This window comes from Sediminicola luteus (assembly GCF_040566555.1).
Taxonomy (GTDB): Bacteria; Bacteroidota; Bacteroidia; order Flavobacteriales; family Flavobacteriaceae; genus Sediminicola.
In genome coordinates, this window is the sequence record NZ_JBEWYP010000002.1 from 57,672 (window position 1) to 173,014 (window position 115,343).

Consider the following 115,343-nt stretch of genomic DNA (forward strand, 5'->3'; position numbering starts at 1 on the left):
AAAGAAAGATAAAAAATATAGGGCCTTTATTGCAGTTTTTGCCGATGGTGTACGACTAATAGACAATATAGGCTTAAATTAATTAACTTTGCCGCATAATTATCATTGCCCCATGCAAGTAGAAGTAGTAAAATCAAAAATTCACCGAGTAAAAGTTACTGGTGCGGACCTTAATTATATAGGTAGCATTACTATTGATGAAGATCTAATGGATGCCGCCAATATTATAAGAGGCGAAAAAATTCAAATCGTTAACAACAACAACGGTGAGCGATTGGAAACCTATGCTATTCCAGGCCCAAGAGGAAGTGGTGAGCTTACCTTAAATGGTGCTGCCGCAAGAAAGGTTGCCGTTGGCGATGTACTTATCCTTATTGCCTATGGCAGATTGGATATAGAAGATGCCAAAAAATTCAATCCTGCTCTGGTATTTCCCAATGAGGAAACTAATTTGTTGACCTAATTTTGAAAAAATCCTTAACGAACAAATTAAAGACATTGCTCCCAATAGCCCTGGGCGTTTTTTTAGTCTGGTATTCCTTTTACAGCACAACCCCCGAAGACAGACAGCAAATCTTGTTTTATGTCAAGGAGGCAGATCTATTTTGGGTAGGTATTTCAGTCTTTATTGGCATTTTGAGCCATATTTCCAGGGCCATCAGATGGAATTATCTACTGCAACCCTTAGGATACAAGCCCAAAGTGAGCAATAATGTCCTTATCATTTTGATTGCATACTTTACAAATTTGGGCATTCCAAGATCAGGGGAAATACTGCGTGCTACCGCCTTAACCACCTATGAAAAGGTTCCTTTCGAAAAAGGCTTTGGCACAATTGTTACCGAAAGAGTGGTAGATCTGTTCATGCTTTTCACCGTTGTAGTCACTGCCCTTTTTTTACAAACAGATGTTATTTTAAATGTCTTTCAACAACGTGGGTTTAATCCTACGAGCCTTATTGTTCTTCTGGGAATTGGGATTCTTGGGATAGCCATGTTCCTGTTATTTATAAAGAAGTCAAAATTTCAGTTTGCACAAAAAATAAAAAGATTTGTCAAGGGTCTGGTGGAAGGTGTCTTAAGTATCTTTAAAATGAAGTACAAATGGGCATTTATCTTTCATACCATATTCATCTGGGTCGCCTATATAGCCATGTTTTGGGTGATCAAGTTTACAGTGCCCGAAACTATTGAGCTAACCTTGAGCCAACTTTTGGTTGCTTTTACGGCAGGTGCATTTGCCATGTCTGCCACCAATGGCGGAATTGGAATATACCCCATTGCAGTAAGCTCTTCCTTGGCAGTATTTGGGATCAGTGAAGTTTCAGGTGATGCCTTTGGATGGATCATGTGGATATCACAAACCATGATGGTCGTCATATTTGGGGCAATATCTTTTCTTGTCTTACCGTTATTGAACAGAAACCAATAGTCTCCTATTGCTTAAATTCAATTTTATGAAACGGTTAACCGCAGTTATTGCATTGTTCTTATGTTTTGGCGCCAACGCCCAAGTTACCAAAGAAGTTTTTGAGTCATACAAACTTCAAGAGAAAAGAGATGTAAGATACTATATCCCAGAAAACTATACCGCAGAAAAGAAATACCCCCTAATTGTTGTTTTGGACGCAGAATACCTCTTTGACAATGTTGTGGCCAATGCCAAATTCTACAGTAAATTCAGTGGAATGCCAGAATCCATTATTGTTGGAGTTGAACAAGGAAAAAACGGACTCCGTTATAATGATTGTGGCTTTGATGAAGCAACTGGACTCCCTACAGACAAAGGGAAATCCTTTTTTGAATTTTTAGGTATGGAATTGATCCCATATATGGATTCCAATTATAGCACAACCCCTTTTAAGATGTTTGTCGGCTATGATATCACAGCTAATTTTGGAAACTTCTATCTCTTTAAGGACGACTCCCTGTTTAATGCCTATATCAGTATATCACCAACATTGGCACCGGAAATGGAAAATCGACTGCCATCAAGATTGGGGGCCATAAACAAAAAGATATTTTATAGCTTGATTGTTGAAGGCGAAAACAGTTCAGATAAAAACAGAATAATGGCGATGAACCAATCCATCAAGGACCTCAACAAGGAATCCCTACATTATTTCTTCGATGTTTATGAAAATGCAGATCATACTTCAGTAGTAACTTATGGGATAGGCAAAGCATTGGACAATATATTCAATATGTTCAAGCCCATTAACAAAAAGGAATACAAGGATAAAATATTGACATCGGAAGAGCCAGTGTTTAAGTATCTTGAAGACAAGTATGCCCTGATTGCCGATCTGTTCGGATTTAAAAAATCCGTTGAGCTCAATGACGTTATGGCCATTTATGCGGCCTGTAGAAAAAAAGAGGATTTGGATTCCCTGAAAAGCCTTGCGGAACTTTGTAAAAAGGAGTTCCCTGGAACTATGCTTGGTTTTTATTTTGAAGGGGAATATTACGAACAAAAAGGAGAGCCAAAAAAAGCACTCCGTACCTTTGAAAAGGCATTTGGCATGGAAGAAATCGATTTTCTGACAAAGGATATGGCATTGGAAAAAATGGATGCCCTAAAAGCAGATTTCGGATACTAGACTTTAATGGGTGATGGCAAAAAAAGAATTTATTAGCCAATTATTACTTAATCGCCCTTTAAAACAATCCTTCTGTTTTCAAAGTTCTTAGTACCTTTAGCCGGAATCTAATACCGGGGAATGGCCAAAATAAAAACAGCTTTTTTTTGTCAAAATTGCGGAACTCAATATGCCAAATGGGTAGGGCAATGTTCAGGATGCAAAGAATGGAATACCATTGTTGAAGAGGTAGTTCAAAAAGAGGAGAAATCGAGCTGGAAAAGCCCTACAAATACGGCCAAGAAGGTTTCAAAACCCCTTCGGGTCAATGAAATTAACACGGAGAAAGAACTACGACTAGACACCTATGACCTGGAGTTCAATCGTGTTCTTGGGGGCGGAATTGTCCCGGGCTCCCTTATCCTCTTAGGAGGGGAACCTGGTATCGGAAAAAGTACGCTTCTTCTTCAGATTGCTTTAAAATTGCCTTATAAGACCCTTTATGTTTCAGGGGAGGAAAGCCAGAAACAAATAAAGATGCGAGCCGATCGCATACATCCCAATAGCGAAACCTGTTATATCCTAACAGAGACTAAGACCCAGAATATATTTCAGCAAATTGAAGCCACAGAACCTGACATTGTGGTTATAGATTCCATACAGACGCTTCATTCAGATTATATTGAATCTGCCGCTGGTAGTATTTCACAAATTAGGGAATGCACCGCTGAACTCATAAAATTTGCCAAAGAGACCAATACCCCTGTAATATTAATAGGCCACATTACCAAGGATGGCACTATAGCCGGGCCCAAGATATTGGAGCATATGGTAGATACCGTACTCCAATTTGAAGGGGACCGCAATTACGTATACCGCATTTTAAGAGCCCTAAAAAACAGATTTGGATCTACCGCAGAACTCGGAATTTACGAAATGCAGGGAAGCGGTTTACGGGAAGTGAACAACCCATCGGAAATATTGATTTCCAAAAATGATGAAGGCCTAAGCGGCACGGCAATAGCTTCCACAGTTGAAGGCATGAGGCCATTGATGATAGAAATACAAGCCTTGGTCAGTACTGCGGTATATGGGACCCCACAACGCTCCACAACAGGCTACAATGCCAAGCGTTTGAATATGTTGTTGGCGGTTTTGGAAAAACGTGCAGGATTTAAATTGGGAGCTAAAGATGTATTCCTAAATATCACCGGGGGAATCTCGGTGGACGATCCAGCCATTGATCTTGCTGTGGTGGCAGCCATACTATCCAGTAATGAGGATGTTCCCATTGACAAGGGGGTGTGTTTCGCAGCGGAAATAGGCTTGGCAGGGGAAATTAGACCAGTACAACGGGTGGAACAGCGCATATTAGAGGCTGAGAAATTGGGGTTTGCCACTATTTATGTCTCCAAAAACAATAAGATCACCTTAAAAAACACAAAGATTAATATTGAACTTGTCGCCAAAATTGAGGATATAGCCACTAGCCTATTCGATTAATTATTATCCCTATTTACCCGCATATAGACCAAAATAATAATGATCACCAGGAGGATGAGCACAATTTGGCCTGTGCCTATGGCCAAAAACTGTATTTTCTGTGCTGAAACCATTTACGGTGCGGGATTAGGAATTTGATTGTGAATGGCTTCTATTCCCTGCAGTATCTCCTCGGAAAGTTGCACATCTATACTGGAAATATTTTCTTTCAACTGTCTCATGGAAGTGGCCCCAATGATATTACTTTTCACAAACGGTCTTGTATTCACAAAAGCCAATGCCATTTGAGTAAGGGACAGATTGTGGTCCTGTGCCAATTTATGGTACATTTCGGTTGCCTTTACAGCCGTTTCCCCACTGTACCTGTTATAATTTGGAAAAAGGGTAATCCTTGCATTATCGGGCTTTCTCCCTCCCAAATATTTACCGCTGAGAACCCCAAAACCTAAGGGAGAGTAGGGTATCAAACCAATATCCTCGCGCATGGAAATCTCTGACATTCCGGTTTCATAGGTCCGATTTAGTAAACTATAAGGGTTTTGAACGGTAATCATCCTAGGCAGGCTGACATGCACCTTGCTCTCTTCCAAAAAACGCATCGTTCCCCATGGCGTTTCATTGGAAAGTCCAACATTTCTAATTTTCCCCTCACGCATCAAATCCCGTAAGGTCTCCAATACTTGATGGATATTGTCCTGCCAATGATCCGTTATATCATGGGTATAGCCCCTTTGTCCAAAAAAATTGGTCTTGCGTTCCGGCCAGTGCAGTTGATATAGATCGATATAATCCGTTTGCAATCTCTTTAAGCTCCCTTCAACCGCTTCTATGATGGACGACCTATCAAATCCTGTGGTTCTGATAAATTTTGTGAATTCGGCCTTCCCGGCTATTTTGGAAGCCAAAATAACCTTATCCCTGTTTCCGGTCTTTTTGAACCAGTTCCCTATAATTTTTTCGGTATCTGCATAACGTTCCTTGGCAGCCGGTATGGGGTAAAGTTCAGCGGTATCAAAAAAGTTCACTCCCTTTTCCAAGGCATAATCCATTTGTTCATGGCCTTCTGCTTCGGTATTCTGCTTTCCCCAGGTCATGGTGCCAAGACAAATTTTACTGACCTCTATCTCGGTATGGGGAAGTAAATTATATTCCATAAAAACTTTTTCTCATTTATTAAAAATACAACTGTGGCTTGACTTAACTAGTGGGTTCCAATTCCAATAAAATCGGACAATGGTCGCTGTGTTTTGCCTCAGACAAAATCACAGATCGCTTTAACCGATGCAGCAATGGCTCACTGACCATGCCGTAATCCAATCGCCAACCCTTATTATTGGCCCTGGCATTGGCCCTGTACGTCCACCAAGTATAATTGTCTGGCTCCTTGTTGAAATGTCTGAAACTATCAATAAAACCATTCCCCATAAAATCTCCAATCCACTCCCTTTCCACGGGCAAAAACCCTGAGACATTTTTATTTCTAACGGGGTCATGAATATCTATGGCCTCGTGGCAGATATTATAGTCCCCACAAATAACAAGATGTGGGCGTTCTCTCTTTAAATCACTGATGTACTCCTGAAAATCGGCCATATACTGCAACTTGTGGTCCAATCTAGCTATATTGGTGCCAGAAGGCAAATACAAGCTCATAACCGAAACTCCATTAAAATCGGCCCTAACGTTTCTTCCTTCAAAATCCATATAATCTATTCCGGTGCCAAAAACCACGTTGTCAGGTTTTTGCTTAGACAATATGGCAACTCCACTATAGCCTTTTTTTTGGGCACTGTACCAATAATGGTAAGGATATCCGGCAGCTTCGAATACTTCTAGGTCCAACTGATCCTCGTTTGCCTTTATCTCTTGCAGACAAACCACATCTGGATCAACGGCTTGTAACCAATCCAGAAAACCTTTTTTTAGGGCTGCCCTAATGCCATTCACATTGTATGAAACTATTTTCAAATCACTTCTTTTTTAGCAAGGTTAGAATTTCAAATAACTCCAACTTGCTCAAATTAATAAAGGCTAAAAATAGACAATGTTTGCTAGAAGGGAAAGGTAGTATTTCTATTTATACGCGTTTAACATTTAATTTGGATTTGGCCTTGGAATTCTAATTTCTCTAGAACAACCACCCTTACTGTTTTTAAGGATGAACAATAAAATATTAATGGTCGCCTTTTTTTTGATCTATTGCCCTCCGCAAAACAAATCCTTCTTATCTTTCCTTCAAAAATCAACCAAATGCACATAAAAACCCTACTAACCACCGCATTGATTATGTCCGTAGTTTTTTTGGGCCAGTCACAAGATATCTCAAATGATTCCCAACCAAGGGACGAGTTCAAGATAAATGCGTTCAATCTAATTGCATTTACCTATATGGATTTATCCTATGAACGCTTGCTGCACGAAGAGGCCTCCTTGGGAGTAAGTGTACTTATTAATATTGGAAATGATAATGAGCTTTTGGATTATTTCCGGGATTTTTCCATAACACCTTACTACAGACAATACTTTTCCAAACAATATGCCGAAGGCTTTTTTGTAGAGGGATTTGGAATGCTGAATTCAGGGGAGGATTATTATTATTCGTTTGATGACCAAGGGAATGAAACCAATACTGGGGAAACCTATACAGATTTTGCATTGGGTGTTTCTGTGGGTGGAAAATTTGTTACAAAAAGAGGTTTCATTGCCGAAATATATACTGGGCTGGGGCGAAATTTACTGGGTGATGACACTGCACCGGAAATAGTTAGTCGCGGAGGTATTTCATTAGGATATAGATTTTAGATGAATTATAAGTTACTTGTACCATTGGTTTTACTTACCCAAATTATTTTGGGTCAAGAAATAAAGAAAGACAGTATTACCCAGCTTGAAGAGGTTGTAATATCTGAAAAAAGGGTGTCGAATCCAATCATAGGTATTACTGCCACCGATATCATTGGCGCTACCACCTTCGAAAATTACAGTCCGCTGGATATTGCTTCTTCAATGAACCAGATCTCGGGAGTCTTTTTATTGTCTGGAGCTCTGAACACCAATAGGATTACGATTAGGGGCGTAGGCGCCCGGACGCCCTATGGCACTGATAAACTGCGACTCTACTACAACGAAATTCCGATCACCAATGGAACCGGGTTCTCCACAATTGAAGCGTTTGACTTGGAAAATTTAGGATCGATCGAAGTCATAAAGGGCCCTAAAGGAAGTGCTTATGGCTCCAATCTGGGCGGGGCAATTTTATTACAATCCAAAACCCAAAAATCAGATGGCTCCGTTTTGTCCAACAATTTTACCGTTGGCTCTTATGAGCTTCTAAAAAACAATTTAGATTTTTCCCACCGTAGTGGCAACATGGACCTAAGCCTAAAATATGGCCATATGGAAACCAATGGATATAGGGAAAATAGCCGTTTTGAGAGGGATGCGGTTCTTTTGAACACCTCCTATTCGATAAATGCACAAAATAAAATTGAACTCTTGGTTAACTATATCGACTATACAGCCCAAATCCCTAGTTCAATTAGCAAAGATGCATTTGATGAAGACCCTAAACAAGCCGCTTTCACCTGGAAGCAGGCCAAAGGCTTTGAAGCGAACAAATACAACTTGTTAGGATTGACCTACAGCCATGCCTTTTCAAAAAAGCTAAAAAACGCTACCAGTATTTTTTATAGCTACTTGGATCATTATGAGCCCAGGCCTTTTAATATTTTGGACGAGTTCACCAATGGATTTGGGCTTAGAACAAACTTTACTGGCAGTTTTACGATTCCAACAGGAGAGACCAACTATTCTTTTGGATCAGAATTGTACAAGGACGAGTACCATTGGGGAACCTTTGAAAATTTATATCGGGACAATAATGGAAATGGCAGCCTTAAAGGTGACCAAATAAGCAATAACAGGGAATTCAGGAGGCAATTGAATATTTTTGGGGCCATAACCCTGCCATTGTCAAGTAAGCTCCTTGTACAGGCTGGTTTTAACGTCAATAACACCTTTTACAACTTCCAAGACATCTTTAATTCTGCAGAAGACAACAAGAGTGCAGAAAGGGATTTTAAACCAGTATTCTTGCCCAACCTTGATGTAAGCTACGCCTTTTCCGATACTCATTTACTATATGCCAATATCAGTAAAGGATTTTCCAACCCAAGTCTTGAGGAAACGTTAACCCCTGGAGGAATCATCAATCCGGATATTGCCCAAGAGACCGGTAATAATTATGAGCTGGGCACCAATTTATTTTTGGCAGGCAAAAAGCTCCAACTAAAAGTCGCAATTTATCAAATGGACATAAAAAATCTGTTGGTAGCCCAACGGGTCGGAGAGGATCAATTTATTGGCAAAAATGCTGGAAAGACCAAACACCGAGGTTTGGAAGTGGATGCCAATTATAGGTTCAAAATAACCCCAGATCTGGCTTTACATCCATTTTTAAGTTACACCTTCAACAACCACAAGTTTGTAGATTTTGTAGATGGGGATGAGGACTACTCCGGAAATCCTTTGACGGGGGTCCCAAAAAACAAAGTAAATACAGGAATACAACTGAAACATTCTAGTGGTTTTTACTGGAACACGACCCTACAGCATATAGATGAAATTCCTCTTGACGACGCCACTACCTTATACAGTGAGGCCTTTACCATTCTAAATACTCGCTTGGGCTATAAAAAAGAGATAGCTAGGGATTTTATGATCGGTGTGGATTTGGGAATAAACAATATTTCTAATGTGCAATATGCCCAATCCGTGTTGATCAATGCTGTTGGCTTTGGCGGGGCAGCGCCCAGATACTACTACCCCGGAAATGCCAGAAATTATTATGTTAGTTTTCAGCTCAGTTATAAGCTGTAAACGATATTACATTTTTTTAAGCCAATTTTTCATATCCACCTCTTGCGAAATGATAGTATTTAGGTCAGAAATGGCAACCCTCTGCTGTTCCATGGTATCCCTATGGCGTATGGTTACGGTTTTGTCTTCCAAAGTCTGGTGATCTACCGTGATGCAAAATGGGGTTCCTGCGGCGTCCTGCCTTCTGTAACGACGTCCAACCGCATCCTTTTCGTCATAAATTACCTTAAAGTCCCACTTCAACTCATCAATGATCTCATGGGCTATTTCTGGAAGACCATCCTTTTTAACTAATGGCAATACGGCAGCTTTGGTAGGTGCCAATACAGCTGGTATTTTTAAAACCGTTCTTGTAGTTCCATTTTCCAATTCCTCCTCCTGCAACGAATTGGAGAAAACTGCTAAGAACATTCGGTCCACACCAATAGACGTCTCTACCACATAAGGCACGTAACTTTCGTTTAGTTCAGGATCAAAATACTGAAGTTTTTTACCTGAAAATTTCTCATGACTACTTAAATCAAAATCGGTTCTGGAATGAATTCCTTCCAATTCCTTAAATCCGAATGGGAATTTAAATTCTATATCGGCAGCCGCATCTGCATAATGCGCCAACTTATCGTGATCATGGAAACGATAATTATCCTGTCCCAAGCCTAAGGAATTATGCCATTTAATCCGCGTTTCTTTCCACTGCTCGTACCACTCTTTTTGTGTTCCAGGCCTTACAAAAAATTGAAGTTCCATTTGTTCAAACTCGCGCTGACGAAAAATAAACTGTCTTGCAACGATCTCATTCCTAAAGGCCTTTCCTATTTGGGCGATACCAAAAGGAATTTTCATGCGTCCACTTTTTTGAACGTTCAAAAAGTTGACAAATATCCCTTGGGCCGTTTCTGGACGCAGGTACAAGTCCATTGCACTTTCTGCTGAGGCTCCTAATTTAGTGCCGAACATAAGGTTAAATTGCTTTACCTCCGTCCAATTTTTCGAACCGGACAAGGGACAGCCAATTTCCAATTCCTCTATTAGGTTTTTCACATCTGCCAAATCCTCGTTTTCCAAAGATTTGCCCATGCGTTTTAAAATAGAACTCGCTTTTTCCTGATATTCCACTACTCGTGGGTTTGTGGCCAAAAATTGTTCCTTATCAAAAGCATCACCAAACCTTTTGGATGCTTTCTCAACTTCTTTGTCAATTTTAGCCTCAATTTTAGCAACATGGTCTTCTATAAGAACATCTGCCCTATATCTTTTCTTGGAATCCTTGTTGTCTATAAGGGGGTCGTTAAAGGCATCTACGTGGCCTGAAGCCTTCCATGTAGTTGGGTGCATTAATATTGCGGAATCTATCCCCACAATATTCTCGTTCATCTGCACCATGGCCTTCCACCAGTATTCTTTTATATTGTTTTTTAGCTCTACCCCGTTTTGGGCATAGTCATAAACGGCACTGAGTCCATCGTAAATTTCACTTGATTGAAAAACATACCCATACTCCTTGGCATGGGATATAACTTTCTTAAAATCGTCTTCTTGCTTTGCCATGGCGCAAAAATAGAATTTTAGCCTTAAAAGAAGTAATTTATTTTAGTTGAAATTCAGAGGTGGACAGTAATTTTTCATCCTCAAAAACATTAAGGGTATAAGTGCCATCCTGTAAAGAGCCTTCTGGAATGGTAATAAAGTCACAGACACTAAATTCTTCTCCCATAAAAATAAGCTCCACCCTTTTACTATAGGTATTACCATTTACGGAAATGGTATTGGCATTATCCTCTATAATCTGCATATTTGGACCTAAGAACTGAAAGTACAATACGCGTTCTTCCTTGGTGGTATTAGGGTTGCCAACGATAGTAACACAACCTCTTAACTTTGCAATAGTGGATGCCTTGGTTGTTTTAACAGGCTTACTTCCGGCGCGCATCCTAAAACCGCTACCCTCGGCATTGGTCAGTTTTAAATAGTTTTTGATTCTCAACTGTTGGTTAAGCTCCTTGTTCTTCTTTCTCAACAAGGCCTCTTGCTCAGCCAACGTACTGCTCTTTCCTCTTAGTTCCTCTATTTTCTTTCTGGTATCATCGTACTTGTCGGCAAGTAACATATTGTTGTACTGCAAGAAATTGTTCTTCAACTTTAAACTGTCGTGTTTAGCTTCCAGTTTACGCAATTCCTTTTTGTATTCTTTTAATTTGGCCACAGAGAAATTTAGACGCCCTACGGAATCCAACAATTGCTGTACCTTATATCTTGAATCCTGCAGTTCTATTTCGTTCACTTCGTTTAAAGCAGAGAGGCGGTCCACCTCCGTTCGCATCAACGTAAGGTCTTTTACCAACAATCCTTTTTCCTGCTCTAAAAAATCGATCTGACCTCTAGATTGGGCATAACTAAAGTAAAACGCTATCAGCACCCCGATAATTACGGCGACCAATGCGGCTAGGATTATTTTATAGTTAAATTTATTATCTTGAACATCCATCGATTAAAGTAGGTTTCATTAAGATTTGTACTATTCCAAGCTTTCAAATATAGTGAATGATATCATCAACATCCTAGTCCCACAGGTCTGTTTTGGATGTATGACACCTTTGGGTAAAGGTGAACGATTATTATGCACCTTTTGTCGGAATCAGCTACCACTCACCGAGTACAATTTCATCGATGAAAACCCGATTGACCGCATTTTTTACGGAATTGTACCCATTGAAAAGGCAAATTCCCTCCTATTTTTCACTCCAAATGGCATCGTACAAAACGTAATACACCATCTGAAATACAAAAACCAACAAGAGATAGGCGACTTTCTTGGTGACTGGTTCGGTCATAACATTAACGAGGAAAATCCTACTTTTCGTATAGATTACGTTATTCCCGTTCCCTTGCACAAAAAGAAATTAAAAAAAAGGGGGTATAACCAGGTTACTACTTTTGGACTTAGGTTGGCAGAACACTTGGATGCCGCCTATGTAGATCATATCCTAATAAAAACGGCAAACACCAAAACACAGACCAAAAAAAACCGTTTTTTCAGATGGCAAAATAACCAAAACCTTTACAAAGTATTGGATACGGCTTTTTTACAGGATAAAAACGTATTGTTGATTGATGATGTGATTACAACAGGAGCTACCTTGGAAGCCTGTTCCATCGCACTAAAAGAAGCCGAAGGGGTTAAAATTTATATCGCAACCATAGCGGTGGTGCCATAATTTTTAAATGCTACAAATTAGTTGTTTCTTTGCGTGTATTCTATGGTCCAAGCTATGAGTAAACGGATTTTTTGTTCCCTTTTTATTATGATAATGGTACTTGCCCTAGCGCAGTGTGCCAAAAGGGGAACACCATCAGGAGGTGAAAAAGACACAACCCCTCCAAAATTGCTCAGGGCAGAACCTGAGAATATGACCATAAACTTTAAAGAGAAGAAAATTCGTCTTTATTTTGATGAGTATATAAAATTAAAGGATGTCCAAAAACAACTCATTGTTTCCCCTCCCTTAAAATACAACCCCTTGATTACCCCTCAAGGATCTGCAAGCAAATTCATAGAGATAACCATTAAGGACACCTTAAAGGAAAACACCACCTATACCCTAAATTTCGGGCAGAGTATAACGGACAATAACGAGGGGAACCCCAACAGTTTCCTGACCTATGTTTTTTCCACAGGAAATTATATAGACTCCCTTTCCCTTTCTGGGGTGGTGCAGGATGCCTTTAAGAAAAAAGTAGACCAATTTGTAAGTGTGATGCTCTATGAACTGGACAGTACTTATACCGATTCCACAATTTACAAAAGACCGCCAAATTATATAACCAACACCTTGGATAGTGCCACTACCTTCAAATTGAATTATTTAAAAGAAGGAAAATACGCCTTATTTGCTGTGAAGGACGAAGGAAAAAATAACCTTTTCGACCAAAAAGTGGACAAAATAGGATTTGTAACGGATACCATTACATTACCCACCGATTCTATTTATACCCTAAACCTATTTAAAGAGATTCCCGATTATCAGGCCGCTGTTCCAAGTTATGCGGCCAAAAACAAAATAATTTTTGGCTACCAAGGCGAAGCCGAGCATATAGTGATTGAGCCCCTGACAAAACTACCAGATACCATAAAAACGAAGGTGTTAAAAGAAGCAGGGAAGGATACCTTAAATTACTGGTTTACGCCTTTTGAAACCGATTCCATTGTCTTTCAGGTGACCAATGAAAAGTGGAAGGCGAAGGATACCTTTACGGTAAAAAGTCGCAAACTTGCTATAGATTCCTTGGTCTTAACTCCTAACCAAAATAGAAATTTGGCCTTTGAAGAACCCTTTTATATTGGTGCCAATATACCGATAGTTCAAATTGATTCTTCGAAAATCGCCTTGATGAACAAGGATTCCATTCCGGTTAATTTCACTTCAAAATTAGATAGCGTCCAAAACAGGATAACTGTTGATTTTGCTCTGGAACCCAATGAAAGATATACCATGGACCTGTTGCCCGGTGCAATCAGGGATTTTTTTGGAACTGAAAATGACACAATAGCCTATACATTTTCAACCGCTAGTTATGCCGATTATGGAAATCTTGGATTGAATCTCGTTGGAAACCCAACTTATCCATTGATTATTCAATTAACCGATGAAGCAGGTAAAACAAAAAGAGAAATCTACGCTACAGAATCACGAGCCTTTCAATTCAATCACCTGAAGCCTTCCAAATATATGATTCGTATAATCTATGACTCAAACAATAATGGTCAATGGGATACAGGGAGTTTCCTACAGAAAATTCGTCCCGAAAAAGTTATCTATTATCCAACAGTTATCGAAGTTAGGGCCAATTGGGAACTAGTGGAATCCTTTAATCTTCTAGACTAAACCTATCCCTATCCTGTAAAAATTTCAGTTTCCCCCTAGTTTCGTCAAGATGTGCCTTATTCAAGGTGGCGTAAAGAATGGTGTCCTCTTCTGAAAAAACCAAAGTTTTACCAAGGGAATCATATACCGCAGAATGGCCAGAATATTCATAGCCACCATCATCATTGCCAATTCTATTTACCCCAATACAATACGCCATATTTTCAATGGCTCGAGCCGCTAAAAGCGTATCCCATGCGTAAACACGTGTCTTGGGCCAATTGGCAACAAAGAGCAAGACATCATAATCTACCGTATTCCTGGCCCAAACGGGAAAGCGAAGGTCATAACAGATCAAGGGACATATCCTAAATCCCTTATATTCCAGGACCAACCTTTTCTTTCCTCCCTTATAGACTTCTGATTCTCCTGCCAGGGTAAAGGTATGTCGCTTATCATATTGATGATATTTGCCATTGGGCTCTACAAAATAGAGTCGGTTAAAATAGTCTCCATTCTCATAAAAAGGAATACTTCCTGTTAGTGCTTTCTGTTCCTGCCTGGAGATTTGTAACATCCATTCCAAGGTCTTTTGACCTTCTGAATCATCCATGTGATTGGGAGTCATTGTAAATCCAGAATGGAACATCTCGGGTAAGATAATTAGATCTACATCCGTGGAAACACCATTTATCTTTTCATAAAAGGCATCCCTATTGGCTTGGGGGTCCTCCCAAAACAACGCGGTCTGTATTAACGCTACCTTTAATTCTTTGGCCATATCCATTAAATTCTACATCAAAATTAATATTAATATTTTGGGCGTTTCAATAATAATTGGAGCATTTATGCCTAAGAAGGTGAAATCCTTTATCTGCCCGGTGCAAGCAAATCCATTAAAAGTGCATTGTTCTGCATTTTTGCATGATCATATGCTGTTTGCCCCCTTGCATCTTTAACTGAAATATCCGCACCTTCTGTCATTAGCATTTTGGCAATCTCTGTCCTGTTGAAGGTTGCGGCATAGATTAAAGCAGTTGCGCCCATGGTGTTGGTAGTATTCACATTGGCCCCTTTATCAATAAGATTTTTGGCTATTGCTGTAAACCCCTTAAAACAAACACCCATCAAGGCCGTGTTTCCCGAACTGTCCTTTTCATTTATATCTGCACCGCGTTCTAACAACAAATTTGCAACAGCACTGTGTTCATAATAGGTTGCCAAAATTAATGGAGTAGAACCTCGTTGGTCCTTGACGTTTATCAAAGAGCCATCTTTGGATATCAATTCCTCAATTAAATTGAGGTCACCGTTTCGAATGGCGGAATAAAACTTTTCTATTGTTTCTGTCATTGTTATATAATTAAAAGCCCACATGCCCATTGAAGGGAATAAGGTAGAACAAATCGTTCTAATAGTATTGTCGCTCAAAATTTGCAAGTCAAAAATTACTCTATTACGTTCATCTTAAAATAGACAAACCATATTAATAAATTATCAATTCATAGAATTATCCTATCGTTTTAAGAAATAGATTTTATTCTCTTAAAGTTGCCGATTTTATCCAAAATTCGAAATTTTAGTGCTATTTTTAACTAAGTAATTAGTTTTTAATAGTTTAACACTTCTAAGGTTTGAAAACGGAAATTATAAAATCACTGATCGAATTTTCCCCCAATGCGACAGCTATACTGGATAACGATTTGCGATTTATCCGCTGTTCGAAAGTTTTGCGAAACGAATATGGCCTGGAAGAAAATGACATAATTGGCAAAAACTTCTTAGAGGTCTTTCCGTTTGTTCCAAAGAATATATTGGACACATTTGAGCTTAGCCTTCAAGGCGACATTAGCACCAATTTGGGCCATGAATATTTGAACAGCAAAGACCAACTCAAAAAACTTCTTTGGAAATCCAATCCATGGAAGGACCACCAGGGAAATAATGGGGGCCTAATTATTAATGTGGAGGAAATAGCGTTGGCATCTCCTAGGAAAGTAAAACTAGAAAACAACCTTGATACTACTCCTATTGGAGGTTGGGAAATACAAATTGATTCCAATGATATTTATTGGACTGCGATTACAAAAGCCATAATGGAGGTGCCTCTGGATTTTGAGCCTACTTTAGAAAGTACATTATTATTTTATAAAGAAGGTCTTAATAGAGACAGAATAACCTCAGTTATTATGAACACCCTGACCGAGGGAATATCTTGGAGCGAAGATTTCCTGATCACTACTGCAAAAGGAAAGGAAAAATGGGTTAGAAAAAAAGGAAGTGGTGAAATAATCAATGGAAAATGTATCCGGATTTTTGGAACAATACAAGACATAACTCAAAGGAAGAAGGAAGAATTACGCTACCAGGAGACCATTCAGCGCCTTGAGATTGCCATGGATGCCGCTGAAATAGGTATTTGGGATTACGATATAGAAACCGATACTGCTGTTTGGGACAGCAATATGTATCAGCTTTTTGGGATAAAGGAGGAAGATTTCGCTTCAACCTATGAAGCTTATGAGAATATTATCCATCCAGATGATAGGGGCCATGTGGACCAACGTTTGGCAAAAGCCATTTCTGGAGAAAGATCGTATGACACGGAGTTTAGAATACTTTGGCCCAATGGTAGCATTAGATATATAAGGGCCATTGGCAAAGTTTTAAAAAATGAAGATGGTAAGCCCGTACGTGTTGTTGGCACAAATTGGGACTATACCGAGCTTAGGCACACCGAATTAAAGCTAACAAGTAGTGAAGAGTCATTTCAAGGTGCCTTTGAAAATTCCGCTATGGGCATAGCTATTGTTGCCGTGGACGGGAAATGGATAGATGTGAACAATAGCATTTGTAAGGGATTCGGCTATTCTAAAGAAGAATTTTTACAAATGACCTTTCAGGACATCACACATCCCCAAGACCTCGAGAAGGATTTACACCTGTTGAACGAAGTAGTGCAAAAGAAAAGGGACGGCTACCAAATGGAAAAGCGCTATTTCCATAAAAACGGAAGTATCATTTATGCGGTGCTCACCGTATCGGCAATAAAAAACATAAACGGTGAACTTTCCCATTTCATTTCCCAGATAATGGACATCACTTCTAGAATTGAAGCGGAGAATGAAACAAAACTTCTTTTTGACATCACCAAAAATCAAAATGACAGTTTGCTAAATTTTGCCCATATTGTATCTCACAACCTTAGATCCCACGCTTCAAATATTTCAATGTTGATCGACTTTTTAAAACAAGAAGAAAATGAACAGGAGAAAAACGAAATAGTCAAATTGCTTGAAAATTCCGCAGGCAGCTTAAATGAAACTATTTTACATTTAAGTGACGTGGTGAAGACCAAGACACAAGGCACTAATGGCCTAAAGGATATCAACATCCTTGATAGGATTAAAAATGTCAAAAAAACCCTTTCTGCCCTAATCTTGGAAAATCAAGTTGACTGTTCTATAGATGTTCCGAGCAATATTATGGTCAGGGCCATCCCTGCCTACTTGGACAGCGTTCTGTTGAACTTGTTCACAAACGCCATTAGATATAGCTCTCCGGACAGATTGCCAAAAATCACCATTTCCGCTGATATGAAAGGCAGTAATTATACCCTCATTTTTCAAGATAACGGTATTGGCATTGATTTAAAAAAACACGGGAAGAAAATTTTTGGGATGTATAAAACATTCCACAAGCACAAAGATGCAAAAGGAATAGGTCTGTTTATCACCAAAAACCAGGTAGAGGCCATGAATGGAAAAATAAGTGTGGAGAGTCAAGTTGGTAAAGGAACTACTTTTAAGGTTACCTTAATGATTGCCCAGAAAAAGAAAAAATTGATAAAAGCATAATATAATGGGGAAATTGAATAGCAGTTGTATCATAGATGACGACGACATATTTATTTATGGCACCAAAAAAATCATGAAAAAAATTGATTTTTGTGATGAAATCCTTGTGTTCAACAACGGTCAGGAAGCTATGGATGGTCTAAAACAATTGACAGCAGAGAACAAAAAGCTTCCCAATGTAATATTCCTTGATATTAACATGCCCATAATGGACGGATGGGAGTTTTTGGAGGATTTCATAAAAATTCCTAATAACAATAGGGAGCATGTGACCATATATATCATTAGCTCTTCCATAGATCCAATGGATATACAAAAAGTACAAATGTATGGGCTCGTAAACAATTACATTCTAAAACCCATTCGGATTGTAGACTTGGAAAAAGTATTGAACGATATGTAAACCAAATGCAAGAAGTAATGGCTAACGAAGATTTTCCCACGGAATAATCTTGGAATTGAACCAAACTCCATCTTAAAATTATTTAGATGGAGTTTTTTTATAGCTCTACTCATGCCATCCTGGACTAAAATCCTCAGGGGCATTTTGCGGTAGATTAATGGTCCCGTTCCCCCCGGTATCATTGTAAATTAACCATTCCTCAAAAGTAAATATGGGATTTCCTCTAGAGACCCCAATTACCCTTTCTGCCCTACCGTCCTCAAATTCATGGTTGGTCCCCGAGCCATCCTCTCCAGGCACCCCAAAAACATCTATTATTTTTCCAAATGGATCTACCAAAACCAAATTATCATCCCCATTGGAGTCGGCTGGACTATTGGTAGAAATCCCAACGTCCGGAGCAAATCCGTACACCAGCTCAAATTCTTCCTTATTGGGAGAAATCACCAAGGTCTTGTTGGCTCTAATTTGGTGACCTGACAGATCCAAAGATGAACTCGCCTCGGGATTGGCATTGGTATATCGCATCAGGGTCCAGCCATTAAGATCCAAAGGTTGGGCAGCCGAATTAAACAGCTCCACAAACCTAGCCCCAGTATTATTATTGGGATCTGCGAGTTCTGATATAAAAACGTTCTCGGAAGTAAATTCCGTGGGTATTATTTTACATCGCTCATTAGAAAAGTTCACATCTTCCAAATTATTAATGACCAATTGAAATGCACTTTTTGATTTCAACAAAATTCCCTTAATCTTGCCGTTACCTTCCGGCAACAATTCTGATTGAAAATCTGAGTACCCACTATTTAAAAGTCCAATGTTTTCGCCATCACAATCTTTAACGACTCTCACCGTTTCTTTCTGATATTCAGCATAGGTTTTGCCCAATTCTCCTTCTTCAAATTCCAACCCATCAAATTCAACCAAGGTGTTCAAGGGGATTTCTACCAGGCTATCCAGCCCTGTCTTAACAGCTTGAAGTTCAAAGGGGGAATCACAAGCATTGATTATATGCTTCTTAACAGCTGCAACGGGCAATCTTCCTACGGATAAGTTCCCAAAGGAGCTGAAAACGGCTCCAAGCTTATAGCTTTCTTTGCCCAGGCCCAAATAAAGTCCTTTTAATTTGACGTATACCTTGCTGCCAACAGGATATAGAAGATGGTAGTCCCTTGCATCCAATTCTATTTGCAACCCATGTTCGGGACTTTGGGTCTTGTCTTGTAAATGCAAGGTTCCAAAGAAATTTCCTGCATGATCCGAGGAGTTGATATACCCTTCCAAAACCAAATCATCTTGTATTTGAAATACGCGATCAACATACATTCCCTTAAGATCTGCAAAACTGATATTGGAAACCAATCCTTCCCCACACTCAATTTTGGGAACATCAAAAGATCTATCTGCAACACAACTCGCTGCCAATAGTGCTATAAGCACAGTTAGAATTGAAAGAAGCTTTATGTATAATTTCATGCTATCCATGTAACAGATTTAAAAACTAAAAGCCAGATTTAGAAAATAAGTACGACCATATCCATACCAATATTTTGGAGCAAATGAAGGGTTGCCACTGGCATTGTCCCTAGCTAACTGTCCGTAATTACCATTTCTACTCTGTTCATAACCCCCGGTCCTAAAAACCGTATCGAATACATTGTTGATACTCCCAAAAACACTGATATATTTTGAATTGACCAACCACGACTTACCGCCCACTAAATTCAATAAATAGAAATTATCCAAGGGATCTTGCCGCAATAATTTCATTACATTTTCTTCGGTAGCCTCTGGAAATGGGCTCCCTGTTTCTGGGTCCAAATAAAAACTTTGAGTCCTGGTAATAGTAGAAATGTTGCTATAGTTGTTGGCCAGATAATTTGCGGACATTCCAACCCACCAATACTTTGGATCCCTATATTCAATACCGAAGGCATATGCTTTTTGGGGTCCTTGTGCCAGTTTATAGTCCTTTATCTTCGCAATTCCAAGATCTATAAATCCCCGTTCATCCAGTACATCCTCCTCTGCACCGGCCGTATCAAAATTAATGCTCACAAATGGGTCGCTTGCATACAGATATTTTCCAATAGCGGCTACAGCGGAGAGCTTTACAGACGAGGATATTTGGTATTCCAGACCAAGCTCTACCCCCATGTGCAATTTGTCCAAATCGGTTACCACTTCTTGAACAAAATCGGAACCAACGCCAGCATCCACAAAGAAAAAATTAATGTCGGTCGTGTTTTGAAAACGGGAATAGAATCCTGTTAGGCGTCCCATTACTTTGGGGAGGCGGATAAAATAATTGAAGTCCACCGAGGAATTGGTCTCGTGCTGTAGATTTGGAACGATCTGGTTGCTTTCTCGTGGATTAACAAAAGAATTTTGAAGGGTAGGTGCTTTTTTTAAATAGACACCGTTTACACTCATCCAATGCCTTCCATTGAACTTATAGGTAAGTCCCCCTTTAACCCCCATAGGGGTGAAAAATACTTTTTCACTTTGACCGATAGATCCAAGAAATCGCTCATTAAGAAATAATCCTTCCCTTTGGTATTCTGTTTTTCCGTACTGCAAGGATAAAAAACTATCCCATGATTTATAATTGTATCTCAATTGGACAAAAGCATTCCAATCCGAAGCCTCCATCGTATAACTATAATTAAATGTATCCCCTTTAACCTTTAAAAGATCCCCGTTTACATCATTTCGGGTATCTGAGAAAGCATCTTTGTCCTCGTGATATTCTGCCCCCAACAGATCGTTGATCATTGCATAATTGTTGGAATCGAGCATTTTGTAGGTAGTTCCTACATCCAATTTAAAATGTTCGCTTATTTTAAGGTTTGCAACTGTATTAAAAGTAATCTGGTTATCCCTTGTCATGTCATCATATAAGAGATAGGAGGCCATGCCAACCGGAATAGTATTCATATTGGACTGGTACAAGGTATTCCATTGTAATTGTGGAGTCTCCAAAAATGCTTCCTTGGCAATCCTAGCACTTTCGAAATTGGCTCCAATAGGGCTATTGATATAATAGCTGGGCAAATACCTATAGTAGGTAGGATCTGGATTTGGAGCATTGGAGTAACCAAGCCTACTTCTCGCAGTTGTCCCAAACTGATAGGCCGCTCCAGAACTAATCCGGATATTTTTTGCCTTTAACATATGATTGAACATGAATATGGGCTCAGCGATTCTTCGCTCCCTTGAATTCCTAATTTGACCGTCTTGCAGACCCCAATAAGGATTGTATTTTCTACCCGCCAATTGGAACACCTCTTCGGTCACAGCCGATGACCGACCCCTTCTATTACTTGACAATATAGAAGTAAGAAGAAGGCTGTTTTTTGAATTTATTTGATATTCTAGGGCGCCAAAAACTGAATAAGCATCGTACAATGTGCCTTGTATATATCCTTGCTTTGCACTTCTGCGTGATGCAGAAATACTGTAGAACAATTGGTTCCCATTATTCCCTGAATTATAGGTTGCCATAATTCTATCGGTATAGGTCCTATTGGAAGCAGAAGAAGAGAGTCTTGTTCCTGGACGCATTAAAGAAGGTCTTGTATCTATGTTGGTAAGGCCCAAAAGCCTACCAAAGCTGCGGTCGGATGGATCCAAACCGTTGGAAAATTCTTGGTTACGTACCACATCATTCAAACCTCCCCAGTTGTTCCATTGTGGTCTTCCATCAAATATTTTGTTCATCGGTAGACCATTGATGAGTACCAATCCATTTTCGGCATCGTATCCTCTCACTCTAAAAAATGCCTGGCCAAAATCAAAGGCGGCCCTATTTAAAAAAACATCCTTGGTGGCCTGTAAAATACCCATATTCCCAAAACTGCTTTCATCGTCGGCCAAATCTGCCTCTGTAAGCGCTATTAGATTATCGGTTTTTTCTAAAGTGATATCCCTTTCCAGAAAAATATCACCAAGATCTAAAGACATTTCTTCTAGTTCTATAGGATATTTTTTTGTCGTATAATCAGTCATAAAAATCACCAAAACAAAATTCTTTGAACTGGTAAACACCTGAAAATTGCCTAGTTCATCGGAAATTACGAAGTCCTCCCTCCCTTCCAAAAGAATCTTTGCACCACCAATTGGTTTTTTGGTATTACCCTCTAGAACACGACCTTTAACATCAAAATTTTCCTGTGAAAAAGCATTGAGGGAGATGACAAAAAAGAACAATAAAGACCAAAAAAAATGCATGTAATACTATTGATGAAAATCTAATTCGCAATTTAAATAGAAAATATACGACAATTATTCAACTTTATTCCTAATTTTTTGATTATTTTGAGCTTATAATCGATTTTTGTATGCTTTTCAAATATATATCCTTACTTTTTTTATGTGCCCCTTGCTTTTTGTACCCGCAAGCCGAGGCCCATTATAGTATAAGAACTATTGCCTTTTACAATGTTGAAAATCTTTTCGATACCGTTAATGATCCCAATACCTTTGACGACGATCGCACCCCAAGCGGAAAAGATCAATGGACGACCGACAGATACAAAAAGAAAATTGAAAATATTTCCAGAGTCCTATCAGAAATAGGTACAGCTATTTCCACCACTTCACCAGATATTATTGGTCTCTGTGAAATAGAAAATAGACAGGTACTCGAAGATCTTATTGCCCACCATAACTTGAATGACAAGGGTTACGGAATCATACACTATGAATCACCAGATGAACGTGGCATTGATGTAGCATTACTCTATAAGCAAAGTGCTTTTATACCTGCCCATACAAGTAGCAGGCGATTATTGCTCATCAATGACGAGGGGGAACGGGATTACACGAGGGATCAGTTGGTGGTTCAGGGTTTTATGGATACGGAAAAAATTTATCTGATAGTCAACCATTGGCCTTCCCGCAGTGGTGGGGAGGCTAGAAGCGAACCGAATAGAATAGCCGCCGCCAAACTCAATAGAAGAATCATAGATTCAATCCTAAAAACAGATCATGCCGCAAAGATCTTAAGCATGGGAGATTTTAATGATGACCCAACTGACACAAGCTTAAAAATAACTTTGAGAGCAGGTGGCCCAAGGTCTTCTTCCAATACAATGCAAGCGATGCACAATCCCATGGAAAAATTACATAAAAAAGGACTCGGTTCACTGGCATATCGAGACCGATGGAATCTATTTGATCAGATTTTATTCACTCAAAACTTATTGGATAGCGATGCAAATACCTACCAATATTGGAAAACGGGTATTTTTAAACCTTCCTATATCAGCACCCAATCCGGACCCTATAAGGGATATCCATTTCGGACATATTCAGGAGGAAATTACACTGCTGGGTACAGCGACCACTTTCCGGTATTTGTTTATCTAATTAAAAAAGCAAAATAGCCTGGCTGTGAAGGGAACGACTACCCATGAATTTTAGAGTTGGTTTAAAACCACTGTCCCCATGGAATCCTACTTAGGATCAGTAGTAATCCCAATCCGTAAAAGATGGAGATAGTCTTGAATTTCTTCTTGGCCTCCATCACCTTTTTATGTTTGGACCAACCTATTGTAATAAGCACCACGGCAATGATATTTATAAATGGGTGCTCTACCGCCAACAAACGAGCTGCGGAGTTTAAGCCCCCCATCCCTAATTCCCGTATGGCCTGTAAGCCGTTTGCGGACACAAAGTAAAGGATCAACCCTATAAGAACCTGCATGTGTGTAAAAATCAGCGCAAAGAGGCTAATTCGGAAGTCCTTTTCCAAGTTGAATATTCTATTGCTAAAAAGTCCTGAAATGGCATTGACCACCGCCAGGATCAATATGATCAAAACGATATAGCCTAAGTAAGAATGTAAACTTTGTATAATTTCGTACATGAGATAAATTTTAAAAGCCCTAAAGTACTAATTTTTGGGCATTAAAAAACCCCGCTGTTGAGCGGGGTCATATAATCTTTCTTTGTCAATTTAAAAATTGAATCTCACACTTGCGTTCCAAGTCCTACCAAACCCAAAGAATACTCTATTGCTAGTATTTATCCCATCAAATGTAGGATCACCTTGTTCAGCAAAAATATTAGTATCTGATTCTGCAATGTAGGTCTCATCCAATACGTTATTCATATTTAATCTTAGCGTCATTTTCTTGCCAGCAAAGGGCATATTAAAAGACAACCCAGCATCTAAAAGCCCGAATGATGGCAATTTTAAAGCACCATCTTCAGTAACATCCGTTGCATCAAACGCCGCATATAAATTATCCGCAAATCGATAGCCAGCATCTACGCTAAGGCTTTCGCAAATTTTCAGGTCAGCTCCAATAAAGGCCGTAAATTGTGCCGCATCACCAACTTTAACCCCATCCAATGGAAGAATTTCCTGTTGTTCTTGTCCGTCTATAACAATTGGATTTTGATTGGCATCAAAGAATGTGGCATTAACATCATCTTTATATTCCCAATTACCAATAGAAACCATTCCAGTTAACGCAAAGATTTCAGAGGCCTGCCATCTTGCATCTACTTCAGCACCCATATGCACCTGGGTAATTCCCAATAAATTGGCATTTCCTCTTACTTCCTCTGGAGTATTAGCGTTGAATGTAGCCGAAACGGATTCAAAGCGATCCTTCCAACTTGTTCTATAAAGATTGACATTAGCTCTAAATCTTGAACTTCTATATCCGTATCCAATTTCCGAACCAATTATTTTTTCATTGGTTAAATTAGGGTTTAAATTATTTCCAAAATTAATATATACAGCATCAAACAATGGTTGTTTAGAATAATAACCCGCATTTGCAAAAATATTATTTTTAGCGTCTATATTCCAGTTAATACCACCCTTGATATTTCCTCCTAAAATATTCTCAAAGTCGGTTTTTGCAGGAGGAGTTTCATTAAAGAATTCTTCCCTTGCAAATCCTTGATTGGAAAGTGAACCTTGAATAAATCCTGTAACATCTGGATTAAAATTATATTCTACTTGTCCAAAAACACCCAGCCAATTAACATATCCCGTATTGTAATAATCTATTTTTTCTTCGTCATCTATATTACCAAAAACCCACCAAGGTTGATTGGCATTATACTTTTTAAAATAGAGCGGATCAGGATCATTATTCGCGTTATCTGTTTGCAAATAAGCATCACCACCTAATCTATCATTAACCCTTCTATAATGGAATCCCTTATATTTTCTTAAATCAACCCCAAAATCAATTACAAGGTCTTCATTAATTTGATTATTAAAGTTTGCTAATATCCCATACCAGTTATGGGAATTTACGGAAGCCCTTCTAGAAATTCCGTTGGCGGCCGATCTATCTCCGTTACCTTGATTCACATATATGCCATTAGTCGTTTCCCTTTGAACGATGGATCCATTAAATAAGACTGGCTGTCCAGAGTTATAGGCTCTTATTCTTTCTACATCTACTAGACCGTCTTCTGTTTTCCATCTTCCATCAAATTGTCTTGCCCCTGCAGAACGTCCTATTTCACCAGTACCTCCCCCTCTACCAAAAGAAGCGTATGTAGATGTTTCCAACGTTGTTTTATTGCTTATTTTCCATTCCCAGTTTAAGCTTACAACTGGTTTATGGTAAAAATTCCTTCTGAAGTTATATTCTTTACCATCTAAAAAGCCATAATCACTATTATACCTTCTGTCCGGATCAACGCCATTATCACTATATTTTATATAATCAGATATTGATGGCGCAAAAGACCTTTGATGATGCCACTGAGGGGCACCGGTAACAGTAAACTCAAGACTATGGTCAACATTGGTATAACCCATTGAAAGAAAATAGTTAGCTCCTTCAAATTCTGTACCATCGGCATACATGCTCCCTGCAGTACGACTTAACAATAAGGAAGTTGAAAATCCGCTTTCGAGAAGTCCCGTGGAATAAGAAGCTATGGTTTTTAAATAATTATCATTTCCAACCGTTGCACCAAATGATCCGCCTTCTTCGTTTTTAGAACTTTTTGTTACAACATTAATCGTCCCCCCTACTGATGAAACAGCCAACTTTGAAGAACCCAAACCACGTTGTACCTGTATAGCGGAAGTAACGTCGGAAAGTCCCGCCCAGTTACTCCAATACACTTGCCCGTTTTCCATATCATTAACCGGAACTCCATTGATCATTACAGCAGAGTTATTAGTATCAAAACCTCTAATGTTAATTCTAGCATCCCCAAATCCACCACCTGTTTTGGTTGCGTAAATAGAGGGCGTTGTATTAAGTATTTCAGGTAATTCTTGAGAACCTAACTTCTCTTGAATATCAGCAGCCTTTATCGTGGAAACGGCTACAGGTGTTTTTCGGTCCCTAGCTATATCCTGGACGCCAGAGACAATAACTCCTTCCAATTCTTCTGCATTTGGCTCTAAACCAATAGCGCCAACACTACCTGTTTTTGCAAAGGCAATCTTTTTGGAAACGAAGCCAATATAGGAAACTATCAATGTTCCATTATTACTGGTAACCTCAATAGAGAATTTACCATCGAAATCCGTGGCTACACCATTAGATGTGCCTTGAACCATTACCGTTGCTCCAGGCAACGGGTCTCCTAAATCACCGTCAATGACAGTTCCAGTAATTGTTCCTTGTGCAAATGCGAATGCCGTAAATAAAAATGCGGCAAGTACGAAGTACATTTTTTTCATTCTTTCAAATGTTGTTTAGTTTGTAAATAATGCTGCAAAAGTGAGTAATTTTTCACATGAGAGCATTTTCTTAATGTTAAATTAGAAGCCGCAAATTTAACATAATATTTACAAAACAACATTTCTGCAACAACAACTTATCTTAAGTTATTAAGAATTTAGAGTTAATAAACTCAACTCTTAAAATAATGAAGAAGCTGCATTGTAGATGCATCATGATTGGCAATTTCTGAATTTTCGATATCCTTTAGGATTGTCGTAGCAAGTTGTTTGCCCAATTCTACACCCCATTGATCATAACTGTATATATTCCACACCACCCCCTGAACAAATATTTTGTGTTCATAAAGTGCGATCAATGCTCCCAAACTTTTTGGGGTCAGCTTATCGATCAAAATAGTAGTGGTAGGTTTGTTTCCCTCAAAAACTTTAAATGGCAGCAAGGCTTCCAATTCTGACTTTGACATGCTCTTGCCTTCCAATTCCCCACGCACCTCTTCTTTGGTCTTACCATTCATCAACGCCTCTGTTTGGGCGAAGAAATTGGCCATCAATTTATTGTGGTGGTCGGTATCCCCATGCAAAGAGTCCTTAAACCCAATAAAATCTGCTGGGATCAATTTAGTCCCCTGGTGGATCAATTGGAAAAAAGCGTGCTGTGAATTGGTTCCTGGCTCTCCCCAAATAATGGTTCCTGTTTCATAGGAAACCCGTTCTCCATTTCTGTCCACACTTTTGCCATTGCTCTCCATGATACCCTGCTGTAGATAGGCGGAAAATCGACTCAGATATTGAGAGTAGGGAATAATGGCTTCGGTCTCGGCACCATAAAAATTGTTATACCACACGCTCAATAAGGCCAAAACTATCGGAATATTCTCTTCAAAATCCGCTGTTCTAAAATGCTCATCCATTTCGTTGGCACCCATCAACAGCGAATCAAAATTTTCATACCCCACGGCCAATGCAATGGATAACCCAACCGCACTCCAAAGTGAAAATCTACCGCCTACCCAATCCCACATTGGGAACACATTTTCATCTAGAATACCGAATTCCTCAATTTTAGCCGTATTGGTGGATACAGCAGCAAAATGTTTAGCAACATCCTTTTGGGAAGCGTGTTTTAAGAACCATTTTTTAATGGTTGTGGCATTGCTTAATGTCTCCTGTGTGGTAAAAGTTTTGGATACCACAACAAACAAAGTAGTCTCAGGATCCAGTCCTTTTAATGTTTCATAGACATGATCCCCATCTACATTACTGACAAAATGCATCTTTAAATGGTTCCCGTAGAATTTTAAAGCTTCGGTAACCATGGCAGGACCCAAATCTGATCCTCCGATACCAATGTTCACCACATCGGTAAAGGCTTTACCCGTGTATCCCTTTTTATGACCGGAAATAATGGCTTCTGTAAATGTTTTGATCTTTGCTTTGACCGTATAGACCTCTGGCATCACATTTTCACCGTCTACTTTGATGTCATCCCCCTTTTTAGCCCTTAGTGCCGTATGGAGTACTGCCCTGCCTTCTGTTTCATTAATGATATCCCCGTCAAAATATTTTTTGATAGCATCTTTCAGGCCTACTTCTTTCGCTAAGTCCAACAATAGACCCTTAGTTTCAGAAGTAATATTATTTTTAGAATAGTCCACAAAAAAACCTTGACTCTGCAAGGTGAATTTTTTTGCCCTGTCCTTGTCGGACGCAAATAAATCTTTTAATTGTGTGTTTTCGATTTCCTTATGATGATCTCCCAACGCATTCCATGCTTTCGCACTTGTGGGATTTGTTTTTTTTAATGACATTTTTATTGGTTCTCGGTTAATAAATCTTCTTCAGGCAATTCCATAAATTCTATACAGTCCAATTGCTCTTTTAAAGGGGAAATAAAAGCATAATAATCGGGTTTCAAAGCATCGGACAATGGCTCGGCAGTTGGCAGCTCCTCCCTCAAAGGATCTACCTGATGACCGTTCTTCCAAAAACGATAACAAACATGGGGTCCTCCTGTATTGCCCGTCATACCGATCCACCCTATAACATCTCCCTGCTTAACATATTGGCCTTTACGCACATTCTGATTCTTCATGTGAAGGTATTGTGTGCTATAGGTGCCATTATGCTTGATCTTCACATATTTTCCATTACCACCTCTACGTGTAGATTCTTCCACTGTGCCGTTTGCGGTAGCTAAAATTGGCGTGCCTATCGGAGCAGCATAGTCAGTGCCTTTATGAGGCCTCACTTTATATCCGTAGTATGCAATTCTTCTGTTCAAGTTATATCTGGAGGAAATTCTACTGAATTCAACAGGGGCCTTTAAAAAAGCCCTTCTCAAATTTTTGGCCTGCTCGTCAAAATAATCCTTTACCTTATTGACTGTATCTGTTTCGTATCCGAAAGAGTAAATGGTTTTTCCATTGTGTTCAAAATAAGCAGCCTCAATTGGCTCAGCTCCTGCGTAGATGGAATCATTAATATACTTTTCCTTATAAATGACCTTGAATTTATCCCCCTTCTGAAGTCTAAAAAAGTCAATGGTCCAAGCGTAAATCTGGGAAAGGTTATTGGTAATATTGTAATCAATGCCTTGTTCCAAAATAGCTTCGGACAAAGAGGACGTAATTACACCGGAGGCCTCCCTCTGCACATACTTTATTTTGTTGCGTTTGTTATAGGCGGTTACCGAATCCCTTAAATCAATAACCGTATAGTTAATAAGATCGTTCTGGTAGATAAACACTTGGGCTTTTTCCAAGGTGTCCTTTGATTTTAATATAAGGTAAGGTTTTCCAACCACAATCTTTCGGACATCAAAGGTGTCCCTAAATTCTTCGGAGATTTTATAGATCTTGGGGTATTCTACCTTGTTGCGCAACATCAACTCCCCGAAACTATCCCCATTTCTGACAGTATCCTGAAGCACAGTAAAATCATCCAGATTAAAACCAAATTGTTTTATCACAATAGGCTTTGTAATGGTCGCAACCTCTGCCATGTCCTTATCCGAAGACCCCGAGTCCTTGCAAGAGGCCAACAATAAGAATGAAAGAATTAAGCCCAAATATAATTTCATGTTCTCCTACTTTTTATGCGGGTTAAAGATATGGTCCACCCACTGCTTTCCCCAATTATTTAACTCTTCCTTAGAATATATCTCAGGAAAGAATATCACTTTTTGAAAACTGGGAGGCAAGTATTCCTTCCAATTAGTCCCGCCAGTAGCATCTACAGCTCCATTTTCCCTATCCAAATACCTATATGCAGATCCCATATGCATCAATGGCCAATTCACATTTGCATTGATATCCAATGCCTTTAACGCTTCTATCAACGTCTTATTGCTCTTGGTTTCCTCGTTTAAATTTTGATATTTTTCATAGATGGTATGCCCTTTAACACTGTTGGTTATTCTAATAAACCTTGGCGTGTATCTATATTCGAATTGCTTAAGGGTCAATGTTTTCTCTCCGGTAACCACATCAGTGGCTCCTTTTTTCCAATATATATGCTCGTAAAGCTCATCAATTCCATCTTCTGCAGAGAAATCATTTCTTTCCGATTGATGTACCAAATTCTCCAGGGGAGTGGCATAAAGCTCAATCATCCTATACTGGGCAGATTGAAATCCACTTGCCGGCAATAAGGCCATGCGATACTGAAGAAACTGCTCCCGTTCCATTCCTTTAATCATAATCCCAAAGGAGGAAATAAGGGCCTTGTAATAGTTATTGATCCTATTGACCTTCTCCAGAAAGAAATTTAACTCCTGTGATTTATCATCCACTATCTGCTTTTGTTCGTGGAGAATGAGTTTAAAATACAATTCCGTAATCTGGTGGTACATGATGAAAATTTCTTCATCAGGAAAATGGGTGCGGGGTACTTGTAGACTAAGAAGGGTATCCAGATGGATGTAATCCCAGTAAGTAAGGTAGCGTTGATAGAGCAAGCCGTCTAAGTAAGAGCTCAAATCCTGGCCGGAATCCTTGTACTTTTCTTCAAGTTTTAATATCTGGGATTCTATTTTCTCCTTATTCTCCATTAAGTATTATTCCATTATAATTTTGAACTGGTTCTTAAGACCGTTATAGCCATCCAAATCGGCCTTGATAGATCCCACGGCCAGATCAGCTTTGATCCTGATCGGAATTTTGTTCAGGTCATTGGACACCCAAAGCGCCAAACTTTCCTGCTCTTTAAAAACCCGACCCGATTGTACATAAGGTCTAAACTTTAAGCACTCCACTTTGCCGTATTTGGTTTTCAAAACTTCATTACCAAGGTATTTTAGTTTAAACTTAAAAACCCCGTCATCATCATACAACATATTCAGATCTATGGATTTCCCCACCTCTAAATCTTCTGCCTTGTAGTTGTTCCTTAGAAAATAAAAGGCAGATATTAAATCTTGAATGTCCTCTTTGACGGCAAAATTAAACTTTTTATTGTTTTTTTTATCGTTTAACTCTGCGGATTGACTCCTATGATCAAAATTGATCTCAATATCCTTGGTATACCCACCTTCATCAATCTTTCTGACAAACTTGTATGGTTTCCCATCTTCCATTCCAAAATAGCTTTCATAGGTGTCGTCTACTTTAAAGAAGATACTGGCTAAACCGGTGGTCTTCCCGTTTCCTACAACATGATATACAGGAACCCCTTTCATGGTATCCGATTTGACCTGTAAGGTGGCATAACTGGCGTTAAAGATGCCATAATGAATGCGAAACCTCAGCCATTCACCAGCCCTGAAAGCTGAATTATTTTCTTGGGCGCTCAAAGAAAAGGTCATAAGCGCTATAAGTGCAAAACAAATGTTTCTCATTTTCTAATGTTCAGGTAAAAATAGTAAAAACAAGTCTATACTATTTTTGATTTCTTGTTATATAAACAAATTTTGTTCCAAACTATTGCGCACAAAAAAAGCCCAGTTCTAAAACTGGGCTTTTCCTAAATAACCAACCAAACTTTAAATTATGAAAAACCAATACTTAAAGTTGTAAGGGAACCACCCCTTACTTGAGGACAAAGTTAATTTATAACTCTCGTATCTAAATCCACTTTAACGGACTTTAACTTTACCTTTAACAGTTGTTTATATATTTTAAAAGAATTTTAGGAAATCATTAAGAAAAACAAATCTTCTTAAAGTGTTCCCCTTGATTCTTGCTCTCTTTCTATAGCTTCAAACAAAGCCTTGAAATTACCTTTTCCAAAGGATTTTGCTCCCTTTCGCTGAATGATCTCAATAAACATTGTAGGGCGATCCAAAATAGGCTTGGTAAATATTTGAAGCAAATACCCTTCATCATCCCTATCGATTAAGATACCCAGCTCTGATAGAGGCTCTAAATCTTCATCTATTTCACCCACACGGTCCAATACGTCCTCGTAATAAGATGAGGGAACGGTCAAAAACTCGACCCCTCTATTTTTCAAGGCGGTAACCGTCTCAATGATATTATCGGTAGCCATGGCCATATGTTGAACACCGGCGCCATTGTAGAACTCTATATATTCCTCAATCTGTGATTTTTTCTTCCCTTCTGCAGGTTCGTTGATAGGAAATTTAATCCTTCCGTTGCCATTGCTCATCACCTTACTCATAAGGGCCGTATATTCAGTAGAGATATCCTTGTCATCAAAAGACACCAATTGCGCAAATCCCATTACCTTTTCGTAGAACTGACACCATTTGTTCATCTCGTTCCAGCCCACGTTTCCTACCATGTGGTCAATATATTTCAGCCCTACATCTGATGGCTTGTAAACTGGATCCCATGCTCTAAATCCTGGCATGAACACCCCTTTGTAATCTCCTCTTTCCACGAATAGGTGAACAGTCTCCCCATAGGTGTGTATCCCAGAAACCACGACCTTTCCTTTGTCATCTTCCATGGTTTTGGGCTCCATATAACTCTCAGCCCCCCTCTTAGTGGTTTCTTGGTAACTTTTAGTAGCATCATCTACCCAAAGGGCGATGGATTTCACACCGTCACCATGCGCATCTATGTGCCTGTTAATATCTCCTCCAGATTTTAAAGGAGAGGTTAAAACCAATCTTATCTTATCTTGCTGCAGAACATAAGAGACCCTGTCCTTAAGTCCTGTTTCCAGTCCGGCATAAGCCAAAGGCTGAAAACCCCAGGCAGACATATAATAGTGTGCCGCTTGCTTTGCGTTACCCACATAAAGTTCCACATAATCGGTGCCCAAAAGCGGTAAAAAATCTTCCGCAGCCGGATTTTCTATTGGTAATTGAAATGAAGTCTTATCTAATTGTGCCATAATAGGTATTGAATATTTTGATTAAAAAAAGTAATGATTAAACGTTGTAAAAGCGAATATATCAGCAGTTACCACATGGCCCTAAGATGGGCAGTTATATCAATTCTATATTGAAGCATCACTGTTTCTTTTATGAATTACAAATATCGTAAAATTCAATGACTTTTTTTGATAATTTCACTTAAAACCAGTATCCGATACTAAAAACCAAATTCCCCCTTCTTACTTCAGGGGACCAAGAATACATCACTTGGACGGGACCGATAAAAGATTCCCAACCATACCCTAAGGCATACCCTGAGTATTCTGGTTTTTTGAACCATTGCCCTGTCCTAAAAATATCATCGTCCACCCTAGCGAAATTTGCAGCTAGCAAAAGGTGGTTCTTTGGAAGGAATTCATAATCGACCCGACCGTGCGCCTTCACGAAACTATTTCCCACCAAGCTCAAAAAATCATACCCAAAAAATGGAATAAAGTTATTGATCAAGTTGGTGCCATAGCCCCCAAGGACAAAATCAAAAGAAGTCACTTCTGACTTCCCCAATTTAAAGCCACCTTCCGTTTCCAGGTTAACAGATAATTTATCGGATATGGGAAAGGCTCCCCCCATTCTGGCTTTGGCTATTGAGAATTCCTTGAAATTATTATTGAAATCCGATGAATATAAATACAAATGAAAATCCCCATCAAAAAACAGACCTCTGGTCGGGAAATATTTATCATCATAGGTGTCCAAGGTAAGCTGACCAAAGGTGCTTAAATAATCACTTTTATCAAATATTATCCTGTTTGAGGACGATTCGTCCATCAAGGTCTCTCCTATGGTTGTGGTACTATATTTTAAGAACTTGTGTTCCACTCCTATACTGATCGCAAATTCCTCTGCCCAAACAGTCTGCAGATATGCCTGATTTGTTAAATCTGATACATCCAGATTTATGGTGTTCACGTTACTGATATCCGAAGAATCAAAATTCGAGGCAATTACACTGGTGCCAACCTCATGATCAAAATCACTATATCTGGAATTTACCCCAAAACTCCAGTAAAAACCTTTATCCACATAATATTGAAAATTGTATCGGAGCTTATCCCCCAAAATGAAATCGAAGGAAAATACATCATCATCCATCAACAAATTCTTTTTGGTAAGATTTATCAGTGCCGCACTTTTGTAGAGGTCATTGTAATGCAGGCCCATCCGCAAGAAGGTTTTGTTAGGGTTTTCCCTTAAATTCATTATCAAATCCACGGCATCGGGACCATCTGGGGTCAATTCATATCGTATGGATCGAAAGTTTCCAGTTGCGGCCAAATTGTTGACCCCTTGCTGTAATTTTTCAAACGACATTTCATTTTCCAGATTAAGTCGCAATTTCCCTTTTATGTATCCCCTAGTGTAGTTATCGTTCCCTTTTAAAACAAGCCCGTTAATAGTCAAGGAGTCTTTGGTTACCACTCTTTTTTTGGTAGTCTCCGGTCTGTTTTGCCGGATGGCAAGTTCCTTTAGTTCGGCATATTTGGCACTCGTTGCCACCTCCCCGCTTCGGACAATGCTCTTCCCCAGGGCAAAATCGATTACCGAGTATTTCTCAATATTTGGCTGTATATAGATATCCGTTTCTTGGGATTTTTTAACCATATCTTTCACCGTCCTATAATTATTGATCTGCAATAGCACCTCTGTTGCAGACAATAATGCTTCTCTATTAGATAGTCCGTGCTGTACGTCTACCCCGATCAGAAAATTAGCCCCCATCTCCCTCACCTCCTTGATGGGATAATTGTTTACCACACCTCCATCTATCAATATGGCGCCTTCTATTTCCGAAGGTTCAAAAAGGGAAGGAAAGGTACCACTCGCCAAAATTGCTTCAGGCAGATAACCCTGTTTTAACAACACCTCTTCCCCAGTCTCCACGTTTGTGGCTACGCACAGAAATGGGATGGGCAACTTATCAAAATCCCTAATGTCCTTAACGTGGTACAATAGCCTAACCAATTCATTATATATTTTTTGACCCCCAGAAAGGGCTTGGGGAAATGAAATTTTAAAATTATTGAACGGAAGTGTCAGGGCATATCGTTCAGAATCTTCCTTCTCATAGAACGTCTTGGCACTTCGGGGTAGATTATCCTGAATTAATTTTGGAAAATTTGTGCTCTGAAAAATAGAGTCGAGTTCGGTCGCAGAATATCCCGAAGCATACAGTGCCCCTATAATTGCACCCATACTTGTACCCCCGATATAATCAATTTTTACCCCAGATTCCTCAATAACCTTCAATGCCCCTATGTGGGCGAGACCTTTAGCGCCTCCACCGCTAAGCACAAGTCCCACCTTAAGCTCTTTCTCTTGGGAAAAAATGGTTCCAAAGCAAAAAAGAATGAGGTAAATGAGAATTTTATTTTTCATAGGATCAAGTTAAGTCTTTAATGAAACGTATCATAAATTTTCTTTGCCTTGGCCGCTCCAACCGTTTTGGCCAGGTCTTCCACCGAAGCTTCTTTAATGCGCTTCACCGACTTAAATGTTTTTAGTAAATCTTGGGCGGTTTTTTCTCCAATTCCTTCTATACCTTCCAACTCTGAATTAATAGCCCCCTTACTTCTCTTGTTCCTATGGAAAGTTATACCAAAGCGGTGGGCCTCGTTACGCAGTTGTTGGATGATCTTTAAAGATTCAGACTTTTTATCAAGATATAATGGGATTGAGTCTCCGGGAAAATAAATCTCCTCTAATCGTTTTGCTATCCCAATGATAGCAATTTTGCCCCTTAACCCCAAAAGATCCAAGCTCTTTAAGGCAGATGACAATTGTCCTTTTCCCCCATCTATTACAATGAGCTGTGGTAAGGGCTCTGCTTCATTTAGAAGTCTCTTGTATCTTCTAAATACCACTTCCTCCATGGAGGCAAAATCATCTGGCCCTTCTACCGTTTTAATATTATAATGACGATAATCCTTTTTTGAAGGCTTTCCGTCCTTAAAAACAACACAGGCTGCTACGGGATTTGTGCCCTGTATGTTTGAGTTATCAAAACATTCTATATGCCTTGGCTCTTCAGATAGCCTCAAATCCTTTTGCATCTGGGCCATAATCCTATTGGCATGTCTGTTGGGATCTATTATCTTCTCTTGCTTAAATCTTTCTTGTCTAAAGTATTTTGCATTTCGCTCGGATAGCTCTAAAATTTTCTTCTTATCCCCCATTTTTGGAATCGTAATTTTTAGGCCCGGTTCTGTGGTTACTTCAAAGGGAACGTATAACTCCCTGGAAAAAGAATTGAAACGTTGCCTGATTTCCACGATGGCCAAAGCCAAAAGATCCTGATCTTCCTCGTCCAATTTCTTCTTTATTTCCAGCGTATGGGATCGCACAATGGACCCATGGGAAATCTGCAAAAAGTTCACATAGGCATACAGGTCATCTGAAACTATGGAAAAAACATCCACGTTGTTGATATTTGGATTGACAATGGTGGACTTCACCTCGTAATTCTCCAAAACATCTATTTTCTCTTTTATCTGCTGCGCCTCCTCGAACCTCATTTCCTCGGCATAAGTCTTCATCTGATTTTTAAAATACTGCAGAGATGATTTAAAATTCCCTTTTATGATCTCCCTGATATCCTGAATTTCCTGGTGGTACTCTTCCTGGGTCTGGTACCCTTCACAAGGCCCCTTACAATTTCCCAAGTGATATTCCAGGCAAACCTTATATTTCCCCGCCTCTATTTTCTCTTGGGACAGATCATAATTACAGGTGCGCAGTGGATATACACTCTTTATCAACTCCAACAAAGTCTTTACCGTCTTCATACTGGTGTAAGGCCCAAAATACTCTGAACCATCCTTGATGTGTCTGCGAGTGGGAAATATTCTAGGGAACCTTTCATTCTTTATACATATCCAAGGATAGGTCTTATCATCCTTCAGCAATACGTTATAACGGGGTTGATATTTTTTAATAAGGTTGTTCTCCAACAAAAGGGCGTCGGACTCTGTAGCTACCACAATATGTTTTATATCCCTGATTTTCTTGACCAATACCCGTGTTTTACCTATCTCATGGGTTTTGGAAAAGTAGGAGGACACCCTTTTCTTTAAATCCTTTGCCTTTCCAACATATAGAATCTTATCATTGCTATCGTAGAATTGGTAGACTCCTGGACTCGAAGGCAGGGTTGTGAGTAGAACATTAATTGGTATCTCCGACATAGGTTTTCACCTTATTTTTCATATTGTTCCCTACAAAGATAAACTACTCCCAAAGAATATAAATACCATAGGTTTTTATCTTATTGACCCAAACCGCTAAAACTCCAATTGGATATCAAAAAAAATCTTAGATGTGCGAAATAGTATCATTTTAGAGATGATTTGAAGCCTACTACCTATTTATTTCGCATTTTTGAGGGCAGGATTTTATCAATAATCTTACTTATTAACAATTTAGACGTATATTTCGTAGAACAAAAACTCTTTTTGCAAAAAAAATTAAAAAACTTATCGTTACTTTTAACAATCTTGTTTAATAGGACATGGGAACCAATTTAATGCAACATATTGATGCACAGCGTGTTATCGTCCTAATGTTAGAAATTAAAACAAAAAGTAGTTAAACCAGCGTTAACAAAATTATAAAAAAAGTGCATTTCATCGGAAAAAAGTGCATTTCGTAGAGGAAATTAGAAAATTTTAGTTATTTTTAGCGTGAACAAAATGTACTATACATGGAAAACTACATTATCACTCTTGGAACTTATCTAATACTAATGCTTTTCTTTAAAATTTATTTTGCAGTTGCCAGTAAGGAGTAGTTCCATATTATTTTAACTATTTTGCGCAATCTTAAATCAATCACCAAAAATGTTGAAAAAAGATTTGCGGGTTAAAATCCTCTCCCTTAGAAATTCTCTAACCACGGAATATCTTTCTGATCAAAGTTTACAATTAGCCAATACCCTTCTTACATTACCTATCTGGAATTTTTCCTATTATCACTTATTTCTTTCTATCTCCGAAAAGAAGGAGATAGACACCAGTTATATACTATCCATCTTACAGGGAAAAGATAAAAATATTGTCCTTCCAAAAATGGCGGATGATCAAACCCTGAAACATTTTCTGCTCACGGACAGCACCGTCATAAAGCACAATAACTGGGGAGTTCCAGAACCTTTGGATGGCATTGAGGTACCAACCACTAAAATTGATGTGGTCTTTATACCATTATTGGCTTTTGACACAAAAGGCAATAGAGTTGGTTATGGCAAAGGCTTTTACGATATCTTCTTAAAGGAATGCAATCCTGATGTCATCAAAATTGGACTTTCCCTTTTTGAGGCAGAGGAAAGTATAGATGATATAGCTCCCGATGACGTCCCCTTGGATTATTGTATTACCCCCAATAAGGTTTACTCATTCTGAGAATCTTCCCTTTTACCGAAAGCTTTTTTATTGAAGACAATTAATATGCCGACCCCAGTGCTTATAGTCGTATCAGCGATATTAAAAACTGGTTCAAAAAAACGGAAGTTATTGCCTCCCACTACAGGCACCCAATCGGGCCAGGTGGTGTCTACCAATGGAAAATAAAGCATGTCCACAACCTTGCCGTGAAAGATAGTACCATAGGGATCCTGGGCAAACAAGGTGGCTACCTGATTAAAGCTGTCATCAAAGATAACCCCGTAAAAAACGGAATCAATAATATTGCCAAGTGCACCTGCAAATATTAGTGAAACAGCCACAATCAATGTTTTTGAGGCTTTCTTTTGTATAGTATCATATAACCAATACCCGATCCCTAAAATGGCAAAAAGTCTAAATACGGTAAGAATCAATTTTCCCAATTCATCTGAAATTGGAAAAATATCACTCAATTTGGTACCCCAAGCAGCCCCTTCATTTTCAATGAACAATATTTTGAACCAATTAAAAACTGTTACTGATTCACCCAAAACAAAATGGGTCTTGATGTAAATTTTACTCAGTTGGTCTACCAATAAAATCACTGCTACTAGCAGTATAGACTTCTTTAAATTCATTCTGTGGTTTCTAGGTTTTGTCAAAAATAGACATATTATTTGGTTTTCTTGAGATGGATATCTCCTGTAACGGTATGTAATCTAAAATTATCATTTCCGGTTGAAATCGGTTCTTCGATAATCTGCCCATAGGTACTTGTTGCGTCGATTGAAGCCTTTTTGCTGAAAACCAAAATATCCCCACTTTGGGTTCTTACCGTACAATTTTCTCCAACGTTGTTCAGCTCACATCTCCCATCACTCAGAATAACATCCAAACTGTGATAGCGCCCACTGGCAACAACATTGCAACTAGCGCCAAACACCTTGGTGTTACTGTAGTTCGGCAATTTAATATTTAAGGCGATGGAAACCACCTTATGTGCACTAAGCTTATCATTTGGAACTGTGAAATTAGGCTGAAATCCGGCACTGATGAATATAGTAGCTCCCTCTTGTTTTACATTGACTATTAGGTTGGGGTTATATTCCCCGTCCATGGCTGCGTCAACAATAAGGTCTTTGGTATTTGAGGTTTGCAAAATCACTTCAAAACAATTTTCCGCATCTATTTGGATGAAGGAAGTTTTTGGATCGACAATAGATTTTTTCACCGTTTTTTGAGCCTTCAAGAAACAGCATGAAAATAACAGGAACACTATAAGGGTATTCTTCATAGGTGGTATAAAAAAACGCCCTAATAAAAAGGCGTTTTTAATTTAACTCTGCATATTTTTTGCCTCTATGCTCAAGGTGGCATGGGGCACAAGTTTTAAGCGCTCCTTATTAATGAGCTTTCCTGTTACCCTGCAAATACCATAGGTCTTGTTTTCAATACGCTGTAAAGCATTTCTTAGATCCCTAATGAATTTCTCCTGACGGATCGCCAATTGTGTGTTTGCCTCTTTGCTCATTGTTTCGGATCCTTCCTCAAATGCCTTGAATGTAGGTGAGGTATCATCTGTACCGTTATTACCATCATTCATATATGAACTCTTAAGCAATTCCAAATGGCTTTTTGCTTTACTCATTTTTTCCTCAATCAATACTCTAAACTCCTCTAGGTCCTTATCTGAGTATCTTACTTTTAAATCTTCTGCCATAGTTTTAATGTTTTTGGATAAACAATTTTGTATTCACTTGATCAAAGGAGATGTCGGTTCCACTTTCCAATTTCTCTTCAAAAATAAGCTCTGCGGTCAAGGTTTCGGTTTTAATATAATCTATATTACTTGCCACGGCCAATTCCACACATCCGTCCTTCAATAATTTAACATCAATTTTATCGGTTACCTCATACCCTGAATCTTTTCTCAAATTCTGGATACGATTAACCAGTTCCCTAGCTATTCCTTCCTTCCGAAGCGTTTCGTTAATGGTTACATCCAAGGCTACTGTTAACGATCCTGAGCTGGCCACAAGCCAACCTTCTATGTCTTGGGAAGAAATCTCTACATCTTGTAACTGTAAAATAAGGATTTTATTTTCAATTTGTAATGATATTTCGCCCTCTTGCTCAATTTTTTGGATATCCTCCTGTCCCAATTGGGCCACAGCGCTTGCAATTGCCTTCATATCCTTGCCAAATTTTGGCCCCAAAGTTTTAAAATTGGGCTTAATCTGTTTTACCAAAACTCCGGATGCATCGTCCAATAATTCAATTTCCTTAACATTCACTTCAGATTTGATAAGATCGGCAACAGCTTCGATCTCCTCGCGCTGACGATCATCCAATACTGGAATCATTATTTTCTGTAAAGGCTGACGCACTTTTATTTTTTCCTTTTGACGTATGGAAAGCACCAAAGACGATATGGTCTGTGCCTTTGCCATCTTACTTTCCAATTCAGGATTTACCATCGCTGCATCAAATGTAGGAAAATTCGCTAAATGAACACTCTCAAATAGTTCTTTCTCGGTGCCTGACGTTAAATCTTTATAAAGTCGGTCCATGAAAAATGGGGCCACTGGCGCCGATAATTTAGCTATGGTCACCAAACAGGTATACAACGTTTGGTATGCTGAAATTTTATCCTGCTGATAATCCCCCTTCCAAAAACGCCTTCTGCTCAATCGCACATACCAGTTGCTCAGGTTTTCTTGAACATATTCTGAAATGGCCCTGGTGGCACGTGTAGGCTCATATTCCGCATAGGCCTCATCCACTTTTTTGATGAGTGAATGTAGTTCGGATAAAATCCATTGGTCTATTTCCGGACGTTCTTTAAGAGGAATATCTGCCTCCTCGTATTTAAATTTGTCTATGTTGGTGTAAAGTGCAAAGAAGGAATAGGTATTGTACAAGGTCCCGAAAAATTTGCGTTTGACCTCAGCAATTCCATCTATGTCAAATTTAAGGTTGTCCCATGGATTGGCATTGGAAATCATATACCAACGGGTGGCATCTGCCCCATGTTCCTCCATTGTTGTAAAGGGATCTACGGCATTCCCTAAACGCTTGGACATCTTTTTACCCTCTTTATCCAGCACCAAGCCGTTGGATACTACATTTTTATAGGCAACCGAATCAAATACCATAGTAGCTATCGCATGAAGCGTATAAAACCAACCACGGGTCTGATCAACACCTTCCGCAATAAAATCTGCCGGAAACGTTTTTCCTTCGTCTATTAAGTCTTTATTTTCAAATGGGTAGTGCCACTGCGCATATGGCATGGAACCACTGTCAAACCAAACATCGATAAGGTCGCTCTCGCGTCTCATTGGCTTGCCTGAAGTGGAAACCAGGGTTATCTGATCCACGATGTTTTTATGTAGATCTATCTTATCATAGTTCTCTTCCGACATATCACCCGAAACAAATTCGGCAAAAATATCTTTCTCCAAAACCCCAGCCGCAACGGCCTTGGCCATTTCCGACTTCAATTCTGCCACAGAACCTATAATAATTTCTTCTTTTCCATCTTCCGTTCTCCAAATGGGCAATGGTATGCCCCAGTAACGGGAACGGGAAAGGTTCCAATCGTTGGCATTTGCCAACCAATTGCCAAACCTACCTTCTCCGGTAGCTTTAGGCTTCCAGTTGATGGTCTGGTTGAGATCGAACATCCTATCTTTGATGTCGGTCACTTTTATGAACCAAGAATCCAACGGGTAATATAATATAGGCTTATCGGTACGCCAACAGTTAGGGTAACTATGCACATACTTTTCTACCTTAAAGGCTTTGTTCTCTTCTTTTAATTTAATCGCCAGTTCAACATCCACAGATTTCTCTGGGATCTCTCCTTCATTGTAGTATTCGTTCTTTACGTATTTACCGGCAAACTCCCCCATTTCCGAGCGGAATTTCCCTTGTAGATCCACAAGTGGAACAGGGTTGCCATTATCATCCAATACGAGCATTGGAGGAACTTCTGGTACCGCCTGTTTAGCCACCAAGGCATCATCTGCTCCAAATGTAGGTGCAGTATGCACTATTCCAGTACCATCCTCAGTGGTCACAAAATCTCCGGTGATTACCCTGTAGGCGTTCTCTGGATTTTGATAAGGCTGGGCATAAGGCAATAATTGCTCATATCTGATTCCTTCCAAATCCTTTCCTAGATAGGAACCTTGAACCAAAAATGGAATTTTTTTATCTTCTTGTTTGTAATTGGCCCAAGCCTCCAAAGTCTCCACTTCTTCAAACTTACCTGTAAATTGTTTGGCCACCAATGATTTTGCCAACACTACATTCGTAGGTTCAAAAGTGTACTGGTTGTACGTTTTTACAACGACGTACTCTATCTTGGGTCCAACCGTCAAAGCCGTATTGGAAGGCAATGTCCATGGAGTTGTTGTCCAAGCCAAGAAAAACAATTCTCCCTCAATTCCTTTCATGGAATCAGGCAGTGTTTCCTCCAGCACCTTAAATTGAGCGGTAACAGTAGTATCTGTAACATCCTGGTAGGTACCGGGTTGGTTCAACTCGTGGGAACTTAGACCTGTTCCTGCCTTTGGGGAATACGGTTGAATGGTATAACCTTTATAGATAAGGCCCTTATCGTAGATTTGCTTTAGCAACCACCATACCGTCTCCATGTACTTGGATTTGTACGTGATATATGGGTCTTCCATATCTACCCAATACCCTACTTTTTCGGTCATACTGTTCCAAACGTCAGTATAACGCATCACTGCTTTTTTACAGGCAGAGTTGTAATCCTCAACAGAAATTTTTGTGCCAATATCCTCTTTTGTGATTCCCAATTCTTTCTCAACCCCAAGTTCAATGGGAAGACCATGGGTATCCCATCCCGCTTTCCGCTTCACTTGGAAACCTTTCATGGTCTTGTACCTAGGAAATATATCCTTGATCGTACGGGCCATAACATGGTGGATTCCGGGCATTCCATTTGCAGAAGGGGGACCTTCATAAAAGACATAATTATCCTTACCCTCCCTACTTGTTACACTTTTTTCAAAAATCTGATGCTCTTTCCAATAGTGTAATATCTCCTCGGCAACTTTTGGTAAATCTAACCCTTTGTATTCTGCAAACTTCATAATAACAGCTTCTATTGCATTATTTTAAGTTTGCAAAACTAGTGAATTTTCACTAGAAAACTTTCGGTTGAAAAACAAAAAAGCCCCTTGAACAAGGGGCTTTTAATTAAGATGAAATTTTTACTTTACTATTTACTTCCAGTAATGGTCACATTTGCACTTATCTGCACAGAAGAGGTAACACTAATGGCTCCTAAATTTAAACCTGTAGTAGATTCGGCATTTAACATTGAATTGAAAAACAATTCATTGTTATCCTCTGTATAAGAAGCAAATACCAACTCGTATTCTCCTTCTTTCAAAAAGCTCAAGTTATAAGATCCACTTAGACCGCTTACTACTGAACTGGTAACTGCATTTGCAAAAGTCACATTGCTTGAACCACTTCCTTTTGTTTCTGCGTCAGCATTAAATTTCCCTTTTTCATAAGCGTAAACAATGATCTTATCTGAAGTATTGTTCGTGTCATTTGCCGTACCAGTTATCTTACCTGATAATTCCTCATTCACAACCCTGATACCAGCAGAAAGCTCGCTCATGGTCACAAAATTGAAATCACTGGACAGTGTGTTCTTATCTTCCTTAACTGTTTTTCTAAGGTCGAAATCGATCACCACTTGGTTAGCAGATTTAGCCAACACCTCAAACTTATCCTGAATAGCTATTTTGTTGGAAGAAGCTACAAGGGCATCTTTGGTCCCATCAGCCATTTCAACATAGCAACCAGGAGTATTCCCGTTCACATCCTTTTCAAAATCCAATTCAAATTCAATATTTGAGTAAGAACCTGCTTTTAAGTCCATATTACCCAAAGTTTCTGTCTTACCATTAACCAAGGCGGCCAAGTTGACCGTAGTGGCGGCAAAACCTTCCAATGCCTTGCCATCTACCTTAACGTTGGTGATGGTTACTACTACTGCCTCCACATTAGCATTATCAATGGGAGCATCCGTTACTTTAAAAGTTGTGTCATATGTTTCCGCGTCCATTCCTGGATCGTCATTGTCATCATTACATGAAACAAAGGCGAAAACAGACATTAAAATAATTCCTGCATTTTTTAAATAATTCTTCATAAGATTTGAAATTTGTTCGTTTGGGTATATAACAAGCCAACCCTACTTTACCCTAATGCAGAAATGTTAAAGTATTACTAAGAAACTGAAAACAGAAATCAACCATTTGATTTACTGAAGATTACACTTTTATTATTTTTTGCCATTCGATTTCATTTATTGTTTATTTTTATAAAAACCTATAATTCTATTAATATGAAAAGGCTTATTTTAAGTACAACAATTTTGCTCATGCTGAGCTTTACGTTTGTTTCCTGTAGGGAAACCGCGGATAAAACCAAAGATGCAATAGATCGGACCGAGGAAGCCCTAGAAAAGGCAGGTGACAAAATTGAGGATGCAAGTGAGAATGCCATGGATAAAATGGAAGAAGTGGGAGAGGATATGGAAAAGGCAGGAGAAAATGCCATGGATTCCTTGAAAAAAGCTGGCAAGGAAGTTAAAAGGACAACCGAAGAAGCGGTCAAAGAAACCAAAAAAGCTATCAAGGACTAACTATTGTCTCGTTTATGTAATAGATAAACCTGGATAATCCGGGTTTTTTTAATTAAAAATGGTATCCCAGGCCCAATATCAAATTGGTGCCGGCCGCTGTGATACCCGAGGAATACGGACGGTATCTCTGATTGGTAATATTCTCCAAACTGGCCGTGAGTTTTAGACTACTACTTAATTCATATTGGGAACGGACATTTAGCGTATACCATGATGGAGAATACGGGTTTCCATTGGCATCCAACTCATATATATAACCCTTGCCTATTTCCGAAGCCGCCAAATTATCATTGGAAATCTCGCCATTATAGGCAAGGAACAGATCGGCCTTAAATCTTTGATTCTTCCAAATGACATGAACATCCCCAAAAGTAGGTGCTACATGTCTTCCTGGAGAATCCGTACCATCTTCCTCCTCTTCAATGCCCTCTGTTATCGTAAGGTTGGATTGCATTGAAAGATTTTCCGTAAAAAAAGCCTCCATTCCAAATTCAAAGCCATAAACATAGGCCTTGGCAGCATTCTGTATTGCCTGCACCCTACTGGTCTCGCCATTGTATTCTATTTCATCCTGACCATTGAACTGATAATCGCGCCTTACCAAGGCATCAACAAGATATGTGTAGAACGCGGCCCCTTTAAGAACGAGTTTGTCCTTAAAATTTTTCTGGATCCCCACCTCCATATTATAGGCATATTCTGGCTGTAAATCTGGATTTGGAACGACCACAGCACCAGGTTCGGAATCAAAAATCTTTCCTATATCATCAATATTGGGCGCTCTAAATCCCGTAGACCCATTCCAGGTGACCTGCAGGTCTGGCTTGGGCAACCAACTAAGCCCAAGGCTTCCAGTTAAGGCCCCTGTACTCAGATTGGCCCCTTGAAAAGGAAAGCCATAATATGTGGTATCAAAGTCTGCATTAATCCAGACATGGCTATAGCGCAAGCCTGTAAGGATGGTCATATTGGGTTTCAACTTATATTCTAAATTGAAATAGCCTGCCAATGTCTGCCAGGTAGACCCGTCTGGATACCTAGAGGCGGAACCCATTACCTCGTTGGTTTGGATATCCTTTTGACTACCATCGGAATGAATTTTATTGAAAACATATTCTCCCCCATAATACAGGCGAAAATCGCCCATACGCTTATTTTCAAAATCGATATTGGAAGAGAGAGCATCTACTTTTTCGGCCGTAGAATACAAATTAGGATTCTGAAAACCCCTATCATTTCTGCTCTCCTCAAAATGTTGGTATGCGTTGGTAATCTTTAATCCGTCGTAAAATTTCCCTTTGCCCTTTTGTTCTGCCTGAAGATTGGCCATAAACCATTTTTGGGGGCCATAGTACCATTCTGCAGACCTTAGACCATCACCTGCCTTGTTAGGCCTTATCAATCTGTCATACCTAGAATAATCTGAGGTCTCCGAATAAAATAAACCCATGTCCAGGTCCCAAAAGTTATTGGGCTTATAGGTTACTTTTTGCATAACATTGATCTGGTCATAACCCGAAGGCACCTGTTTCCTGGGATTGGGATTTACTACTAATTGGTCCCCGCTTACCGAGGGTACCACATAATTATTTCTCAAATATGATTCAGGGCCATACTTACCCATTTTTAAATCCCCAAAATCCGAATAGGACACACTCGTGAGCAACCCCCATTTTCTTTTCCCGTAATTCAGATCGGCATGCAACGTATTTTCATTATTGGCGGTAGAGTACCTATAATCCATATTTCCTTTAATACGAAGGCTATCCCCAACGGCCAATTGCGGGGTCTGGGTATAAAAATTCATGACACCGCCAATGGCATCGCTACCATAAATCACGGAGCCAGGCCCGAAAATCACTTCCGTGTTTTTTATGGTAAACGGGTCTATTGAAATAATGTTTTGGATATTGCCCCCGCGAAAAATGGCATTGTTCATACGGATACCATCTACTGTAATTAAAAGTCGGTTCGTGGCAAATCCCCTTATCATTGGACTACCTCCGCCCAGTTGGCTTTTTTGTACAAAGACCTTTCCGCTATTTTGCAAAAGGTCTGCTGAAGTTTGAGGGGAGGTAAATGCAATAGACTTTGCATCTATCGAGGTTATCTTTTGAGGAATATCTTTTCGCTGCTGTTCCCATTTGGAAATGGACATGACCACTTCATCCAATTGTTCAGCATTCATTGTCAAGTACACCGTCTTATTTTCCCGTCTCGACAATAAGGCCTTAGAAGTTTTTTTTAATTGATATCCGATGTGTTTAAAAATGATACGCTCGTTGGCGGTAAATATCCCTAAATCGGCCTTACCAAAGAGATCGGAAATTACAGTTTTGCTTTTGTCATTATTATATATGGCCACATTGGGAATGGGCTCTTTGTTCTCGGCATCTAAGATGACAAATTCCTGGGCCTGAACCACCTGAATAATTAAGAAACAGACAACGAAAATTATATTGCGCATATTAACTGAAAACTTCATTTAAAACTGCCAAGGATTTTGGTTTTCGGAATCCCTGTAAATGTAATTCAAAATATAAAATCAATGATTTTAGCAATTCTTGCCGGTTCACCTTTTTCATTTTTACAGAATGTAACTCATCAAATTTTATGCCCAAAAACGCTTTAAAATAATTTAAGTTTTCCCCATATAGCATAGGGTTCAATGTGGTGGTCTGTACAAATTCTCCAGCCATCAAATCAAAATAGGGCGCATCTGCTTCATCCCGTTGTGGAAAAAAACCAAAATACTTGGTCAATCGAAGTAAAAAATACAAATGAAAATTGGAAATTTCATTGTGGGTATCCAACCATTGTAGGGAAGCTTCAATAAATTGAAACAGCTCTTGATTTTCCTCTTCCTCAAAAATGCTATTGGCAAGCATTTCTGCCAAAAATAAGGTCATCGCATTTTTTGTAATGTTCGTATGCAGGGATTCATAGTGGTAGTTTACCCGAACCTCCCTAATACTCTCCATGGTCCCTTTATTTTTGTGGTAGGCTACCACCTCCAATTGCATCAAGGGTTGAAAATAAGCTGATTTAATCTTCCCTTTTTTGGATGCCAATACCCCTTTCAGTAGATATGTTTTTAGACCACTTTGCTCCGTAAACGCCTTTACGATAAGACTGGTGTCTCCGTATTTGAGCCCTGAAAGAACAATTGCCTTGGTGGTAATCTGCATCTATAGTGGTTAGGAGCTATAAAGATAATAGGTTAAGTCATTAAAAAGCAGCTCTAAAACAAAAAGGCTCTCCAATTAATGGAAAGCCTTTTATATCTGTTGTGGGAATCCTTAGATAACCCCTTGGGCAAGCATAGCATCGGCAACTTTTACAAAGCCAGCGATATTCGCTCCTCTTACATAGTTGCAATATCCATCCTCATCCTTACCATATTGTATACAAGAATCATGGATGTCCTCCATAATATCTTTTAAACGGCCATCAACCTCTTCACGAGTCCAGCTAATACGAAGTGAGTTTTGTGACATTTCCAAACCAGAAGTAGCAACCCCACCTGCATTGGAAGCCTTTCCAGGTGCAAATAAGATTTTAGCAGTATGGAACTCATGAATAGCTTCAGGCGTAGAAGGCATATTTGCTCCTTCCGCAACACAAATACATCCGTTCTTAATCAATTCTTTTGCATCATCGCCACCCAACTCATTTTGTGTAGCACAAGGCAACGCAATATCACAGGCAACTTCCCAAGGGGTTGCACCTTTATGGAAGGTAGCTGATTTGTATTTATCTACATATTCAGAAATACGACCTCTTTTATTATTTTTTAAGTCCATGACAAATTCCAACTTCTCAGTGTCAATACCGTCCTTATCAAAAATATAGCCTTGAGAATCTGAAAGTGTCAACACTTTAGCGCCCAATTGTATCGCTTTTTCCGCTGCATACTGCGCCACATTTCCTGATCCAGAAATTACCACATTTTTACCTGAAAAATCTTTACCTTGTGTTTGCAACATGCTCTGTGCAAAATACACAGTTCCATAACCGGTCGCTTCTGGACGAATTAAAGATCCACCCCAAGAACGTCCTTTACCGGTTAAAACTCCGGTAAACTCATTTCTAATCTTCTTGTACATACCGAACAAGAAACCTATTTCCCTGGCGCCTACTCCTATATCTCCTGCAGGAACATCGGTGTTTGGACCAATGTGTCTACATAATTCAGTCATAAAAGCATGGCAAAAACGCATTACTTCGTCGTCTGACTTACCTTTAGGATCAAAATCGGATCCTCCTTTACCACCACCCATAGGCAATGTGGTCAAACTATTTTTAAACACTTGCTCAAAAGCCAAGAATTTAAGGATACTGGCATTTACCGTAGGGTGAAAACGCAAACCACCTTTATAAGGTCCAATAGCCGAATTCATTTGAATCCTATACCCTCTATTGACATGGATCTCCCCATCGTCATCTACCCAAGAAACCCTGAAGGAAATCAATCTTTCTGGTTCTACCATCCTCAAAAGGATGTTCTTCCCGTTGTAAATATCGTGTTTTGCTATATAAGGTATTACGGTTTCAGCTACTTCATGAACTGCCTGAATGAATTCTGGTTCGTGTCCATTTCGAGATCTCACCTCTTCCATAAACGCTTTAATCTTTGCTTCCATAAAAAACTTGATTATTATTAATCTTGATGAATTGAAAATATACGGGCAAAATTATATTATTCCAACAATTTAGAGCCTATTTTTTTAAAAATTTGATAAATTATTATCCGATTGCCTGTTCCAAATCGGCAATAAGATCATTTTCATCTTCAATTCCAACACTTAAGCGAATCAAGGCGTCCACAACCCCACTTTTTTCCCGTTCTTCTTTTGGAATACTTGCATGGGTCATACTAGCCGGATGTCCCGCCAAACTTTCAACTCCGCCCAAAGATTCTGCGAGAGTGAAAAGCTTTAATTTTTCCACAATGGCAATGGCATCTTTATATTTGCCCCCTTTGGTCACAAAAGAAATCATCCCCCCAAAATCTTTCATTTGACTTTTAGCAATACTGTGATTGGGATGGTCTTCAAAGCCTGGCCAATATACCTTTTCAATTTTTGGATGGTTCTTTAGGTAATTGGCAATGGTCTTCCCATTTTCACAATGCCGCTGCATCCTTATATGGAGTGTCTTTATACCACGCAGTACCAAAAAACTATCCATCGGACCACAGACGGCCCCACTGGCGTTTTGAATGAAATACAACTGATCTGCCAGTTCTTTATCCTTAACCACTAAGGCACCAACAACCACGTCACTATGTCCTCCCAAATATTTTGTAGCAGAATGCATGACTATATCGGCCCCTAAGTCCAATGGAAGTTGCAAATAAGGTGTGGCAAACGTATTGTCAACGGCCAATAGAATATTATACTTCTTTGCCAGTTTGGAAACAGCCACAATATCAATGATGTTCATCATGGGATTTGTAGGCGTCTCTACCCAGATTAGTTTTGACTTTTCATTAATATAATCGGCTATATTTTCCGCATTTTGCATCCCTATAAAATGGAAGGTGATTCCAAATTTTTCAAAAATCTTTTTGAACAACCTATAACTTCCGCCATAAAGATCATTCGTGGTAACCACTTCATCTCCCGGGGATAATAATTTTATTACGGCATCTATGGCTGCCAAGCCACTTCCAAAAGCCAAGCCGTAATTGCCATTCTCTATGCTGGCCAAGGAGTTCTCCAACGCAGTCCGTGTAGGGTTTGCGCTTCGTGAATATTCAAATCCCTGATGACCGCCAGGGGTCGTCTGGGCATAGGTGGAAGTTTGATATATTGGTGGCATTACCGCACCATATGCCTTGTCCGGTTGTTGTCCACCATGAATCGTTTTACTATTGAATCCCAAGCCTTTTTCGCTCATATAAAAATATTCTAATACAAATGTATTGTTATCTTTTGATGAATGCAATGAAGCATTACTTTTGTGAATTCATTCAACCCTATACCTATGAAGAAGCTATTTTCTTTTTTAACAGTACTTAGTCTCATTTTTGTCAGTTGTGAAAAGGAAGATAAATTAGCTTTTGCCCCTTCAAAATATTTAAGTGATAGCTGTGCTAATTGTCCCAGTGTAAAAATAACCATTCCCAATGCCCTGGAGGATTCCAAAATCGCGAAAACCATTAACAATTCGCTTAAAGAAGAAATCATCTACTTGTTGACTTTTGAAGATGGGATGGATGTTTCCTCCATTGAGGAGGCAATTGCCTCTTTTAAAAATGGGTACACCATACAAAAAAACAAGTTTCCAGATGAATCGATAGGATGGGAAGCGAAGATTGAGGGAGAGGTGGCCTATGAGGATGAAAATATCGTAACTATCCAACTAAAGACCTATATTTTTACAGGCGGAGCACACGGCTATGCCCCCACACGGTTTTTAAACTTCGACAAAAAGAATGGTTTGGAACTGGAAAACTGGGAATTATTTAAGGATCTAGATGCTTTTATGCGTTTTGCCGAAACCAAATTCAGGGTCCAAGAGCATGTCCCACTGGAAAAATCAATCAATAGTACGGGGTTTATGTTCGATGACAACAGCTTCTATCTTTCGGAGAACATAGGATTTACCAACGAGGGACTTAAACTATACTACGACCAATATGAAGTGGCTTCTTATGCCGACGGCCCTATTGTTTTGAACTTGCCCTACAAAGAGATTGCAGATTATTTGACCTATAAAGTAAAGTATAAAGCCGATTAATTTTCGACAGCCCTTTTTAATGCAAGAATGGACCCAAGGTGTAGGCCTTCATGAAAGGTATTGAAAGCAATTGAATCTTCAACCTTGCTCAAAGTAACATTTACACTTGTGGTATACTTGTTGAATTCCTTGAAAAGACCATTTTCATAATCCTCTTTCAACCATTCCACTGTAGATAACAAAAGTGCGGCCACTTTTTTTATCTCCTCATCTGAGGCTTCACCTTTTGGAAATGTCCCTTTTCTATAAGCCTCTACCATTTCATCATCAACCCTCATCTGAAGATTACTCATTTTATAGACCAATAATTGCTGAGTAACCACCACATGTGCAATATTCCACCATATATTATTATTAAAGCCTTCCGGAATTTTGAAGAGTTTTTCCCTCGGTGTTTTTGTGAGCAATTTGTACAATATATTTCTGTTCTGAAGGGTGATGTCAAGTAAGTATTCCAATGTCCTGATTTTTTTATAAAAATAGTACAATCCATTTGAATTGGGTTTCTTTGCAGTGAATTTACCTTAAAATTGTTCCTGGTCATGACAAAAAAAATTTACCACCTAAGCACATGCGATACCTGCAAGAGAATACTGAAAGAGCTGCAGCCACTTGATGATGTAGTGCTACAGGATATAAAATCAGTAGCCATTACCCCTGCACAGCTGGAAGAAATGAAACTTCTGTCGGGTAATTATGAAAGCCTGTTCAGTAAAAGGGCGAGAATGTACAAAGAAAGAGATCTGGGAAGTAAAGATCTTAAGGAGGAAGATTATAAAGATCTGATATTGGAACATTATACCTTTTTAAAACGGCCAGTGATCGTCCTAGACAAACAAATATTTATCGGCAATGCCAAAAAAGAGATAGCAGCTGCCAAAGAAGTTCTCCATTCTTGAGTAAAAGAACCCTTGCCATTTTGGCGGCCATTGGGGCAACCATCATATATGGCATTAACCATACCATTGCCAAGGGGGTAATGCCGACTTATGTAAAACCTTTCGGGTTTATTTTCATCCGGGTTACGGGAGCCGCCATTCTCTTTTGGGGCATCTCCTTTTTTGGTCCCAAAGAAAAAATAGCACGTAGGGATTGGCTGCGGGTTTTAGTCTGTGCCATCTTGGGCATGGTCATTAATATGTTGGCCTTTTTTAAAGGATTGGACTTGTCCACGCCCATCAATAGTGCCGTATTGATCACCATTACCCCAATCATAGTGGTCATACTTTCTGCACTTCTTATCAAGGAAAAAATTACACTATTAAAAGGATCCGGAGTGTTCCTAGGATTTATAGGAGCCTTGGCACTTGTTCTTTTTGGAGCCGAAATACGACAAGATGCGCCCAATATTCCGCTGGGAAATGCCCTTTTTATCCTAAATGCCACCAGTTATGGCACATATTTGATCGTTGCCAAAAGCCTCATCGAAAAATACCACCCTTTTACTTTAATGAAATGGCTGTTCACCGTTGCGGTAATCATCAACCTACCTATTACATTCTCAGAATTCAGTGAAATCGAGTGGTCGCAGATGCCCTTGGAGGTTTATGGAGTCATCGCCTTTGTAGTCATAGGCACCACTTTTCTCACCTACTTGTTCAATATATATGCACTGAAACAACTAAAGGCATCTACATTAGGGGCATTCGTTTATATACAGCCGCTAATTGGAATTCTTTTTGCTTTGATGACAGGAAAGGATTACCTAACATTGATCAAAACATTTGCCATTGGCCTTGTCTTGATCGGAGTATATTTGGCCACAAAAAAACCTAAACCAGGTCTTTAGGCTTTTTGGCGAATTTACGGGTATCTTCCTTGGTCAGGGTTCTAAATTCGGGCGACTTTTCCACGGCATTGAAATTTTCCAAGAACTCGTTGCCCAGTCCCGTCAATGCCCTGGTGTTCATATCTATCCACGCCCCCATCATTTCACAATGTGCAAAATTTCTTCCCTTTCCGTCATAGAAGTTATGGTGGAATTCGAAAAACATACCATCTTCACTCATTCCCACCAATTCTAAGGACACCTTCACGGGCTTGCCGGGAAAAACCTCTTTAAAATAGTACATATGTTCGTAGAAAACTACGGGACCAATATGATGGTCGGCCATAGATTTTTGATTAAAGCCCAGTTCATTAAGAAAGGCCATACGGGTATGGCTCATATAATTGACGTAAGCGGTATTTCCCAAATGCCTATTGGCATCAATATCACTCCAGCGAATTTCAAACTCTTTTAAATACATATTTTTATGAATATTTTTTTGCTATGCATGCATAATAATTGTAAAAATACCATAGTTTTGAAAAGGAGGGCTCCTCCAAGATAAAAAATTAACAATTATAATTACATTGAAGACTCTTTAAACAGATTGAACATGAAATCTAAAGCTCCCTTTATTAAGGATCTAGCACTTCCGGTAATTGCTGCTCCAATGTTTTTAATATCAGGACCGGAATTGGTAATCGAATGCTGTAAAAATGGCATTGTAGGTACATTTCCTGCCCTTAACCAACGTACTAGTGAAGGTTTTGAAGAATGGCTGATTCAAATAAAATCTGCACTGGAGCAATATGAAAAAGAAACAGGCAAAAAACCTGCCCCTTTTGGGGTGAACCTTATAGTGCACCAGACCAATCCTAGATTACAAGCGGATCTTATGTTGTGCATCAAACACAAAGTGCCTCTAATTATTACCTCCTTGGGAGCTGTATCCCAAGTGGTGGATGCCATCCATGGTTATGGCGGACTCGTATTTCACGATGTGATCAAAAAAAGACATGCGGAAAAAGCTGCTGAGGCAGGCGTGGATGGGTTAATTCTTGTCGCAGCCGGCGCAGGCGGACATGCGGGAACCATCAACCCTATGACCTTGGTAGCAGAAATAAAACGCTTCTATCACAAGACCATTATCCTCTCCGGATGCATCAGCACAGGTAGGGATATTGCCTCTGCCATGCAAATGGGAGCCGATTTGGCCTATATGGGGACACGATTTATCAATACCTCAGAAAGTATGGCCAATGATAATTATCAAAAAATGATAGAGGATTCTACTGCCAGCGATGTAGTTTACACCGCTGCTATTTCCGGGGTTCATGCCAATTTTCTTGGAGACAGCTTAAAAGCTGCAGGAATAACACAAGAAGATTTAAAAAAAGACACCAAGGTAGATTTTGGCAAGGAGCTGGACACAGAAGCAAAGGCCTGGAAAACAATCTGGTCTGCAGGTCAAGGGGTAGCTACCATAGATGACACTATTTCGGTTGAAGAATTGGTCAATAGGCTCAAAACAGAATTTAAGGAGGCCATTGATGAACAGATAAAACTGTTGGAAGTTTATCCTAAATAACGTATACTCTACTATCATTCTAAGATAGATATATGCCCATAATCCCTTCAAAATATCAGCCTTCCTTTTTATTTAAAAGCGGAGATTTATCTACTATTTACGCAGGTGTGCTCCGTAAAATAGATGGGATAATACAGCGAAGGGAAAGGATTTCCTTGCCTGATGGAGATTTTTTGGATTTGGATTGGAGTTTTGCCACTGAAAAAACCGACAAGGTTGCCATATTGCTTCACGGATTGGAAGGAAATGCACAAAGGCCCTATATTACCGGAAGCGCTAAAGCTTTGAACAATGATGGCTTTGATGTATGTGCCGTAAACTATAGGGGCTGTAGCGGGGAGACCAACCGCTTGTTCAGGTCCTATCATTCCGGCGCCACGGAGGATTTGGAGGCCATTGTGAGTCATGTTGTATCTAAGCAAATATACACTGCCATAATTTTAAAGGGATTTAGCCTAGGAGGCAATCTGGCATTGCGATATTTGGGAGAAAAAGGCAGGGATCTACCAAAGGAGTTAAAAGCTACCATTGCTGTTTCTGTCCCTTGTGACCTTCACAGTTCTTTAAAGGAACTCTTGAAGCCCAGGAATTTTCTTTATGCCAAGCGATTTAAAAAACACTTAATTGAAAAATTGATGCTGAAACAAGAACTGTTTCCTAAGAAAATCACCGCCGCCGATATTCAAAATATCAAGACCCTAAAGGATTTTGACGATATCTATACCAGTAGGGCCCACGGGTTTAAAGATGCCCTGGACTATTATAAAAAATGTAGCTGTTTGCCGCTGTTAGATAATATTAATATCCCTGCCTTAGTGATCAATGCCCAAAACGATTCCTTCTTAGGTCCGGAGTGTTATCCCACCGAGGAAGCACAAAAAAATCCCAATCTGTTCCTAGAAATACCAAAATTTGGAGGCCATGTAGGATTTTATGCTTCTGATAATATAACCTACACGGAAAAAAGAAGTACAATTTTCTTGGAAGAAGTACTTTAATGGTCCTATTTATTATCTTAGTGGTAACAAACAAAGATCTCAAATGAAAAAATTACTCACAATTTTAGCTCTTGGAGCCCTCATCGTTGGTTGTGGCGAAAAGAAAGAAGAAAAAAAAGATGGTTTTGAAATGAACCGCACCAAGAAAGAAGTAAAGGCTGCAGATTCTGATGAAGGTGTTCCTGTTGATTTAAGCAATAAAGGTGTAGGCCCAATAAAATCCATGTCCTTTGATGCGACTGTTGATGCAGATCTAGCAGCGCAGGGAGAAGCGAAATTCAATGCCATTTGTACGGCTTGCCATATGGCGGACCAACGAATGATTGGACCTGCCCTCAAAGGTGTCTATGATCGTAGGAGCCCAGAATGGGTGATGAACATGATCCTTAACCCTGATGGCATGCTCAAAGAAGACCCTATTGCCAAAGCTCTCTTGAAAGAGTACAACAATGCCGTGATGTTAAACCAAAATCTTTCTGAGGAAGAGGCACGGGCTGTGGCGGAATATCTTCGTACGCTATAATTTCATTTTAGAATATAATTTTGGTGCGCTTATCTTAACCATGTTTTTGGGATAAGCGCACTTTTATTTTTAACAAACACTATGGGGTTTAACATTGTTCTTCTAGAACCAGAAATACCGAACAACACAGGAAATATCGGGAGGTTAAGCCTCGCATCAGGATCTCACCTCCATTTGGTAAAGCCCTTTGGATTTGAATTGGATGACAAACGGGTGAAGAGGGCCGGGCTGGATTATTGGCAATACCTCTCCCTTACCATTTACGAGAATAAAGAAGAATTCTTTGAAGTAAATAAACACAAAAAAATGGCCTTTTTATCCAGTCACGGAACAAAAGACCATTGGGATATAGATTTTACGGATGATATGTTTCTAGTCTTTGGCAAAGAGTCTACGGGCCTATCCAAAGATATTTTAGCAGCCAATGCTGACCAATTGTTTAAAATTCCCATCTACAACGAACGGATCAGAAGCCTAAATTTGGCCAATGCCGTTGGGATAATTGTATACGAAGGACTGAGAAAACTTAGATAGGAATCCTATTACAAAATAGGAGACTTTTTATTTCCCTGCCAAAACCTTATAGGTTGGATCTTCTAAAACATTTACCTCAATAATAGCGTCTGCATTTGCCAATAAACGTTTACAATCCTTGCTCAAATGCTTTAAATGGACCTTTTTGCCCACCTTGGCATAGCGTTCGGTAATCCTATTCAAGGCTTCAATACCCGACATATCGGCTACCCTACTTTCTTTAAAATCGATGATGATATCCGAAGGGTCATTAATAATATCAAATTTTTCAGCAAAAGCAGCGGTAGATCCAAAAAATAGGGGGCCGTATATTTCGTAAATTTTCACCCCGTTTTCATCAATACTTTTTCTTGCCCTGATACGTTTTGCATTCTCCCAAGAATAGGCCAATGCAGAAATAATAACCCCAAAAAGTACTGCAATTGCCAAATTATGGGTCACAGCAGTTATTAAGGTCACCAAAACCATGACAACAACGTCCGAGGTTGGCATTTTTTTAAAGGTCTTGAAACTCGCCCATTCAAAAGTACCAATTGCTACCATGAACATTAGTCCAACCAACGCCGCCATGGGCAACCGTTCAATTAGACTAGATCCGAACATAATGAACACCAACAGCATGATGGCCGCGGTAATCCCGGACAAACGAGCCCTTGCACCAGCAGAGGTGTTGATTAAACTTTGGCCTATCATGGCACAACCACCCATTCCAGAAAGGAATCCTGAAAAAATATTTGCCGTTCCTTGCGCTATACATTCCTTGTTTCCACTACCACGTGTATCAGTGATCTCATCAATGATATTCAAGGTCAAAAGACTTTCTATTAACCCTACTCCGGCAACTATAGCTGCATAAGGGAATATGATTTTAAACGTTTCCAGGTTTAAGGGAATATTGGGAATCGATAAGGGAGGGAACCCACCTTTAATACTTTCCCCGACTGCGATGGTATCGGCTACAGTACGCGTGTCTATGCCAAAACCTAATACAATGGCAGAAACCACGATGATAGCCAGTAAAGATGAAGGGATTGCTTTTGTGATCTTAGGGAAGCCCCAAATAATGACCATTGTCAAAACGGTTAACCCAAGCATGGTCCAAAATGCAGCTCCCGATAATAGATCCGTAGTTCCCTTCTCATAAAAATTGGGGAACTGGGCCATGAATATTATTATTGCCAGACCGTTTACAAATCCGAACATCACCGGATGGGGCACCAATCTAATAAACTTCCCCAATTTCAGCACCCCGGCCGTAATCTGCAGTAATCCTGCAATTATAACGGTCGCGAAAACATAATGTAAAATGGTTTCTGGGGTTATACCTGGAAAATTATCTTTTAATTCTAGGATAAGGCCCACAAAAATTACTGCAACGGCTCCTGTAGCTCCAGAGATCATACCAGGTCTACCTCCTAAAATAGAGGTGATCAACGCAACTACGAAAGCAGCGTAAAGACCCGTTAAAGGCGAGAATCCCGGAATCAGGGCAAAGGCAATTGCTTCTGGCACCAAGGCAAAGGCCACGGTAAGTCCAGATAATATCTCTGTTCTGTAATTAACCTTCTGTGAAAAATCGAATAGATTTAAAAATTTCTTCATCAATTTGTAAATAAATGATTTATGACAAGTAGCTAGCCATTTTCGGAACAAGCCACCTTAAACATTCCAATTAAAAAAACAATCCTAATTTTTTAGAAAATCCGGGTTATTTCGCTGGAATATCCTTCTTAATTAAGCGCGCAAAAATACCAATTTTACTTGGTTAAAGCCATTTTTCGGCAATTAATAGACAGATTTCATTGGTATTTATGGAATGATGAGAATTTACAATAGCATTTTGGACATCCCTTAATCAATACCCCTAAAGAATTAATTATTAATACTTTATAAGTAGTAATTCTTTGATCCCCACATCATAAAATTGAAAATTATCAATATCTCTGTAATGCCATAACTGCCAATGGCTGTATAACGGCTTCTAATTAAGTCTTTTCTTTTGAGTATTTATTTTGAACATTTTCAACATTCCTTAAGCTTTCAGCCCTTCAATATTCTGGTTTACAACGGTTAAGGTGGTACTCTTTTTTTTAAGTACATTTGGGCAGAATACGTTTATCAATGGGAAAAAATTTACAATTTGCTGTTTTAGGAGGTGGTAGCTGGGCTACTGCCATTGTTAAAATGTTGACCGAAAATTTAGATCAGGTCTATTGGTATATGCGCAACGAGGATGCCATTAACCACATAAAGACCCAGAAGCACAATCCCAACTATTTGAGCTCTGTGGAGTTCAACACTGATAAACTAAATCTGACCAGTGACATTAACACTGCTGTAAAAAACGCAGATGTCTTGATATTTGCCATTCCTTCCGCTTTTTTAAATACTGAGCTGTCCCAATTGTCAGAATCATTAAAAGATAAAATTATCTTTTCGGCCATTAAAGGAATCGTCCCAGAAACGGGATTGATTGTTGGGGAGCATTTTCACGAAAAATACGACATTCCATTCGAAAATATTGGGGTTATCACAGGACCTTGCCATGCAGAGGAAGTTGCCTTGGAACGCTTATCCTATCTAACAATCGCCTGTGCCGATAAACATAAAGCCCAATTGGTGGCCAAGAATTTGAGCAGTGAATATATTAAGACCAAAATCTCGGATGATATTATAGGTACTGAATATGCTGCAATGCTCAAGAATATCTATGCGATAGCCGCAGGTATTGCCCATGGCTTGGGATATGGCGATAATTTCCAAAGTGTCCTGATGAGCAATGCCATTCGGGAGATGAAACGTTTTATCAAACGCGTTCACCATATGAAGCGCAATATCAACAATTCGGCTTATTTGGGTGACCTATTGGTTACCGGTTATTCCGTATTCAGTCGCAACCGTATGTTTGGAAATATGATAGGCAAAGGGTATACCGTAAAAAGTGCCATGATGGAAATGAGTATGGTGGCAGAAGGATATTATGCTACAAAAAGCGCCTATATCCTGAATGAAAAGCACAAAAAGAAATCAAAAACCCCTATTTTGAATGCGGTTTACGAGGTGCTTTATGAGAATAAAAATGCCAAAACAGTTTTCCAAAAGCTCACGGATAAACTGGATTAATTACACATTTGACATTAGAATGAAACTACTGAAAAAGGGTAAATAAAAGTTAATTTACCTAGTGAAGTCGTACTCCCGCTCCACCAAACACACGCGGACCTTATACCAGCTATACCAATCGGAAATGCCCTTTCTTTGGGCCAATAGGTGTTCTGTTTGCTGTTTCCAATCTGAAATAGCCTGTAGATTTTTCCAATAGCTTATAGTGATCCCAATATTTTCCCGTGCACTTTCGAACCCTAAATAGCCCGGTTGCCTTTTGGCCAATTCCTCCATCTCTTGTGCCATAGCGGCATAACCCTTGTCTCCAGCCGTTCTTGTTGAAGTAAAAATTACCGCATAGTATGGGGTATCAAGATGCATAAAATCAGTTTATATATTGTTTCTCTAAAAAATAACCGACCAAAGCCTCTTTCATTAAGATCGATTGCTCTCCCGACTTTAAGGTGGGAAGTTCTTCTTTTATGGTATAATGCGGCCATCCTTCTTCATCGAAAAATTCGAACTCATAATAGCCGTAAGGCTCCAACAGTCGACATATGGCGATGTGCATCAGGTTCACCTTTTCATCCTTCTTGAAATCCCTATGCAATTGCCCTAATTCCTGAACGCCCACCAAATAAATTATAGCATCGAGCTCCAAAGGATCCCCATCAGCAAATTGGGAGGATAATTTGGTTACCAACACGTCCCATCGTTCTTTTAATTCAATATCTCTAGCCATGACTTTTATTGTAGCCCCAAAGGTACAAATCAAAATTATATATTTGTGAAAACAACGTTATATGAGTTTTTTGGATATTGTTTTGGGCATCTTACTCCTTTTTGGGCTTTTAAAAGGATTAAAAAATGGACTTTTAATTGAAATAGCCTCTCTTATTGCCCTTGTAGCCGGACTTTATGGCGCTATTCACTTCTCATATATCGTTGGGGACTACCTCTCGCAACATTTTACTTGGGATGAAAATTACATGAACCTAACGGCATTTATTATCACCTTTGTTATTATCATACTCTTGGTATCCTTCGTAGGAAGGCTACTTACCAAAATAGTGGATTTTGCAATGCTTGGACTTTTAAATAGAATTGCCGGTGGTATTTTCGGCATGTTAAAAGTAGCCGTGATCTTAGGGGCATTATTAATGTTTTTCCACAATTCCTTGTTTAAGTTCGGTATGATAAAGGATGAGACCATAGAAGAATCGGTTCTTTATGAGCCTATCAAAGAAATTGGGGCCTTTGTTTTTAGCAAGGTGCTGCGCAAGGAAAAAATAATCGTGGAGCCAGAGGAACACATTTCTATTTAATAGGGTAATATTTTTATTGATACTCATAGTATTAATAGCCACCTAAAACTGAAGCTCCCCATACACCACTTCTTCGGAGATTGCAGGAATATTTACTTTTAGATATTTATCTCGGCTTATTTTTTCAAACCTTTAGGGTTGCATTTCATTTTCAAAACGTCATATGCATTAAATGAACCAATCATCATCGTATCAGTTTGATCTATCAATATTTATCCCTTTAAACCATTAAAAAAATTTAATTTATATTGTAGCTTTTAAAATGACTTTTTAACAATTCCCCCTGAGTTAAATTGGATTTTATGTTATTAAAATTTAATTGAAGTTCTATAATTGTTGGTCAATTCATCTTTATCGGATGGAACAAAAAATTAAAATAAGATAACCGAATCCAATACACATGTTCTTAAATTCAATAAACAATTTTAGAGCGATAGCCATCCTATTTATTGTTGCAGGACACTGTTTTTATATTTCCAATATTCAATTTGGAGCTATTTGGGGTCCAATAATTTACAATTTAATTAACGGAGGGACTGTTTTTTTTGTATTTATTTCGGGATTTCTATTTCATCATCTTTTCTATAGAAAATATGAATTCAATAGCTTTTTAAAGTCCAAATTTAAAAGGCTATTTTTACCATACACCATTCTTTCCATAGCCCCAATAATACTATGTTTTAAATTTAAACCAAATTTTTGGATCGATGGTTCCTCCACTTTTACCCCTGGTATACTACAGGATTATGCTATCCCTGCATTAAAGTATTTTCTTAGCGGAGAGCATATGGTAGCCTATTGGTATATTCCATTTGCACTGCTGTTATTTTTATTTTCACCATTACATATTGCCTTTATAAAATTGAATTTAAAAATTCAGATTGGTGTTTTATCTTTATTGTTTGTCATTTCTTCCTTGATTCACAGGCCTTCTGAATTTTTAATGGTATTTCATTCCTTACTTTATTTTACCCCAGTTTATCTCTTTGGTATATTATGTTCAATCCACAAAGAGTCAATCTATCTCAAACTAAAAGGAAAAGATTTAATCCTTCTCGCTAGCGCTTTAGGCTTTGCTGCCTTGGAAGTTTACTTCGGGAACAAAGGGAATTATGTTAAAGAGTTCTTTGTGTTTAATGGAGTTGATTTAATGTTGATTCAAAAGACACTGCTGTGTCTGTTTTTTATGGTATGGTTGCATCGATATGAACACTTTTCAAACAAATATGTAAATATTGTTGCGACTACCAGTTTTACCATATTTTTCCTTCATGGATATTTTTTATGGATCCTGAATTACACGAAATCCTATTTTGGCATTTATTTTTCATACCCTTGGATTGCCTATCTTTCCATTTCATTATTTCTATTATTAATTAGTGTTTGGACCTCATTGATTGTTAAGAAACTCCTGCCAAAATATTCAAGGTATATCATAGGATATTAGACACTTTCAATAAATAGTTTTTAATCTATTTAGCCCCTATAACTCAGGTTAGACCACATTTCTCTAGATTAAGATTAAAAACCTAATACTGAAGTTCCTCATACACTACTTCTTCGGAAATTTCAGGAATATTGCCACTGTAATCCTTTCCCCTTAACCTACCTACAGTATAGGCTTCCAGTTCATTTTCAGGGAAGGCGGCAATCAAATTTTCAACTTGTTTTTGGTCGAGTTCGTCCCTTATTGGGTTTAACCATTGGTCCTCCAATTCATAAGGTAAAATGACGGGCATTCTAGGGCCCTTTAGTTTAGGATTATTGTGGATTTTGGCCAGTAAAGAATTTCCAGTAGTTGTAACAATAGAAAATGAATTCAGCATTGTTTTTGTTTCGCCATCATACCACTCACTCCACAATCCGGCAAGTGCTATTGGACTTTGGTTTTTCAATTGAATATAAAAAGGATAGGTCTTTCCATTAAAATGATGGTGTTCATAAAACCCGTCGATATAAATAATGCAGCGACTATTTTTGGCAGCTTCCCTAAAGGATGGTTTTTCAAAGATGGTTTCTCCCCTTGCATTGAGTGTATTGTTCCATAACTTATTCAGCTGGACCCTATCCTTTACCCAATGGGGCACCAAGCCCCAAGATGACACCTCTGGAAAATCAGGGGAGCGGTCCGTATAAATAAGTAGTTTAGGATGGCTGAACCCAGAAGCATGGTGCAAAGGAAGATCTGTTAAGGGAACCAAATCCTCAAGAATTTCTTCAATGGCCTTTTTATCCCCACTCCTTTTGGCGCGGTTGAGCTGGGCTTCCAAGCTGGCTTTAATATCGTAGCACATAAAAAATTGTATATATCCTTACTAGAGGCGTATCATTTAAAGTTATAGATTTTATCGGTGTCAATAAAATATTATTTACAATACCGTTTACAGTTTTCAATCACACAAATGATTCAGAAATTGTCCTGGAGGATGTAAATTCGCTCTTCTGATTGTATAATTTTTAGTTGCATTTCATCGAAATAACATGATAGCTTATCCCGTTTTAGCTAAAATTTTAGTATTATTACATAGTTGTTGACCCCAAATCAGCAGAACTAGAAGACCCCCATTCCTCACTACCTACTTAGCAATTGAACATACCTACTTGCGATTGAGCACTTTATGAAGGGAAGGTTACACTTAGCTGTAATGGTCTTATTCGTTTTGATGGTTTCATCTTGTAGCAAGGATTCCATTGACGATACTGCCATTCCAAAAGCTGAAAATGCGGTTAGCGTAGAACAAGAATTACTGGTCATGGTTAATGACTACAGGACTTCTTTGGGCTACTCCAACCTTGATTTCAGTGAAGTGGCATACGACTATGCCAATGACCATACAGATTATATGATCGCCATGGGAACTATCAATCACGACAATTTTAGTGCACGGGCCTCCCAAATATCAACCGAAGTAAATGCTTCCATTGTGGCCGAAAATGTGGCCAAAGATTACACCTCCGCCCAGAAGGCTTTTGATGAATGGATGGCCAGTGCTGGACACAGAAAAAATATTGAGGGCAATTTTTCACATACCGCAATTAGCGTAAAAAAAGATAAGGCCGGTAATTTTTATTACACCCAATTGTTCTACAAGTAGTCTTCGCTAAAGCCATTTACTTTTCTTAAATTAGCAGTAGCCTTTTTGGATATCCAAACCGTGGATTTACAATGGGCCAACAAACAATGATAAAATTGGTACTATGGCAATTCAACAACCGTTTAACCTAAATAAATGGATAGAGGAGAATAGGGATTCTCTGAAGCCGCCTGTAGGCAACAAAAACCTATATAAGGATGCAGGGGATTATATTGTTATGATCGTAGCCGGACCCAATGCCAGAAAAGATTATCATTTCAACGAGACCGAAGAACTTTTTTACCAATTGGAAGGCAATATTCAAATTCATATCCAAGAGAACGGCAAGAAAAAGACCATGAAACTAGGTCCTGGAGATATGTACCTTCACCCCGCAAATATTCCCCACTCCCCTGTTCGGGAAAAGGGGTCTATCGGATTGGTTATAGAGCGCAAAAGGTCTGACCTGAACTTAAAAGATGGCTTGATCTGGTATTGTGACAATTGCAATCATAAATTATATGAAGCTCATTTCCCTTTACATGACATTGAAAAAGATTTCTTAGGCCATTTTAAAACTTTTTATAATTCCAAAGAGCTTCGGACATGTGATAATTGTGGAACTGTAATGCCAGTGGATGAGCGGTATACCGTCAAAGATTAACCCAATCAAATGATATTGCCCCTTGTGAGAAAAATCTTAGTTATATTTGATTTACAATCATATAATGAGTAAATTATCTCATGTTTGGAAAGGACAGTTTCAAGTACCTTATTATTTTATTTTTAGGAGGTCTGGCTTCCTGTTACCTATTCTATTCTGCTAACCAAAGGCGAATCATTCAAAATAATTTTATTATCAATAATGCCATTACAAGGGCCAACCTAAAATTCAACAAGGAATTAGGAAAGGCGAACATTGTTATGGAAACTATGGCCTTTTTCTTTAAAAACAATGATAGTGTTTCCCTTGAACTATTTGAAGAATTTACGAATCCGTTTGTGATAGGACTACCGGGAATAAAGGCACTGGAATGGGCTCCACGCATAGCATATGACAAAAAGCTACTTTTTGAGGAGGCACAGCAAAGAGTAATGGACAGTACCATACGCATTTCCAAAATTGATTCCATATCAGGATTGGTTTTGGCCGATAAAAAGGAATATTATTTCCCAATTGAATTCGCCAATCCTGTGTCGCATTTGAAAAGTGTAGTTGGTGTGGATCTTTCTTCTGATCCTAGAAACGCCTATACCTTCGCCCTGGCCAATAGGACCAAAAACATAGTTTTTTCCCAACCCATTAAATTAATTACCGCTGAAAAGCACAACCATTATGGCTTTTTAGTACTAAAAGCAGTTTATGGGCCCATAGAACATGAGGTGGTGGGATATGTTCTTGGAGTTTATGACATGACGGAGTACATTGCTAAAATTTTAGACACGGAATTAAAGGTCCTAGATATAGTTATAGTCGACGAAGATCAAAATAAGGTTCCACTATTTTCAAGTTTCAGTGAAGACCGAGCTATAGATATTTCGGATGCTTTACGGCAAAAAGCCTTAAAAGTGGCTAACAGAAAATGGCATATCCAATACTTTGCCAAAGAGACATTCGCCACTTTCCCACATACTAGGGAATCCTATTTTTTGTTGCTCTTCGGATTTGTAATTACATCCATGTTGGGGTTTATTGTCTATAAAAACGATAGCTACCAACATACCTTGGAGGATAGGGTAAGACTGAGAACGAAGGAACTGGAAAATTCCAACAAAGAAAAAATAAACCTACTACAGGAAATTCATCATCGGGTAAAGAACAATTTGCAGATGACCTCAAGCCTTATTAACATCCAAAAAAGAAAACTTACTAATAAAGAGGCCATCACTGCTTTGGAAGATAGCCAATCTAGAATCATGGCCATTGCCCTGACGCACCAGAAAATCTACCAGGATGCGAATTCAAAAACCGTAGATCTCAAAGACTATTTGACAGATCTCATGGTCTACCAAAGAAAACTGTTGCCAACAGTAAATTACACCATTAGCTGTCCAGAAATATCTTTAAATCTTGATGTGGCGGTCCCCATAGGATTGATTCTTTCCGAGTTGGTGACCAATGCCCTTAAGCATGCCTTTGAAATATCCTCAGAAGACAATCAATTGCACATTTTAGTAACTCAAGAGGAGCAAGAGGAAGGTTTAATAACCATAGTGCTAACCGATAATGGAAAGGGATTGCACAAGAATTTTGACCCTGCCAGAACCAAAGGAATAGGTTTCAAAATAATCAACTCCCTTTGCAAACAAATATCGGCCCATCTGAACTATACCAGTAATGGGCAGGGCACAAGTTTTATCCTTTCTGTAAAGAATCTTAAAAATATTATTTAATTTCCCCAAATCAATTTTCTAATCCCTTTCATACTAAGGTTAATTGCATAACTTTGTAAAAATCTAACATTTATTATATAAAAAGTTATAAAATGTCAAAAATAGCTACAACTTTCGGAATCCATGATGCTTTAAAACAACTCGGAATCCAAGATATAAATCCTGGCACCTCCACTGGGTCCAATAATTTTTCATCAGGAGACATCCTTGCCTCTCATTCCCCAGTTGATGGAGCTTTGATCGCAAAGGTAAAAACAACCTCCAAAGAAGATTACGATAAGGTTATGGAGGCTGCAACCTCAGCATTTAAAACTTGGAAAAACAAGCCTGCTCCATTAAGGGGCGAAATTGTACGTCAGTTTGGGGACAAGTTACGCGAGTTAAAAGAGCCTCTAGGAAAGTTGGTATCCTATGAAATGGGCAAATCCTACCAAGAGGGATTAGGAGAAGTTCAGGAAATGATAGATATCTGTGATTTCGCCGTTGGTCTATCCAGACAATTGCACGGTTTGACCATGCATTCTGAACGTCCCGGACACCGTATGTACGAGCAGTACCATCCATTGGGAGTTGTAGGAATCATTTCTGCCTTTAACTTTCCTGTAGCAGTTTGGGCTTGGAATACAGCCTTAGCTTGGGTATGTGGAGATGTATGTGTGTGGAAGCCTTCAGAAAAGACCCCTTTATGTGGGATTGCCTGTCAAAATATCGCTGCGGCCGTATTGAAGGAAAACAATCTGCCAGAAGGAATTTCTTGTTTAATCAATGGAGATTACAAAGTTGGCGAATATATGACCCAAGACGCTAGAATACCATTGGTATCTGCCACAGGATCTATTCGCATGGGTAAAATTGTAGCTCAGGCAGTAGCAGCTAGGCTAGGAAAGTCCTTATTGGAATTAGGAGGAAACAATGCCATTATTGTTACTCCAGATGCAGACTTGAAAATGACCGTTATTGGAGCTGTGTTTGGCGCAGTAGGTACCGCAGGACAACGCTGTACCTCTACCCGTAGATTAATTGTTCATGAATCTATGTATGACAAGGTTAAGGAGGCCGTAGTAGCTGCCTACAACCAATTGCGTATAGGAAATCCTTTGGATGAGAATAACCATGTAGGTCCCGTTATTGATAAAGATGCCGTAAAAATGTACCAAAATGCTCTTAAAAAAGTAGTTGAGGAAGGTGGCAAGATCATTGTTGAAGGTGGGGTTCTTGAAGGTGAAGGATACGAAAGTGGCTGTTATGTTAAGCCTGCCATTGCCGAAGCCGAAAATTCCTTTGAAATTGTACAGCATGAAACTTTTGCACCCATACTTTATCTTCTAAAATATTCCGGTGATGTAGAGAACGCACTTGCCATCCAAAATGGAGTGGTTCAGGGTCTTTCTTCAGCCATCATGACCAATAACCTTAGAGAGGCAGAAAGATTCCTTTCTGTTAATGGTAGTGATTGCGGTATTGCCAATGTAAACATTGGTACTTCAGGAGCTGAAATAGGTGGCGCCTTCGGAGGAGAAAAAGAAACCGGGGGAGGAAGAGAATCTGGTTCAGATGCTTGGAAAATTTATATGCGTAGACAAACCAATACGATTAACTATACAACGGAGCTGCCTTTGGCCCAAGGTATAAAGTTTGATCTATAACCAAGATAAAATTTTAAATTAAACCACCCACTGTATTTTATGCCGTTGCGCAAAAAATGCAGTGGGTTTTTTTTGCTTCCGGATTCAAACTGTTGTAACACCTCCCTGCTAGAATTAAAAAACCCCATTTCCTCCATAATTTTATGGACATTGAAATAGGGTCTTATTCCGAAAAAACAGTAGTAATTTCTATATAAATACCATAGAAAGACCCGTCTTTTATAGGATTGTACATGAAAAATGTATAATTGGTCTATTATAGTGTTTTTTCTACAAGAAATGCTCAAGTTAAGCAACCTAGGTGATTCCTACCATAAGTCGCTGAATTACAATAAATTCCCCGTGTTATTTAACATTTATAGAGATTTTTTAATAAATTAGGACAGCAAACCCATTCATCTCTTCAATGGATCGAGGCATTGGATGTAAGCTCATTTATTAAACCAATAACTAACCACCTAAACTACACATTATGAATTTTGAACACATGACGCTTATGAGTTGGCTATTATTAGCCTTATTTGGAATTATCTGCACTATTTTAGGCTACCTATGGGGAAAAAGCGTCACCGATACCACAAATAATTCCGGTGAGCTTAAAATGCTTCAGGATAGCAATGCCAAATTAATGAACGACCTAGAGGGTTGTAAGCAAAAATTAGCATCCCAGAGGACAAAAGCCAATACTCCCGAAATCAAAAAAAGTTCGGTTGCTGTAGTTCCTGAAGCCTATTTTAATACCGAATTGGCAAAAAAGTCGTTTGGAAAAAAAATCAAATTAAACGATTTAAAGGTAATTGAAGGGATTGGCCCAAAAATTGAAAAGCTATTCCATAATTTTGATATTAAATCATGGGAAAATCTTTCCGAGGCTTCCGTCAATAAATGTCAGGAAGTTTTGGATTCTGGTGGAGATCGTTATAGGATTCACAATCCTGGATCTTGGCCCATGCAAGCAAAAATGGCACACGAAGGCAAGTGGAAAGCCCTAGCCAGGTGGCAAGAAGAACACAAAGCAGGGAAACTATAAAACAAAAAAAACCGGTTCAAATAGAACCGGTTTTTTTTTATAATGTTCCGTTGGCCTCAACCCATTTGAAATGATATTGATCTTCAGGAAATTTCATTCGTTCAGAAATACGATCCAATCTGTCCGGTAATTTCATCAAGTAATCACGGGCTTTTTCGGCATCATCGGTTAGAGATCGGATATTATCCAATTCCCAATATGCATTTAACTTTCTAAGTATTTCTACATAATCTTGGGCCGTGTACACCCCTAATCGTTGTGCACAATTTGAGAAATTTTCAAAAGCCGTACCTATGCTTCCTCCGGACTCCCTTAGGAAATGTGCCGGCATAACAATTTTCTTCTTCATCATATCGGCAAAAGCCAACATCATCTGACTGGGATCGTGTTCAAAAATAGTCTTGACAAATTCTCTATATGCCAGATGGTGGCGCATCTCATCACCAGCGATAATGGTACACATTTTTCCAAGCAAAAGGTTCCCTTTTTTCTTGGCCATTTGACCTACTCTTTTATGTGAAATATTTGTGGCAAGTTCCTGGAAACTTGTGTAAATAAAGTTTTTGTACGGGTCACGATCGGTTCCGATATCAAAGCCATCTGCAATCAAATGCTGCGTAGTCATCTCAACTTCCCTCATATTTACCCTTCCAGATAAATACAGATACTTGTTAAGGACATCACCATGTCTATTCTCCTCGGCAGTCCAATGACGCACCCATTTGGACCAACCGTTTTTATTTTCTCCGTGTTGGTCTATTCCCTCAACATCCATCAACCAAGACTCATAGGTAGGCAAGGCTTCTTCAGTAATTGTATCAGCAACCATTGTCACCCAAAAATCATAGCCCAATTCTTTGGCCTCTTCCCTTATTTGGGTTACTTCATCAAAGAACTTGTCGCTCTGGTTGTCCGGCAAAAAATCGGTTGGCTGCCATATCTCTTCAATAGGAATAAGGTAAGAATCTATAAATGAATCTACCTTGCTCTCAATGGCCCTCATTACTTCTATTCTAATGTTCTTCGCGGACATAACATATTTTTTACAAATATCCCTAATATTATTGAAAAAAACCCATAAAGGGGCGTTAATTTTAGTTCCTTCCGGACTCCCCTGGATAAAAAGAAAATACGGGATCACTCTGCCAGTATTGCTTGCTATCTACATCCATAATGGACAAGGGACCCTTGAATGCGGCACCGGTATCAATGTTCCATACATTGGCCGCTTTATGTGGCAACGTCTTCCCTATTCTAGTGACTGGGGTATGGCCAATAAAAATTTCCTTGTAGTGCTTAAGTCGTTTTGGATAAAAAGTATCCTCCTCTGTCAAATTTGGGTTGAGCGATAGGGCCAATTCCCAAAGGGTACGGTCCCAATAGAATGTTTTGGTAAAGTACTCGTAATCAATCCCGTTCAAATTAGTAAATCCAGCATGAAGGAACAATTGGTTTTTAGGATTCAAATGATAGTTTTCCAAATTCTGATAGAAATCTATATGTAATCCTTTTATGCCTTCACTTACTTGATTATAAGACTCCGTAGTGGCACGCCCACCATGTTGGAACCATAATGGATTGTCCTTTCCCTGATTCAACCATTCCAAGCACAATTCGTCGTGATTCCCTCTTAGAAACGTGCATTGATGGCTATCTTTTAGTTCTATTAAATAATTTACCGTCTCTACGGCTTGGCTCCAACCATCTACATAATCCCCTAAAAATACAAGATGATCATCCTGGGTAACCTTCGCCCTTTCCATAACTTGGACCAAAGCCTTTAATCCAGAATGTATATCTCCAATGACAAGTGTTCTCATGTTACAAAAATCGCAAATACAATTATTATAAAAGAACAATTTAAGATAAAATGAGTTGCAGTAGCATTGTAGTTGGCGCATCCATCTTATTTATACAAAAACATAACATCTCTATACGATATTCACTAATTTAAGCTTGAAATTTTGAATACGTAAGGATTTCCATTTACTTTGAGTACCAAAAACCAACAATCAGTTATGAAGAAGGTATATTGCATAGGGGAATTGTTGATAGATTTTGTAGCAGAAAAGCAGGGCAGTGATCTATCCAAAGCAACAGATTTCACCAAAAAAGCAGGGGGTGCACCGGCCAATGTTGCCTGTGCCATTTCAAAACTTGGAGGCGAAAGTTCTTTCATTGGTTGTGTGGGCAAAGACCCTTTCGGCACCTTCCTATTAAATATTTTGGAGGAACATGGAGTGGACATATCCATGGCACAGCGGTCCTCCACATTTACAACTTTGGCCTTTGTCTCTTTGGCCGAAGACGGGGAAAGGGATTTTGTTTTCAGCAGAGGAGCGGACAAGGAGCTACAATACAATCCGGGGCACAGAAATATATTCAAGAACAACATCATACACTTAGGGGCTGCAACGGCCCTATTGGGAGGAAATCTTGAAGATGCCTACAAACATTATTTTTTTGATGGGCTTTCCCAAGGCGCGTTTATTTGTTTCGACCCAAATTTTAGGGGTGATCTTTGGAAAGGGAAAGAAGGTATTTTTATAGAGAAATGCCTTCCCTATATAGAAAAGTCAGATCTGTGCAAATTTAGTATGGAAGAGGCGCAATTACTTTCCGGTAAAGAGGATCTACATGAAGCATGTGATTTTTTACATAACATTGGCGCCAAAGCAATTACCATAACATTGGGAGGAGATGGCACTTTATTGAGCACTTCCAAATCCAAACAGAATATCCCAAGCATAAAAGTGAGCCCTGTTGATACCACTGGCGCTGGGGATGCCTTTATTGGTTGCCTCTTACAACAAATTTCGGCCTTAACTGATTTTGAATCCCTTTTCACTGAAGATTCCCTTCTTGCAAATATGGTCCTGACAGCTAATAAGGCGGGCGCAATCACTACAACGAATTACGGGGCTATTGAATCATTACCCAGTTTGAACCAATTGCAGCATTAAAATGAACCAATTATCACTTCACCAATTAATGGCCAAAGGCCATTTAAAAAAAAAGAAATCCGCCAGCCATGAAGAATTGTTCGAGCTGCGCTTGGCGACAAATTTAACCCTGATCAAGAATCTCTTTTTTTCCCTTTATCCTGAAAACGAACACGCAGCCACCTTCGATAAATTAGTATCGCTTTTGCCAAATTTGTTCGACGAGAGGCCAGAGGAACTGAAAAAGATAGACCTAGAGAGACTGCAGGAAGGGAATTGGTACCAGTCCGAAAAAATGTTGGGCATGCAAATGTATGTAGACCATTTTAACAAAGATATCAAGGGCCTATCAAACAAACTGGGATATTTTGAAAATTTAGGAGTGAATTTCCTTCATTTAATGCCTATTACCAAAAGACCAAAGGAAGAAAACGACGGGGGGTATGCCGTTAATAGTTACCATGAGGTTGACGAAAAATATGGCACCAAAGAGGATCTTTTATCCCTGACAAAAAAGCTCAGGTCCAAGAACATGTATCTCATGCTAGACTTTGTTGTGAACCATACATCAGATGAATTTGAATGGGCCAAAAAGGCCATGCAAGGCGATAAAAAATATCAGGATTATTACTACACCTATCCAGATCGCACCATCCCAGATCAATTTGAACAAGCCCTTCCAGAGGTGTTTCCAGAGACCAGTCCCGGCAACTTCACTTATAACCCAGAAATGCAGCGATGGGTCATGACCGTTTTCAATTCCTACCAATGGGACCTCAACTACTCCAATCCCGAAGTGTTTTTGGAAATGTTGGGAAACCTAATGAAATTGACAAATATGGGCGTTGATGTGGTGCGTTTTGATGCCTTGGCTTTTCTATGGAAAAAAATGGGTACAGATTCCCAGAATTTGCCAGAAGCCCATCAACTTATCAGACTGTTCCGCATGTGCCAGCAGACAATAGCACCAGGTGTCATCTTATTGGCCGAGGCCATTACGGCACCTACCCAGATCATCAAATATTTTGGTGAGGGGGAAATGAGCGGCAATGAATGTGAAGTAGCCTATAATGCCACTTTGATGGCGCTGCTTTGGAATTCCATTGCGACCAAAAAAACCGTTTTATTGAACAGGAGCCTACAGCATCTGCCAAAAAAGCCAAAAGAAGCCACTTGGATCAATTACATCCGATGCCATGATGATATCGGTTTGGGATTCGACGATAATGATATTTATAGTATCGGTTGGGATGCCCAAGAACACAGAAAATTTTTACTTCACTACTATTGCCAGAAACTGGATTGGTCCCCCGCCAAAGGACTCATGTTCATGTACAACCCAAAGAATGGCGATGGCAGGATTACAGGCAGTGCAGCTTCATTATTGGGATTGGAAAAGGGATTGGAGAACGAGGATGAAAAGCTTATCTCCCAGGCCCTGACCAAAATTATCACCATGCACAGTATCATTTTATCCTATGGAGGCATGCCTTTGATATATGCAGGGGATGAAATTGGCACGCTCAACGATTACAGTTACCAATCTGAGAACACTAAAAAAGATGATAGCCGATGGGTGAACAGGCCAAAACAAGATTGGCAAGTAATAGACAATTTGGAACAGGGGAATACCCCCCAGGCACATATATTCCATTCCTTAAAAAAATTGATTGAGATACGCAGGAACAATCCCATATTTGCCGATCACAACAATCTGATCCTACACCAGCACCATAACCCGCATCTCATGGTCTATGAGCGCACTTCAACCGACAATACCGGGCTTTTGGTCATCTGTAATTTTGATGATCATGTCCATGGTGTTGAAAAATCGTGGCTAGAAAAAATTGGTTACGGGGAAGATAAGGAACCAACGAATTTGGTGACTGGAGAACCACTTCGTTTGCAGAGCAATCATTTGGAAATTGGCGCCAATGAATTTTATTGGATAATCCGCAATTAACTATACCTCACCTTTCGCAAGATGCGAAGAGATTCTTTTAGGGATTGGTATGCTTTAGTATCGTATTCCCTAAGCAGGATCCTAGCATCTTCCATAAGCTCTTTAGCCTCTTCAAAACCGTTGAGATAGCAGATCAAATAAGTAGCAGGAAGCTGTTTAAGGTCCATTTTTTCGGTATTGGTAAGATCCAACCTTTTCTGAAGCTTTTGCAAAAGGGCATTGTTGGAATTAAATATATGGTGCAGCGTTTTTTTGTCGTAGCGAGGAGGCTCAAAGATTAGGTCGCTCTGTATTTGGTAAGTGCCACTTTCCTTAAAGGTAATGACCACCTTTTCCAGAGGGTAGTACTTTTGTTGGGATCCCAATCCTAATTGAACGTATTCCGTGGTCGTAAAGGAATGCTCATCAAAAGAAATCGTAATCTCATCCAGGGCCGAATAAAAGAGCTTTACCTGTTCATTGATCAATTCTATATCAACGCGTGAATAGTAGGTTTCATTTTTCACTTTTTTTTCATTTCCTGCCCAGCAGACCACAAATTGTTCCTCAAAAACTTTGTAGTTGCTGCTAAGATCCTTGTGCCTGTGGTTGATAAAATCAATAACACCATCCAAGGTTAGCTTTATATTGTTTCTGGCATGAAGCTCCAATGTGGCCACGGTTTCCGAATTGATGTCCTTTAGATGTACGTCAAAAGCTTTGGGAAGACTAATACTGCCTTCCCTGAAGAAAACAGAGCCTCCGTAATATTTCCAGATATTTTTTTTAAGGGCGCAGACCTTCCCGTTGGATTTGATTGTGACCAGGCCTACCACTTTACCCTCAGGCAAATGTGGAAATGGAATATTCTCGTAGGAGATTAAGGGAGGGTTGTCCAAATATGCATTGACCAGGTTTTGAATCTTACTGTCATCAAAGAAGTCGACCCCAACAATCTTATTATCCTCATCCTCCACCCCGATGACAATAAAAGAATTACTTATAGGGTTACTATTGGCGAGGGCACAAACATGCTTTAAGAATTTGCCCTTACCTTCTCTCTGCCCAATATCTATAAAACGCTTTTTGTCGTAAAAGCTGTTCTCGTCGTTATGGGCGAGAAGATTTTTTACCAACAAACGTTTATTGATCATGCTTCCTTTTTATTGAGAATTGTACTACTGGCCTGGGCTGTGGGCATCACAACCAGGTCCGCTATATTTACATGGTATGGTCTTGTTACAACAAAATGGATGATATCTGCTATGTCCTCTGGTTTCAAGGGTTGATAACCGCTATAAACGGTCTCAGCCCTAACATCATCCCCTTTAAAGCGCACTTTGCTAAATTCTGTTTCTACCAAGCCTGGATTCACCGCCCCTACCCGAATACCGTAGGGATTTAAATCCATCCGCATCCCTTGGTTGATGGCGTCCACAGCATGCTTGCTCGCACAATACACATTGCCCTTTGGATATACTTCCTTTCCCGCAGTGGAACCAATATTTATGATGTGCCCAGATTTCTTGGATACCATTTGGGGAATAATTGCTTTGGATACATATAAGAGTCCTTTCACATTGATATCCAACATGGCATCCCAATCTTCCAAACTTCCATCATTGATAGGCTCCAAACCATGAGCATTACCAGCGTTGTTGATCAGGATATCTATATTTGAAAACTCTTCTGGCAAATTATTTATTGATGAAAATACAGCATCCTTATCCCTTACGTCAAAATTTAGGATATGTACTTTGGTCTTGGCTCCCAGATCATTTTGTAAAGCTTCCAACCGGTCCTGCCTTCGTCCACAAAGAATCAGGTTTATCTTATTCGCTGCAAAAAGCTGGGCGGTTGCCTTTCCAATTCCGCTTGTTGCCCCGGTAATCAATGCTGTTCTAGATGCCATAATCTTTAATCAAATTTTTCTTAAATCATTTCCCTGTAGGTATTTTATGATTGCACCCTATGGCACAACGTGGCCCTGACTTGCTGCCAACATTTCAAACCAGTCTTCCAGTTCCAGTTTAATGGCGGTAGCCTCTACGGAATCTTTGAGTCGCTTAGGGTTAGTGGTCCCCACTACTGGGTGGATCATTGCAGGATGGTGTGCCAACCAAGCCAGAAGTAATTGACTTTCATCTGCCACATATTTTCTTTGGAAGTCCGATAAAACCTTTTTTATCCGTTTTGTCCGCTCCCCATCCTCCCTGAAGTAATCCCCAAGAGGACTCCAAGCCATTCCAAAACGTTTATTGGCCAAAATATCATCCAATGTCCCATCATACATTACGGCATCAGAGGTCAGAGAAAATTCTACCTGGTTCCCCATGACGGGGATGGCAGTTTCCAATAAGGCAATCTGCGAAGGAGTGAAGTTGGACACTCCAAAATCCCTTATTTTTCCATCCTTTCGCAGCTGGGCTATAGCTTCTGCAACTTCCTCCGGCTGCATTAATGGACTGGGCCTATGCAATAAAAATAGATCCAAATAATCGGTTTTCAATTTTTGCAAGGATTGTTCCGCCGACCATATGATATATTCCTTGGAATAATTATAGTGCTTAATTTTATTGTCCCTGGTTTTGCCCGTATGCTGTATCCCACACTTGCTGATGAGCTGTATGCTGGCCCTATCAATTTTACTTTGACTCAGAGCGGTACCAAATTCGATTTCGTTTGTATAATCGCCATAGATGTCGGCATGGTCAAAAGTGGATATCCCACTATCGATACAATGCTGCATCAAATCGATCATTTCCTTTGTGGACAGTTGCTTTCCCCAACTTCCCCATGTCATAGTTCCTGCTATGACTTTTGAATAATTCGTAGATTTCTCCATAGGTTGGTGAATTTAGAAAATAAATCCCTTAAATACTTCATAAAAATCGGGGGTTTACACAACTTTTAACCAATCATTAACAACCATTAAATAAATAAATCTTCAATTTGCATCAGAATTTGATGTAATAATTGTCAGGGTTTTAATTAAAATGTTTTATGGAAGAAAATACGACTGTTGATATCAGTGCTGTGAATGAGAAGATTGCAAAGGAAAGCGCTTTTATAGACCTTTTAATGATGGAGATGGACAAAGTCATCGTCGGTCAAAAATACATGGTGGAAAGGTTGCTCATAGGTCTTTTGGGACAGGGACATATCTTATTGGAAGGTGTTCCCGGATTGGCAAAAACATTGGCGATCAATACACTCTCCAAAGCCGTACATGGCAGTTTCAGCAGAATACAGTTTACTCCAGATCTATTACCTGCCGATGTGGTAGGTACCATGATCTACAACATGAAGCTCAATGATTTTTCCATAAAGAAAGGTCCAATTTTCGCCAATTTTGTGTTGGCTGATGAAATTAACCGTGCCCCGGCAAAAGTACAATCGGCCCTCTTGGAGGCCATGCAGGAAAAGCAGGTGACCATAGGGGACGAAACATTTATTCTTGACAAACCATTCTTAGTGATGGCTACCCAAAACCCAGTGGAACAAGAAGGAACTTATCCTCTTCCGGAGGCTCAAGTTGACCGTTTCATGCTAAAGACCGTCATCGACTACCCGAAAATAAAAGAAGAGCAATTGATCATGCGCCAAAACCTTCAGGGTGAGTATGGGAAAGTAAATCCTGTAGTTTCCATAGAACAAATATTACGTGCACAGAAGGCGGTTCGGGAAGTGTACATGGATGAAAAAATTGAAAAATATATTTTGGATATCGTTTTTGCAACGCGTTATCCAGAAAAATACAACCTGGAAGATCTAAAACCCCTTATAAGTTTTGGAGCCTCTCCAAGAGGAAGCATCAATTTGGCAAGCGCCGCCAAATGTTACGCCTTCATTAAAAAGAGAGGATATGTTGTGCCAGAAGACGTGAGAGCGGTAGTTCACGACGTGCTTAGGCACAGGATTGGTATTACGTATGAGGCAGAAGCAGAAAATGTAACCTCTGTTGATATCATCAATAAAATAGTAAATGAGATAGAAGTGCCTTAGAGCCTTGTTCCTAGTTTCTTGTTCGAAACTGTAAACTGGAACCGTCCATCTTTTGGACAAAACCCTAATTAGGCCAATGGATACTAAAGAATTACTCAAAAAAGTTCGTAAAATTGAGATAAAGACACGACGTCTTTCCGATCATATTTTCGGAGGGGAATACCACTCTACCTTCAAAGGTAGGGGAATGACGTTCAGTGAAGTACGGCAATATCAGTTTGGTGACGATGTGCGATCTATAGATTGGAACGTTACTGCCCGGTATAACGAGCCGTATGTAAAGGTTTTTGAAGAGGAAAGGGAGCTCACCATGATGCTCATGGTAGATGTCAGCGGATCCGAACTTTTTGGAACTTCCAACCAATTCAAAAAAGAAATTGTTACTGAAATATCTGCCACCCTTGCTTTTTCTGCACTTCAGAACAATGACAAGGTGGGCCTAGTTCTTTTTTCTGATGAAATTGAATTGTTCATCCCACCAAAAAAAGGAAAAACACACGTTTTACGAATCATCAGGGAACTTCTGGAATTTAAGCCTAAAAGTAATAAGACCGACCTAGCAGCAGCCTTAAAGTTTTTAACCAACGTCATGAAAAAGAAGGCCATCGTTTTTGTCCTTTCAGATTTTATTGATGATGATTACCAACAGACCATCAGAATCACAGGAAAAAAACACGACGTTACAGGGATCCGTGTATATGACGAGCGGGAAGAATCCATCCCCAATTTGGGAATGGTGCAAATGCAAGATGCCGAGACCGGAGAAATACGCCTCATAAACACGCAATCCAAAGCTGTGAGAACGGCCTACGGAAAATTCCATAGGGAGCGGGTAAATTACTTTGAGGATGTCTTTACCAAGTCTGGCTGTGGAGTATTGAGTTGCCGGGTGGATGAAAGTTATGTGAAAAAATTATTGGGCTATTTTAAGCGAAGGGGATAAAACGAATGGAAAACAATAGATTTAAAATTATTTCATTTTGTAAGGATATGGCTTTTAGGGCAAGTATTTTCCTGTTGTTGCTCCAATGCGGGATGGGGTTTTCCCAAACCACTCCCTCAGTATCTTCAGAAATTGATACGACCAGTATAAAAATTGGGGAACAGATAAGATTTAAGATCAAGGTTGATGCAGATAGCACTGCCCAAATCGTATTCCCTGAAGGTCAGACTTTTTCACCCATGGAAATGGTGGAGGCCATATCGACGGATACCGTTCGAAAACTGGATAGGATTACCCTTCAAAAAATTTATGCCCTTACCCAATTCGATTCCGGAACCTACACCATACCCAGACAACAAGTTGTCATCAACGGCCAGAACTTCTTTACAGATTCTTTTAAAATATCTGTTGCCACGGTTCCCGTGGATACCTTGGCTCAAAAGATGTACGACATCAAACCCTTTCTCGAGGTAGAGAAAAGCAATTATGATCTGTGGAAAAAAGCCTTATGGATATTGTTGGGCTTAGTTATTTTGGGCGCATTGGCGTATTGGTTCCTGATCAGGAAAAAACCGCTTTCCGAAGAAGAAAAAGTGGCCCTTTTACCGCCATATGATCGTGCTTTGTTGGAATTGAAGAGACTTGAAAACTCAAAATATATCATTCAGGACGAATACAAGCAATATTACTCAGAACTAACGGATATTGTCCGCTCATATTTGGAAGAGGATGTACATGTGTCCGCTTTGGAGAGTACAACAGATCAATTAATAGAAAAACTGGAATTACTGAAGGATGCAGGGGAACTAAAATTGGACGACGATACCATCGAACAGTTTAAAAAGGTACTGCAAACGGCAGATTTGGTGAAATTTGCAAAATCGAAACCTGAAACATCGGTAGCTGAACAGGATCGAAGAGTCATAGAACAGATTGTAATCAAGACCAAGGAAGCCTTGCCTGAACCGGATGAGGAAGATCTGCTCCAGGATGAAGAATACCTAGAGGAACTTTCCCGTAAAAAACAGAAGAAAAAATGGCTTATGGCAGGAGCCATAACCGTTGGAGTCGTTTTCCTTTCCACTTTGGTTGCCGTCGCGTATTATGGTTGGAAACCTGTTAAGGATACCGTAATGGGGCACCCCACCAAGGAATTACTGGAAGGGGATTGGTTGAACAGCACCTATGGTTATCCTCCAATTAGTTTGGAGACACCCAGTGTATTGATAAGACAGGATATAAACTTACCTCCTGAGGTTAAGGCTAGCGTTAAAGAGGCCCAAGCTTTCGCTTTTAGCGATCCCGATGCCCTTTTCTCCATTGGAGTAAGCTCTACGACCTTCTCCTCTCAAGAAACGGAACCTGATTTTCAAAATTCCGTGGAGCAGGTACTAAAAAGTTTTGAGGCCAAGGGCGCCAAAAATATTACAACAAAACAAGAGGAATTCAGAACCATATCCGGAACCTTGGGTGTCAAAGTTTATGGAAGTGGCAAATTCACCCTCCCTCAGTCCAATGAAGAGGTAAATGGAAGTTATGCCATCATCATTTTTGGAGGCAAAGGCTTTCAACAACAAATTATTCTCAATTGGCTGGAGGATGACGGATATGCAGAAAATATTGTGGATAGGATTACCCATTCCATAGAAGTAAAAACAGGAGCTTAATGTTAGAGAATATACAATTTGCAAACCCTAATTTCTTCTGGTTGCTATTATTGCTGCCAGTTGCGGCGCTGTGGTATTTCTTTAAGAGAAAAGAAGAAACGGCTTCCCTAAAAATATCGACCATCAAAGGGTTTTCAACAGAAAGCATATTGGCCAAAATGAAACCCGCCCTTTTCGTCCTGCGTCTCCTGGCCCTGGCCGCCATCATTACGGCATTGGCGAGGCCGCAGACCGAAGATATTTCGTCCAGAACCAAAACTACCAAGGGAATAGATATCGTCATGGCCATTGATGTATCCTCAAGTATGTTGGCAAGGGACCTTAAACCGAATCGACTTTCTGCTCTCAAAGATGTTGCGGCCGACTTTATACGTAAGCGTCCAAATGATCGTATCGGCTTGGTAGTCTATGCCGGAGAAAGTTTCACACAGACCCCCATAACCAGTGACAAGAACATAGTCCTAAATGCCCTTAGGGATATTACATACGGACAACTCAATGATGGAACGGCAATAGGAATGGGACTGGCCACATCGGTGAATAGGCTAAAAGAAAGCAAGGCAAAGAGCAAGATAATTATCCTGTTGACCGATGGGGTGAACAACTCAGGTTTTATTGAGCCTCAAACAGCTGCAGAACTTGCTGTGGAATTTGGCATTAAGACCTATACGATAGGCCTGGGCACCAATGGTAATGCCCTGTCACCAATAGCCTACAACCCCGACGGCACTTTCAGATATGGGATGAGACAGGTAGAAATTGACGAAAAATTATTGGAGGAAATCGCCGATGCAACCGGAGGCCAATATTTTAGGGCCACCAACAATAGCAAGCTTGAGGCTATTTATGATGAAATCAATAAACTTGAAAAAACCGAAGTAGAGGAGTTCAAGTATTACAAATACGAAGAAAAATTCAGGTCGTTCGTGCTTTTGGCAGGAGTTTTACTCTTGTTGGAATGGCTACTGAGAAATACATTATTTAGGAGTTTTATATAGTTATGGTCCAGTTAGACGAAAAAATATATTTTTATCTGTTGCTCATTATCCCCATAATGATCGTCATTTTTGTGGCCTTACAAATCTGGAAAAAAAGGACACAACGGAAGTTTGCAGACTTGGCCCTGTTAAAAAAGTTGACCCCTAGTAGATCTAGTTTCAAGTCAACCTTAAAATTGACTTTTCTTCTGGTAGGCCTCTCATTTTTAATATTGGGCCTTGTCAATCCAAAAATAGGGACCAAACTGGAAACGGTGAAGAGAGAGGGTGTGGATATTGTATTCGCCCTAGATGTTTCTAAAAGCATGCTCGCTGAGGACATTGCTCCCAATAGGTTGGAAAAAGCAAAACGATTGGTATCCGAAATCATCAATCAATTGGGAAGTGACCGTATCGGCATCATCGCATATGCCGGACAAGCTTTTCCGCAATTGCCGATTACGACAGACTATGGTGCCGCAAAAATGTTCTTACAGAGCATGAATACCGATATGCTCTCCTCACAAGGTACCGCCATTAATGAAGCGATTAATTTGGCAACCACCTATTACGACGACGAAGAACAGACAAATAGGGTGTTGTTTATCATTTCAGATGGGGAAGACCATTCCGAGGGCACCACTATAGAGGCGGTGGAAACAGCAGTAGATAAGGGTATTCGTATTTTCACCATTGGAGTAGGACAGAGCAAGGGTGCCCCAATTCCTATCAAGAGAAATGGTGTGGTGCAGAGTCTCAAAAAAGATGCACAGGGTGAAGTGGTCATAACAAAATTGAATGAAGAAATTCTCAAAGAGATTGCCAACGAAGGAAATGGAGAGTATATTAACGGCTCCAATACCGATGCTGCGATAGAATTCATTAAAGAGCAATTGAACCAAATAGACAAAACAGAATTTGAAGCCAAGCAATTTGCGGAGTATAAAGATCAATTCCAATGGTTTTTGGGAATCGGTCTTTTCTTCCTGTTCTTGGATATTTTCTTGTTGGAAAGAAAAACCAAATGGCTTAAAAAATTGAACTTATTTAATGAAAATGAAGATGCCTAAGATTTACACAACATCCCTGATCCTCTTAATGGGGTGCTTTGCTTTCGGCCAAGTAGCCGACAAAGAACAGGAAAAAGAAAAGGATAAGGCCCTAAGAACCTCCAAAAATTTAACTTGGGAGGCTAACAAGGAACTAGCCCAGGACAATTTTGTAAACGCCGAGGCCAATTATAGGAAAGCCATCGCCATAAGTGATGAAAATGCTGTTGCTCCCTATAATTTGGGGAATGCCTACTATGAAAAAGAAACTTACAATGAGGCTTTTTCACGATTTAAGCAAGCTGGGGAAATGGCAACTGACAAGAAGGAAAAACACAGTGCCTATCACAATATGGGCAATGTCTTTATGAAAAGCAAAGAATACGAAAAGGCCGTTGAAGCCTACAAACAGGCTTTGCGAAATAACCCTAACGACGAAGAGACCCGATATAATCTCGCTCTTGCAAAAGAAATGCTAAAAAAACAACAAGACGAGGACAAGAAGAACGACAAAAATCAGGATAAGAAAGACGAAGAGGACAAGAAGGACAAGAACCAAGACGATAAAAAAGACGGGGAAAACAACAAGGACGACAAAGGGGATCAGAAGGACGATAAAAATAAGGACAAGGGAGACGAAGGGGATAAAGGAGACGAGAAGAAAGAAGAAAATAAAAAAGGTGAGGGCGATAATAAGGAAGAACAGAAAAACAAACCAGAATCTGGAAAGGACCCTAACGACCAGAAAGAACAACAGCAACCACGCCCCAACCAACTTTCACCCCAACAGGTGAAAAACCTTTTGGAAGCCATGCAAAATGAAGAAAAAAAGGTGAAGGAAAAAATAGATGCCCAAAAGGCGAAGGGTGTTAAAGTGAAAAATGAAAAAGATTGGTAATGAATAGATCTGTTAAACATTTTGTGGCTTTGGCCACTCTCTTGTTTTTTGCCTTCCTAGCTAAGGCACAGGATTCTGGCGCCATTACTTTTGAGGCGAAACTCAGTAAAGAACAATTGGGCATTAATGAACGGCTTAGAATAGATTTTACCATGAACAAGGATGGTGATAATTTTAACCCTCCCAATTTTGAGGGCTTTAATGTTGTCATGGGCCCGTCTCAATCTATTAGTTCTTCATGGATTAATGGTGTACGTAGTTATTCCAAAACCTATTCATACATACTCATGCCAACAGCAAGAGGGAAGTTTACCATCAACCAAGCAACTATAGTTATTGATGGCAAGACTTATAAATCCCTACCTCTAGAAGTGGAGATTACCGCAGCTGTTGAACGCCCTGGAGAGGAGGCGAGTGCCGATGCAGTAGCAGATGACAATTTGCATTTGGTTGCCGAAGTTTCCAAGACAGGCCCCTATTTAAACGAGGCCATTAGCGTGGTCTATAAGCTTTTTGTTAGCCCTTCCATAAACGTATCAAACTTTAGGGCATTGGACAATCCGAAATACAACAATTTCTGGAGTCAGGAGATGCCCGTAACCAAATATGCCGTGCAGAATGGTGTTTATGAGGGAAAATCCTATCGCTATGTCATTTTAAAAAGGGTGGTGCTGTATCCCCAAAAAACGGGAGAATTGGAAATAGAGCCTCTATCCCTTGAGGTCACCGTGGATGTCCCCACCAATAAACGCGATTTCTTTGGCGGGAAAGTATACACCTCTACCAATATTACGGTTTCCGCAGGGAGGAGAAACATAATGGTCAAAGAGCTTCCAACAGAAGGGAAACCGGAAAATTTTAGTGGGGCCGTGGGCAATTTCAATTTTTCCGTAACCACCACAAAAACCGAATTAAATGCCTCAGAATCCCTTCAGGCCAAGGTAGAAGTGAGTGGAAAGGGTAATTTAAAATTGTTCCAATTGCCAGAACTGAGCCTCCCAAGCGCTCTTGAAGTATACGAGCCCGAATTCAATGAAGGGATCCGTACTACTACAGAAGGCATGGAAGGGTCGGTGAGCAACAACTATACTATTGTACCTTCTTTCAAAGGAAAATATCCAATCCCCAGTATTGCTTTTAGTTATTTTGATCCAGAAACTGAGAAATACAGAAGCTTAAATTCGGCCGAAATCATGGTGAATGTGATTGATGGCCCAAATAGCGCCTCCGCAAACACCTCCAACCCTGCTACTTTTAGCAACCAAAAAAGTGTGGTTGTGACCGGGGATCAATTTAATTTTATTAAAACAAAGCCGGGCTTAAAATCCTTGACTGCCAATTCCTTCTTTGGCTCAACCTATTTCTACATTTGGTTGTTATTACCAATTCTGCTGATTCCTATTGCCATTGTTTTTGGCAAAAAGAGAGAAGCAATTGCTAGTGATCTAGTGGGCAATAAAATTAAAAAAGCCAATAAATTGGCCAGGAAATATTTATCTGCCGCAAAAAAGACATTGGGCGACAAGGATGCATTTTATATAGCTCTTGAAAAAGCATTGCACAATTACCTAAAGGCAAAATTAAAAATAGAAACCTCCGAATTCAGCAAGGACAAGATTCAAGCCCTTTTGGCCAAAAAAGATATTGAGGAAGGTTCAATTCAGGATTTTATTTCCCTCTTGAAGAATTGCGAACTCGCACGTTATAGTCCTTTTTCTGAAGTCCAGATGCAAGATGATTATAACAAGGCCAGTGAGGTCATATCACAAATGGATAAACAGTTATAAGCTATGAGAAAGATTATTTTTCTGATTATCACCATGATTTCCTTTTGGGGAGGAGCCCAAAACAATGTACTATTTGATGAGGCGACCAAGGCCTATAATGAAGGAAAGTACAATGAGGCCATTGAAAATTATAATAAAATTCTCGACAATGGGGAACATTCCGCAGCGCTTTACTATAATTTAGGAAATGCCTATTACAAATTAAACAAGGTTGCCCCAAGTATTTATTATTATGAGAAATCGCTCTTATTAGATCCATCAGACAATGAGGTAAAGAACAATTTAAGCTTTGCAAGAAACATGACATTGGATGCCATTGAACAAATGCCAGAAACAGGAATTGGTAAAGTTTTTAGTGAAGTTACCGGGTTTTTATCCTTTGATCAATGGGCCATCACAGCCATAATTTTCATGTTGCTTTTTGTTATCGGATATATTGCCTTTTATTACCTGAGCTATTCTTCCCAAAAAAGGGTTGCTTTTATCGGCAGTATCGCATCTCTGGTTATTTCCCTAATCGCCGTGCTTATTGCGTATCTCGAATATACCAGTTATCGCTCTGAACAGCCTGCCATTGTATTTGAAAACGAGGTAATCGTAAAATCTGAGCCCAACAATAGAAGTCAAGAAACATTTAGAATCCATGAAGGGACAAAAGTCTTTGTTTTGGACACCTTGAGCGATTGGAACAAAATAAAATTGGCAGATGGCAAAACCGGTTGGCTTCCTTCCACTAACATCAAATTGTTAAAGGATTTTTAATCTTATTTAACATAGTATATTATCAAACCCTTATCTTTGTTTTAAAGCCTATGTGCCTATATGAGATCTATTATTCTAACCTTTTTACTTTCCTTATGGCTCTCGGCCATCATTGCACCTTCGGTAATGACCTTAATGGACCGCGATGGAAAAATGATGGTAATTGGCAACATGAATGAAGAAGAAAACCAAGAGCAGGGGAAAAAAGAAATAGGTGAAAAAAAATTAGCGCTTTACAACTACTCCCTTCCAAATTTCTTAATCCCTTATAATCAAATCAGTACCAGTAATAATCATGACGAGCACATTTCCAGCTTAAATTTGGACATACTACTGCCCCCTCCCAAATGCTTGGCATAATCTAATTATATCTTAATTCTATTCGATTTCAATGAATAGAATTTGATATATAACTGGTTTTGTTACCTGCATCACCACAATATTCGACAATCATCATTTTTGGTCCTTAAATTTATTCGTATATACCTTATCTTTAAGCTATATCACTTTATAGATTTTATTATTTGTTTTAAATAAACCAGGAATGATCAATATCCATGTCTTTAAAAATTCAAAGATTTGGCAATACAGTAAATACTAACTAATAAATAAACAATTATGGGCAAAGATTTATATAAAAGTCTGATTGAAAACAATAAGGAATGGGTTAAGAGCAAATTGGATTTGGATCCCGAATTCTTTCAAAAACTTTCTAAAGGACAGAGTCCACCATTATTATGGATTGGGTGCGCAGATAGCCGTGTTCCGGCCAATGAAATAATTGGGGCACAACCTGGTGAGGTTTTCGTACACAGGAACATTGCCAATATGGTAGTACACACAGATATGAATATGTTAAGTGTTCTTGATTATGCCGTAAATGTGCTCAAGGTAAAGCATGTTATAGTTTGTGGCCACTATGGTTGCGGAGGTGTAAAAGCAGCAATGGGCAACCAATCCATAGGTCTAATCGATAACTGGGTAAGACACATTAAGGATGTTTATAGACTGCATAAAAGTGAATTGGACGCCATTAGCGATGAGGATGAGCGATTTGATAAATTCGTAGAATTCAATGTAAAAGAGCAGGTCTTCGATCTTGCCAAAACATCAATTGTACAGAATGCCTGGAAAGTTGGACAAGACTTGGCACTTCATGGATGGGTTTATGGCTTAAGCACAGGAATCGTCAATGATCTGAAAGTGACCATTGAAAACGATTCACAGTTGGACGACGTGTACCAATTGAATTTTTAAGGAATTGTACCTTATCATAAACAACCAATTGCCCAATCATCAACAACCTGGTTGGGCATTATCTAAATAAACAAGTAACGTTAACTTTATGAAAAATTTATTTTCCAATTTAAAAGGTGACCTTTTTGGTGGTATCACAGCAGGTATTGTAGCACTCCCCTTAGCTCTAGCCTTTGGTGTAAGCTCGGGAATGGGCCCCAGTGCTGGTTTGTACGGAGCTATTTTTATAGGTTTTTTCGCTGCCCTTTTTGGAGGAACCAATACCCAGATATCAGGACCAACAGCGCCTATGACTGCTGTGAGTATGATTGTCATCGCAGGGATTGTTGCCATCAATGACGGAAACCTGGAGAAGGCTTTGCCGGCTATTTTAACGGTATTTCTTTTAGCTGGACTTATGCAAGTAGGTTTGGGGCTATTAGGGCTCGGAAAATACATCAAATACATTCCCTATCCGGTAGTATCCGGGTTTATGACGGCGATTGGGGTAATTATCCTAATAACTCAAATATTACCATCATTAGGTTACTATCCAAAAGAGGATAAGGATTATGTCAAAGATTTTATACCGCAAGCCGAAGAATTAATTTTAGAGAATATCCTAAGAGAAGAGGCGGGAGAAGGTATTTTAGTGCTGGAAGACTTTAAAGAAACCATTGACCGTGCGGAAAGTATTTCCGAAAATGATATCATGGATGAAGCCAAAACTTTGGCAGCCAAAGAAGCTTCTGGGGTATTGGGCGCATTAAAGGTATTGCCCAATGCACTAAACAACATCAATTGGCTTGAAGTGATCTTGGCCCTTTCTACCATTATAATTATTTACGGCTTTAAACGCATCACAACAGCCGTTCCCAGCACATTGGTTGCCTTATTGGTGGTCTCAGGAGTCGCCTTTGGATTCGGACTTTCATACCGCCCCATAGAGGCAATCCCAAGCGGTTTACCCATTCCTAACCTGGAGATCTTCACCAATCTCAAATTGGGATCAATAATGCCTTATATATTTACAGCGTTCACATTAGCATTATTGGGGGCCATAGATTCCCTATTGACCTCTGTGGTTGCGGATAACATGACAAAGACCAAACACGAACCCAACAAAGAGCTGGTAGGTCAGGGTATCGGTAACAGTATCGCCGCAATATTTGGAGGAATTCCAGGTGCTGGAGCCACAATTAGGACGGTTGTCAATATCAAAGCAGGAGGTAAGACCAAACTATCTGGAATGGTAGCAGGTCTTTTATTATTGGTTATTCTGTTAGCCCTTGGTCCCGTAGCCTCTCAAATACCCGCGGCAGTATTAGCCGGTATTTTGGTGACGGTTGGAATTGGGGTTATGGATTACAAAGGTCTTAAGGCTATCCCTAGCTTACCTAAAGACATGCAAGTGGGTCCTTTGAAATTGAGCTCTGAAGTCATGGTAATGTTGATCGTGCTTATACTTTCCACTTTTTGGAACCTTGTATATGCTGTCGGTATAGGCTTAATAATAGCTTCCTTGATGTTCATGAAAAAAATGGGGGATCTTACGGCGGAAAGATCCAACGTAAAAACACTAAAGAAGGAAAAAGCATGGGCAGACGAAGATAATTTCCCAAAAGAATTGTTGGATAAAGTATTTATCAAACACATTAAAGGTCCTTTGTTCTTTGGGTCCACTAGCGATTTTCAGCAATTGGCAAAACAAATACCAAATTCGGCCTCAACGGTAATCATTAGGATGGGCAGAATGCAGTACATGGACCAATCCGGACTTTACGCCATGGAAGATGTACTGGTAGATCTAAAAAAAGAAAATATAAATGTGCTCTTGGTCAACGTTCTAAAACAACCAAGATATATGATGGAGCGCATTGACATTATCCCTGATCTGATTCCTAAAGAGCACATATTCAAATCGTTTGATGATTGCGTTGCTTATGTAAAAAACAACAATAACAATAATATTTAAACAAACTTGCTCAATTATTCTATAGGTACTGTAATAAAAGTTTTAAATTTGCCAGCCTAAGCGAATGGAACGCACCGGGAATATTTTAGAACCAAAATTACAATCACTTGTTGCTCTGTGTTCGGTTTAACCATTATTAATAAATCGAACACATTGCAATCGGTAATGCGAGACCTTAAATCTCCATAAGCCATTAGAGACACCATGATAGATCAACTGAAGCAACATATTTCGGAAGTGGAAAAATTTTCTTCCGACAACCTAGAAGCCATTGAAGCTTTCCGTATCCAATATTTAGGCAAAAAGGGTATTTTGAACCATTTCTTTGCTGAGTTCAAAAATGTGCCCAACGATCAGAAAAAAGAATTTGGACAGGTTGTGAACCAACTTAAAAATGCCGCTACCGATAAGGTCAATTCCCTAAAAGAACTCTTGGAAAACAGTGTTTTGGAAACGGGAATTTACGGAGATCTTACAAGACCTGGTGAGCCCATTGAGCTTGGAGCGAGACATCCTATCTCTATCGTTAAAAATCAAATCATCGATATCTTTTCCCGAATTGGATTCAATGTTTCCGAGGGACCTGAAATTGAGGATGATTGGCACAACTTTACGGCCCTGAACCTTCCGGAATACCACCCGGCAAGGGATATGCAGGACACGTTCTTCGTTCAGACAAATCCCGATATTTTATTGCGTACCCATACCTCCTCGGTACAGGTTCGTTATATGGAAAACAACAAACCCCCCATTAGGACCATTTCACCGGGTAGGGTGTATAGGAATGAGGCCATTTCTGCCCGTTCCCATTGTTTTTTTCACCAGGTCGAAGGACTTTATATTGACAAAAATGTCTCCTTTGCAGACTTAAAACAAACACTACAATTCTTTACCACAGAACTTTTTGGGAAGTCTAAAATACGCTTGAGACCCTCTTATTTCCCTTTTACCGAACCCAGTGCAGAAGTAGATGTTTATTGGGGATTGGAAACAGAGACCGATTATAAGATGACCAAAGGAACAGGATGGCTAGAAATTATGGGATGTGGGATGGTAGACCCCAATGTTTTAAAAAACTGTGGAATTGACCCTAACGAGTATTCTGGATTCGCTTTTGGGATGGGTATTGATAGGATTGCACTTTTATTGCACCAAATTTCAGATATTCGTTTGCTAAGTGAGAACGATATTCGCTTTTTGGAGCAATTTAAAAGCTCCTTCTAACCTTTAGAAATAAGTAACTATTCTTTTAAATCCCTATTCGCATTAATTTTCTACGCCAATCGATGAAAAAAGATATTGAAATCCCTATTGCCAAAGAAGTTTTTGTAGCAATTGTTCATGAATGGAACAAGGAATTCCTCTCAAAGGACTGGAACGCCTATATCATAAATAATAGAAATACCCCAATAGACATGGTACTTATCGTTTCCAAGGGACATGATAAAGATAAGAAAACCTCTACCATGAGACATGGAATTGGCCTTGTTGGTGCCAAATCCTATGAAAAAATAGAAATGGTCCAAGAAGATGTACTGGCGTTGGACAATGAATTTTTTGTCACATTTTTTGCCGATGATAAATTATATGAACGGCGATACAACTTTGATAAAAATACCGTGAACGAACAAAACCTTATCAACATTCCAATTATTGATAAAGAAGGGGTCTTGGCAAAATAATTATCTAAGGGAGAATCCTTTTGCTGCCCACCACGGATGTAATTCTATCGTTAATCTGCCCACAGCAACCATTGGGTCCAAATGGGCAAGACTGTCCGCTATTTGGAGCGTTGGTACGTTATAGATCGTAATTCCACGTATTTCTCCCTCATCCCCAAAGGGTCCTGAGATATCAGCATATCCCAATTCATACATTCTCCCTAAGTGTTCCAAATGTAATTTTTGCAAACTGTCTGCTTCCTTTTCACTTTGTCCCCTGTTGGGTCCTATCTTTAAAAAAGCAATAAAGTACTGCTGCATCAATACCGTATCCTTGGTTTTCTCATCTATATAATCAAAGGTTTGAAATCCTTTTGAATCCAATTCCTTTTTAATTTGGGAAATGGTTGGCTTATCAACGTCTATTCCATTATCCTTTGCAGTCAAAGGTTCCTTTTGGTCTTTGCAGGAAACTACAAACACCATTAAGACCAAGGTTCCCCATAGTTTTAGTGCTGCCATTTTTTATACGGATGTTTACTCAATTGTGCATTGTAATATTGGGGCTGCCCTGTGACTTCTTCCCCTAACCATGAAGGCCTTTCATAGCTTTCATCCTCTACTGTCAATTCAATCTCCGCCACCACGAGTCCCTCATTTTCCCCAAAAAACTCGTCCACTTCAAATAAGTGTTCCCCTACTTGTACATCATACCTAATTTTATCAATTGCCCCTGGCTCTGCCAGTTTAAGCAAGGCTTCTGCCTCGTTAACCGGTATTTCCGTCTCCCATTCAAAACGCGTTGTACCATTTTCGCTTCCCATTCCCTTTACGGTCAAAAATCCCTGGCCTTCCTTCACCCTAATCCTAACAGTTCTGAAAGGATCGGTATTTAAAAAGCCTTGGACTATTCTATTTTTTTTATGCGCCTCCTTTTTATAATCATTGGAGACCACTAAAAATTTACGCTCTATTTCTATCATTAATTCTCTCTAAGCAACTATTTGTTTCCAATTTTTTCTATCTCGTCTGATTCAATTCTAATTTGATCATAATCATGGTTGGCGACCCAGACCATGGCTTTTGCAATAGTCTCAGGCTCAATAGATCGATACTTCTCCAATGGACCTACCAGTAGTAGATTAAATAGGCCAAACAATTGTTTAAAAATCCATTCTCCTACCCTTTTTTCCTCTCTTTTGCCGCCAATGAGAGAAGGTTGCATTATATGAGTTTTGGGGATATTATATTTTAACACATCCCGCTCCATTTCACCTTTTACACGATTATAAAATATAGAACTATTGACTTTTGCCCCCAGGGCTGAAATCAGGACAATAGTCGTGATGCCATTTTCCTTACAAAGTTTTGCCGCGCTCACTGGGATGCCGTAATCTATCTTTTTATAGATTTCTTTATTTGGTGTCTTTGATTTGGTCGTCCCAATACAACAGAATACCTCATCTGCCCTGAATTTATCGGCCTGTGTATCCAATTCCAAAAGATCTATCAAATATTCTTCCAACTTAGGATGTGTGCGGCCTACTGTAGTTCTCGAAAAAAGAATTACCTTTTTATAGTGATCATTTGATAAGAGCAGATTTAGCAAATAACCACCCGTTAAGCCCGTTGCTCCCAGAATTATTGCCGTTTTATCTTTTGTTTCCATCCAGATAAATATAGCTTAATTTTGTACTATGTCCTATGATTTCCCATTGCGAAAAATTATCCATGTAGACATGGATGCCTTCTACGCATCCGTGGAGCAATTGGACAATCCGGAGCTAAAAGGCAAACCCGTAGCCGTTGGTGGAGGGGAAACAAGGGGCGTAGTGGCCGCTGCGAGTTATGAGGCCAGAAAATATGGTGTCCGTAGTGCAATGAGCGGCTATCTTGCCAAAAAGCAATGTCCTGAGCTTATCTTTGTGAAACCCCGATTTGCCAGATACAAAGAGATCTCCCAAAAAATAAGAAACATCTTTATGGACTACACAGATCTTGTGGAACCACTGTCCCTGGACGAGGCATATTTGGACGTAACCGTCAATAAAAAAGGCAATCCCTCAGCTACACTTATTGCCCAGGAAATTAGACACCGAATCTATGATGAATTAAAGCTGTCTGCTTCTGCCGGTATTTCAATCAATAAATTTATTGCCAAAATTGCAAGTGATATCAACAAGCCAAATGGTCAAAAAACTGTAAATCCAGAAGAGGTAATTTCCTTTTTGGAAGGTCTTGAAATAAGAAAATTTTATGGGGTAGGGAAGGTAACCGCAGATAAAATGTACAGTTTGGGCATCTTTACGGGGTTGGACCTAAAAACCAAATCCCTAGAGTTTCTGGAAGCGCATTTTGGGAAAGGTGGGGCCTTCTACTACAACGTTGTTCGGGGTATACATCTAAGCCCTGTTAAGCCCAACAGAATCCCGAAATCGGTCGGAGCGGAACGGACATTTGATGAAAATTTGAGCAGTGAAGTCTTTATGCTGGAGCGTTTGGACAACATAGCCAAAGAGCTCGAAAAAAGATTGAAGAAATCGAATATTGCAGGAAAAACAGTTACTTTAAAAATTAAGTTCAGTGATTTCTCTTTACAAACCAGAAGCAAAACCCTGCCATTTTTTGTTGCTGACCATTCGCTTATATTGGAAACCACAAAAGAACTGCTGTATCAGGAAAAATTAGAAAACTCTGTTAGACTCCTGGGTATTTCGCTGTCAAATTTGAATACTGAAAAAAAAGTAAAACTACAGGATGAGGTTATTTCCGTACAGCTTCAGTTCGACTTTTAAATCCAAAGCCAAAACAAATATATCTTCAATATTCATCAGTAGTACACTTAAATATTCCTTACAATCTCCGATATTACTATATATTTAGAACTATTCTGTTGAATATTTAAGGTTATAATCGGATTGAATTTGTTCATTTATTAAACAGATTTGTTAATCAACCCCCAAAATTTTCCAACCATCTAAACTTTTTCTAATTTCGATGTAAAATTTTCTATTCCAATCTATTAATTCTATGGTCGCAGACCAACGGAATATAAATTTGTAAGGGGTATAATTGCTATCAGAATAATTAAACACCAATGAAACACTACGAAAAAGCCATCTCTAAATTTCACAGGTCTCTTGAGCTCAATCCCAACCCCCTGCTTTCTTGGGATTTTTCCTTGACAAACTTTGGCAATTACTGTAAATACCAAAATGACATTGACATACTAGATGCTATTGCTAAAAACAACGGATGGGCCTTTCAGCCTCAGTTTAAACAGGAATTACAGGAAAAGGAACAAATTATTGTGGTTACGGATGCAACGCTCAAAATTGTACATGCGACCAAAAATATTTTTGGCATGAACGGGTATACCTTGAACGAAATCATTGGAAAAAGACCTAAGATGTTTCAAGGCAAGGGTACCGATAAAAATACAATAGCAGCTATTTCTAAGGCCGTAAAAAGCCAATTACCTTTTGAAGCCAGGGTTTTGAATTACAGAAAAAACGGAAGTGAATATTGGTGTGATATTAAAGCCCAGCCACTTTTTGACCAAAATGGAAAGATGGTCAACTTTATTGCCTATGAGCGTGAGGTTGCCTAATTCAATCTAACCTAAAAAATGAAAGCCCCAACTATTTAAAATAGTTGGGGCTTTCTTATATTAAATAGTAGAGCTTAAAGCGCCTCTATCTCCGATACCCTTAAGGTGTTTACCATTCCTTTATCCTTTATCGGCATGGCCGCCAAACTAATTAGCATGTCTCCAGGTTCTAAAAAGCCCTTTTCAACAGCAAGTCTGTTTACATCCTCAATAGTTTCATCTGTAGAAACGTATTTGTCATAATAAAAAGCCTTAACACCCCACAAAAGGTTTAACTGGGTTAAAATTCTTTTGTTGGACGTAAATACCAAAATATGGGCACTAGGTCTCCAAGCTGAAATTTGAAATGCCGTATATCCACTATTTGTTAAGGTTGATATTGCCTTGGCCTTGATCTCATTGGCCATTAAAGAAGCATGATAACAAATGGACTTGGTTATATATCTCTTGGTACGGATCTGTGGCGGATCTTGAGGTACCTTAATAAGATTTGATCCTTCAACACTTTTCAGGATACTGGTCATTTTTTCAATTACCTGTACAGGATAATTACCAACCGAAGTCTCACCAGATAGCATTACTGCATCGGCACCATCCATAACTGAATTGGCAACATCGTTTACTTCAGCTCTTGTAGGCGTAAGACTTGTGATCATCGTCTCCATCATCTGCGTAGCAATAATCACTGGAATCCTTGCTTTTTTAGCCTTTAGCACCAATTGTTTTTGGATCAAAGGAACTTCATGTGCGGGAACTTCCACACCTAGATCTCCCCTAGCAACCATTAACCCATCACAATAGGCAACGATCTTATCTATATTTTCAACAGCTTCTGGCTTTTCAATTTTAGCAATAATCGGTATTTTTACATCGGAATGTTCTGCGATCAAATTTTGAAGGTCGATCAAATCCTGGCTAAAGCGAACAAATGAAAGTGCAATCCAATCTACTTTTTCCTTAATGGCAAAAATAGCATCCTTAATATCCTTTTCTGTCAAGGCAGGTAAGGAAATGTTTGTGTTTGGAAGATTTACCCCTTTTTTTGATTTCAATGGACCACCTTGGATTACTTTGGCGCGAACCTCATCCTTTCTATTGGTCGTCAACACTTCAAACATCAACTTCCCATCGTCCAATAATATATTTTCTCCTGGATTAACATCTTGGGGAAAAGTGCTGTAGTTCATGTATACCCTTTCCGCATTCCCTTCAAAAGGCTTTCCTGTTACAAAGGTAATCTCATCTCCTGGTGCTACCACTACTTCTCCTGCCATTACACCAACCCTAAGTTTTGGGCCTTGTAAATCGCCTAAAATAGAAGTGTTGGTTCCCATCTCGTCATTCAGTTCACGGATCATTTTAATACGTTCCGAAACATCCTTATAATCGGCATGGGAAAAATTAATCCTAAAGACGTCTACCCCAGCCTCGATCATTTGTCTCAGCACCTCTTTCTTACTAGTGGCAGGCCCTAGGGTTGCGACTATCTTTGTCTTTTTGTTGCTTGGCATTGTTTTAAAAAATTAAATTATTTTTTGATTTTAGTTTTTTGTTATCCACGGTATAAGCAGTGATTACTTTAGGAATCTTCAAGATCTCCTTTACAATTGTTTCGCAATCACCTACCTCATCCATTTCTACCTTTAAAAAGTAATCCACATCTCTGTGCTCGGGCACCAAGTAATGGGTTCTATAGGATGGTTCATTCCCAAATAGGTCTTCTTGACCTAAATTTTCTTCCTTAATACTATAATTTGTTATGAGGGTCCAAATGGCATCATGTGCAATGTCTTTCCATTCGAATATAGGGAAAGAAATATCTTTGGAAATATCCAAGTCGTCTTTAGACCTTTTTAGTTTTGATTTTAGGCACATATTAAGGGCGTAAACCAATGCGTGATCTTCCAAACTACTGTGCAATGCGATCAATGTATACGAATCCTCAAAAAAGTCTTCGGAAATTTTATGTATGGCCGCCATAACTTGTAAGCAAAACGTAAATATAGGATATATAACGCAAGAAACATAACCCTCCAAAAGGTTTAAGAGCCTTTAAATCAACGAAAACGTTAGAGTTGAGGTAATTTTATTCGGATTTATCAATTTTGTTCTGCAATGCAAAATATGCCCTCTTGGAAGCTCTTTCTTCCGCCTTCTTTTTAGAGGTTGCTCTAGCTTTGGCAACAACATTGTTCCCTATGGTGAGTTTAACAGCGAAATGCTTTAGGACATCCTTGCCGGTATCCTCATATACGTGGTAATTAAAGGTCTTTTTCTGTTTTTGGCACCATTCTATGACCAAGCTCTTATAGCTGATAACCTTACCCTCCAGTTGTTCAATATCCACATATGGGATAATCACCCTGGAATTGATGAATTTCTCACAGTATTTATACCCTCTATCCAAATAGATAGCCCCTACCAGAGCCTCAAAAACATTCCCATGGATATTGTCCCCAAAGTGGGATCGTGGAATTCTGCTTTCCACAAAATCGATAAGGTTTAAATCCTTTCCCAACTCGTTCAAATGTTCCCTACTTACAATTTTTGAGCGCATTTTGGTCAGGTATCCCTCATCTCCTTCCGGAACTTCATTGTAGAGGTAACGGGATATTATGGTGCCGAGCATGGCATCCCCCAAGAATTCTAATCGCTCATAGTTCATAGGGTTCCCCTTGGCGTCTTTAACGTTGGCGGAGCGGTGGAGAAATGCCTTTTTGTAGATATCTAATTTCTTGGGCTTAAATCCAAGTATTCTAGTCATTCCCCCAAAAAAATCCCCATCCTCTTTAGGATGGGAATTGAATATATTGGAAGGAAAATTCATTCGCTATTTAACTTATTTTTTTAAAAACAACGCAAGCGTTGTGTCCTCCAAAACCGAACGTATTGCTCATGGCCACATTAACCTCTCTTTTCTGGGCCTTGTTCAACGTGAGGTTTAGGTTAGGGTCTATATTCTCATCTACCGTAGTGTGGTTGATGGTTGGTGGCACTAAACTGTGTTTCATTGCCAATATGGAGGCAATGGCCTCTATAGCTCCGGCAGCTCCCAAGAGATGGCCGGTCATAGACTTGGTAGAATTTATATTAATATTTTTTGCATGTGCGCCAAATACCTTGGTAATTGCTTTCAACTCTGCTACATCTCCCAAGGGGGTCGACGTACCATGTGTATTGATTGCATCAACATCTTCAGGTTTTAGTCCGGCATCACGTAAACAGTTTTCCATAACGCGAACTACCCCAATACCATCTGGATGGGGTGCTGTCATATGATAGGCGTCACTAGACATTCCACCACCGACAATTTCGGCATAAATATTTGCTCCCCTTGCCTTGGCATGTTCGTATTCTTCCAGAATCAAGGCTCCTGCACCTTCACCCAGCACAAAACCATCCCTAGTGGCATCAAATGGCCTAGAGGCAGTTTCAGGGCTCTCATTTAAGGTAGATAGGGCATGCATGGCATTAAAACCACCCATTCCCGCAATGGTTACGGCTGCTTCACTACCACCGGTAACAATAACATCACAATGGCCCAAACGGATATAGTTAAGGGCATCGATCATAGCATTGGCCGAAGAGGCACAAGCTGAGACCGTTGTATAGTTGGGTCCCATAAAACCATGCTTTATGGAAATATTACCAGGGGCAATATCGGCGATCATCTTTGGGATAAAAAATGGATTGAACCTTGGGGTACCATCTCCTTCAGCGAAATTCATCATTTCGTTCTGGAATGTTTCCAAGCCTCCTATACCTGCTCCCCAAATTACGCCTACACGAAATTTATCTATTTTATCAAGATCTAATCCGGAATCTAGTATTGCTTCATCAGAAGATACCAAGGCATATTGTGCAAACCTATCCAGTTTACGTGCCTCTTTTCTATCAAAATGGTCTTCTGCATTGAAATTCTTTAGTTCACAAGCAAATTTTGTCTTGAATTTTTCAGTATCATAATATGTAATTGGGGCACATCCACTTTTCCCGCTTTTTAAGCCTTCCCAATATTCCTCAATATTGTTGCCTATGGGGGTTAACGCTCCCAATCCAGTAACCACAACTCGTTTTAATTGCATTGAACCAATTTTTATTTTAGTATCTAAGACAAGTGTAAATTAAAAAAAAATATCCATGCGACACTATTACCACATGGATATTTTAAAAATCTCATTCAAGATATCATAAAATTACTTTGCCTCTTCTATATAACTAATTGCTTGACCAACTGTTGCTATATTTTCGGCTTGATCGTCTGGAATCTGGATATCGAATTCTTTTTCGAATTCCATAATCAATTCAACAGTGTCCAATGAATCTGCTCCTAGGTCGTTAGTAAAGCTTGCTTCCGCAACAACTTCGTTTTCATCAACACCCAATTTATCAACGATGATAGCCTTTACTCTTGATGCAATGTCTGACATAATTATTCTTGTTTAAATATTTAATTGATGGCAAAAATAAAAAACTTTAGATTAATTACACTATTTGCCGTTAAAATGTAGAGCAAATTAATGAATTTTAATTCAAGAGTGTTAATTTAGCCCAACTATTTTACCCTCCTGAAAGAAAATAAATTTCATGAAACGTATCGTTCTATTTGCCTCTGGATCTGGATCCAATGTTGAAAACATCGCTAATTATTTCAAGGACAATCCCAACGTGACTATTTCTGCAGTACTAACAAATAAAAGGGATGCGAAGGTTTTGGAACGTTGCGACAGGCTAAAGATCAATGCGCTCTATTTTAATCGGACAGCCTTTTTGGAAAGTGATTGTGTGTTGGATATTCTCAAAGCAATTAACCCCGATTTAATTGTCCTGGCCGGTTTTCTATGGAAAATTCCGGATGCATTAATTTTTAACTTTTCAGATAAGATAATCAACATCCACCCTGCCCTTTTGCCAAAATATGGCGGAAAAGGCATGTATGGAATGAAAGTTCACGAGACCATTATTCAAAATAAGGAAACAGAAACGGGAATCACCATACACTACGTAAATCAAAATTATGATGAAGGTGCTATTATTCATCAGGCAAAAACTGAGGTTACCCCCTCCGACACGGCTGAAAGCGTAGCACAAAAGGTGCATGCCCTGGAATATGAACATTTTCCTAAAATAATAGATTCCCTCTTGCATGGATAAAGCAGATGTACATATCTATACAGATGGGGCAGCGAGGGGAAATCCGGGTCCTGGCGGTTACGGCATTGTGATGGAATGGGTGGGAAAACCTTATAGAAAAGAATTCAAACAAGGGTTTAGGCATACGACCAATAATAGAATGGAATTATTGGCGGTCATAGAAGCCCTGAAAAAACTTAAAGTACCAGGTCTTAAAATTACCGTTTTTACCGATTCAAAGTATGTTGTGGACGCTGTAGAAAAAAAATGGCTGGAGCGTTGGGAACGGACCAATTTTAAGGACAAAAAGAATCCCGATCTGTGGAAACTGTTTCTTGTGGAATACAGAAAACACCAGGTCCGTTTCAAATGGATAAAAGGACACAACAATCACCGCCAAAATGAACGATGCGATCAATTGGCCGTTGAGGCTTCCAAAGAATTGAATCTCCCTGCTGACAAAGGCTTTGAGGATTCCTTAAAGAATTAGGGCGTAGACTTTATTCCATAGCTCATATTCGTCAAAGCAATCTTTTTGAAACTTCAATAAATTCTTGGAAAGTTACCCTTATATTTGCAGCAAATTTTAATAAATGGGCAAATTACTGATTGTGGGCACTGTTGCCTTCGATGCTATTGAGACACCTTTTGGAAAAACAGATAAAATACTTGGGGGAGCAGCAACCTTTATAGGTCTTGCCGCATCACAATTTGACCTGGATTCCGCGATTGTTTCTGTAGTAGGGGACGATTTCCCACAAGAATACCTAGATCTTTTATCCAGTAAGAACATAGACATCTCGGCTATAGAAATAGTAAAAGGTGGCAAAACCTTTTACTGGAAAGGCAAATACCACAATGATCTTAACTCCAGGGACACTTTGGCGACAGAGCTTAATGTTCTGGCCAATTTTTCACCAGTAGTACCACATAACTTCAAGAATGCCGAAGTGGTTATGCTAGGCAATCTCCACCCGAGCGTCCAAAAAAGTGTCATTGAACAAATGGAGACCAAGCCAAGGCTTATAGTTCTTGATACCATGAACTTCTGGATGGACAATGCGCTGGAAGAATTGTTGGACGTAATTAAACATGTAGATGTTATTACCATCAATGATGAAGAGGCGAGACAGTTGACCAAGGAGTATTCCTTGGTAAAGGCCGCAGCAGCCATCCATAAATTGGGACCAAAATATGTAGTGATCAAAAAAGGGGAGCACGGAGCCCTTTTATTTAAAGATGAGAATGTGTTTTTTGCCCCAGCACTGCCCTTAGAGGAAGTTTTTGATCCAACAGGAGCTGGAGATACTTTTGCCGGGGGGTTTGCGGGCTATCTCGCAGAATCAAAAAACATTTCCTTTAACAATATGAAAAGCGCCATTATACACGGCTCTAATCTAGCATCTTTTTGTGTTGAAAAATTTGGAACTGAAAGAATGAAAAATCTTGAAAGGAAAGAAGTTACTAAACGACTGATGCAATTCAAAGAGTTGACACAGTTTGATATTGAATTACAATAATATTTGCCCTGTCTTTTCAGGGCTTTTTTAATACCTATTTATCATGAGTGACGCTATTAAGCACGAATGTGGAATTTCCCTAATTAGATTATTAAAGCCTTTGGAGTACTATAAAGAGAAATATGGTACTGCCTTTTATGGGGTCAACAAAATGTACCTCATGATGGAAAAGCAGCATAACCGTGGGCAAGATGGTGCTGGCTTTGCCAGTATAAAATTGGATATGGAGCCCGGGGAACGCTATATGAGCAGGGTACGTTCAATTGCCCAACAACCCATTCAGGATATTTTTGCACAAATCAACGATCGCATAAATACCACTTTATTGGAGCATCCAGAATATCAGGATGATGTGGCACAGCAAAAAAAACACATACCTTATATAGGGGAGGTCCTATTGGGTCATGTTCGTTATGGAACTTTTGGAAAAAATAGCATAGAGAGTGTTCACCCTTTTTTAAGACAGAACAACTGGATGCACCGTAACCTTATTGTGGCCGGTAATTTCAACATGACCAATGTTCATGAACTCTTTGACAACCTCATCCGCATTGGACAGCACCCTAAAGAGCTTGCCGATACTGTTACGGTAATGGAAAAGATAGGTCACTTTTTGGATGATGCAGTAGCAAAACTATACAAGCAAATAAAAAAGGAAGGTTTCAGTAAACGCGAAGCATCCCCTATAATTGCTGAGCGGCTCAATGTTGCAAAAATACTGAGAAAAGCGGCAAAGAACTTTGATGGAGGTTATGCCATGGCAGGCTTGTTAGGTCATGGAGACTCCTTTGTACTAAGAGATCCTTCCGGGATACGACCTACCTATTTTTATCAAGATGATGAAGTGGTGGCCATTGCCTCTGAAAGACCGGCCATACAAACCGTCTTTAATGTAAGGTATGAGGATATTCAAGAATTGGATCCGGGCAAGGCAATCATCATTAAGAAAAATGGTGAAGTTATGCTCAAACAAATATTGGAACCAAAAGAACGCAAGGCCTGTTCTTTTGAGCGTATTTACTTCTCAAGGGGTAGTGATAAAGAAATATACCAGGAACGAAAGGAATTGGGGAAATTGCTTTATCCACAAATTTTGAAGTCGATAGATGGTGATATCAAAAACACTGTATTCTCCTATATTCCCAATACCGCAGAAACATCATTCTACGGAATGGTGAAGGAGGCCCAAAACGATCTTAACAGGCAAAAGGAAAAACAAATCTTGGCTATAGGCTCCAAGATTACCTCAGAAGAGTTACATGCAATTTTAGAGGTGCGTCCTAGAATAGAGAAGGTAGCCATCAAAGATGCCAAGCTTAGAACGTTTATCACACAGGATAGCAGCAGGGATGATCTTGTCGCCCATGTATACGATATTTCCTACGGTTCAGTAAAAGAAGGGGACAACCTTGTCATTATTGATGATAGTATTGTTAGGGGAACTACGTTGAAGAAAAGTATTCTTGGCATACTAGACCGATTGTTGCCTAAAAAAATAATCGTGGTATCATCCGCTCCACAAATACGATATCCCGATTGTTATGGTATAGATATGGCCAAATTGGAAGACTTCATTGCTTTCAGGGCGGCACTTGCGCTACACCAAGAAAAAAATACCATGCATCTGGTAGAGGAGATCTACAAGAAATGTTTGGATCAGGTCAGCAACCCGGATAGTGATATCATCAACTACGTCAAAGAATTCTACACCCCGTTTACCACAGAGGAGATTTCTAAAAAAATTGGGGAATTGTTATGTCCTGATGGAATAAAAGCTGAAGTGGAGATTATTTATCAGACCGTTGAAAGTTTACACCAGGCCTGCCCCAAAAATTTGGGAGACTGGTATTTTACCGGTGACTATCCGACGCCCGGTGGGAATAGAGTTGTTAATAGAGCCTTTATCAATTTCTTTGAAGGCAAAAACCAACGCGCATATTAACAAAATTATCGATGAAATGCACAAATATGTGCATTTCATCGATAATAATCGCATTTTGGCGGTCTTATAATTTAAATCGAACCTTCCACAAGTATTTTTATGGCTACCATAGCATAAGTAGGTTAAGTTCATGGTAAGATTTGGGGCAAAAAAGGTGGAGACTTCTCCACCTTTTTTATTTTAACCGCCCTCTACCCCCAATAATTGAACATCCCTTCAAGCGTCCGTTCATCGGCAAAGAAGCGTTTCATCCCCTTTTAAAAGGAATTAGTCTAAAAAATTATTTCAGTTCTACCTATTGCCCTACTTTCGAAGGACCATAGCATAAGTAGGTTAAGTTCATGGTAAGATTTGGGGAAAAAGGTGGAGGCAACTCCACCTTTTTATTTTTACATCCTCTACCCCAATATTTAGAATTTCTTTCCCATTGCCACTCATCGATAAAAAAGCATTTCAACCCATTTTAAAAGGGCTTAGTCTAAAAGATTGTTTCGTTTCCACCTATTGCTCTACTTTCGAAGGACCATAGCATAAGTAGGTTAAGTTCATGGTAAGATTTGGGGAAAAAAGGTGGAGGAAACTCCGCCTTTTTTATTTCTGATAATCAAAACAATAGCACTCTACATACCTCAAAACAAAAATATCCGAATCTATTCTTTCGAAAATTTATTCATTTTTCTTTGTTATTTCTCACAATACCAGTAATTTAGTACCGCCATAGCATAAGTAGGTTAAGTTTATGGTAAGATTTGGGATGAAAAGGGTGGAGACTTCTCCACCCTTTTCTATTTGCACCCCCCTACTTTCCAAATCAACTTCTCTAGCCATACTTTTAGATATCAGACTATTACTGCTTTTTGAAGCATCAATTTCACCTACTTATTGGAACAAAAAAAACCATCTTACAATGAGTAAGATGGTCTATACCTTAAAGGCTTAATTATTATTTGTTGGCTTTGTAAAGTTCAGCAACTTTATTCCAATTGATAATATTATAGAAATGTGTAATATAATCAGGTCTTCTGTTTTGGTAGTTTAGGTAATACGCATGCTCCCAAACATCCAATCCCAAAATTGGGAATCCACCACAACCAACACCTGGCATTAATGGGTTATCTTGATTAGGTGTAGAGCAAATCTCCAATTTACCTCCTTTATGAACACATAGCCATGCCCAACCAGAACCAAATCTTGTAGCTGCCGCCTTTGCAAAGGCATCTTTAAAGCTATCGTACGATCCAAATGCGGAATTGATGGCATCTGCCACCTCTCCACTAGGCTCACCTCCACCTTTCGGTGACATTACTTCCCAAAACAAGGAGTGATTGTAAAATCCACCTCCATTGTTCCTTACAGCAGCATTGGACATGTCCAAATTGTTCAAGATATCCTCTATGGATTTCCCGGCAAGGTCAGTTCCCTCAATTGCGTTGTTCAAGTTGGTGGTATATCCATTGTGATGCTTTGTATGGTGTATTTCCATTGTTTTAGCATCAATATGAGGTTCCAATGCATCGTATGCATATGGTAATTTAGGTAATTCAAAAGCCATAATTATAGTGTTTTATAGTTAATTATTTCTGTTTCCCAAATTTAAGGTTTTAAGAAGCAATTTCCATTAATAATTTGTTAAGAACTGTTCAAGAATCCTTATTTTGCAAATAAAATTAGTGCAGAACGCCAACTACAAAATATATAATGCCTCTGCCGGTTCGGGCAAGACCTTTACCTTAACCAAGGAGTATCTTAAAATTATTCTTGCTTCCAGGTCCAACCGTAGTTTTCGCCAAATATTAGCCATTACCTTCACAAACAAGGCCGTGAATGAAATGAAACAACGCATCTTGGGCAGTCTGTACGATTTTGGGGAGACCACCTCCTTAAAAGAGGCATCGCCCATGTTTCTTACCATTTCGGAAGAGCTGCAGATGAGCGCTGAAGACCTTCAAAAAAAAGCAAGAAAAACGCTAAAAGAGATTTTGCACAATTATGCTTTTTTTGATGTGTCCACTATAGATAAATTTACGCATCGACTTATTCGCACCTTTGCAAAGGACTTAAAACTACCACAGAATTTTGAGGTAATTATGGACACCGCCCTTCTTTTGGATGAGGCTATAGCCCGACTCATCAACAAGGCGGGGACCAATGAAGAACTCACCTCAGTATTGCTGGATTTTGCCCTGGAAAAAGCAAATGAGGACAAAAGTTGGGACATAAGTCTGGATTTGGCCAAAATTGGGAAGTTGCTCTTTGATGAAAATCATGCCGACCACCTAAAACAGATTACAGATAAGGAAATAGGTGATTTTTTGGTGCTGAAGAAAAAAATCCAGTCAGAAATATTGAATTTAAAGAATGATTCTAAAGTTTTAGCTAGCAGTATATTTCCTTTAATTGACAGTTTTGGCCTAGAGACCACCGACTTTCCAAGAGAAACACTACCAAACCACTTTAAAAGGATTGCAGATGGTGAAATATCCGTTGGTTTATATAAAAATCAGTTGGAACAGAACCTCCAAAATAATGGCATACTCAAAAAAGCCAAATCTGCATTGGATTCTGAAATTTGTCCACCACTTTTGGAAATCTACTTAAAGATAAAACATATCGTGTATCAAATTCTATTTCTTGAGAATGCCTATAATAACATAGTTCCCCTCACGGTCCTTAATGCCATACAGCAAGAGGTGAAAGCTTTGGAATTGGAAAGGGACCAATTGCCCATCTCCTCCTTTAACCGGATCATCTCGAAAGAAATTAAAAATCAGCCTGCTCCCTTTATCTACGAAAGGCTGGGCGAAAAGTACCGGCATTATTTTATTGATGAGTTCCAGGACACTTCGGAGATGCAGTGGAACAATCTGATCCCCTTAATAGGAAACGCGTTGGAGAGTGAGGATCTTCTTGGGCAAAAAGGGTCCTTATTATTAGTTGGTGATGCCAAACAGGCCATATACAGATGGCGCGGTGGCAAAGCGGAACAATTTTTAAACCTGATCAACCTAGAAAAAAATCCGTTCGTACTTTCCCCGGATACCAAAAATTTACCTGCCAATTATAGGAGCTGTGAAGAGGTGATCAAATTCAATAATGATTTCTTTACCGTTGCCAGTCCCTTTCTCAATAATGTTGCTTATAATCAATTGTTTCTTGAGGGGAACAAGCAAGAATACAATTCCAAAAAGGGCGGCTTGGTGACAATAAGCTTTGTTGAGGAATCGGAGGATATGACCGAAAATGAGCATTATTGTGCACAGATACTGAAATGCATTGAAGAAGTAAGGGAAAAGAATTTTGGGTTAAAAGATATCTGCATTCTTACACGTAGCCGTAAACATGGGATTATCGTGGCAGATTTTCTAATGAAAGAAGGAATCCCAATCATTTCCTCTGAAACCCTTTTATTGAACAGCAGTCCAAAAGTTCAATTTTTAATTGCCCTCCTGCACTATTCAATCGATCCTAATAATAAGGAAATTGCTTTTGAAATACTTTATTTTCTTTCAGGGGATAAAGGACCCAATCATAATTTTATAGCATCACATATGGAGGCCGTAGGTGACCTATTAAAAAATGTATATGATTTTGATGCCAAGTATTTAAAACAACACTCGGTTTATGACGGGTTGGAACACGCCATAAAGCAATTCAATTTAATAGAAAGTTCTGATGCCTACATCACCTATTTAATGGATACGGTCCTGGAGGTGGAACAAAAAGATGGGAGCAGTCCACATTCTTTTCTGACCTATTGGGAAAAGAAAAAAGACAAGCTAAGCATAACGGCTCCTGAAAGTGTGAATGCCATTCAGATTATGACCGTGCACAAGTCGAAAGGCTTGGAATTTCCCATCGTAATATTCCCTTATGCCAATGAACAGCTCTATAAGGAAATAGATGCAAAATTATGGATCCCTGTGGATGCGGATTCGTTCAACGGTTTTGAAGCGCTTTTGGTGAATAAAAAACAAGAGGTAGTGGAATATGGAGAAGCTGCCAGTGCGCTCTACGAGGAAGAGCAGCATAAATTGGAATTGGACGCCTTTAATGTTTTATATGTTGCGCTGACAAGAGCTGAAGATGCACTTTATATACTAACCAAGAAAGATCTCAAAAGCAATGGGGATCACAAAACGGATTTCTATTCTGGGCTGTTCATACATTATTTAAAGGAAAAAGGACAATGGGATCCTTCAAAGCACTCCTATGCATTTGGTGGGCTAAATTTTGCAGAAGAGCATCAAAAGCCCATGATGGATCAATTAACCGTCCCTTATGCCCTTACTTATAAGGATAGGCCAAGTTTCAACCTCATCACCACCTCGGGCTCTCTTTGGGATTCAGGGGCGGAACTTGCCATGGAACAAGGAAATGTACTGCATCAGCTTTTAAGTTATATAAAGACTGAAGCAGATATTGCCCAAGCTCTAACCTTAATGCAAAGAAATGGCCAAATTACCCATCAGGAAACAAACTCCCTGAATGAGGTTCTTTTAAAGATTGTCCGCCACCCAGAACTGGAAGAATTTTTCCATTCGGATGCAATTGTTTGGAATGAAAGGGATATAATTACCCAAATCGGGTTAATTTTGCGACCAGACAGGATTGTGCTACAAGAAAAGGCAGTAACGATAATTGATTACAAAACAGGAATCAGGAGTTCTACCCACCATGCACAGGTGAATGATTATGCCTTGGCCATGGAAGCCATGAACTTTACTGTTAAAAATAAAATTATCGTTTATATTAATGATACCATAACACCAGAATTCATATAATACCTTAATCATATGTACGGAAGTATTCAACAACATTTACAAGAAGAATTACAAAATATCAAGGATGACGGTCTTTATAAAAAGGAACGCATCATAACTTCACCCCAAGGAGCGGTGATCAAAATTTCTACCGGTCAGGAGGTCATAAATTTTTGCGCCAATAATTATTTGGGGCTTTCTGCACATCCCGAAGTGGTAAAAGCAGCCAAGGATACCTTGGATAGCCATGGGTTTGGGATGTCCTCGGTACGTTTTATCTGTGGTACCCAGGATATACATAAGGAACTGGAACAAAAGATCGCAGATTTCTATGGTACAGAGGATACCATATTATATGCGGCCGCATTTGATGCCAATGGCGGGGTCTTTGAACCCCTACTGGGAGCAGAGGATGCTATAATCTCTGATTCGCTTAACCATGCTTCGATTATAGACGGGGTTCGTTTATGTAAGGCCAAGAGATACCGTTATGCCAACAATGATATGGCAGATCTAGAGGCCCAATTGAAACAGGCCAATGAGGACGATGCCCGTTTTAAGATCATTGTTACCGATGGGGTCTTCTCCATGGACGGCCTATTGGCTCCTTTGGACAAGATATGTGACCTTGCTGATAAGTATGACGCTATGGTTATGATAGATGAGTGTCATTCTGCCGGGTTCATTGGGGAAACGGGAAGAGGCACCCTAGAGGAGAAAGGGGTCATGAACAGAATTGACATTATCACAGGAACCTTAGGGAAGGCCTTAGGAGGCGCCATGGGAGGCTATACTACTGGTAAAAAGGAAATTATTGAAATTTTAAGGCAGCGATCCAGACCTTACTTATTCTCCAATTCCTTGGCCCCAACAATAGTAGGAGCCTCTATTAAGGTATTTGAGATGTTGGATAAGGACACCACATTAAGGGATAAGCTTCAGAAAAATACAGAGTATTTTAAGAAAGGAATGAAAGATGCTGGTTTTGATATTATTGACGGGGATTCGGCAATTGTTCCGGTAATGTTATATGATGCCAAACTCTCTCAACAAATGGCAGATATGCTTTTGGAGAAAGGCATCTATGTGATTGGTTTTTTCTTTCCCGTGGTCCCAAAAGGGAAAGCGAGAATACGTGTACAACTTTCCGCTGCCCATGAAATTGAACACTTGGATAAGGCAATCCAAGCATTTACTGAGGTTGGCAAGGCTTTGAACGTGATATAAAAGTGGAAATACCCTAAAACAAATGAGTTAAAAAAAATAGGAAATTGATTTTGTTAATAATTTTTAACAACTTACATTTGCAGCTAATAAACACTTAAACTTAAATTTTAATACATGAAACATCTTAGCAAATTATTAGTTGTGGCCCTACTTGCTGTAGGATTAAACAACTTACACGCGCAGGACGAAAACAACCCATGGCAGGTTAGTTTTGGTGTTAACGCGATTGACGTTTATCCAACTGGTGATGTAAGCTCATTTGGAAACGAATACTTTAATGTAAACGACCACTGGAACATTCTTCCATCTATTTCCTACGTTTCTGTATCCAAATATGTTGGTGACGGATTTTCTATTGGAGCTAGAGGTTCATTGAACAGAATTTCCAAATTAGGTGATGTAAGTGTAGATGATCTTTCTCACTATGCTGCTGACGGTACTATTAAATATGCCTTTTTGAAAAACACTAAGTTAGATCCTTTCGTTGAAATCGGAGGTGGTTATACTTGGGTTGATGAAATTGGTGCTGGTACTGTTAATGGAGGTGTTGGTGTTAACTACTGGTTTTCCGATAACATCGGTCTAACTGTACAGACTACCTACAAGCACGCTTTCGAAGATTACGGTGTAAAACATTTCCAACACTTAGCAGGTATCGCCATTAAATTTGGTGGAACTGATACTGACGGTGACGGAATCTATGATAAAGACGATGCTTGTCCTGAAGTAGCTGGTCTTGCAATATTCAACGGTTGTCCTGATACTGACGGTGACGGAATCGAAGATAGCAAAGATGAGTGTCCTAACGAAGCTGGTTCTAAAGAAATGAACGGTTGTCCTGATGCTGACGGTGACGGTGTTGCTGATAAAGATGACGCTTGTCCTAACGAAGCTGGTCTTCCTGCTTTAGCTGGTTGTCCTGATGCTGACGGTGACGGTGTTGCTGATAAAGATGATGCTTGTCCTAGCGAAGCTGGTCCTGCTGAAAACAAAGGTTGTCCTTGGCCTGATACTGACGGAGACGGAGTATTGGATAAAGATGATGCTTGTCCTGATGTAGCTGGAACTGTTGCTAACAAAGGTTGTCCTGAAGTAACTGCAGAAGTTCAGAAAAAATTGAACGACTATGCAAGAACGATCTTGTTCGACACTGGTAAATCTTCTATCAAAGCTGAATCTACTGCTGTAATGGTAGATATCATCTTGATCTTGAAAGAATATCCAACAGCTAAGTTTACTGTTGAAGGTCATACTGACAGCGTTGGAAGTAACTCATTGAACCAAAAACTATCTGAATCTAGAGCTAATTCAGTAAGAGACTTCTTAATCAAAGAAGGAATCGGAGCTGACAGGTTAACTGCTATCGGATATGGTGAAGATAAGCCAATCGCTACCAACAACACAAGAGCTGGTAGAACTCAAAACAGAAGAGTTGAAATTAACTTGATCAAGTAATCAAGATCAATTCTCAATCATAATTAAAAGCTCCGCAATTGCGGAGCTTTTTTTGTTAAATACCCTACCGAACACCCTCCCGGTCATAACCAAATAACTCTTTTATATCCCTATATTTATACTCCTATTTTAAGCGATGTATTTATGAAGAGTTTTCTTGAAGAAGTTATTGAAGAGGTCCACCTGAAATACGGCTCACTTGAGGAAATTATTTTTGTATTACCCAGTAAAAGAGCAGGAACCTTTTTGAGAAACAGTATTGGGAAAATGGCCACCAAAACTGCCTTTGCCCCAGAAATCTATAGTATTGAAACCTTTATCGAAAAGATAGCCAACCTGGGCTATGCCAATAATACCGAGCAGTTATTTCACCTTTACGAAAGCTACCTCAAAACCACCCGGGAAGAGCCTGAAAATTTTTATGCATTCTCTAAATGGGGCCAGACCCTATTACAGGATTTTAATGAAATAGATAGATACCTCGTTGATTCAAATGCTATTTTTTCCCATCTCTCGGCAATCAAAGAAATCAACCATTGGTCCCTGCAAGAGGGAAAGACCAAAATGATTACGGACTATTTACAGTTTTGGGACAATCTACCACAGCTATACGAAACTTTCAATACCTCCTTGTTGGAAAAAGGCCTTGGCCATCAAGGCTTGGTATACCGAAGAGCCACGGAACAATTAAAAACCTATTTGGGGACCAAGCCTGGTGCAATCCATGTTTTTATAGGTTTTAATGCCTTGAATACGGCAGAATCCAAAATAATACAGGAGATCTTGGAAACCACCCCCAGTGAAATACACTGGGATATTGATCCCTATTTTTTGGAGGACAATATTCATGATGCCGGCCATTTTATTCGCCAGCATTTTAAAACATGGAACTGCCTCCTCAGCAAGCCCAAGAAAGGGGTAAAGGAAAATTATCTTGAAAAGAAAGAAATCCAAATCGTGGGCCTGCCCAAAAACGTTACCCAGGCTAAATACGTAGGGCATCTTTTAGACACCATACAGGCATCAAATAAAGAATCACTAAAGAATACCGCTGTAGTTTTAGGGGACGAAACTTTGCTCAACCCAATCATGAATTCTGTGCCAGAAGCAATTGAAGGTGTCAACATCACCATGGGGTATCCATTGCATAATAGTCCCTTGGCAAGTTTCTTTACCCAGTTCTTTGAACTTTACTTAAATAAGGACCCGCAAGGCTGGTACTTTCAAGATCTGCTCAATTTTCTATCCCATCCATATACAAAAATATATTTGACACAGGAGGATGTTGATGGCTCTTATATATTGAGTGAGGCCATAAAATCTAAAAACTGGTCGTATGTAAGTCATGATAAGATCAATTCGGTCATACCTTCAGAAATTACGAACATCCACAATCTCTTTTTTAAAGAGAACGTTTCCGTATCAGCGTTTCTGGATATCTGCTCAAAAGTCATTCTAGGTTTAAAAGACCCCTTTAAAACAGGGGCACAAGACTTAGGAATGGAATATTTATACAGATTCCATGAATTGTTCAACCAACTGAACGAATTGGTAAGGCAATACCCTTATATATCCGATCTAAGATCACTTATAAGTCTGTATAGGGAATTACTGTCATCAGAAACCTTGGACTTTAGGGGAGAGCCTTTAAAGGGACTTCAGATTATGGGTATGCTGGAAAGTAGGAACCTCGATTTTGAGACTGTGATCTTAACATCAGTCAATGAGGGTATCCTCCCTTCTGGAAAAAGCAACAATTCCTTCTTGCCTTTTGATTTAAAAATTGCCTTTGGTCTGCCCACCTACAAGGAGAAGGACGCCGTTTACACCTATCACTTCTATCGATTATTGCAGCGCGCCAAGCACGTCTATATTTTATACAATACGGAGCCCGACGTGCTTGAAGGAGGAGAAAAAAGTAGATTGATAGCCCAGTTACTGACGGACAAGAACAGAAGCAAGGATATCACAGAACTGGTGGCCGCACCAGAGATAAAGACCTCGTTAAAAAAGATGTGTACCATCCCAAAGGATGAGACCTTAATGAAAAAAATTAAGGAGCTGGCAGAAAAGGGATTTTCGCCATCCTCCCTAACCAACTACATCCGCAACCCCATCGATTTTTACAAGCGAAGTATTTTAAAGATCGATGATGTTAATGAAGTGGAAGAAAACGTGGCTGCCAATACCTTTGGCACTATAGTTCACGACTCCTTGGAAGAACTCTATATTCCATATATTGGTCAGATCCTTACCAAGGAAGCCCTTGATTCTATGTTTCCATTGATCAAAGGCGTAGTAAAAAAACATTTTGTACTAAATTATGCCGATGGGGATATCAGCAGGGGCAAAAACTTAATAGCCTATAATGTAGTGCTCCAATACATTGAGAATTTCATAAAATCAGAACTTGAAGAAATTAAAGGCCATCAAATTAAAATTTTGGGCCTTGAAGAAGGTTGGAACACACAGTTGGCCATAAAAGGATTGAATTTTCCGGTAACGCTCAAGGGAAAATTGGACCGTATTGATGAAAAGGATGGTATTCTCAGGATTATAGATTATAAAACGGGAAAGGTAACGTCAAAAGATGTGGAAGTGTACGACTGGGATGAACTGATAACCAACTATGACTTTAGCAAGGCCTTTCAATTGCTTTGTTATGCCTTAATGTACAATAACAAACAACCCATTCAAAAATTGGAGGCAGGAATCATTTCATTTAAAAATCTGAGGGAAGGACTTCTACTTTTTGCCACTAAACCAAAAAAGGGCGACCGCAACAAGGATACCTTAATTACCCAAGAAACGATTGCCCTATTTGACACTGCCCTACAAACCCTGATTTTGGAAATTTGCAATCCGGGCATTCCCTTTGTAGAAAAGGAGGTTTAGTTCTATTTTAAATCTGGCCTTGTTGGCCTTACCTCAATTTTACTTGGTAAGGTCCTCGGATTCATTTTTAAAAGGTCCAAGACCAATTCCCCTATATCCTCTGGCTGAATTTTCCAAGCATCGGCCTCAGATGGTTCGTGGTCATTAAAATGGGATGCTACGGAACCTGGCATGATGGTTGACACTTTAATGTCGTATTTACGCAAATCCAACATTGCGGCTTGGGTAAAACCAACAACGCCAAATTTTGTAGCATTGTACCCTGCCCCATTGGCAAAGAAATTTGTTCCTGCCAAACTGGCCAACGTAATATAATATCCCTTAGACACCTTTAGGGCCTCTACGGATGCTTTTAAGGTGTGGAAGACTCCATTTAGATTGGTGTCCACCATTTGGTGCCAATCTTCCTCAGAGAGTTCATCTACGGACGCAAAATGCCCAACCCCTGCATTTGCCAACACCACATCCAATTGTCCCCATTTTTCCAGAATGGATTTTACAGCGGAAGCCTCATCACCGTGTTTGGTGACATCCGATGCTATGGCCAAAACATTCTCCGGTGTTCCCAAATCGTTGGCGGCTTTCTTTACTGTTTGCATATTGCGTCCACTAATGGCTACCCTCATTCCGGCTTTGAGCAATTGTTCTGCAACCCCAAAACCGATTCCTTTGGAACCCCCAGTGATATACGCTACTTTATTCTTTAAATTGATCATATCTGTTTCTTTTTTGTGAAATTATAATTATGGCCGATCAATTAAAAATGTTCGGCGTTATTGTTTTCTTAAATGAAATGCAAGCTAAAAAAAGAGCCCCGACCAATTAATCCCATTACAATGGAAAAAACTGGACGGGGCATATAAAATTTATTTTCTGGATGGATTACAAACTTCAGGACCTATTGAAAAATAACGATCCCTAGAGGAGGAATGTTTATTCTTACCGACTTTTCCTGTCCATTCCATGGGGTGTTTGATACTTTTATAGTTGTATTGAGCATGCCACTGCCCCCGTATTTTTCGTCATCACTGTTAAAGATTTCCTTGAATTTTCCAGATTTC

The 115,343-nt window shown here is 39.4% G+C and carries 103 protein-coding genes (2 of these 103 cut by a window edge); 54 read left to right on the plus strand and 49 right to left on the minus strand.

The genetic code is table 11. From position 1 onward, the window contains the following. The 5 genes from panC to radA form a co-directional block, all read left to right on the plus strand. Positions 1–82 carry the 3' end of a pantoate--beta-alanine ligase gene (gene panC / locus ABXZ32_RS03930; protein WP_354617366.1) on the plus strand. It extends 767 nt beyond the left edge of the window, so only the last 82 of its 849 coding nucleotides appear in the window; its start codon lies beyond the left edge, outside the window; it ends in the stop codon at positions 80–82. A gap of 30 nt (positions 83–112) precedes the next feature. Then, positions 113–463, plus strand: coding sequence for an aspartate 1-decarboxylase (gene panD, locus ABXZ32_RS03935; protein WP_062057346.1), 351 nt, complete (start codon positions 113–115; stop codon positions 461–463). Between the two features lie 2 nt (positions 464–465). Beyond that, positions 466–1,431: a lysylphosphatidylglycerol synthase transmembrane domain-containing protein gene (locus ABXZ32_RS03940; protein WP_354617367.1), complete on the plus strand. Its 966-nt coding sequence runs from the start codon at positions 466–468 to the stop codon at positions 1,429–1,431. A gap of 25 nt (positions 1,432–1,456) precedes the next feature. After that, on the plus strand, positions 1,457–2,599 hold the full coding sequence (locus ABXZ32_RS03945) for an alpha/beta hydrolase (protein WP_354617368.1): 1,143 nt from the start codon (positions 1,457–1,459) through the stop codon (positions 2,597–2,599). 120 nt (positions 2,600–2,719) lie between these two features. Beyond that, a complete protein-coding gene (gene radA / locus ABXZ32_RS03950; RefSeq protein ID WP_354617369.1) occupies positions 2,720–4,081 on the plus strand; it encodes a DNA repair protein RadA in 1,362 nt (453 codons plus the stop codon). 113 nt (positions 4,082–4,194) lie between these two features. On the opposite strand, the gene ABXZ32_RS03955 is transcribed toward radA, so the two are convergent. Together ABXZ32_RS03955 and ABXZ32_RS03960 are read right to left on the minus strand one after the other, a co-directional pair. After that, positions 4,195–5,235: an NADP(H)-dependent aldo-keto reductase gene (locus ABXZ32_RS03955; RefSeq protein ID WP_354617370.1), complete on the minus strand. Its 1,041-nt coding sequence runs from the start codon at positions 5,233–5,235 to the stop codon at positions 4,195–4,197. 43 nt (positions 5,236–5,278) lie between these two features. Continuing rightward, positions 5,279–6,049: an exodeoxyribonuclease III gene (locus ABXZ32_RS03960; protein WP_354617371.1), complete on the minus strand. Its 771-nt coding sequence runs from the start codon at positions 6,047–6,049 to the stop codon at positions 5,279–5,281. Between the two features lie 282 nt (positions 6,050–6,331). Here ABXZ32_RS03960 and ABXZ32_RS03965 point away from each other — a divergent pair, with 282 nt between their 5' ends. Beyond that, positions 6,332–6,883: a DUF3575 domain-containing protein gene (locus ABXZ32_RS03965; protein ID WP_354617372.1), complete on the plus strand. Its 552-nt coding sequence runs from the start codon at positions 6,332–6,334 to the stop codon at positions 6,881–6,883. After that, positions 6,884–8,959: a TonB-dependent receptor family protein gene (locus ABXZ32_RS03970; protein WP_354617373.1), complete on the plus strand. Its 2,076-nt coding sequence runs from the start codon at positions 6,884–6,886 to the stop codon at positions 8,957–8,959. A 6-nt stretch (positions 8,960–8,965) separates the two neighbouring features. Here ABXZ32_RS03970 and ABXZ32_RS03975 read toward each other — a convergent pair whose 3' ends face one another. After that, positions 8,966–10,507 carry a glycine--tRNA ligase gene (locus tag ABXZ32_RS03975; protein ID WP_354617374.1) on the minus strand — a complete coding sequence of 514 codons (1,542 nt, stop codon included), beginning with the start codon at positions 10,505–10,507 and terminating at the stop codon, positions 8,966–8,968. Positions 10,508–10,544: 37 nt separating this feature from the next. Continuing rightward, a complete protein-coding gene (locus ABXZ32_RS03980) occupies positions 10,545–11,444 on the minus strand; it encodes a hypothetical protein (RefSeq protein ID WP_354617375.1) in 900 nt (299 codons plus the stop codon). Between the two features lie 52 nt (positions 11,445–11,496). On the opposite strand from ABXZ32_RS03980, the gene ABXZ32_RS03985 reads away from it, so the two are divergent. Further along, a complete protein-coding gene (locus tag ABXZ32_RS03985; protein ID WP_354617376.1) occupies positions 11,497–12,174 on the plus strand; it encodes a ComF family protein in 678 nt (225 codons plus the stop codon). A gap of 54 nt (positions 12,175–12,228) precedes the next feature. Further along, on the plus strand, positions 12,229–13,842 hold the full coding sequence (locus ABXZ32_RS03990; protein ID WP_354617377.1) for an Ig-like domain-containing protein: 1,614 nt from the start codon (positions 12,229–12,231) through the stop codon (positions 13,840–13,842). Here ABXZ32_RS03990 and ABXZ32_RS03995 read toward each other — a convergent pair. Next, positions 13,826–14,602: an amidohydrolase gene (locus ABXZ32_RS03995; protein WP_354617378.1), complete on the minus strand. Its 777-nt coding sequence runs from the start codon at positions 14,600–14,602 to the stop codon at positions 13,826–13,828. The genes ABXZ32_RS03990 and ABXZ32_RS03995 overlap by 17 nt on opposite strands. Positions 14,603–14,691: 89 nt before the next feature. Further along, on the minus strand, positions 14,692–15,174 hold the full coding sequence (locus ABXZ32_RS04000; RefSeq protein WP_354617379.1) for an ankyrin repeat domain-containing protein: 483 nt from the start codon (positions 15,172–15,174) through the stop codon (positions 14,692–14,694). Between the two features lie 281 nt (positions 15,175–15,455). Between ABXZ32_RS04000 and ABXZ32_RS04005 the strand changes: the two genes are divergently transcribed. Both ABXZ32_RS04005 and ABXZ32_RS04010 read left to right on the plus strand, forming a co-directional pair. Then, entirely contained in the window at positions 15,456–17,678 is a 2,223-nt protein-coding gene (locus ABXZ32_RS04005) for a PAS domain S-box protein (RefSeq protein ID WP_354617380.1), read from the plus strand. Between the two features lie 4 nt (positions 17,679–17,682). Then, positions 17,683–18,081: a response regulator gene (locus ABXZ32_RS04010; RefSeq protein ID WP_354617381.1), complete on the plus strand. Its 399-nt coding sequence runs from the start codon at positions 17,683–17,685 to the stop codon at positions 18,079–18,081. Between the two features lie 105 nt (positions 18,082–18,186). On the opposite strand, the gene ABXZ32_RS04015 is transcribed toward ABXZ32_RS04010, so the two are convergent. Both ABXZ32_RS04015 and ABXZ32_RS04020 read right to left on the minus strand, forming a co-directional pair. Beyond that, positions 18,187–19,557, minus strand: coding sequence for a DUF5689 domain-containing protein (locus ABXZ32_RS04015; protein WP_354617382.1), 1,371 nt, complete (start codon positions 19,555–19,557; stop codon positions 18,187–18,189). An 18-nt stretch (positions 19,558–19,575) separates the two neighbouring features. Next, a complete protein-coding gene (locus tag ABXZ32_RS04020) occupies positions 19,576–22,311 on the minus strand; it encodes a TonB-dependent receptor (RefSeq protein WP_354617383.1) in 2,736 nt (911 codons plus the stop codon). Positions 22,312–22,421: 110 nt separating this feature from the next. Here ABXZ32_RS04020 and ABXZ32_RS04025 point away from each other — a divergent pair, with 110 nt between their 5' ends. Then, positions 22,422–23,468: an endonuclease/exonuclease/phosphatase family protein gene (locus ABXZ32_RS04025; RefSeq protein WP_354617384.1), complete on the plus strand. Its 1,047-nt coding sequence runs from the start codon at positions 22,422–22,424 to the stop codon at positions 23,466–23,468. A gap of 44 nt (positions 23,469–23,512) precedes the next feature. Here ABXZ32_RS04025 and ABXZ32_RS04030 read toward each other — a convergent pair whose 3' ends face one another. The 9 genes from ABXZ32_RS04030 to uvrC form a co-directional block, all read right to left on the minus strand. Then, positions 23,513–23,950 carry a hypothetical protein gene (locus tag ABXZ32_RS04030; RefSeq protein WP_354617385.1) on the minus strand — a complete coding sequence of 146 codons (438 nt, stop codon included), beginning with the start codon at positions 23,948–23,950 and terminating at the stop codon, positions 23,513–23,515. A 90-nt stretch (positions 23,951–24,040) separates the two neighbouring features. Further along, positions 24,041–26,752 carry a TonB-dependent receptor gene (locus ABXZ32_RS04035; RefSeq protein ID WP_354617386.1) on the minus strand — a complete coding sequence of 904 codons (2,712 nt, stop codon included), beginning with the start codon at positions 26,750–26,752 and terminating at the stop codon, positions 24,041–24,043. Positions 26,753–26,925: 173 nt separating this feature from the next. Continuing rightward, entirely contained in the window at positions 26,926–28,563 is a 1,638-nt protein-coding gene (gene pgi / locus ABXZ32_RS04040) for a glucose-6-phosphate isomerase (protein WP_354617387.1), read from the minus strand. Positions 28,564–28,565: 2 nt separating this feature from the next. Next, complete coding sequence (locus ABXZ32_RS04045) at positions 28,566–29,834, minus strand: peptidoglycan DD-metalloendopeptidase family protein (protein WP_354617388.1); 1,269 nt, start codon at positions 29,832–29,834, stop codon at positions 28,566–28,568. Positions 29,835–29,840: 6 nt separating this feature from the next. Further along, positions 29,841–30,803, minus strand: coding sequence for a tryptophan 2,3-dioxygenase family protein (locus ABXZ32_RS04050; protein WP_354617389.1), 963 nt, complete (start codon positions 30,801–30,803; stop codon positions 29,841–29,843). 6 nt (positions 30,804–30,809) lie between these two features. Further along, positions 30,810–31,556, minus strand: a complete 747-nt coding sequence (locus tag ABXZ32_RS04055) for a DUF3108 domain-containing protein (RefSeq protein WP_408016787.1) — start codon at positions 31,554–31,556, stop codon at positions 30,810–30,812. A gap of 353 nt (positions 31,557–31,909) precedes the next feature. After that, entirely contained in the window at positions 31,910–33,052 is a 1,143-nt protein-coding gene (gene hppD, locus ABXZ32_RS04060) for a 4-hydroxyphenylpyruvate dioxygenase (protein ID WP_354617391.1), read from the minus strand. 181 nt (positions 33,053–33,233) lie between these two features. Beyond that, complete coding sequence (locus ABXZ32_RS04065; RefSeq protein ID WP_354617392.1) at positions 33,234–35,471, minus strand: patatin-like phospholipase family protein; 2,238 nt, start codon at positions 35,469–35,471, stop codon at positions 33,234–33,236. A gap of 17 nt (positions 35,472–35,488) precedes the next feature. After that, positions 35,489–37,276, minus strand: a complete 1,788-nt coding sequence (uvrC, locus tag ABXZ32_RS04070) for an excinuclease ABC subunit UvrC (RefSeq protein WP_354617393.1) — start codon at positions 37,274–37,276, stop codon at positions 35,489–35,491. A 651-nt stretch (positions 37,277–37,927) separates the two neighbouring features. On the opposite strand from uvrC, the gene ABXZ32_RS04075 reads away from it, so the two are divergent. Continuing rightward, on the plus strand, positions 37,928–38,488 hold the full coding sequence (locus ABXZ32_RS04075; RefSeq protein WP_354617394.1) for a 5-formyltetrahydrofolate cyclo-ligase: 561 nt from the start codon (positions 37,928–37,930) through the stop codon (positions 38,486–38,488). Here the strand turns inward: ABXZ32_RS04075 and ABXZ32_RS04080 are convergent. The 5 genes from ABXZ32_RS04080 to ABXZ32_RS04100 all read right to left on the minus strand — a co-directional run bounded on the left by ABXZ32_RS04080 (position 38,476) and on the right by ABXZ32_RS04100 (position 44,672). After that, positions 38,476–39,108 carry a lipoprotein signal peptidase gene (locus ABXZ32_RS04080; RefSeq protein ID WP_354617395.1) on the minus strand — a complete coding sequence of 211 codons (633 nt, stop codon included), beginning with the start codon at positions 39,106–39,108 and terminating at the stop codon, positions 38,476–38,478. The two genes, ABXZ32_RS04075 and ABXZ32_RS04080, sit on opposite strands and share 13 nt — an antisense overlap. 35 nt (positions 39,109–39,143) lie before the next feature. After that, positions 39,144–39,701 carry a DUF4097 family beta strand repeat-containing protein gene (locus ABXZ32_RS04085; protein WP_354617396.1) on the minus strand — a complete coding sequence of 186 codons (558 nt, stop codon included), beginning with the start codon at positions 39,699–39,701 and terminating at the stop codon, positions 39,144–39,146. 105 nt (positions 39,702–39,806) lie between these two features. Then, positions 39,807–40,190, minus strand: coding sequence for a TraR/DksA family transcriptional regulator (locus ABXZ32_RS04090; protein ID WP_062057292.1), 384 nt, complete (start codon positions 40,188–40,190; stop codon positions 39,807–39,809). Between the two features lie 4 nt (positions 40,191–40,194). Beyond that, entirely contained in the window at positions 40,195–43,596 is a 3,402-nt protein-coding gene (ileS, locus tag ABXZ32_RS04095) for an isoleucine--tRNA ligase (RefSeq protein WP_354617397.1), read from the minus strand. A gap of 128 nt (positions 43,597–43,724) precedes the next feature. Next, a complete protein-coding gene (locus ABXZ32_RS04100) occupies positions 43,725–44,672 on the minus strand; it encodes a DUF4382 domain-containing protein (protein ID WP_354617398.1) in 948 nt (315 codons plus the stop codon). Between the two features lie 195 nt (positions 44,673–44,867). Between ABXZ32_RS04100 and ABXZ32_RS04105 the strand changes: the two genes are divergently transcribed. After that, a complete protein-coding gene (locus ABXZ32_RS04105) occupies positions 44,868–45,167 on the plus strand; it encodes a hypothetical protein (protein ID WP_354617399.1) in 300 nt (99 codons plus the stop codon). 52 nt (positions 45,168–45,219) lie between these two features. Here ABXZ32_RS04105 and ABXZ32_RS04110 read toward each other — a convergent pair whose 3' ends face one another. The 4 genes from ABXZ32_RS04110 to ABXZ32_RS04125 all read right to left on the minus strand — a co-directional run bounded on the left by ABXZ32_RS04110 (position 45,220) and on the right by ABXZ32_RS04125 (position 51,068). After that, positions 45,220–47,634, minus strand: coding sequence for a TonB-dependent receptor plug domain-containing protein (locus tag ABXZ32_RS04110; protein WP_354617400.1), 2,415 nt, complete (start codon positions 47,632–47,634; stop codon positions 45,220–45,222). A 1-nt stretch (position 47,635) separates the two neighbouring features. Then, positions 47,636–48,355: a DNA repair protein RecO gene (recO, locus tag ABXZ32_RS04115; protein ID WP_354617401.1), complete on the minus strand. Its 720-nt coding sequence runs from the start codon at positions 48,353–48,355 to the stop codon at positions 47,636–47,638. Positions 48,356–48,466: 111 nt separating this feature from the next. Then, the gene (gene gdhA, locus ABXZ32_RS04120; RefSeq protein ID WP_354617402.1) at positions 48,467–49,810 is read right to left on the minus strand and encodes an NADP-specific glutamate dehydrogenase; all 1,344 of its coding nucleotides are present in this window, start codon (positions 49,808–49,810) and stop codon (positions 48,467–48,469) included. Positions 49,811–49,913: 103 nt separating this feature from the next. Further along, positions 49,914–51,068, minus strand: coding sequence for a cystathionine gamma-synthase (locus ABXZ32_RS04125; protein WP_354617403.1), 1,155 nt, complete (start codon positions 51,066–51,068; stop codon positions 49,914–49,916). An 87-nt stretch (positions 51,069–51,155) separates the two neighbouring features. On the opposite strand from ABXZ32_RS04125, the gene ABXZ32_RS04130 reads away from it, so the two are divergent. Beyond that, positions 51,156–51,911, plus strand: a complete 756-nt coding sequence (locus ABXZ32_RS04130) for a DUF3298 and DUF4163 domain-containing protein (protein ID WP_354617404.1) — start codon at positions 51,156–51,158, stop codon at positions 51,909–51,911. Here ABXZ32_RS04130 and ABXZ32_RS04135 read toward each other — a convergent pair. Beyond that, positions 51,908–52,369 carry a DinB family protein gene (locus ABXZ32_RS04135; RefSeq protein ID WP_354617405.1) on the minus strand — a complete coding sequence of 154 codons (462 nt, stop codon included), beginning with the start codon at positions 52,367–52,369 and terminating at the stop codon, positions 51,908–51,910. The genes ABXZ32_RS04130 and ABXZ32_RS04135 overlap by 4 nt on opposite strands. Before the next feature lie 84 nt (positions 52,370–52,453). Between ABXZ32_RS04135 and ABXZ32_RS04140 the strand changes: the two genes are divergently transcribed. Together ABXZ32_RS04140 and ABXZ32_RS04145 are read left to right on the plus strand one after the other, a co-directional pair. Continuing rightward, positions 52,454–52,810 (plus strand): arsenate reductase family protein, encoded by a 357-nt coding sequence (locus ABXZ32_RS04140; RefSeq protein ID WP_354617406.1) that lies wholly within the window; start codon positions 52,454–52,456, stop codon positions 52,808–52,810. Continuing rightward, the gene (locus ABXZ32_RS04145; RefSeq protein ID WP_354617407.1) at positions 52,807–53,700 is read left to right on the plus strand and encodes a DMT family transporter; all 894 of its coding nucleotides are present in this window, start codon (positions 52,807–52,809) and stop codon (positions 53,698–53,700) included. Before ABXZ32_RS04140 ends, ABXZ32_RS04145 begins: the two co-directional genes overlap by 4 nt. Here the strand turns inward: ABXZ32_RS04145 and ABXZ32_RS04150 are convergent. Next, positions 53,684–54,160: an acyl-CoA thioesterase gene (locus ABXZ32_RS04150; RefSeq protein WP_354617408.1), complete on the minus strand. Its 477-nt coding sequence runs from the start codon at positions 54,158–54,160 to the stop codon at positions 53,684–53,686. The genes ABXZ32_RS04145 and ABXZ32_RS04150 overlap by 17 nt on opposite strands. A 132-nt stretch (positions 54,161–54,292) precedes the next feature. Between ABXZ32_RS04150 and ABXZ32_RS04155 the strand changes: the two genes are divergently transcribed. The 4 genes from ABXZ32_RS04155 (at position 54,293) to ABXZ32_RS04170 (ending at position 57,322) form a co-directional block, all read left to right on the plus strand. Further along, the gene (locus ABXZ32_RS04155; protein WP_354617409.1) at positions 54,293–55,267 is read left to right on the plus strand and encodes an NAD(P)H-dependent flavin oxidoreductase; all 975 of its coding nucleotides are present in this window, start codon (positions 54,293–54,295) and stop codon (positions 55,265–55,267) included. 32 nt (positions 55,268–55,299) lie between these two features. Beyond that, positions 55,300–56,265, plus strand: coding sequence for a YheT family hydrolase (locus ABXZ32_RS04160; RefSeq protein WP_354617410.1), 966 nt, complete (start codon positions 55,300–55,302; stop codon positions 56,263–56,265). Between the two features lie 43 nt (positions 56,266–56,308). Next, on the plus strand, positions 56,309–56,788 hold the full coding sequence (locus ABXZ32_RS04165) for a c-type cytochrome (RefSeq protein WP_354617411.1): 480 nt from the start codon (positions 56,309–56,311) through the stop codon (positions 56,786–56,788). Positions 56,789–56,869: 81 nt separating this feature from the next. Next, positions 56,870–57,322, plus strand: coding sequence for a tRNA (cytidine(34)-2'-O)-methyltransferase (locus ABXZ32_RS04170; RefSeq protein WP_354617412.1), 453 nt, complete (start codon positions 56,870–56,872; stop codon positions 57,320–57,322). 27 nt (positions 57,323–57,349) lie between these two features. Here the strand turns inward: ABXZ32_RS04170 and ABXZ32_RS04175 are convergent, their stop codons facing one another. After that, a complete protein-coding gene (locus ABXZ32_RS04175) occupies positions 57,350–58,924 on the minus strand; it encodes a SulP family inorganic anion transporter (protein WP_354617413.1) in 1,575 nt (524 codons plus the stop codon). A gap of 519 nt (positions 58,925–59,443) precedes the next feature. Here ABXZ32_RS04175 and ABXZ32_RS04180 point away from each other — a divergent pair. Further along, positions 59,444–60,445, plus strand: coding sequence for an NAD(P)H-dependent glycerol-3-phosphate dehydrogenase (locus tag ABXZ32_RS04180; protein WP_354617414.1), 1,002 nt, complete (start codon positions 59,444–59,446; stop codon positions 60,443–60,445). 54 nt (positions 60,446–60,499) lie between these two features. Here the strand turns inward: ABXZ32_RS04180 and ABXZ32_RS04185 are convergent, their stop codons facing one another. After that, a complete protein-coding gene (locus tag ABXZ32_RS04185) occupies positions 60,500–60,808 on the minus strand; it encodes an antibiotic biosynthesis monooxygenase family protein (RefSeq protein ID WP_354617415.1) in 309 nt (102 codons plus the stop codon). 4 nt (positions 60,809–60,812) lie between these two features. Further along, positions 60,813–61,169 (minus strand): hypothetical protein, encoded by a 357-nt coding sequence (locus ABXZ32_RS04190; RefSeq protein WP_354617416.1) that lies wholly within the window; start codon positions 61,167–61,169, stop codon positions 60,813–60,815. A gap of 61 nt (positions 61,170–61,230) precedes the next feature. Between ABXZ32_RS04190 and ABXZ32_RS04195 the strand changes: the two genes are divergently transcribed. Next, positions 61,231–61,752, plus strand: coding sequence for a CvpA family protein (locus ABXZ32_RS04195; protein ID WP_354617417.1), 522 nt, complete (start codon positions 61,231–61,233; stop codon positions 61,750–61,752). A gap of 400 nt (positions 61,753–62,152) precedes the next feature. After that, positions 62,153–63,199 carry an acyltransferase family protein gene (locus tag ABXZ32_RS04200; RefSeq protein ID WP_354617418.1) on the plus strand — a complete coding sequence of 349 codons (1,047 nt, stop codon included), beginning with the start codon at positions 62,153–62,155 and terminating at the stop codon, positions 63,197–63,199. Between the two features lie 82 nt (positions 63,200–63,281). Here ABXZ32_RS04200 and ABXZ32_RS04205 read toward each other — a convergent pair whose 3' ends face one another. Further along, the gene (locus ABXZ32_RS04205) at positions 63,282–64,046 is read right to left on the minus strand and encodes an SOS response-associated peptidase (RefSeq protein WP_354617419.1); all 765 of its coding nucleotides are present in this window, start codon (positions 64,044–64,046) and stop codon (positions 63,282–63,284) included. A gap of 351 nt (positions 64,047–64,397) precedes the next feature. Here ABXZ32_RS04205 and ABXZ32_RS04210 point away from each other — a divergent pair, with 351 nt between their 5' ends. The 5 genes from ABXZ32_RS04210 to ABXZ32_RS04230 all read left to right on the plus strand — a co-directional run bounded on the left by ABXZ32_RS04210 (position 64,398) and on the right by ABXZ32_RS04230 (position 69,896). Beyond that, entirely contained in the window at positions 64,398–64,847 is a 450-nt protein-coding gene (locus ABXZ32_RS04210) for a CAP domain-containing protein (protein WP_354617420.1), read from the plus strand. 103 nt (positions 64,848–64,950) lie between these two features. After that, a complete protein-coding gene (locus ABXZ32_RS04215; RefSeq protein WP_354617421.1) occupies positions 64,951–65,490 on the plus strand; it encodes a 3-hydroxyanthranilate 3,4-dioxygenase in 540 nt (179 codons plus the stop codon). Positions 65,491–65,570: 80 nt separating this feature from the next. Continuing rightward, positions 65,571–67,220 (plus strand): CHASE domain-containing protein, encoded by a 1,650-nt coding sequence (locus tag ABXZ32_RS04220; RefSeq protein WP_354617422.1) that lies wholly within the window; start codon positions 65,571–65,573, stop codon positions 67,218–67,220. Between the two features lie 92 nt (positions 67,221–67,312). Next, the gene (amaB, locus tag ABXZ32_RS04225) at positions 67,313–68,866 is read left to right on the plus strand and encodes an L-piperidine-6-carboxylate dehydrogenase (RefSeq protein WP_354617423.1); all 1,554 of its coding nucleotides are present in this window, start codon (positions 67,313–67,315) and stop codon (positions 68,864–68,866) included. Positions 68,867–69,362: 496 nt separating this feature from the next. Continuing rightward, positions 69,363–69,896, plus strand: coding sequence for a hypothetical protein (locus ABXZ32_RS04230; RefSeq protein ID WP_354617424.1), 534 nt, complete (start codon positions 69,363–69,365; stop codon positions 69,894–69,896). A 37-nt stretch (positions 69,897–69,933) separates the two neighbouring features. Here the strand turns inward: ABXZ32_RS04230 and ABXZ32_RS04235 are convergent, their stop codons facing one another. Both ABXZ32_RS04235 and ABXZ32_RS04240 read right to left on the minus strand, forming a co-directional pair. After that, complete coding sequence (locus ABXZ32_RS04235; RefSeq protein WP_354617425.1) at positions 69,934–70,929, minus strand: acyl-ACP desaturase; 996 nt, start codon at positions 70,927–70,929, stop codon at positions 69,934–69,936. Positions 70,930–70,990: 61 nt separating this feature from the next. Beyond that, positions 70,991–71,716 (minus strand): metallophosphoesterase, encoded by a 726-nt coding sequence (locus ABXZ32_RS04240; RefSeq protein ID WP_354617426.1) that lies wholly within the window; start codon positions 71,714–71,716, stop codon positions 70,991–70,993. 198 nt (positions 71,717–71,914) lie between these two features. Between ABXZ32_RS04240 and ABXZ32_RS04245 the strand changes: the two genes are divergently transcribed. Both ABXZ32_RS04245 and ABXZ32_RS04250 read left to right on the plus strand, forming a co-directional pair. Continuing rightward, on the plus strand, positions 71,915–72,859 hold the full coding sequence (locus ABXZ32_RS04245; RefSeq protein ID WP_354617427.1) for a carbohydrate kinase family protein: 945 nt from the start codon (positions 71,915–71,917) through the stop codon (positions 72,857–72,859). Position 72,860: 1 nt separating this feature from the next. Continuing rightward, complete coding sequence (locus ABXZ32_RS04250; protein ID WP_354617428.1) at positions 72,861–74,801, plus strand: alpha-amylase family protein; 1,941 nt, start codon at positions 72,861–72,863, stop codon at positions 74,799–74,801. Here the strand turns inward: ABXZ32_RS04250 and ABXZ32_RS04255 are convergent. Genes ABXZ32_RS04255 through ABXZ32_RS04265 form a run of 3 tightly spaced genes read right to left on the minus strand, consistent with a single transcriptional unit; the run spans position 74,798 to position 77,625 of the window. Further along, positions 74,798–75,934 carry an ATP-binding protein gene (locus ABXZ32_RS04255; RefSeq protein WP_354617429.1) on the minus strand — a complete coding sequence of 379 codons (1,137 nt, stop codon included), beginning with the start codon at positions 75,932–75,934 and terminating at the stop codon, positions 74,798–74,800. The two genes, ABXZ32_RS04250 and ABXZ32_RS04255, sit on opposite strands and share 4 nt — an antisense overlap. Further along, positions 75,931–76,692, minus strand: a complete 762-nt coding sequence (locus tag ABXZ32_RS04260; RefSeq protein WP_354617430.1) for an SDR family NAD(P)-dependent oxidoreductase — start codon at positions 76,690–76,692, stop codon at positions 75,931–75,933. The genes ABXZ32_RS04255 and ABXZ32_RS04260 overlap by 4 nt, the downstream gene beginning before the upstream one ends. A 57-nt stretch (positions 76,693–76,749) precedes the next feature. Further along, on the minus strand, positions 76,750–77,625 hold the full coding sequence (locus ABXZ32_RS04265; RefSeq protein ID WP_354617431.1) for an aldo/keto reductase: 876 nt from the start codon (positions 77,623–77,625) through the stop codon (positions 76,750–76,752). Positions 77,626–77,783: 158 nt separating this feature from the next. Between ABXZ32_RS04265 and ABXZ32_RS04270 the strand changes: the two genes are divergently transcribed. The 13 genes from ABXZ32_RS04270 to ABXZ32_RS04330 all read left to right on the plus strand — a co-directional run bounded on the left by ABXZ32_RS04270 (position 77,784) and on the right by ABXZ32_RS04330 (position 91,761). Next, positions 77,784–78,785, plus strand: coding sequence for an AAA family ATPase (locus ABXZ32_RS04270; RefSeq protein ID WP_354617432.1), 1,002 nt, complete (start codon positions 77,784–77,786; stop codon positions 78,783–78,785). 76 nt (positions 78,786–78,861) lie between these two features. After that, positions 78,862–79,728, plus strand: coding sequence for a DUF58 domain-containing protein (locus tag ABXZ32_RS04275; RefSeq protein WP_354617433.1), 867 nt, complete (start codon positions 78,862–78,864; stop codon positions 79,726–79,728). Positions 79,729–79,775: 47 nt separating this feature from the next. After that, a complete protein-coding gene (locus ABXZ32_RS04280; RefSeq protein ID WP_408016789.1) occupies positions 79,776–81,395 on the plus strand; it encodes a hypothetical protein in 1,620 nt (539 codons plus the stop codon). Then, on the plus strand, positions 81,395–82,393 hold the full coding sequence (locus ABXZ32_RS04285; RefSeq protein WP_354617435.1) for a vWA domain-containing protein: 999 nt from the start codon (positions 81,395–81,397) through the stop codon (positions 82,391–82,393). The genes ABXZ32_RS04280 and ABXZ32_RS04285 overlap by 1 nt, the downstream gene beginning before the upstream one ends. 2 nt (positions 82,394–82,395) lie before the next feature. Continuing rightward, entirely contained in the window at positions 82,396–83,442 is a 1,047-nt protein-coding gene (locus tag ABXZ32_RS04290) for a vWA domain-containing protein (RefSeq protein ID WP_354617436.1), read from the plus strand. Then, positions 83,423–84,319, plus strand: a complete 897-nt coding sequence (locus tag ABXZ32_RS04295; protein WP_354617437.1) for a tetratricopeptide repeat protein — start codon at positions 83,423–83,425, stop codon at positions 84,317–84,319. The genes ABXZ32_RS04290 and ABXZ32_RS04295 overlap by 20 nt, the downstream gene beginning before the upstream one ends. Next, on the plus strand, positions 84,319–86,106 hold the full coding sequence (locus ABXZ32_RS04300) for a BatD family protein (RefSeq protein WP_354617438.1): 1,788 nt from the start codon (positions 84,319–84,321) through the stop codon (positions 86,104–86,106). Before ABXZ32_RS04295 ends, ABXZ32_RS04300 begins: the two co-directional genes overlap by 1 nt. 3 nt (positions 86,107–86,109) lie before the next feature. Next, entirely contained in the window at positions 86,110–86,868 is a 759-nt protein-coding gene (locus tag ABXZ32_RS04305; protein WP_354617439.1) for a tetratricopeptide repeat protein, read from the plus strand. A 60-nt stretch (positions 86,869–86,928) separates the two neighbouring features. Then, on the plus strand, positions 86,929–87,228 hold the full coding sequence (locus ABXZ32_RS04310; protein ID WP_354617440.1) for a hypothetical protein: 300 nt from the start codon (positions 86,929–86,931) through the stop codon (positions 87,226–87,228). Positions 87,229–87,486: 258 nt separating this feature from the next. Then, positions 87,487–88,125 carry a carbonate dehydratase gene (can, locus tag ABXZ32_RS04315; RefSeq protein WP_354617441.1) on the plus strand — a complete coding sequence of 213 codons (639 nt, stop codon included), beginning with the start codon at positions 87,487–87,489 and terminating at the stop codon, positions 88,123–88,125. A gap of 88 nt (positions 88,126–88,213) precedes the next feature. Beyond that, complete coding sequence (locus ABXZ32_RS04320; RefSeq protein WP_354617442.1) at positions 88,214–90,079, plus strand: SulP family inorganic anion transporter; 1,866 nt, start codon at positions 88,214–88,216, stop codon at positions 90,077–90,079. Between the two features lie 204 nt (positions 90,080–90,283). Beyond that, a complete protein-coding gene (gene pheS, locus ABXZ32_RS04325; RefSeq protein ID WP_354617443.1) occupies positions 90,284–91,303 on the plus strand; it encodes a phenylalanine--tRNA ligase subunit alpha in 1,020 nt (339 codons plus the stop codon). Between the two features lie 62 nt (positions 91,304–91,365). Beyond that, positions 91,366–91,761: a hypothetical protein gene (locus tag ABXZ32_RS04330; RefSeq protein WP_354617444.1), complete on the plus strand. Its 396-nt coding sequence runs from the start codon at positions 91,366–91,368 to the stop codon at positions 91,759–91,761. Here the strand turns inward: ABXZ32_RS04330 and ABXZ32_RS04335 are convergent, their stop codons facing one another. Genes ABXZ32_RS04335 through ABXZ32_RS04345 form a run of 3 tightly spaced genes read right to left on the minus strand, consistent with a single transcriptional unit; the run spans position 91,762 to position 93,409 of the window. Then, positions 91,762–92,262, minus strand: coding sequence for a YciI family protein (locus tag ABXZ32_RS04335; protein ID WP_354617445.1), 501 nt, complete (start codon positions 92,260–92,262; stop codon positions 91,762–91,764). After that, on the minus strand, positions 92,250–92,723 hold the full coding sequence (locus ABXZ32_RS04340; RefSeq protein WP_354617446.1) for a CYTH domain-containing protein: 474 nt from the start codon (positions 92,721–92,723) through the stop codon (positions 92,250–92,252). Before ABXZ32_RS04340 ends, ABXZ32_RS04335 begins: the two co-directional genes overlap by 13 nt. A gap of 17 nt (positions 92,724–92,740) precedes the next feature. Next, positions 92,741–93,409 carry an NAD(P)H-binding protein gene (locus ABXZ32_RS04345; protein ID WP_354617447.1) on the minus strand — a complete coding sequence of 223 codons (669 nt, stop codon included), beginning with the start codon at positions 93,407–93,409 and terminating at the stop codon, positions 92,741–92,743. A gap of 28 nt (positions 93,410–93,437) precedes the next feature. On the opposite strand from ABXZ32_RS04345, the gene dinB reads away from it, so the two are divergent. Then, positions 93,438–94,535 carry a DNA polymerase IV gene (gene dinB, locus ABXZ32_RS04350; protein WP_354617448.1) on the plus strand — a complete coding sequence of 366 codons (1,098 nt, stop codon included), beginning with the start codon at positions 93,438–93,440 and terminating at the stop codon, positions 94,533–94,535. Between the two features lie 302 nt (positions 94,536–94,837). Then, positions 94,838–95,350: a PAS domain-containing protein gene (locus ABXZ32_RS04355; RefSeq protein ID WP_354617449.1), complete on the plus strand. Its 513-nt coding sequence runs from the start codon at positions 94,838–94,840 to the stop codon at positions 95,348–95,350. Between the two features lie 74 nt (positions 95,351–95,424). Here the strand turns inward: ABXZ32_RS04355 and pyk are convergent, their stop codons facing one another. From pyk to ABXZ32_RS04380, 5 genes are all read right to left on the minus strand, one after another. After that, positions 95,425–96,861 (minus strand): pyruvate kinase, encoded by a 1,437-nt coding sequence (pyk, locus tag ABXZ32_RS04360; RefSeq protein ID WP_354617450.1) that lies wholly within the window; start codon positions 96,859–96,861, stop codon positions 95,425–95,427. A gap of 4 nt (positions 96,862–96,865) precedes the next feature. Next, on the minus strand, positions 96,866–97,330 hold the full coding sequence (locus ABXZ32_RS04365) for an IPExxxVDY family protein (RefSeq protein ID WP_354617451.1): 465 nt from the start codon (positions 97,328–97,330) through the stop codon (positions 96,866–96,868). Between the two features lie 106 nt (positions 97,331–97,436). Then, on the minus strand, positions 97,437–98,177 hold the full coding sequence (gene rnc, locus ABXZ32_RS04370; RefSeq protein WP_354617452.1) for a ribonuclease III: 741 nt from the start codon (positions 98,175–98,177) through the stop codon (positions 97,437–97,439). A 7-nt stretch (positions 98,178–98,184) separates the two neighbouring features. Further along, positions 98,185–99,435, minus strand: coding sequence for a beta-ketoacyl-ACP synthase II (gene fabF, locus ABXZ32_RS04375; protein WP_354617453.1), 1,251 nt, complete (start codon positions 99,433–99,435; stop codon positions 98,185–98,187). 111 nt (positions 99,436–99,546) lie between these two features. Further along, positions 99,547–99,780, minus strand: coding sequence for an acyl carrier protein (locus tag ABXZ32_RS04380; RefSeq protein WP_009778413.1), 234 nt, complete (start codon positions 99,778–99,780; stop codon positions 99,547–99,549). 157 nt (positions 99,781–99,937) lie between these two features. Here ABXZ32_RS04380 and purN point away from each other — a divergent pair, with 157 nt between their 5' ends. The 4 genes from purN to ABXZ32_RS04400 all read left to right on the plus strand — a co-directional run bounded on the left by purN (position 99,938) and on the right by ABXZ32_RS04400 (position 103,945). Then, positions 99,938–100,504: a phosphoribosylglycinamide formyltransferase gene (purN, locus tag ABXZ32_RS04385; RefSeq protein ID WP_354617454.1), complete on the plus strand. Its 567-nt coding sequence runs from the start codon at positions 99,938–99,940 to the stop codon at positions 100,502–100,504. After that, a complete protein-coding gene (gene rnhA / locus ABXZ32_RS04390) occupies positions 100,497–100,973 on the plus strand; it encodes a ribonuclease HI (RefSeq protein ID WP_354617455.1) in 477 nt (158 codons plus the stop codon). The genes purN and rnhA overlap by 8 nt, the downstream gene beginning before the upstream one ends. A gap of 103 nt (positions 100,974–101,076) precedes the next feature. Continuing rightward, positions 101,077–102,003, plus strand: a complete 927-nt coding sequence (locus tag ABXZ32_RS04395; RefSeq protein WP_354617456.1) for a PfkB family carbohydrate kinase — start codon at positions 101,077–101,079, stop codon at positions 102,001–102,003. A gap of 43 nt (positions 102,004–102,046) precedes the next feature. Next, positions 102,047–103,945 carry an amidophosphoribosyltransferase gene (locus ABXZ32_RS04400; RefSeq protein WP_354617457.1) on the plus strand — a complete coding sequence of 633 codons (1,899 nt, stop codon included), beginning with the start codon at positions 102,047–102,049 and terminating at the stop codon, positions 103,943–103,945. A gap of 690 nt (positions 103,946–104,635) precedes the next feature. Here the strand turns inward: ABXZ32_RS04400 and ABXZ32_RS04405 are convergent. Both ABXZ32_RS04405 and ABXZ32_RS04410 read right to left on the minus strand, forming a co-directional pair. Further along, positions 104,636–104,773, minus strand: a complete 138-nt coding sequence (locus ABXZ32_RS04405) for a hypothetical protein (protein WP_354617458.1) — start codon at positions 104,771–104,773, stop codon at positions 104,636–104,638. A gap of 115 nt (positions 104,774–104,888) precedes the next feature. Beyond that, complete coding sequence (locus ABXZ32_RS04410; RefSeq protein WP_354617459.1) at positions 104,889–105,497, minus strand: superoxide dismutase; 609 nt, start codon at positions 105,495–105,497, stop codon at positions 104,889–104,891. Between the two features lie 103 nt (positions 105,498–105,600). Here ABXZ32_RS04410 and ABXZ32_RS04415 point away from each other — a divergent pair, with 103 nt between their 5' ends. The 4 genes from ABXZ32_RS04415 (at position 105,601) to ABXZ32_RS04430 (ending at position 114,282) form a co-directional block, all read left to right on the plus strand. Next, positions 105,601–108,726 carry a UvrD-helicase domain-containing protein gene (locus ABXZ32_RS04415; RefSeq protein WP_354617460.1) on the plus strand — a complete coding sequence of 1,042 codons (3,126 nt, stop codon included), beginning with the start codon at positions 105,601–105,603 and terminating at the stop codon, positions 108,724–108,726. 12 nt (positions 108,727–108,738) lie between these two features. Beyond that, positions 108,739–109,932, plus strand: coding sequence for a glycine C-acetyltransferase (gene kbl, locus ABXZ32_RS04420; RefSeq protein WP_354617461.1), 1,194 nt, complete (start codon positions 108,739–108,741; stop codon positions 109,930–109,932). A 114-nt stretch (positions 109,933–110,046) separates the two neighbouring features. Continuing rightward, entirely contained in the window at positions 110,047–111,387 is a 1,341-nt protein-coding gene (locus tag ABXZ32_RS04425) for an OmpA family protein (RefSeq protein WP_354617462.1), read from the plus strand. Between the two features lie 144 nt (positions 111,388–111,531). Continuing rightward, positions 111,532–114,282, plus strand: coding sequence for a PD-(D/E)XK nuclease family protein (locus ABXZ32_RS04430; protein ID WP_354617463.1), 2,751 nt, complete (start codon positions 111,532–111,534; stop codon positions 114,280–114,282). Between the two features lie 2 nt (positions 114,283–114,284). Here ABXZ32_RS04430 and ABXZ32_RS04435 read toward each other — a convergent pair whose 3' ends face one another. Continuing rightward, a complete protein-coding gene (locus tag ABXZ32_RS04435; RefSeq protein WP_354617464.1) occupies positions 114,285–114,998 on the minus strand; it encodes an SDR family oxidoreductase in 714 nt (237 codons plus the stop codon). 182 nt (positions 114,999–115,180) lie between these two features. Continuing rightward, a protein-coding gene (gene glgB, locus ABXZ32_RS04440; RefSeq protein ID WP_354617465.1) for a 1,4-alpha-glucan branching protein GlgB crosses the window boundary here: on the minus strand, positions 115,181–115,343 show its end. It continues 1,733 nt past the right edge of the window; the window shows 163 of its 1,896 coding nt (coding positions 1,734–1,896); its start codon lies off the right edge, out of view — the gene reads right to left on this strand; its stop codon occupies positions 115,181–115,183.

Excerpts from the sequence above, each read along its gene's own strand:
- panD (WP_062057346.1), top strand. The coding sequence starts at position 113 with ATGCAAGTAGAAGTAGTAAAATCAAAAATTCACCGAGTAAAAGTTACT.
- ABXZ32_RS03945 (WP_354617368.1), top strand. The coding sequence starts at position 1,457 with ATGAAACGGTTAACCGCAGTTATTGCATTGTTCTTATGTTTTGGCGCC.
- radA (WP_354617369.1), top strand. The coding sequence starts at position 2,720 with ATGGCCAAAATAAAAACAGCTTTTTTTTGTCAAAATTGCGGAACTCAA.
- ABXZ32_RS03955 (WP_354617370.1), bottom strand. The coding sequence starts at position 5,235 with ATGGAATATAATTTACTTCCCCATACCGAGATAGAGGTCAGTAAAATT.
- ABXZ32_RS03965 (WP_354617372.1), top strand. The coding sequence starts at position 6,332 with ATGCACATAAAAACCCTACTAACCACCGCATTGATTATGTCCGTAGTT.
- ABXZ32_RS03970 (WP_354617373.1), top strand. The coding sequence starts at position 6,884 with ATGAATTATAAGTTACTTGTACCATTGGTTTTACTTACCCAAATTATT.
- ABXZ32_RS03975 (WP_354617374.1), bottom strand. The coding sequence starts at position 10,507 with ATGGCAAAGCAAGAAGACGATTTTAAGAAAGTTATATCCCATGCCAAG.
- ABXZ32_RS03980 (WP_354617375.1), bottom strand. The coding sequence starts at position 11,444 with ATGGATGTTCAAGATAATAAATTTAACTATAAAATAATCCTAGCCGCA.
- ABXZ32_RS03990 (WP_354617377.1), top strand. The coding sequence starts at position 12,229 with ATGAGTAAACGGATTTTTTGTTCCCTTTTTATTATGATAATGGTACTT.
- ABXZ32_RS03995 (WP_354617378.1), bottom strand. The coding sequence starts at position 14,602 with ATGGCCAAAGAATTAAAGGTAGCGTTAATACAGACCGCGTTGTTTTGG.
- ABXZ32_RS04000 (WP_354617379.1), bottom strand. The coding sequence starts at position 15,174 with ATGACAGAAACAATAGAAAAGTTTTATTCCGCCATTCGAAACGGTGAC.
- ABXZ32_RS04010 (WP_354617381.1), top strand. The coding sequence starts at position 17,683 with ATGGGGAAATTGAATAGCAGTTGTATCATAGATGACGACGACATATTT.
- ABXZ32_RS04015 (WP_354617382.1), bottom strand. The coding sequence starts at position 19,557 with ATGAAATTATACATAAAGCTTCTTTCAATTCTAACTGTGCTTATAGCA.
- ABXZ32_RS04020 (WP_354617383.1), bottom strand. The coding sequence starts at position 22,311 with ATGCATTTTTTTTGGTCTTTATTGTTCTTTTTTGTCATCTCCCTCAAT.
- ABXZ32_RS04025 (WP_354617384.1), top strand. The coding sequence starts at position 22,422 with ATGCTTTTCAAATATATATCCTTACTTTTTTTATGTGCCCCTTGCTTT.
- ABXZ32_RS04030 (WP_354617385.1), bottom strand. The coding sequence starts at position 23,950 with ATGTACGAAATTATACAAAGTTTACATTCTTACTTAGGCTATATCGTT.
- ABXZ32_RS04035 (WP_354617386.1), bottom strand. The coding sequence starts at position 26,752 with ATGAAAAAAATGTACTTCGTACTTGCCGCATTTTTATTTACGGCATTC.
- pgi (WP_354617387.1), bottom strand. The coding sequence starts at position 28,563 with ATGTCATTAAAAAAAACAAATCCCACAAGTGCGAAAGCATGGAATGCG.
- ABXZ32_RS04045 (WP_354617388.1), bottom strand. The coding sequence starts at position 29,834 with ATGAAATTATATTTGGGCTTAATTCTTTCATTCTTATTGTTGGCCTCT.
- ABXZ32_RS04050 (WP_354617389.1), bottom strand. The coding sequence starts at position 30,803 with ATGGAGAATAAGGAGAAAATAGAATCCCAGATATTAAAACTTGAAGAA.
- ABXZ32_RS04055 (WP_408016787.1), bottom strand. The coding sequence starts at position 31,556 with ATGACCTTTTCTTTGAGCGCCCAAGAAAATAATTCAGCTTTCAGGGCT.
- hppD (WP_354617391.1), bottom strand. The coding sequence starts at position 33,052 with ATGGCACAATTAGATAAGACTTCATTTCAATTACCAATAGAAAATCCG.
- ABXZ32_RS04065 (WP_354617392.1), bottom strand. The coding sequence starts at position 35,471 with ATGAAAAATAAAATTCTCATTTACCTCATTCTTTTTTGCTTTGGAACC.
- uvrC (WP_354617393.1), bottom strand. The coding sequence starts at position 37,276 with ATGTCGGAGATACCAATTAATGTTCTACTCACAACCCTGCCTTCGAGT.
- ABXZ32_RS04075 (WP_354617394.1), top strand. The coding sequence starts at position 37,928 with ATGTTGAAAAAAGATTTGCGGGTTAAAATCCTCTCCCTTAGAAATTCT.
- ABXZ32_RS04080 (WP_354617395.1), bottom strand. The coding sequence starts at position 39,108 with ATGAATTTAAAGAAGTCTATACTGCTAGTAGCAGTGATTTTATTGGTA.
- ABXZ32_RS04090 (WP_062057292.1), bottom strand. The coding sequence starts at position 40,190 with ATGGCAGAAGATTTAAAAGTAAGATACTCAGATAAGGACCTAGAGGAG.
- ileS (WP_354617397.1), bottom strand. The coding sequence starts at position 43,596 with ATGAAGTTTGCAGAATACAAAGGGTTAGATTTACCAAAAGTTGCCGAG.
- ABXZ32_RS04100 (WP_354617398.1), bottom strand. The coding sequence starts at position 44,672 with ATGAAGAATTATTTAAAAAATGCAGGAATTATTTTAATGTCTGTTTTC.
- ABXZ32_RS04105 (WP_354617399.1), top strand. The coding sequence starts at position 44,868 with ATGAAAAGGCTTATTTTAAGTACAACAATTTTGCTCATGCTGAGCTTT.
- ABXZ32_RS04110 (WP_354617400.1), bottom strand. The coding sequence starts at position 47,634 with ATGCGCAATATAATTTTCGTTGTCTGTTTCTTAATTATTCAGGTGGTT.
- recO (WP_354617401.1), bottom strand. The coding sequence starts at position 48,355 with ATGCAGATTACCACCAAGGCAATTGTTCTTTCAGGGCTCAAATACGGA.
- gdhA (WP_354617402.1), bottom strand. The coding sequence starts at position 49,810 with ATGGAAGCAAAGATTAAAGCGTTTATGGAAGAGGTGAGATCTCGAAAT.
- ABXZ32_RS04125 (WP_354617403.1), bottom strand. The coding sequence starts at position 51,068 with ATGAGCGAAAAAGGCTTGGGATTCAATAGTAAAACGATTCATGGTGGA.
- ABXZ32_RS04130 (WP_354617404.1), top strand. The coding sequence starts at position 51,156 with ATGAAGAAGCTATTTTCTTTTTTAACAGTACTTAGTCTCATTTTTGTC.
- ABXZ32_RS04140 (WP_354617406.1), top strand. The coding sequence starts at position 52,454 with ATGACAAAAAAAATTTACCACCTAAGCACATGCGATACCTGCAAGAGA.
- ABXZ32_RS04150 (WP_354617408.1), bottom strand. The coding sequence starts at position 54,160 with ATGTATTTAAAAGAGTTTGAAATTCGCTGGAGTGATATTGATGCCAAT.
- ABXZ32_RS04155 (WP_354617409.1), top strand. The coding sequence starts at position 54,293 with ATGAAATCTAAAGCTCCCTTTATTAAGGATCTAGCACTTCCGGTAATT.
- ABXZ32_RS04160 (WP_354617410.1), top strand. The coding sequence starts at position 55,300 with ATGCCCATAATCCCTTCAAAATATCAGCCTTCCTTTTTATTTAAAAGC.
- ABXZ32_RS04165 (WP_354617411.1), top strand. The coding sequence starts at position 56,309 with ATGAAAAAATTACTCACAATTTTAGCTCTTGGAGCCCTCATCGTTGGT.
- ABXZ32_RS04170 (WP_354617412.1), top strand. The coding sequence starts at position 56,870 with ATGGGGTTTAACATTGTTCTTCTAGAACCAGAAATACCGAACAACACA.
- ABXZ32_RS04175 (WP_354617413.1), bottom strand. The coding sequence starts at position 58,924 with ATGAAGAAATTTTTAAATCTATTCGATTTTTCACAGAAGGTTAATTAC.
- ABXZ32_RS04180 (WP_354617414.1), top strand. The coding sequence starts at position 59,444 with ATGGGAAAAAATTTACAATTTGCTGTTTTAGGAGGTGGTAGCTGGGCT.
- ABXZ32_RS04185 (WP_354617415.1), bottom strand. The coding sequence starts at position 60,808 with ATGCATCTTGATACCCCATACTATGCGGTAATTTTTACTTCAACAAGA.
- ABXZ32_RS04190 (WP_354617416.1), bottom strand. The coding sequence starts at position 61,169 with ATGGCTAGAGATATTGAATTAAAAGAACGATGGGACGTGTTGGTAACC.
- ABXZ32_RS04195 (WP_354617417.1), top strand. The coding sequence starts at position 61,231 with ATGAGTTTTTTGGATATTGTTTTGGGCATCTTACTCCTTTTTGGGCTT.
- ABXZ32_RS04200 (WP_354617418.1), top strand. The coding sequence starts at position 62,153 with ATGTTCTTAAATTCAATAAACAATTTTAGAGCGATAGCCATCCTATTT.
- ABXZ32_RS04205 (WP_354617419.1), bottom strand. The coding sequence starts at position 64,046 with ATGTGCTACGATATTAAAGCCAGCTTGGAAGCCCAGCTCAACCGCGCC.
- ABXZ32_RS04210 (WP_354617420.1), top strand. The coding sequence starts at position 64,398 with ATGGTCTTATTCGTTTTGATGGTTTCATCTTGTAGCAAGGATTCCATT.
- ABXZ32_RS04215 (WP_354617421.1), top strand. The coding sequence starts at position 64,951 with ATGGCAATTCAACAACCGTTTAACCTAAATAAATGGATAGAGGAGAAT.
- ABXZ32_RS04220 (WP_354617422.1), top strand. The coding sequence starts at position 65,571 with ATGTTTGGAAAGGACAGTTTCAAGTACCTTATTATTTTATTTTTAGGA.
- amaB (WP_354617423.1), top strand. The coding sequence starts at position 67,313 with ATGTCAAAAATAGCTACAACTTTCGGAATCCATGATGCTTTAAAACAA.
- ABXZ32_RS04230 (WP_354617424.1), top strand. The coding sequence starts at position 69,363 with ATGAGTTGGCTATTATTAGCCTTATTTGGAATTATCTGCACTATTTTA.
- ABXZ32_RS04235 (WP_354617425.1), bottom strand. The coding sequence starts at position 70,929 with ATGTCCGCGAAGAACATTAGAATAGAAGTAATGAGGGCCATTGAGAGC.
- ABXZ32_RS04240 (WP_354617426.1), bottom strand. The coding sequence starts at position 71,716 with ATGAGAACACTTGTCATTGGAGATATACATTCTGGATTAAAGGCTTTG.
- ABXZ32_RS04245 (WP_354617427.1), top strand. The coding sequence starts at position 71,915 with ATGAAGAAGGTATATTGCATAGGGGAATTGTTGATAGATTTTGTAGCA.
- ABXZ32_RS04250 (WP_354617428.1), top strand. The coding sequence starts at position 72,861 with ATGAACCAATTATCACTTCACCAATTAATGGCCAAAGGCCATTTAAAA.
- ABXZ32_RS04255 (WP_354617429.1), bottom strand. The coding sequence starts at position 75,934 with ATGATCAATAAACGTTTGTTGGTAAAAAATCTTCTCGCCCATAACGAC.
- ABXZ32_RS04260 (WP_354617430.1), bottom strand. The coding sequence starts at position 76,692 with ATGGCATCTAGAACAGCATTGATTACCGGGGCAACAAGCGGAATTGGA.
- ABXZ32_RS04265 (WP_354617431.1), bottom strand. The coding sequence starts at position 77,625 with ATGGAGAAATCTACGAATTATTCAAAAGTCATAGCAGGAACTATGACA.
- ABXZ32_RS04270 (WP_354617432.1), top strand. The coding sequence starts at position 77,784 with ATGGAAGAAAATACGACTGTTGATATCAGTGCTGTGAATGAGAAGATT.
- ABXZ32_RS04275 (WP_354617433.1), top strand. The coding sequence starts at position 78,862 with ATGGATACTAAAGAATTACTCAAAAAAGTTCGTAAAATTGAGATAAAG.
- ABXZ32_RS04280 (WP_408016789.1), top strand. The coding sequence starts at position 79,776 with ATGGCTTTTAGGGCAAGTATTTTCCTGTTGTTGCTCCAATGCGGGATG.
- ABXZ32_RS04285 (WP_354617435.1), top strand. The coding sequence starts at position 81,395 with ATGTTAGAGAATATACAATTTGCAAACCCTAATTTCTTCTGGTTGCTA.
- ABXZ32_RS04290 (WP_354617436.1), top strand. The coding sequence starts at position 82,396 with ATGGTCCAGTTAGACGAAAAAATATATTTTTATCTGTTGCTCATTATC.
- ABXZ32_RS04295 (WP_354617437.1), top strand. The coding sequence starts at position 83,423 with ATGAAAATGAAGATGCCTAAGATTTACACAACATCCCTGATCCTCTTA.
- ABXZ32_RS04300 (WP_354617438.1), top strand. The coding sequence starts at position 84,319 with ATGAATAGATCTGTTAAACATTTTGTGGCTTTGGCCACTCTCTTGTTT.
- ABXZ32_RS04305 (WP_354617439.1), top strand. The coding sequence starts at position 86,110 with ATGAGAAAGATTATTTTTCTGATTATCACCATGATTTCCTTTTGGGGA.
- ABXZ32_RS04310 (WP_354617440.1), top strand. The coding sequence starts at position 86,929 with ATGAGATCTATTATTCTAACCTTTTTACTTTCCTTATGGCTCTCGGCC.
- can (WP_354617441.1), top strand. The coding sequence starts at position 87,487 with ATGGGCAAAGATTTATATAAAAGTCTGATTGAAAACAATAAGGAATGG.
- ABXZ32_RS04320 (WP_354617442.1), top strand. The coding sequence starts at position 88,214 with ATGAAAAATTTATTTTCCAATTTAAAAGGTGACCTTTTTGGTGGTATC.
- pheS (WP_354617443.1), top strand. The coding sequence starts at position 90,284 with ATGATAGATCAACTGAAGCAACATATTTCGGAAGTGGAAAAATTTTCT.
- ABXZ32_RS04330 (WP_354617444.1), top strand. The coding sequence starts at position 91,366 with ATGAAAAAAGATATTGAAATCCCTATTGCCAAAGAAGTTTTTGTAGCA.
- ABXZ32_RS04335 (WP_354617445.1), bottom strand. The coding sequence starts at position 92,262 with ATGGCAGCACTAAAACTATGGGGAACCTTGGTCTTAATGGTGTTTGTA.
- ABXZ32_RS04340 (WP_354617446.1), bottom strand. The coding sequence starts at position 92,723 with ATGATAGAAATAGAGCGTAAATTTTTAGTGGTCTCCAATGATTATAAA.
- ABXZ32_RS04345 (WP_354617447.1), bottom strand. The coding sequence starts at position 93,409 with ATGGAAACAAAAGATAAAACGGCAATAATTCTGGGAGCAACGGGCTTA.
- dinB (WP_354617448.1), top strand. The coding sequence starts at position 93,438 with ATGTCCTATGATTTCCCATTGCGAAAAATTATCCATGTAGACATGGAT.
- ABXZ32_RS04355 (WP_354617449.1), top strand. The coding sequence starts at position 94,838 with ATGAAACACTACGAAAAAGCCATCTCTAAATTTCACAGGTCTCTTGAG.
- pyk (WP_354617450.1), bottom strand. The coding sequence starts at position 96,861 with ATGCCAAGCAACAAAAAGACAAAGATAGTCGCAACCCTAGGGCCTGCC.
- ABXZ32_RS04365 (WP_354617451.1), bottom strand. The coding sequence starts at position 97,330 with ATGGCGGCCATACATAAAATTTCCGAAGACTTTTTTGAGGATTCGTAT.
- rnc (WP_354617452.1), bottom strand. The coding sequence starts at position 98,177 with ATGAATTTTCCTTCCAATATATTCAATTCCCATCCTAAAGAGGATGGG.
- fabF (WP_354617453.1), bottom strand. The coding sequence starts at position 99,435 with ATGCAATTAAAACGAGTTGTGGTTACTGGATTGGGAGCGTTAACCCCC.
- ABXZ32_RS04380 (WP_009778413.1), bottom strand. The coding sequence starts at position 99,780 with ATGTCAGACATTGCATCAAGAGTAAAGGCTATCATCGTTGATAAATTG.
- purN (WP_354617454.1), top strand. The coding sequence starts at position 99,938 with ATGAAACGTATCGTTCTATTTGCCTCTGGATCTGGATCCAATGTTGAA.
- rnhA (WP_354617455.1), top strand. The coding sequence starts at position 100,497 with ATGGATAAAGCAGATGTACATATCTATACAGATGGGGCAGCGAGGGGA.
- ABXZ32_RS04395 (WP_354617456.1), top strand. The coding sequence starts at position 101,077 with ATGGGCAAATTACTGATTGTGGGCACTGTTGCCTTCGATGCTATTGAG.
- ABXZ32_RS04400 (WP_354617457.1), top strand. The coding sequence starts at position 102,047 with ATGAGTGACGCTATTAAGCACGAATGTGGAATTTCCCTAATTAGATTA.
- ABXZ32_RS04405 (WP_354617458.1), bottom strand. The coding sequence starts at position 104,773 with ATGGCTAGAGAAGTTGATTTGGAAAGTAGGGGGGTGCAAATAGAAAAG.
- ABXZ32_RS04410 (WP_354617459.1), bottom strand. The coding sequence starts at position 105,497 with ATGGCTTTTGAATTACCTAAATTACCATATGCATACGATGCATTGGAA.
- kbl (WP_354617461.1), top strand. The coding sequence starts at position 108,739 with ATGTACGGAAGTATTCAACAACATTTACAAGAAGAATTACAAAATATC.
- ABXZ32_RS04425 (WP_354617462.1), top strand. The coding sequence starts at position 110,047 with ATGAAACATCTTAGCAAATTATTAGTTGTGGCCCTACTTGCTGTAGGA.
- ABXZ32_RS04430 (WP_354617463.1), top strand. The coding sequence starts at position 111,532 with ATGAAGAGTTTTCTTGAAGAAGTTATTGAAGAGGTCCACCTGAAATAC.
- ABXZ32_RS04435 (WP_354617464.1), bottom strand. The coding sequence starts at position 114,998 with ATGATCAATTTAAAGAATAAAGTAGCGTATATCACTGGGGGTTCCAAA.